We start from the raw sequence: 102,998 nt of genomic DNA, 5'->3' as shown, positions 1-102,998 counted from the left end.
GTAGGGGAGTAGGGGAGTAGGGGAGTAGTTACCCGTTCCGGGCCTAGCTTCCTTGCTCCTACTCCCTTAGTCCCTGCTTTCTACGCTGCCAGATCGCGCAGCACGTATTGCAGGATGCCGCCATTCTTGAAGTAGTCGAGCTCATCCAGCGTATCGATGCGGCAGATGATTGGCACGTTCTTCACCGTGCCGTCGCCATAGGTGATCTTGGCGACCATCGTCTGGCGCGGCTTGATGGCGCTCAACCCGTCGATCTCGACCATCTCGTCGCCCTTGAGGTTGAGGGAAGCCCATGAGGTGCCGTCCTCGAAGACGAAGGGGATGACGCCCATGCCGACCAGGTTCGAGCGATGGATACGTTCGAAGGACTGAGCGATGACGGCGCGGACACCCAAGAGGTTGGTGCCCTTGGCCGCCCAGTCACGCGACGAGCCGTTGCCGTATTCGACGCCGGCGAAGATGACCAGCGGCACGCCTTCCTTCTTGTATTCCATCGCCGCGTCGTAGATCGATTCCTCTTCCTTCGTGGGATAGTGGATGGTGTAGCCGCCCTCGCGGCCGTTCTCGCCCAGCATGTGGTTGCGGATGCGGATGTTGGCGAAGGTGCCGCGCATCATCACCTCATGGTTGCCGCGGCGCGTGCCGTACTGGTTGAAGTCGGCGACGCCGACGCCATGGTCGGTGAGGTATTTGCCGGCCGGCGAGGCAGCCTTGATCGAACCCGCCGGCGAGATGTGGTCGGTGGTGATCTTGTCGCCGAAGAGGCCGAGCACGCGGGCGCCCTTGATGTCGCCGATCTTGCCGAAACCTGATGTCATGCCGGCGAAGTAGGGCGGGTTCTGCACATAGGTCGAATCGTTGTCCCAGGCATAGGTCTGGCCTTCCGGCGCCTTGACGTTCTGCCAGTACTCGTCGCCCTTGAAGACGTCGGCATATTTGCGGGCGAACAGCTCGCGGGTGACGTTCTTCTCGATGAACTCCTGGATCTCGGCCGAGCTCGGCCAGATGTCCTTGAGATAGACCGGATTGCCGTTCCTGTCGTCGCCGAGCGGCTCCGTGGTCAGGTCCTTGGTGACGGTGCCGGCCAGCGCGTGCGCCACGACCAGCGGCGGCGACGCCAGGTAATTGGCCTGCACGTCGGGCGAGACGCGGCCCTCGAAGTTGCGGTTGCCGGAGAGTACCGCGGCAGCAATCAAACCTTTGTCGTTGATGGTCCTGGAGATCGGCGCCGGCAACGGGCCGGAATTGCCGATGCAGGTGGTGCAGCCGAAGCCGACCAAGTTGAAGCCGATCTGGTCGAGCTCCTTCTGCAGGCCCGACTTTTCCAGATATTCCGCCACCACCTGGCTGCCAGGCGCCAGCGAGGTTTTTACCCACGGCTTCTGCTTCAGGCCGAGGCGGTTGGCGTTGCGGGCAAGCAAGCCGGCGCCGATCAGCACGCTCGGGTTCGAGGTGTTGGTGCACGAGGTGATGGCGGCGATGACGACGTCGCCATGGCCAAGGTCATGGTCGGTGCCTTCGACGGCGTAGCGCTTGGAGATTTCGGCCGATTTCTTGTACTCGGTCTCCATCGCCTTGGCGAAGCCGGCCGGAATGCCTTCGAGCGCGACGCGGCCTTCGGGCCGCTTGGGGCCAGCCATCGACGGCACGACGCTGTCCAACTCCAGTTCGAGCAGATCAGTGAAGACCGGGTCGGCGGAGCCGGCCTCGCGCCACATGCCCTGCGCCTTGGAATAGGCCTCGACCAGGGCGATGCGATCCTCGCTGCGGCCGGACATTGTGAGATAGCGGATGGTTTCGGAATCGACCGGGAAGAAACCGCAGGTGGCGCCATATTCGGGCGCCATGTTGCCGATGGTGGCGCGGTCGGCCAGCGTCATGTTGGACAGACCTGGGCCGAAGAACTCGACGAACTTGCCGACGACACCCTTCTTGCGCAGCATCTGGGTGACGGTGAGCACGAGATCGGTGGCGGTTACGCCCTCCTTGAGCTTGCCGGTGAGGCGGAAGCCGATAACTTCGGGTAGCAGCATGGAAACCGGCTGGCCGAGCATGGCCGCCTCGGCCTCGATGCCGCCGACGCCCCAGCCTAGCACGCCAAGGCCGTTGATCATGGTTGTGTGCGAATCGGTGCCGACGCAGGTGTCGGGATAGGCTGTCGTTTCGCCGTCCTCGGTGTTGGTCCACACGACCTGGCCGAGATATTCGAGGTTGACCTGGTGGCAGATGCCGGTGCCGGGCGGCACGACGCGGAAGTTGCGGAACGCCTGCTGGCCCCATTTCAGGAACTTGTAGCGCTCTTCGTTGCGCTCATACTCGAGCTCGACGTTGCGGGCGAAAGCCATCGGCGTGCCGAACTCGTCGACGATGACGGAATGATCGATAACGAGGTCGACCGGCACCAGCGGGTTGATCTTCTGCGGATCACCGCCGAGCGAGGCCATGGCGTCGCGCATGGCGGCGAGGTCGACCACGGCCGGAACGCCGGTGAAATCCTGCATCAGCACGCGGGCCGGGCGATAGGCGATCTCGACACCGGCGGTGCCCTTGTCGGTCAGCCAGCCGGCGACCGCCTGGATGCTCTCCTTGGTAACGGAGCGGCCGTCCTCGTTGCGAAGCAAGTTTTCCAGCAGCACCTTCATCGAATAGGGCAGCTGGGCAATGCCGGTGAGGCCGTTCTTCTCGGCCTCGACGAGGTCGAAATAGGCATACTCGGCGTCGCCAGCTTTCAGCGTGCGGCGGCAATTGAAACTGTCGAGGGATTTTGACACGTGCGATCCGTCCTTGTCTGTTCAGCCTGAAAGGGAACGGACGCCGATGGCATGCAATCACGCGCAAAGGTGCGGGTACGGCCATTTCCGCTGTCCGTTCCCAAGCAACCCGAGCCGTTCAAGGCGGCGCGTGCGCTGGTTCGGCGCTAATTCTGTTCCCGCGCCGACCGCTGGCACGGATGACCCGCATATAGAGAATTTTCTGGAATAGTTCTAGACAGTTGCAAAGCAAATTTGTGCGATGCGGCAGCGACCGTGCCGCTTCGTTCGAGAGACAGGTACGGGATGCGGCTGATCGCCGAAAATCTGGGCGGTGAGCGCAGCGGCGCGGCGGTGTTTTCCGGCATCGGGTTTGCGCTGGAGGCCGGGCAGGCGCTGGTCGTCACCGGGCCGAACGGTTCGGGCAAATCGACCTTGCTCAGGGTGGTCGCCGGCCTGCTGCCGAAAGCCGAAGGGCGTGTGCTGCTCGAAGGCGGCGGCGAGGAATTCCCCTCTATCGCCTCCGCCTGCCACTATCTCGGCCATCAGAACGCGATGAAGACGGCGCTGAGCGTGACGGAGAATTTGCGTTTCTGGCGGGAGTTCCATGGCGAAGGCCGGCTCGATGTCGAGGAGGCGCTGGAAACGGTCGGGCTGGGCGGCATCGGCCATCTGCCGTTCGGCTATCTCTCGACCGGACAGCGACGACGCGCGGCGATCGCGAAGCTTCTGGTCAGCCACCGGCCGGTGTGGCTGCTGGATGAACCGACGGCTGGGCTGGACAAGGCTTCGGAGGCGCGGTTCGCGGGGCTGATGACGGCGCATCGCGCGGATGGCGGTATGATCGTGGCGGCAACGCATCTGCCGCTGGGATTGGAGGGGGCGAAGGCGTTGGCGATGGGGGAGGCCGGATAATGCAGGCCGCGTTCCACCATCGTTGGAGAAAGTGTCGCAAAGCCGCAGAGGCGTCGCGCCCGTGCTAGCCCTCCTCCTCCGCGACATCCGCCTCTCGATCCGCGCCGGCGGCGGCGCGCTGACCGGCGTCATCTTCTTCCTGGCCGTCATCGCCACCATCCCCTTCGGCGTCGGTCCTGACCTCAAGCTTTTGGCCCGCATCGGTCCGGCGATCCTGTGGATCGGCGCGCTGCTTGCCTGCCTGCTCGGGCTCGACCGGCTGTTCCAGGCCGACCGCGAGGACGGCTCGCTCGATCTGCTGGTGCTCGGTAACGACCGGCACATGCTGGCGCTGACGGTGCTGGTGAAATGTGTGGCGCACTGGGCGGGCAGCGTCTTGCCGCTGGTGGCCGCCGCGCCCCTGCTCGGCCTGTTCATGAACATGGAGCCGTTGGCCATCGGCGCCACGGCGCTGACGCTTCTGGTCGGCACGCCGGCCATCACCTTCATCGGCGCCGTGGGCGCCGCGGTGGCGGTGGCGCTGCCGCGTGGCGGGCTCCTAATCTCGGTGCTGGTGCTGCCGCTGACCATCCCGGTGCTGATCTTCGGCGTTTCGGCGAGCTATGGCGCGACGGCCAATCCGGATCCGTTCCTGCAGCCCTTCCTCATTCTTGCCGCGCTGACCTTGTTTCTTGCGGTGCTGGGCCCCGTGGCCGCGGCGCTTGCATTGCGTCATGGCACGGATTGAGGTGGCCACGAGCGGCACAGGCTGCGGCGTGGCGGCCGATTGCGCGGGCCGTGGCGCGAGGCTAAGGGAAGGCATGATCGAGCGCAGCGAACGGATCGGGTTGGCGGGCGGCATGCCAAGGACGCGGCCGGCATGAGCCCGCACGCCCTCTACGTCACCGCCGCCTATGCCATCACCGCAGTGGTGCTCGCCGGACTGATCGGCTGGATCCTCATCGACCAGCGGGCGCGCAAGCACGAGCTTGCCGAACTCGAGGCGGCTGGCGTGCGCCGCCGTTCCGACAAGACCGGGGCGGGAAAGCCGTGAGCAGCGAAATCGAAACGCCGCCGCCGGGCCGTCGCCGCCTGTTTGTATTCTTGCCGCTGCTGGTCTTCCTCGGCCTGGCCGGACTGTTCCTGGCGCAGCTGTTATCTGGGCGCGATGCCTCGGAAGTGCCGTCGGCCTTGATCGGCCTGCCAGCACCGCAAACCAACCTGCCGCCCCTGGAGGGCAGCAATCTGCCGGGGCTCGATTCGAAGGCCTTCGCCGGCAAGGTCACGCTGGTCAACGTCTTTGCATCGTGGTGCGCCCCATGCCGGGAAGAGCACCCGGTGCTTCTGGCGTTGGCGCAGGACAAGCGGTTCGTGATGGCGGCGCTGAATTACAAGGACCGGCCGGAAAACGCCCGCCGCTTCCTCGGCGACCTCGGCAATCCGTTCCAGGCGATCGGCGTCGACGAAGCCGGCCGCACGGCGATCGACTGGGGCGTCTATGGCGTGCCGGAAACCTTCGTTATCGGCAAGGATGGCAAAATAGCCTACAAGCATGTCGGCCCCCTGACGGCGGAGTCCGCCAAGGAACTTCTGCTGCCGCAGATCGACAAGGCGCTGGCGGCACAGATATTCAGGTGATGCCGGCCTGCAAACGGCGGCTTCCTGCGCTTCCGGTACTCACGTACTTGAGGTACGCTCCGCCCCGGTTCTCGGAATCCACCGTTTTCGACTCGGCCTGACCTGAATCTCAACGCGCCGGGCTGGCGCGTCGATCGATTTAAACTCAGCCGTAGATCTGCTTGTGGATCTGGTAGAGCATTTCCGAGCGGTCGGCCCGCATGTCGGCCAGATCGCGGCTGGAGAAGCTGTCGATTTCGGCGACGAGGCGGTTGTAGTGCTTGCGCTTGGCGATGCTGCTGCGAGCGCGGGTCATGAGATCGTTGAAGATCATAGCAAGGTTCCTTCTGTGCCGCATTCTGGCGGCTGGTTCTTCCTCCCTTGATCGATACGGAACATGACATAGTAATGGTGCATTGCAAAAAGAAGATGTCGCAATGCACCATTGCACACAGCGCATAGCCGGTTAATGGCGTCCTAAGGCACGTCCTGTCCGTTTTGTCTTACAAATTGCTGATAGCCCGTCTTGCCAGATCGGTCGCGGGCTGGCTTGATCCGGCGTCACGTGATGCCGGGAGGAAATGCATGGCGGCCGCAGACTATTACGAAATTCTCGATCCGCGTTTCGCGCGCCTGTTCAACGGCAGCGCGCAAGTGGAGAAACTGTTCACCGGCTGCCGCTGGGCGGAAGGGCCGGCCTGGTTCGCCGCCGGCCGCTATGTCGTGTGGTCCGACATTCCGAACAACCGCATGCTGCGCTTTGACGAAACCGATGGCAGCGTCAGCGTGTTCCGCCAGCCGTCGGGCAACTCCAACGGCAACACCGTCGACCGGCAGGGCCGGCTGGTCACATGCGAGCATTCGGGCCGCCGCGTCAGCCGCACCGAGCATGACGGCTCGGTCACCACAGTCGCCGCCAAATGGAAGGGCAAAAGGCTGAACTCGCCCAACGACGCGGTGGTGAAGTCCGACGGCTCGATCTGGTTCACCGACCCGACCTATGGCATCGACACCGACTATGAGGGTGACAAGGCCGAGAGCGAGATCGGCGCCTGCCATGTCTACCGCGTCGATCCCGACAGTGGTGAGGTCGAAGCCGTGATCACCGATATGGTCAGGCCGAACGGGCTTGCCTTCTCGCTCGATGAAAGCCTGCTCTATGTCGTCGACACCGGCCGCACGCATGGCGCGCAGAATCCGGCGCATATGCGGGTGTTCAATGTCGGCAAGCACGGCAAGAAGGTTTCGGGCGGCAAGGTGTTCGCCGACTGCACCGCCGGCCTGTTCGACGGCTTTCGGCTCGATGCCGACGGGCGTATCTGGACCAGCGCCTTCGACGGCATCCATTGCTACGATCCGGACGGCACTCTGATCGGCAAGGTCAAGGTGCCGGAGGTGACCGCCAATTGCGTGTTCGGCGGCGCCAAGCTGAACTGCCTCTATATCGCCGGCACCACTTCGCTTTATTCGGTGCGGCTGATGGTGAATGGGGCCAAGACGTACTGATCAGGAATGAAGGGGAGGACGTCATGCCATTCGTCAACATCCGCATCGTCAAGGAAGTGATCGCCGCCGATCCGGCAGGCAAGAAGGCTGACATCGCCAGGAAAGTCACGGCGGCGATCATGGACGCCACCGGACTTGGCAATGACGATATCTGGGTGGTCTTCGAGGAAGTCAACGCCCGCGACTGGTATGTCGGCAAGACCGATGTCGAGACGTTGCGGGCGAAGAAGTAGGGCGGCGGAAGAGAGGTCGTCGCTCAACGCGAGCGAATGAAATCCGCGAAGGCAGCCAGCGCGTCGCGCATGGCCAGCACGTTCGCCGGCCCCCCCAGAATGCTCGCCACCTCCGGCGGCTTCTTGCCGAGCAGGGCGATCTCCGGTCCGCCATCATAAAGCGCGAACGACATGGTGCGCATGATCTCGGCCAAAGCCGCGCGGGCATAGAGGGAACGCGGCGAGGCGTGCGCGAGCATGGCCGGCTTGGCAACGGCGGCGTCGCGCGAGACCAGCCAGTCGAGCGCGTTCTTCAGTCCGCCCGGCACGCCATGGGCATATTCGGGGCAGGAGACGATGATGCCGTCGGCGCCGGTGACGGCGTCGATCAGATCGGAAGCATCGCGTGGCGTCCGCTCACCCTCATCGTCGGGGTTGAAGATCGGCAGGCGGCCAAGTCCGTCATAGACGGTGACGCGACAGCCCTCGGGCGCGTTCAACGCCAACGCCGCGACCAGGGCCGAATTGGTGGAGGCCGCCCGCAGGCTGCCTGAGATGGCAAGAAGATTGAGCAAGATGGACAGGTCCGGGCGAATCGTGGCCGAAAACCCTACCACATCGTCTGCTTGTACTCGTCGTCCAGCCAACGGTCGGTCGCCTCGGCCGAATCGGCCAATGCCAGTTGGTCGCGCAGGATCTGGCCGAGCGTCGGCAGCGTCGCGCGGTCGTACCAGCTCTCCGGCTTCCACAAATCGGAGCGCATGAAGGCCTTGGCGCAATGCATGTAGGCGGCCTTGACGGCGACCACGATGACGCTTTGCGGCGCCCTGCCGTCGACCGCGAGGCGCTCGCGCAAAGTGGCATCCACGGTGATGCGGGCTTCGCCGTTGACGCGCAGCGTCTCATTCATGCCCGGGATGAGGAAGAGCAGCCCGACCGAGGGATTGCGCAGGATGTTCTCCAGCGTATCCAGCCGGTTGTTGCCGGGCCGGTCGGGGATGGCGATCGTCTTTTCGTCGAGAATGGCGGTGAAGCCGGGCTTGTCGCCTTTCGGGGTCACATCGGCATTGCCTTCGCCATCGGACGAGCCGATCAGCACGAACGGGCTCTTGCCGATGAAGGAGCGGCAATGGCCGTCGAGCGCCTTCAGTTCCTTGCGGATCGAGCCATCGGCCGGGCGCGGGGTCTTGTAGATCGTCCGCAGCTCTTCCCGGGTGGTGACGAATTTCATGGCTCTCCCCTTTAGTCCTGCCTTATTTGCCGGCTTTCTCTTCCCCGCCGGCCTTGTCGTCGAGCGAATGGCGCAGGATCAGCGGCATCTGGCTGAAGGTGAACAGAAGCGTGATCGGCATGATGCCCCAGACCTTGAAGGTAACCCAGGCGTCGGTGGAAAAATTGCGCCAGACGACTTCGTTGACGACGGCCAGAAACAGGAAGAACAGGCCCCAGCGGAAGGTGAGCTTGCGCCAGCCTTCGGCATCGAGTTTGAAGGCGGACTCGAAGACATAGCCGAGCAGCGAGCGGCCGAAGTACAGGCCGCCGAGCAGCACGCCGCCGAACAGCGTGTTGACGATGGTCGGCTTCATCTTGATGAAGATGTCGTCCTGCAGATAGAGCGTCAGCGCGCCGAAGATGAAGACGACCACGCCCGACACCATAGGCATGATCGGCAAGGTGCGGGTGAGCAGCCATGAGGCGATCAACGCGATCGCGGTCGCGGCCATGAACAGGCCGGTGGCGACGAAGATCGGGCCGCCGAATTCAGCCAAAACGGGTAATTTCTGCGTCAGCCACTCGCCGCGCGCATTGGCGAAGAAGAACACCATCAAGGGCCCGAGCTCCAGCACCAGCTTGAGCACGGGATTGACGCCTTCCTTCTTCTCTTTCTGCGGGTCGGACGGATCGCGTTCGAGAATGGGTGGGTTCATGGTATCCTTCTAACGCACGATCCGATCCGGAAGCCTCACTTCCGGCATCGTGCTTGTTCAAGCCACTCCAGCGATCGCCCTGGCGAATTCGCTTGCCGAGAAAGGTTCGAGGTCGTCGACCTGTTCGCCGACACCGATGAAATAGACCGGCAATCTGTGCTTTGCCGCGATCGCCACCAGAATACCGCCGCGCGCCGTGCCGTCCAGCTTGGTCATCACCAGGCCGTTGACGCCGGCGACGTTGCGGAAGATCTCAACCTGGTTGAGCGCGTTCTGGCCGGTGGTGGCGTCGACCGTCTGCAGCACCGTGTGCGGCGCTTCGGGATCGAGCTTGCCCAGCACACGGACGATCTTTTCCAGCTCCGCCATCAGTTCGGTCTTGTTCTGCAGCCGGCCGGCGGTGTCGATGATCAGCACGTCCGAGCCTGCCTCCTTAGCCCTCTCGAAGGCGTCGTAGGCGAGACCGGCGGCATCGGCACCGAGCTTGGAGGCAATGACGGGCGATTTCGTGCGTTCGCCCCAGATCTTCAGCTGTTCGATGGCGGCGGCGCGAAACGTGTCGCCGGCGGCCAGCATCACCGACAGGCCGCCATCGGTCAGCTTGGCGGCGAGCTTGCCGATCGTCGTGGTCTTTCCGGTGCCGTTGACGCCGACGACCAGGATGACATGCGGCTTGTGCGAGAGGTCGAGCTCGAGCGATTTCGCGACCGGGGCGAGCACCTTCTCCACCTCGGCCGCCATGACCGCGCGCACCTCTGTATCGGAGACGTCCTTGCCGTAGCGGCTGGAGGCCAGTGAATCAGTGACGCGCAGCGCCGTTTCCACGCCAAGATCGGCGCGGATCAGCACGTCCTCCAGGTCCTGCAGCGTCTCCTCGTCCAGTTTGCGCTTGGTGAAGACGCCGGCAATGTTGCCGGTCAGCTCGCGCGAAGACCGGGCAAGCCCGTCCCGCATGCGCTGGAACCAGGATCGCCTCGGCGCCGGCTCGGGCGCCTTCTGCGGCTCGGCCTTCTGCTCGACCTTCTTGGCAACCGTCACCTTGCCGGGCGCGGGTTTTGCCTCCGGGGCGAGTTGCGGAACCGATTGAGGCTCGGGCGCGATCTCGGCGATGACCGGTTGTGTTTCGACCGGCGCCGGCTGGCGGATGGGTGGCGCGATTTCCGCTGGTGGAATGCCTGGCTCGGTTTTGGCCGCTGGCGTTGGAAGGACCTCGACCGGTGCGGGCACCTCGGCCGGCACTTCCACGGGTGGCGTCGGCACTTCGACGGGCGCGGGTTCCGGTTGCCTCTCGGGACGCGAGGGAACGATCTCCGGCTCGGATGGCGCGGGCGGGGGCACCTCTTGCGGCCACGGTTCGGGCGTTGGCTCCGGAACGGCGGGCCGCGCCGGAATTTTCTCGGGCGCAGGCGGCTCGGCAGGGGTTTCCGGAGCAGGCTTTGGCACTTCCGCGGGCTTGGGTTCAGGCAAAGGCTCCGGGGTAGACGGAACGATCGGCTCCGGCGCGGGCGGAATGGTGGGGGCAGGCTCCGGTGTTGGCTCCTCGGCGGGCGCTGGCCTTACCTCCTCCTCCTCAACGAGAGGACGGGGCGCGGCCGCCGGCGCGGCTTCCGCCGCAGGCTCCTCGCGCTTCAAAAACTCCGGCAGGGCCTGCTCGGCCGCCGGCTTCAGCGCGTCGAGCTGGTCCCAATTGATCGGCGGCAGCGGGGCGGTCTCGTCGATCCGCTCCTCGACGACCTCCTTCTTGCCGAACGAAAATATCTTCTTGAAAAAACCAGCCATGCTTTTGCGTTCTCAGGCGGCGTGGGCGGCAAGCGGCGTCGCCATCAGCCGAGCGCCATCGTGGCCGGTTATATCAGCTTCGACGATCTCTCCCGGCGCGCCGGTGCCGAGTGCGGCAAGCGTGAACCCTTCGGTGCGGCCAAGACCGTCGCGCTCGATCAGGATCGACTGGCGGCTGCCGGCAAGCGAAGACAGGTGCCTGACATAGGCCGCTTCGCCGGCGGCGCGCAGCCGGGCGGCGCGCTGCTTGACCAGCTCGCGGCGAACCTGCGGCATGCGCGCGGCGGGTGTGCCTTCGCGCGGTGAAAACGGAAAGACGTGGAGATGGGTCAGGCCGCATTCCTCGACGATCTCCAGCGAATTCTCGAACATGGCGTCGGTCTCGGTCGGGAAGCCCGCGATGATGTCGGCGCCGAAAACAATACCCGGACGCAGCTTGCGCACGTCCTCGCAAAAGCGGATCGACTGATCGCGCAGATGCCGGCGCTTCATGCGCTTCAGGATCATGTCGTCACCCGACTGCAGCGACAGATGCAGATGCGGCATCAGCCGCGGCTCGGTGGCGATGGCGTCGAGCAAGTCCTCGTCGGCCTCGATCGAATCGATGGAGGACAGCCTGAGCCGCCTCACGTCGGGCACCTGCCTGAGGATGGTCTTCACGAGCTTGCCGAGCTTCGGCGCACCCGGCAGGTCGGCTCCGAAAGAAGTCATGTCGACGCCGGTCAGCACGATCTCGGCATAACCGTTGCCCGCCAGCCGCTTGACCTGCTCGACCACGGCGCCCATCGGCACCGAGCGCGAATTGCCGCGGCCATAGGGGATGATGCAGAAGGTGCAGCGATGGTCGCAGCCGTTCTGCACCTGCACGAAGGCACGTGCCCGGCCCTCGATGGCGTCGACCATGTGGCCGGCGGTCTCGCGCACCGAGAAGATGTCGTTGACGCGCGCTTTCTCGGTGTCGTTGACGCCGAAATCGGGCAGCGCGCGATAGGAGTTGGCCTTGAGCTTCTCCTCATTGCCAAGCACGAGATCGACCTCGTCCATGGCGGCGAATTTTTCGGGCTCGGTCTGCGCGGCGCAGCCGGTGACGATGATGCGCGCGGCCGGGTTGTCGCGGCGCGCCTTGCGGATCGCCTGCCTGGCCTGGCGCACCGCTTCGCCAGTGACGGCGCAGGTATTGAAGATCACGGCGCCACCTGCCAGCGCGGCGAGGCCTGCAGTTTCGGCCTCGCGCCGCATCACTTCGGACTCGTAGGTGTTGAGGCGGCAGCCGAAGGTCACCACGTCGATGCGGCCGGGCTGCTTCGCCACGTCGACGCCTTTGGCAAGAGCGGACATCAGGCCGCGCTTTCGGTATCGCGGGCCCATTGTCCGGTCGACGGATCGAAGCTGCCGGAAAATTCCCATTCGGCCGCGCCGGTCAGGATGACGTGGTCGTCATCGCGCCACTCGACATGCAGCGTGCCGCCGCCGGGGGTCAAAAGGTTGACGCTGCGGCCGGTGCGCCTGGTGCGGGCCGCTGCAACGACAGCCGCGCAGGAGGCGGTGCCGCAAGCCTTGGTCAGGCCGGCGCCGCGCTCCCAGGTGCGGATGATCATGCTGTCGGGTGAGGTCACCTGCGCGATGGTTATGTTGGCGCGCTCGGGAAAGATCGGATGGTTTTCGAGCAGCGGGCCGAAACGGTCGAGTTCATAAATCCAAACGTCGGCGTCGACCCAGAAGATGGCGTGCGGATTGCCCATCGAGACGGCGGAGGGCGAATGCAGCACCGGCGCATCGATCGGGCCGACCTGCAATTCGATCATGCGGGTGTCGCGGAACTCCTCGGCCAGCGGAATATCCCGCCAGCCGAAGCGCGGCGTGCCCATGTCGACTGAAATCGAGCCGTCGGCATGTTCGCGGGCATTGAGGACGCCGGCCACTGTCTCGAAGGTGAAGGTCTTCTCGCCGGTCTCGGCGGCCAGTGCCTGGACGACGCAGCGCATGCCGTTGCCGCAAGCCTGCGCGCCGGACCCGTCTGAATTCAGGATATCGACGAAATAGGCGGTGCCCGCCGTCCTGGCGTCATGGATCGCCATGATTTGGTCGAACCGCGTCGCCGCGTCGCCATTGAGCGCGATGGCAGCCGCGGCCGTCACCCGATCCGCACGGCCGCGCATGTCGGCAACGATGATCTCGTTGCCGATGCCGTTCATCTTGGCGAAAGGGGCCGTGCCTGCCATTACTCCGAAAATTCCATGTCCGTTCGGCGCTATATGGCGGAAACGGGCAGGAATTACCAGTGCGCAGCCGCGTTCACGGCGAAGGCGCCAGACCGACATCACGGCGAAGGCGCCGGACCGACATCACGGCGAAGGCGCCGGATCACGGGGAAGCCGGTCTTACGTCACCGCGAAGACCCCGAACAAGATCAACAGGAAGATGATGAGCACGATGCCGATGAGAATACGCGCGCCGGTGGCGGCGGCACCGGCCAGCGCCGGCATGCCGAGCAGGCTCGCCGCGGCGGCGATGATCAGGAGAATGATGATCCATCTAAGCATGGGAACGCCTCGCAAGCCGAACACATTGAAACCGGTTGAAGAACGCGGCTGTCGAGCTTGGGTTCCCGAGGCTATCAAATCCGGGGCACTTCCCAGACTTCGCCGGGCCGCAAGGCACGGAAATGCTCTCGCGGCAGGCCTTCGGCGTCCAGTGCTTCGACCAGTTTCCGGACCGGCTCTTCGAATGGCTCGTCGGTGAGCTGGAAGGTGCCCCAATGGCAGCCGGCGGCGAAGGCGGCGTTGCACAACAACATGCCCTGGACCGCTTCCTCGGGGTTCTGGTGCTGCGGCGCCATGAACCAGCGTGGCTCGTAGGCACCGATCGGCAGGATGGCGAAACGGAACCCGCCATGTTTTTCCGCCATCAGCCGGTAGTTGATGCCATCGTGGAAGCCGGTATCGCCGGCAAAATAGATCTTTCCGCCCGGCGTCTCGATGACGAAGCCGGCCCACAATGCCATGCGCCGGTCGCGCGCCCCGCGCGCCGACCAGTGATGCGCGGGCTCGACGTGGATGGCGGTGCCTTCGCCGGCATCGACCCTGTCGCCCCAGTCATGCGCGGAAAGCCGCATGCCGGGCACGGCGGCGGCGATGATGGCATCGTTACCGAGCGGCGTCACCACCAGCGGATCGTGCGTCTTCTTCAACTTCCCCAGCGTGGCAAGGTCGAGATGGTCGTAATGGTTGTGGCTGACCAGCACGAGGTCGATCGCCGGCAGATCGCCAAAAGCGATACCCGGCGGATTGACGCGTCTGGGTCCCACAAAGGAGAACGGCGAGGTGCGTCGCGACCAGACCGGATCGGTGAGGATGTTCAGCCCGGCGGTCTGGATCAGCAAGGTGGCATGGCCGACCATGGTCACGGTCAGATCGGCGCCTAGAACCGTCGCGACCGGCTTTGCCTGCGCAAAGGGGCTCGGGCTGGCAGCCGGCCATTTCGCGCGTTGGCCGCTGAACTGCCATTTCAACAGGTCCGTGAAGGGGCCGGGCATCCGGCCGCCGGGATTGAAGAACAGGATGCCGTCGAAATGATCGCTGGGCGGGCCGCTGTAGTAGCGGTTGGCGGCTTTCTGTCTCGCGGCCAAGGTCTGCGCTCCAGCGGGTTTCGGTGAACTCTTTTTTCACGCACTCCCTGGGGAAAGCGCTACGCATTTTTCCCGGGAAAACCGCTTTTCCTGGAACTGCTCACATCTAGACATAAGCCCCGCCGCGGCTGGCGCAAGCGTTTGCCGGCCGAAGGCCAAGGGCGGCGAAGCGGTCTCGGCTAGGATCAGATCAGGAGGAAGACGCCATGGCGATGAAGCGGACCAAGACGCCGTGGATGAAAGCCGAGGATTTCGGCCGTTCGCTGCCGCGCGGCATCGGCGTCAATCTGCTGGTATCGGACATGGCGGCGATGGAAGCCTTCTGCCGCGACGTGCTTGGCGCCCGCATCGTCTATGCTGACGAGGATTTCGCCGCGATCGAGCTTCTGGGGTCGGTGTTCATGCTGCATGCCGACCATTCTTATCTCGACAATCCGATGACGGGCTCCATTACGGGCGCCGAGACGCGCGGCGCCGGCATCGAACTGCGCCTTTATGGCGCCGATCCCGACGCGGTCGAGGCGGCGGCGCTGGACCATGGCCACATCGTGCTGGCCGGCGCGATCGACAAACCGCATGGTCTGCGCGAGTGCTATATCGTTGGACCGGACGGATATGTGTTCGTGCCGAGCGCGCCGCTCGCCGGATGAGTGCGATAAATTTGCAACAATTCGTTCCGCAAACCCTATTTTAACCATATCGGGTTGAAATTTCGCCACCTTCTCCATCTTGGTGGAGGTGAGATTGCGCGGACGGCGTCCCCCCAGCCGAATCCGACGGAGGTTGTAATGAATTTTTCGAAAGGCGGCCTGGTGGCCGTATCCCTGGCGGCACTCGTTGCGAGCGGCTGCTCAACCTCACGCTTCTCGTCGATGGACGACCAGCAACCAGCACCGTTGCAGCCGGCGCCTGCCGGCCAGGTGAGCTCGAATCAGCTGCCGCCGCCGGCCTCGCCCGGCACCACCGACCCGTCGCAATTCCCGACCGCGCCGGCGAACACGCAGGTTGCCTCGCTGCCGCCGGATGGTGCGGCGCCGGCAGGCGCCGCGGATCTCAACGCGGCAAGCGTCGCCGGTGTCTGGAACGTCAGCGTCTCAGGCCAGAGCTGCAAGGTGGCGACGCCGCAGACCAAGTTCGGCGCCGGCTTCCGCGCCGGACCGCTGCATTGCCCGGCGCCGATCGATGGCATCAAGTCGTGGAACGTCGCCGGCAAGCAGCTGACGCTCTATGACGAGAACGGCGGCTCGCTGGCGCGGCTCTATTCGTCGGGCGGCTCGAAATTCGACGGCCAGACTTCCAACGGGCAGCCGATCTCGCTTACAAGATAGGCTAGGGTATGCTGATATTCAGGTGATGCCGGCCTGCGAATGGCGGCTCGGCCTGACCCGAATCCCAACATGCGCCCTCTCGCTCTCTCTTGGGCGTCCTGCTTTGAACAACGACGTGACCGATGCATCTGCGTGACGGCCTCCAGACCCATGCGACCGTCAGGCAACGCTACGATCATCTGGTGGAAACCGGCGCGATCGGACGCGATGCCGCGCAGGAAGGGATCGCCGCTGCGCTCGACCGGCTGACCGTGGAGATCTCGGCCAAGCGGCTGGCGCACAAGTCCAGTGCGCTGGGCTGGCTGTTTGCCCGCAAGCGCGAGACGCATGAGGCGGTCAAGGGCCTCTACATCCATGGCGGCGTCGGCCGCGGCAAGACCATGCTGATGGACATGTTCTTCGAGCTCTTGCCGGTCAGGCGCAAGCGCCGCGTCCATTTCAACGACTTCATGGCCGACGTTCAGGACCGCATTCAGAAGCACAGGCAGGCGCGCAAGGAGGGCACGGCCAGGGAAGACGATCCGATCCCGCCGGTGGCCAAGGCGCTCGCCGAGCAGGCCTGGGTGCTGTGCTTCGACGAGTTCTCGGTCACCGACATCGCCGACGCCATGATCCTGTCCAGACTGTTCTCGGCGCTGTTCGCCAATGGGGTCGTGCTGGTCGCTACCTCGAACGTGGCGCCGCAAAACCTTTACCGTGACGGGTTGAACCGCCAGCTTTTCCTGCCGTTCATCGCCATATTGGAACGCCACACGCAGGTGCTGTCGCTGGACAGCGATAAGGACTACCGGCTGGAAAAGCTCGCCCGCACGCCAGTCTATGTCACGCCTGCGGATGCGGCGGCCGACCAGGCGCTCGACGAGGCCTGGCAGGCGATGACGCGCGGGGCGGCGACGGCCGAGATCTCGCTGACGCTGAAGGGCCGCAAGGTCGCGGTGCCGGCCGCCGCCGGCGATGCCGCGCGTTTCGCTTTCGCCGATCTCTGCGAAAAGCCACTCGGCGCGCGCGATTATTTGGCCATCGCCGGCCGGTTTTCGACCGTCTTCATCGACCATGTGCCGGTGCTGGGTGAAGGCAAGCGCAACGAGGCAAAGCGTTTCATCCTGTTGATCGACACGCTTTACGACCATCATACGCGCCTTGTGGTGAGCGCCGAGGCGCCGCCGCACGAGCTTTATGTGGCCAAGCGCGGCGTCGAGGTGTTCGAATTCGAGCGCACGGCCTCACGACTGATCGAAATGCAGAGCCGCGACTGGCTGGAGGATTGGGCGGAGCGGCGGAAGGCGAAGGCGGCCCCAGCGGAAGCGCGGGCGCGGGCCTGAAATATCCGGAAGCCGCGTTCCTTCGCGCCAGCTTAGAAAATCTACAGCCCATAAGCATACATCACAAAGCTCTTCGCCTCGTCATGCGGTTCCTTGCGCGCTTCATAAAGCGCCCGGGCTGGCAGATTGTCCGGCTCGGTGCCGACCCAGGCCTCCTCGCAGCCATGCTCGCGGCCGAGCGCGAACATGGCGTCCAGCATTTTGCGCGCAATGCCCCGGCGCTGAAAGGCCGGCGAGACCCCGACTTCGTCGATATAAAGTTCGGTCGGCTTGTCCGGGTGGCGGTGGATGACCGCCGCGCATTGGCCGACGACAACGTCCCCGGCCAGGGCGACGATCATGAAATGGCCTGATTGCGCGAGATAGCTGGCAAGGCGATCGAGCCGCACCGGCTCGTCGAACACTTCGTCGGCAACCCGCATCACAAGGGTGTCATCGCCGGGATTGAGCCTTCTGATCTCGACCGTCATCGTGTAAATTCTCCCAAGTTGGCTTACAAATTTTGACGTTTACGTAAGTCCCAAACACTCTAACCGATTGAAAATGCAGGGGTCTAAATAATCGTTTGAATTTATTCCACACCGGAGCTATTGGGTGCGGCGAAATTCGCGGTCCCCGCAGCATTCCGGCCTCTTCCTCGACGCCGTGTTGGCGCGTCACAGACAAAGGGAAATCATCCTCACATGGCACGCAACAAGATAGCGCTTATCGGCTCTGGCATGATCGGCGGCACGCTCGCCCACATGATCGGCCTCAAGGATCTCGGCGACGTGGTCCTGTTCGATATCGCCGAGGGTATCCCGCAAGGCAAGGGGCTCGATATAGCGCAGTCGTCGCCGGTCGATGGCTTCGATTCCCGGCTGACCGGCGTCAATGACTATGCCGGCATCGAGGGTGCGGACGTGTGCATCGTCACCGCCGGCGTGCCGCGCAAGCCGGGCATGAGCCGCGACGATCTGCTGGGCATCAATTTGAAGGTCATGGAGCAGGTCGGCGCCGGGCTGAAGAAGTACGCGCCGAAGGCCTTCGTCATCTGCATCACCAACCCGCTCGACGCCATGGTGTGGGCGCTGCAGAAGTTTTCGGGCCTGCCCAAGACTCATGTGGTGGGCATGGCCGGCGTGCTCGACAGCGCGCGTTTCCGCTATTTCCTGGCCGAGGAATTCAAGGTCTCCGTCGAGGACGTCACCGCTTTCGTGCTTGGCGGCCACGGCGATTCCATGGTGCCGATGATCCGTTATTCGACGGTGTCGGGCATTCCGCTTCCCGACCTGGTCAAGATGGGCTGGACTTCGAAGGAAAAGCTGGACCAGATCGTGCAGCGCACCCGCGACGGCGGCGCCGAGATCGTCGGCCTCTTGAAGACCGGCTCGGCCTACTACGCGCCGGCGGCGTCGGCGATCCAGATGGCCGAATCCTACATAAAGGACAAGAAGCGCGTGCTGCCTTGCGCGGCGCACCTCTCGGGCCAATATGGCGTCAAGGGCACCTATGTCGGCGTGCCCGTGGTCATCGGCGCCGGCGGTGTCGAGCGCGTCATCGAGATCGACCTCAACAAGGCCGAGCAGAAGATGTTCGAGGCTTCGGTGGCGACCGTGCAGGGCCTGACCGAGGCCTGTGTCAAGATCGCGCCGCAGCTCGCCTCGAAGTAACCCGCCAAAACATCACCCCCGGCAACCGACCTGGAGATAGTTCCCGATGAACATCCATGAATATCAAGGCAAGGCGCTGCTGAAGAGCTTTGGCGCGCCGGTGGCCGAAGGCGTGCCGGTGTTCAAGGCAAGCGAGGCGGAAGCCGCGGCACAAGCGCTGCCAGGCCCGCTCTACGTGGTGAAGAGCCAGATCCATGCCGGCGGCCGCGGCAAGGGCAAATTCAAGGAGCTCGGCCCCGACGCCAAGGGCGGCGTGCGGCTGGCGAAGTCGGTCGCCGAGGTGGTGGCCAACGCCAACGAGATGCTCGGCCACACGCTGGTCACCAAGCAGACCGGCCCGGCCGGCAAGCAGGTCAATCGCCTCTATATCGAGGACGGTGCCGACATCGAGCGCGAGCTCTATCTCTCGATCCTGGTCGACCGCTCGGTCGGCCGCATCGCCTTCGTCGTCTCGACCGAGGGCGGCATGGACATCGAGGCGGTCGCGCACGACACGCCGGAAAAGATCATCACCGTCGCCATCGACCCGGAGAAGGGCGTTACGGCGGACGACGTGAAGGCGCTCAATGGCGCGCTGAAGCTCGACGGCGACGCGGCCAGGGATGGCGGCACGCTGTTCCCGATCCTCTACAAGGCCTTTGTCGAGAAGGACATGAGCCTGCTCGAGGTCAACCCGCTGATCGTGATGAAGAGCGGCCGCCTGCGCGTGCTCGATGCGAAAGTGTCGTTCGACAACAACGCGCTGTTCCGCCACCCCGATCTGATGGAGCTGCGCGACACCACCGAAGAGGACGAGAAGGAGATCGAGGCGTCGAAATACGATCTCGCCTATGTCGCGCTCGACGGCAATATCGGCTGCATGGTCAACGGCGCCGGCCTTGCCATGGCGACGATGGACATCATCAAGCTCTATGGCGCCGAGCCCGCCAACTTCCTCGATGTCGGCGGCGGCGCTTCGAAGGAGAAGGTGACGGCGGCGTTCAAGATCATCACCAGGGACCCGGCCGTCAAAGGCATCCTGATCAACATCTTCGGCGGCATCATGAAGTGCGACATCATCGCCGAGGGCGTGATTGCAGCGGTCAAGGAAGTCGGGTTGAAAGTGCCGCTGGTCGTGCGCCTGGAAGGCACCAATGCCGAGCTCGGCAAGAAGATCATCAACGACAGCGGTTTGAACGTCGTGTCCGCCGATGATCTTGATGACGCGGCCAAGAAGATCGTTGCGGCGGTGCAGGGCTGAGACGGTGCCTCCGCGCAAGATAAATCTGGTCGAGGCGGCGGATCAAACGATCACTGAGGTGTTCGATCCGCATATCGCCGGCGACGTCAATGATAGCCAGGCCAAGGTCGCCAAGTTCGGCGAGGCCTTCGACTGGCACGCGCATGACAATGAGGACGAAGCCTTCCTCGTGCTGCGCGGCAGGATCGCCATCGATTTCCGCGATGGTCAGGTTGAGCTCGGCGAGGGCGATTTCATCGTCGTGCCGCGCGGTGTCGAGCACCGGCCGCGCTCGCTCACCGCAGAGCCCGTGGTGCTGATGTTCGAGCCGGCGACGACGCTCAACACCGGCAATGCCAAGAGCGATCTCACCGTCACCGATCTAAAGCGGCTCTGATCCATGAACGCGGCGTCCTTCTCTTCGCTCTCGGCCGACCACCAGCGCCTGCAGGCGCTGGTCGGCGCGTGGCGCGGCGAGGAAGAGGTGGCGGAGACGCAATGGGCCGATGGCGGCACGGCGACCAGCGAGGTTTTGGCGGAAGCGGAGTTCGGCGGCCAGTTCGTGGTGCAGCGTTATCGTCAGCGTCGCGACGGCACGATTTCGTTCGGTTCGCACACCGTATTCGGCGTCGACCACCAGAACGGCGTCGTGACCATGCACCAATTCGATTCGATGGGCTTCGTGCCGTTGTCGCCTGCCACGGGTATGTGGAACGGCAACGAACTGGTGCTGGAGCGGTCGTCGCCGCGCGGCTTTGCGCGCGTGACCTATATTTTCGACGATGCCGACACCTACCACATGCGATTGCATTTCAAACCTGCCGGCAACGATGACTGGCAAGACATGGTGAGTGGCGTCTACCGGCGCGTCTCACCTTCCTCGATCAACGGTTTTTAGAAAAGGGCTCCGATGTCCATTCTCGTCGACAAGAACACCAAGGTGCTGGTGCAGGGCCTGACCGGCAAGACCGGCACGTTCCACACAGAGCAGGCGCTGGCCTATCACGGGACAAAGATGGTCGGCGGCATCCACCCGAAGAAGGGCGGCGAGACCTGGACCGGCGCGAAGGGCGAGAGCCTGCCGATCTTTGCCACGGTCGCCGAAGGCAAGGAAAGGACAGGCGCCAACGCCTCCGTCATCTACGTGCCGCCGGCGGGCGCGGGCGAAGCCATCATCGAGGCGATCGAGGCGGAGATCCCGCTGATCGTCTGCATCACCGAAGGCATTCCGGTGATGGACATGGTCAAGGTCAAGGCGCGGCTCGACCGCTCGACTTCGCGGCTGATCGGACCGAACTGTCCGGGTGTGCTCACCCCCGACGAATGCAAGATCGGCATCATGCCCGGAAACATCTTCCGCAAGGGTTCGGTCGGCGTTGTTTCGCGCTCGGGAACACTTACCTATGAGGCCGTGTTCCAGACCACAAATGTCGGCCTCGGCCAGACCACCGCCGTCGGTATCGGCGGCGATCCTGTCAAGGGCACCGAGTTCATCGACATGCTCGAGATGTTCCTCGCCGACGATGAGACCAAGTCGATCATCATGATCGGCGAGATCGGCGGTTCGGCCGAAGAAGACGCCGCGCAGTTCCTCAAGGACGAGGCCAAGCGCGGCCGCAGGAAACCGATGGCGGGCTTCATCGCCGGGCGCACCGCGCCGGCCGGCCGCACCATGGGTCATGCGGGCGCGGTCATCTCCGGCGGCAAGGGCGGCGCCGAAGACAAGATCGCGGCGATGGAATCGGCCGGCATCAAGGTTTCGCCCTCGCCGGCGCGGCTTGGCACGACGCTGGTCGAGGCGATCAAGGGTTAAGTGAATAGTGAGTAGTGAGTAGTGAAAAAACTGAGTGGTGAACACATGAGAGACATCCATTTCTCTACTGACTACTGACTACTCACTCCCCAAAAAAAGGAGACGGAGCCAGGCTCCGCGGACAAAATGGCACGACAAGATCAGGCCAACGACCAATTCTCGCTTACCTCTTTCCTCTATGGCGGCAATGCCGATTACATCGACGCGCTCTACGCGGCGTATGAGGACGATCCCGCCTCGGTCAATCCCGAGTGGCAGGAGTTCTTCGCCGGACTGAAGGACGATGCCGGCGATGTGCGCAGGAACGCCAAGGGCGCCTCATGGGCCAAACCCTCCTGGCCGCTGCAGGCCAATGGCGAATTGGTGTCGGCGCTCGACGGCAATTGGGGCATCGTCGAAAAGCACCTGGAAAAGAAGGTCAAGGACAAGGCGGTCACCAACGGTGTCGTGCTGTCCGACGCCGATGTGCACCAGGCGACGCGCGATTCGGTGCGCGCCATCATGATGATCCGCGCCTTCCGCATGCGCGGCCATCTGCACGCCAATCTCGACCCGCTCGGCATTGCAAAGCTCGAAGACTATAACGAGCTGTCGCCAGAGAATTACGGCTTCACAGAAGCCGACTACGACCGGCCCATTTTCCTCGACAATGTGCTCGGGCTCGAATTCGGCAGCATCCGGCAGATGCTGGAAATCCTCAACCGCACCTATTGCTCGACGCTCGGCGTCGAGTTCATGCATATTTCCGATCCCGAGGAAAAGGCCTGGATCCAGGCGCGTATCGAGGGCGCCGACAAGGAGATTTCGTTCACCGCCACCGGCAAAAAGGCGATCCTGCAGAAGCTGGTCGAGGCGGAAGGCTTCGAGCAGTTCATCGACGTCAAGTACAAGGGCACCAAGCGCTTCGGTCTCGACGGCAGTGAATCGTTGATCCCGGCGCTGGAGCAGATTGTCAAGCGCGGCGGCCAGTTGGGCTTGAAGGAAATCGTGCTCGGCATGGCCCATCGCGGCCGCCTCAACGTGCTTTCCCAAGTGATGGCCAAGCCGCACCGCGCCATCTTCCACGAGTTCAAGGGCGGCTCCGCAGCCCCCGACGAGGTCGAAGGCTCGGGCGACGTGAAGTACCATCTCGGCGCCTCGTCGGACCGCGAGTTCGACGGCAACAAGGTGCACCTGTCGCTGACCGCCAACCCCTCGCATCTGGAGATCGTCGATCCCGTGGTGATGGGCAAGGCGCGCGCCAAGCAGGATTCCCTGTTCGGCCGTGGCCGCGAGGAAATCGTGCCACTGGAAGAGCGAGCCAAGGTGTTGCCGCTCTTGCTGCACGGCGACGCCGCCTTCGCCGGCCAGGGCGTGATCGCTGAAATCCTCGGCCTGTCAGGCCTGCGCGGCCACCGCGTCGCCGGCACGCTGCATTTCATCATCAACAACCAGATCGGCTTCACCACCAATCCGCGCTTCTCGCGCTCGTCGCCCTATCCGTCCGACGTCGCCAAGATGATCGAGGCGCCGATCTTCCACGTCAATGGCGACGACCCGGAAGCCGTGGTGCACGCCACCAAGGTGGCGATCGAGTTCCGCATGAAGTTCCACAAGCCGGTGGTCGTGGACATGTTCTGCTACCGCCGGTTCGGCCACAATGAGGGCGACGAGCCGGCCTTCACCCAGCCGCTCATGTACCGCAACATCCGCACCCATAAGACGACGGTGCAGATCTATGGCGAGCGCCTGATCGCGGAAGGCCACATCACCCAGGCCGAGCTCGACCAGCTCAAGGCCGACTGGCGCACGCATCTGGAAGCCGAATGGGAAGTCGGCCAGCATTACAAGCCCAACAAGGCCGACTGGCTCGACGGCGCCTGGTCGGGCCTGCGCACGGCCGACAATCAGGACGAGACAAGGCGCGGCAAGACCGCCGTGCCGGTCAAGACGCTGAAGGAAATCGGCAAGAAGCTGACCGAGGTGCCGAAGGATTTCGAAGCGCACAAGACGATCATCCGCTTCCTCGAGAATCGGCGCCAGGCGATCGAGTCCGGCGAAGGCATCGACTGGTCGACGGCGGAGGCGCTGGCCTTCGGCGCGATCCTGCTCGACGGCAATCCGATCCGGCTGTCGGGGCAGGATTCGGAACGCGGCACCTTCTCGCAGCGCCATTCCGTGCTTTACGATCAGCGCGACGAGACCCGCTACATCCCGCTCAACAATCTGTCGGCGGCGCAGGCCGGGTACGAAGTCATCAACTCGATGCTGTCGGAAGAAGCGGTGCTGGGCTTCGAATATGGCTACAGCCTGGCCGAGCCGAAGGCGCTGACCCTGTGGGAAGCGCAGTTCGGCGACTTCGCCAACGGCGCCCAGGTGGTGTTCGACCAGTTCATCTCGTCGGGCGAGCGCAAATGGCTCAGAATGTCGGGCCTCGTGTGCCTGTTGCCGCATGGCTATGAGGGCCAGGGCCCGGAACATTCTTCGGCCCGGCTGGAGCGCTTCCTGCAGCTTTGCGCCGAAGACAATATGCAGGTCGCCAACTGCACGACGCCGGCTAACTATTTCCACATCTTGCGCCGGCAGCTGAAGCGCGACTTCCGCAAGCCGCTGATCCTGATGACGCCGAAGTCGCTGCTGCGCCACAAGCGGGCGGTGTCGACGCTGCCGGAAATCTCGGGCGAAAGCTCGTTCCACCGGCTGTTGTGGGACGATGCCCAGCTGTTGCCCAACCAGGCGATCAAGCTGACCAAGGATTCCAAGATCCGCCGCGTCGTGCTGTGCTCGGGCAAGGTCTACTACGACCTCTATGAGGAGCGCGAGAAGCGCGGCATCAACGACATCTACCTGCTGCGCGTCGAACAGCTCTACCCGTTCCCGGCCAAGGCGCTGATCACGGAGCTGTCACGCTTCCGCAATGCGGAGATGGTGTGGTGCCAGGAGGAACCCAAGAACATGGGCGCCTGGTCATTCATCGACCCGTATCTGGAATGGGTGCTGGCACATATCGACGCCAAGCATCAGCGGGTGCGCTACACCGGCCGTCCGGCGGCCGCGTCGCCGGCGACCGGCCTGATGTCGAAGCACCTTGCCCAGCTCGCCGCGTTACTCGAAGACGCGCTCGGCGAATAAGCAGAATTGGGCGAATAGAACTGAAGCGAAAGAACGGACAGGCACAATGGCTACCGAAATCCGCGTTCCCACCCTTGGCGAATCCGTCACCGAAGCGACCGTCGGCAAATGGTTCAAGAAGGTCGGCGATGCCGTTGCCGCCGATGAGCCGCTGGTCGAGCTCGAGACCGACAAGGTGACTGTGGAGGTGCCCGCCGCCGCCGCCGGCACGCTCGGCGAAATCTCTGTAAAAGAGGGTGAGACGGTCGGCGTCGGCGCGCTGCTAGGGTCGATTTCGGGCGGTGGGGCGGCTGCTCCCGCGACCAGGCCGCAAGCTGTGGCGCAGGCTTCGAGCCCCGACGCGGCGCAGACCACCAAGCAGGCCGCGGCAGAGACCGCCAAGGTTGCAGGCGACGCCGGCCCGGTCGAGCCGCGCACCATGCCGCCGGCGCCGGCGGCGGCAAAGCTGATCGCCGAGAACAATCTGTCGGTCGACCAGCTTTCCGGCTCGGGCAAGCGCGGCCAGGTGCTGAAGGGCGATGTGCTCGACGCCATCTCCAAGGGCGCGCCGTCGCAGCCGGCCGAAACGCCAAAAGCGGCGCCGGCCCCGGTTGCGGTCCGGGCGCCGTCGTCGGGCGACGATGCTTCGCGTGAAGAGCGCGTGCGCATGACCAAGCTGCGCCAGACCATCGCGCGCCGGCTGAAGGAAGCGCAGTCGACCGCAGCCATGCTGACCACCTTCAACGAGGTCGACATGTCGGCCGTAATGGCGCTCAGGACCAAATACAAGGACGTGTTCGAGAAGAAGCACGGCGTGAAGCTCGGCTTCATGGGCTTCTTCACCAAGGCCGTCACGCACGCGCTGAAGGAAATCCCCTCGGTCAATGCCGAGATCGACGGCACCGACATCATCTTCAAGAACTATGCCCATATCGGTGTCGCGGTCGGCACCGAAAAGGGTCTCGTGGTCCCGGTCGTACGCGATGCCGACCAGATGTCCATCGCCGAGATCGAGAAGGATATCGGCCGGCTGGGCATTGCCGCACGTGATGGCAAGTTGTCGGTGGCGGATATGCAGGGCGGCACCTTCACCATCTCCAATGGCGGTGTCTACGGATCGCTGATGTCGACGCCGATCCTCAACGCGCCGCAGTCGGGCATTCTCGGCATGCACAAGATCCAGGAGCGGCCGGTCGTGGTCGGCGGCCAGATCGTGATCCGACCGATGATGTACCTGGCGCTCAGCTACGATCACCGCATCGTCGACGGCAAGGAAGCCGTAACCTTCCTGGTGCGCGTCAAGGAAAGCCTGGAGGATCCCGAGCGGCTGGTGCTCGATCTCTGAGGCGGTCGGATGGCGGGTTGCGGCAGGGCTGGCCAATGATGGCCCTTTTGCCTGGGCTCGCCAGACCGGTCGTGCTGGTGACCGGCATTCTCGCGGCTGTTGCAAATGCCTATGCCGCCTGTCCAACCGAGCTTGCCGTTTACGGCGACAGCCAGAGCGGCGCGGAGATCGACTTCACCCCAACAGGCACGTCGGCCACCGTCACCAACAGGTTTCGCTTGGTCCTCGACAACAATGTCGTGCTGAACGGCATCGTCATGTGGACCCAGGACGTATCGCGGCCTAACGGCGCGTTGATGTACAAATGTCCGGAAGGCGATGTCACCGGCGAGGAGCTTGCCGCCTGCACGCTGTGGAACGGCGTCGTCTACACGTCCGACGACAAGGGCAATATCGGGCTTTTGCCGGCCGAGGGCGTCGAGGCGCCGAAGACGCTGATCCTGCCCGATCTCGGGCCGGCGTTGCGCCAATCCCGGGCCTATGGCGGCAGCGGTTTTTCGAAAGTGCCGTCGGATGTGTTCGCGATGAAGGGATGCCAGGAATGAGCGCGACGCAAAAAGTGCTGCTGGTCACCGGCGGCAGCCGTGGCATCGGCGCTGCCATCTGCCGGCTGGGAGCCAAGGCTGGCTATCGCGTCGGGGTCAATTACGCCTCCAACAAGGCCGCCGCCGATGCGCTGGTTGCCGAGATCAAGGCCGGCGGCGGCGAAGCTGTTGCCGTCAGGGGCGATGTCGGCAAGGAAACCGATATCGTGGCCATGTTCGGCGCTGTCGACCGCGCCTTTGGCCGGCTCGACGCCTTCGTCAACAATGCCGGCATCGTCGACGTCAAGGCGCGCGTCGACGAGATGGATGTCGCGCGGCTGGAGCGCATGATGCGCATCAATGTCGTCGGCTCGTTCCTGTGCGCCCGCGAGGCCGTCAAGCGCATGTCGACGCGGCATGGCGGGTCGGGCGGCGCGATCGTCAACATCTCGTCGGCGGCGGCGACGCTGGGCTCGCCGGGCGAATATGTCGACTATGCCGCCTCCAAGGGCGCCATCGACACCTTCACCATCGGGCTTGCCCGCGAGGTGGCGCTGGAGGGCATTCGCGTCAATGCGGTGCGGCCGGGCATCATCGACACCGACATCCACGCCTCCGGAGGCCAGCCCGACCGGATAGAACGGTTCCGCGATCTGCTGCCGATGAAAAGGGCAGGAACGGCGGACGAAGTCGCCGGTGCGGTCCTCTATCTTTTATCCGATGCCGCGTCCTATACGACGGGCGCGATCCTGAATGTCAGCGGCGGCCGCTGAGCCCCAAGCAAAAGGGAAACAAACATGGCTTATGACGTGGTTATCATCGGCTCGGGACCGGGCGGCTATGTCTGCGCCATCAAGGCGGCACAGCTTGGGCTGAAGGTCGCGGTGGTCGAGAAGAACGCGACCTTCGGCGGTACCTGCCTCAACATCGGCTGCATCCCGTCCAAGGCGCTGCTTCATGCCTCCGAGATGTTCGCCGAGGCCGGCCATTCCTTCGACACGCTCGGTGTCGAGATTCCGGCACCCAAGCTGAACCTGAAGAAAATGATGGCGCACAAGGACGCGACGGTGTCGTCCAACGTCAACGGCGTCGCCTTCCTGTTCAAGAAGAACAAGATCGATGCGTTCCGGGGCACCGGCAAGGTGGTTGGCGCCGGCAAGGTCTCGGTGACCGGCGAGGACGGCAAGGTCGAGGAGATCGAGACCAAAAACATCGTCATCGCCACCGGGTCCGATGTCGCCGGCATTCCGGGCGTCAAGGTCGATTTCGACGAGAAAATCATCGTGTCGTCGACCGGTGCGCTGTCGCTGGAAAAGGTGCCTGGTCATCTGGTGGTGGTCGGCGGCGGCGTCATCGGGCTCGAGCTCGGCTCGGTCTGGGCACGGCTCGGAGCCAAGGTCACCGTGGTCGAGTTCCTCGACACCATTTTGGGCGGCATGGACGGCGAGGTGTCGAAACAATTCCAGCGGCTGCTCTCCAAGCAAGGTTTTGAGTTCAAGCTCGGCGCCAAGGTCACCGGCGTCACCAAGGCCAAGAAGGGCGCTACCGTCACTTTCGAGCCGGTCAAGGGCGGTGCCGCCGAAACGATCGATGCCGACGTGGTGCTGATCTCGACCGGACGCCGCGCCTTTTCGGATAGCCTCGGTCTGAAGGAAGCCGGCGTCAACGTCGACGAGCGCGGCCGGGTCAAGACCGACGGCCATCTCAGGACCAATGTTCCCGGCATCTATGCCATCGGCGATGTCATCGCCGGGCCGATGCTGGCGCACAAGGCCGAGGACGAGGGCGTGGCGGTGGCCGAGACCATCGCCGGCCAGGCCGGCCATGTGAACTATGAGGTCATTCCGAGCGTGGTCTACACCAGTCCGGAGATCGCCTCGGTCGGCAAGACCGAGGAAGAGCTGAAGAAGGCCGGCATCGACTACAAGGTCGGCAAATTTCCCTTCACCGCCAATGGCCGCGCGCGCGCCATGCTGCACACCGACGGTTTCGTGAAGATCCTGGCCGACAAGCAGAGCGACCGCGTGCTCGGCGTCCATATCGTCGGCTTCGGCGCCGGCGAGATGATCCACGAGGCGGCGGTGCTGATGGAGTTCGGCGGCTCGTCGGAAGACCTGGCGCGCACCTGCCACGCGCATCCGACGATGTCGGAAGCGGTGAAGGAAGCGGCGCTGGCGACGTTCTTCAAGCCGATCCATATCTGAGGGCGCCCAACGCTTCGTCGTCCTATGGCGGAGCAAGGAGCGAAGCGACGCGGCGTGGACCCCTGGAGCTGCTCCGCAGCCCAAGGGATCCATGCCGTGATTTTAGAGCGCTCCCGCGGTGCGGAATTCTGCTCCTCTGCATTCCTCGGCCGAGGTCGCGGCATGGATCCTCGGGTAAGCCCGAGGATGACGAACGCGCGCAGTGGCTTGGCGCCAAGGCCCCCAACGGTCATCACCAAACAAAAACGGCCCGCCTTTCAGCGGGCCGTTCGTCTTTGGTATCGGGCCGCTTACTGGGCCGGCGCAGGCGCTGGTGCAGGCGCGGGAGCCGGGGCTGGTGCCGGGGCGGGCGCTGGTGCAGGGGCGGGAGCCGGTTCGGCTGGCTTGGCCGGCTCAGCGGGCTTCATCGGTTCAGCCGGCGCGGGCGCCGGGGCCGGTGTGCTGGCCGCTGGCGGCTCGGCGGGTGCCGGGTGCTGGCCACTTCTTCCGAAAACGTAATACGCGACTATCGCCAGAATAACGACGACCAGCGCAATCAGCCAAGGGCTGCCGCCACCGCCGCTCGGCCGAGGGGCATTGGTGGACGAATTGTACGGATCGTTTGGATTTGGTGTGTTCGCCATAAACGTGTCCTCCGGGAAAATGAAAATGGTCAATCAACATTCATCAACGCGCAACCGTTGATTGGGTTTCACGCTAGCGGAGGAAAACGCCGGAAACGCGGCGTTTGCGGGCCTCCGCTGCCATCCGACTCAATTGACGGCGGTGACAGTATAGCCGGCTTTGCGGAAATCCTCGACCAGTCCCTCTGGACCGGGAAGATGCAGCGCGCCGACCGCCATGAAGGCGTTGCCCTTGGCCAGGATCGGCCCGGCATGGTCGACCATCACCTTGTTGCGGCTGGTGATCATGGTCTCCTCGAAGGCGGCATAACCCGCGGGATCGTCCTGCTCGTCGGGCATGGCGGCGCGGAACAGCGGCCAGAACATGCCGGTGTCGCCACGCTGGTAGAGCACGATCATGGTCTCGTTGATGTCGTTGACCTTGTCGCCCAGCTTCAGCGTGTCGACCAAGCCCTTCATGTGGAAGGCGAGCGGCAGCGAGGCCATGGCGCGGAGCTGGCTCTCGGCCGTTTCCAATCCTTCCACCGGCTTGCCGGCCGCCTTGGCGCTCTCCGCCAGCTTGACGTCGAGCACCGGCGCTCCGCCGGCCTGGCGGGCGAGTTCGCAGGCTGGAAGCGCCATCATGGCCGACAGCATCCATGGCTTCATCTTGGCGACCGTTGCCGGCGGGATGCCGCGCGCATCGAGCGCGGCGTTCATGGCCGCCGCTTCGTCCGGCGACAGCAATGACGACAGCGTCGTGGAGTCGGTGAACATCATCAGGTCCGGCTCCTTCAGCATCGCCGCCATCATCTTCTGCTTGTCGAGCACGTCGGTGGTCTCGATGATGAGGGTGCCGGCGGCGTCAAAGGCCTTCTGCGCATAGGCCGGCAGCGTGGTCACGCGCGGATCGGTCATGTGCATGGTGCCGAACAGGTAGGATGGCTGTTCGCCTGATTTTTCCAGCTTCCACAGCAGGCCCTTGCCATTGAGCGTGGCCGCTGCCTCCGCCTCGATCTTGTCGTAGGTGGCAGGGCTACCCTTCTGCAAGGCCGACAGCATGTCGGCGCCGGTACAGGTCGGGACTTCCGCGTGCGCCCTGCCGGCGGCGAACAGCAGCACGGCAAGGAAGGACAGGAAAAACAGCACGTTGAGCGCGACAAGCAGTTTCAGCGAGACGGAAGCTGCACGGTCGGCGATGGCGATGACGCGTTTCATGATCCCATTCCTAGGACCGAAAAGCGGCAAAACCGTTAATCGGGACGGCAAAATTGAAGGGTTCAGGCCCTGGGGTGGGCCGATTCGTAGATTTCCAGCAGTCTTGCGGTGTCGACACCGGTGTAGATCTGCGTCGTCGACAGGCTGGCGTGGCCCAAGAGTTCCTGGATGGTGCGCAGATCGCCGCCACGGCCGAGCAAATGGGTGGCGAAGGAATGGCGCAAGGCATGCGGCGTCGCGGTGTCAGGCAGGTTGAGCGCCGCGCGCAGTTTCGCCATGTCGCGCTGGATGATGGCCGGGTTGAGCGGGCCGCCGCGCGCGCCGCGAAACAGCAAGCCCTTGGGATCGAGATGGTAGGGACAGAGCCTGCGGTATTCGGCGATTGCCCTGAGCGCCACCGGCAGCACCGGCACCAGCCGCGTCTTGCCGCCCTTGCCGGTGACGCGCAGCACGGTGTCGGCCTCCGATGCCAGATCGGCCCCGGCCAGCCCAAGCGCTTCCGAAATGCGCAGGCCCGAGCCGTAGAGCAGCGTCAGCACGGCGGCGTTGCGGGCAGCGATCCAGGGCTCTTCGGCTAGCTGACCCTCGACGGAGACCACGTGCCTGGCATCGCTCGCCGTCAGCGGCTTGGGCAGCGATTTGGGCTGGCGCGGCGCGCGCAAGGCAGCCGCACCAGCCGCATTGGCCAGGCCTCGTCGTTCGAGGAACCGCAGCAGCGAACGGATGCCGGCCAATCCGCGGCCAAGCGTGCGTGCACCGGCACCGGCATTGCGGCGAGCGGCGAGGAAGCCGCGCAGATCGGCCGGGCGCAGGTCCGAGATATCGGAAATGCCGGGCGGTCCGCCGATATGGCCGGTAAGGAAGTGCAGGAACTGGCGTGAATCGCGCTCATAGGCCTCGACGGTTTGCGGCGACAGCCGGCGTTCGCGCGCCAGCATCTTCAGCCAGCTTTCACGCGCCGCCTGGAGATCGGGTTTTGCCGGTATGAGGAATTCCTGCATGGCGGCATTTTCGGGTATTCGGGTTAGGAAGCGGTGAAGAGGCCGTCATTGAAATGACGGCGAGGCGGCGCTAGAGCAGGGGCAAAGGATTTTTCGCCCATGAGCAAACCCCAAAACCCCGTCCAAATGGCCGTGATCGGAGCCGCGCACGGCATCAAGGGCGAGCTCAGGGTGAAAACCTTCACCGGTGATCCAATGGCGCTGGCCGACTACGGGCCGCTCTACGCCAGGGACGGCCGTGCCTTCCAGATCACCGACATAAGGCCTGCCAACACCGTTGTCGTGGTGCGGTTCAAGGGCGTCAACGACCGCAACGCGGCCGAAGCGCTTGCCGGTACGGAGCTGTTCGTCGACCGCTCGATGTTGCCCGATGATGGCGAGGAGGACGAATTCTACCATGCCGACCTGATCGGGCTGGAAATCCGGGATGATACCGGTGCCGCCATCGGCAAGGTCGTCGCGGTGCACAATTTCGGCGGCGGCGACATTCTCGATGTGACGCTCGCCGGGCGCAAGGGTGTGCTTATCCCGTTCACGCAGGTCGCCGTGCCTGCCGTGTCGATCGCCGAGGGTTTTGTCCGCGTCGACCCGGTGGCGGCCGGTCTGGTCGAGGACGAGGATGGTGAGGCGCCGCGCGAGGACGATTTCGACCCCAAGGGCAGGCCGCGCGGACCGCGCGACGCCGGGGGCAACCGGTGAGTTTTGCCGCGTCGGTGCTGACGCTCTATCCCGAGATGTTTCCCGGCGCGCTCGGCGTGTCGCTGGCCGGACGGGCGCTGGAGGCCGGCACATGGTCGCTTGATGCGATCCAGATCCGCGATTTCGCCATCGACAAGCATCGCACCGTCGACGACACGCCGGCCGGCGGCGGCGCCGGCATGGTGATGCGCGCCGATGTGCTGGCCAAGGCGGTCGACCATGCTTCGCCTCCCGGTGATTTGCGGCCGCGGCTCTTGATGAGCCCGCGCGGCAAACCGCTGACGCAGGCGCGCGTGCGCGAGCTCGCCGCCGGGCCGGGCGCCGTCATCCTGTGTGGCCGCTTCGAAGGTGTCGACCAGCGGGTGATCGACGCGCGCGGCCTGGAGGAAGTCTCGATCGGCGATTTCATCCTGTCGGGCGGCGAGCCGGCGGCACTCGTGCTGCTCGACGCCGTGGTGCGGCTGTTGCCCGGCGTGATGGGCAATGCCGTGTCCGGTGAGGAAGAGAGTTTCGAGAACGGCCTACTCGAACATCCGCATTACACGCGGCCGCAGGAATTCGAGGGCAGGGAGATTCCCGAAGTGCTGATCTCGGGTAATCACAAGAAGATCGCCGCCTGGCGGCGTGAGCAGTCAGAGCGGCTGACGAAGGAGAGGCGGCCCGATCTTCTGGGCGCTCAGCCTTTGGTGAAATAGTAGAAGGCGAGAAACAGGCCGACGGCGACCACGAAGCCGCGCACCATTTTCTGCGGCACGCGCTTGGCGATCCAGACGCCGGCATAGCCGCCCAGCGCGCCGGCCGGGATCATGATGATCGCCTGCGGCCAGGCGACGACGCCGCCCGAGACGAAGACGACGATGGCGACAGCGGCGATGACCACCGCGAGCATGTTCTTCAAGGCATTCAGCCGGTGATAATCGCCGGCTTGGGTCAGGCCGAGGGTGGCCAGCATCATCACGCCCATGCCGGCGCCGAAGAAGCCGCCATAGATGGCGGTGACGAATTGGGCCAGCGAACCGGCGAGAGAACCCACGGCCGCTTCATGTCCAGGTTTCGGCGCCGGCTTCAGCCAGGGTCCGGCGGCAAACAGCGCCGTCGCGCCCAAAAGCAGCCACGGCACCAAGGCGCGAAAGGATGGATTGTCGAGCGCCAGCAGGATCAGCGCGCCGGCCAGCGCGCCGCCGGCCGAGATCAGGCAGAGCAGCAGCGCGCCGCGCCAGAAATGCCTGATATCGTCCCAGTAGGCGAGCGTCGAGGTGATGTAGCCGGGAAATTGCGTCACCGAGGAGGTGGCGTTGGCGACGATCGGCGGCACGCCGACCAATGTCATGGCGCCGAAGGTGATGAAGGTGCCGCCGCCGGCGACCGCGTTGGCGGCGCCTGACAGAAAGCCCGCCAGGAAGAGCAGGATGGCGTGGAAGACAGACATGGAGGGCCGCCGTAAGGATGTGTGCTATTTCTGCCTTAGGGAGCTTGCCGGACCTGCGCAACCCGGCACGGCAGGATTAAGATGGTGCCATGCCGGGAGCCATGCCGGCAAAAAATGCATGGGCAAGGCGTGACAAAGCGCCGAAATAGCTGTATGTGCCCGCCCGTACCGGCAAGAACAATCTGCCGGACCCGTCAACAATGACGGTGTAGTCGCCCCTGCCCGATGTTTTGAAGACAAATGTCTTGGAGACAAAGGACATAGCCGAGCGGTCGAATGGAACTGCAAGGCGAGCGTAGGGCGCTCTGACTGTCGGAAGAACAAGAAGTGGATTTCTAGATGGATCTCATCCGTCAGCTCGAGGCCGAACAGGCCGCCAAGATCGAAGCCAAGCGCAAGCTTCCCGAATTCCAGCCCGGCGACACCGTGCGCGTCCAGGTCCGCGTGACCGAAGGCACCCGCACCCGCGTCCAGGCCTATGAGGGCGTCGTCATCGCCCGCGCCGGTTCCGGCTTCCAGGAAAATTTCACCGTCCGCAAGATCTCCTACGGCGAAGGCGTCGAGCGCGTGTTCCCAGTCTACTCGCCGATGGTCGAAGGCGTCGAGATCGTGCGCCGCGGCAAGGTGCGCCGCGCCAAGCTCTATTACCTGCGCGATCGTCGCGGCAAGTCGGCTCGTATCTCGGAAAACACCGGCGTGCGCGCCCGCAAGCTCAACGATGAGGAGCGTGATGCACTGAACGCCGAGAAGGCCCGCATCGAGGCCGAGAAGGTCGCCGCCGCCCAGGCGCTGGCCGCCGAGACGGCCGCCAAGCAAGCCGCAGAGAAGAAGGCGGCCGCCGAGGCCGAAGCAGCCAAGGCCGCTGAAGCGACCCCCGCCGAATAAGGTTCGACGAAGGATTTTGAAAAAGGCGGCTTTGGCCGCCTTTTTCGTTTCACCAGACTGTGAACGCTTTTCAGCTCCGGGAATGCGGAACGGTGGTTGACCTCCAATTACATAGTGTACTAAATAATCGTGCACAATATGATTGGAGGCTACGACATGGCACTCTACACCACACAGGCCCACGTGACCGGCGGTCGCGCCGGCCATGGCGAAACCAGCGACGGCCTGCTCAAGGTCGACCTGGCGATGCCCAAGGAGCTCGGCGGGCCGGGCGGCGCCACCAATCCCGAACAGCTTTTCGCCATCGGCTATGCCGCCTGCTTCGAAAGCGCCGTCCGCTTCGTCGCGCGCAAGCAGAAACTGCCGCTCGAAGATGCCGCGGTAACCGCCACTGTCAGCCTGCTTCCCAACGGCGAGGGCTTCAGGCTCGGCGTTGCGCTCGCGGCGGAGACAAAAGGCCTTGATCAGGCGGCGGCGGAAGCGCTTGTATCGGCGGCGCATCAGGTTTGCCCCTATTCGAACGCCATCAGGGGCAATGTCGAGGTGGCGCTTTCGGTAAAGGCGGCATGACGACAAAGGTCGAAACGAAAGACAGCGAGGCCCCGGCGGAGGCCGCCGGGGCGATCCCGGTGCCACGGCTCGATCAGCAGCTCTGCTTCGCGCTCTATTCGGCGAGCGGGCTGATGACCAAGCTTTACCGGCCGTTGCTCGATCCGCTCGGCCTGACCTATCCGCAATACCTGGCGATGCTGGCGCTGTGGGAACGTGCGCCGAGCACGGTGGGTGACCTTGGCGAAGCGCTGGGCCTGGATTCAGCGACGCTGACGCCGCTGCTCAAGCGGATGGAGGCGGGCGGCCTGGTCACCCGCCGGCGCGATGCCGCGGACGAGCGCCGGGTGCTGGTCGAGCCGACAGCCAAGGGCCAGGCCCTGCGCGCCCGCATGAAGGATGTCTCGACCGCACTTGCCTGCAGCGTCCCGCTCGGACCAGGCGAAGCGAAGGCCCTGCACGGCACACTCACCCATCTTGTCGCGGGCCTGCGTAGCGCTGTGGCCGACGACCGGTCGACGGACGCGTCGGTCCCCGACACGGGAAAATCCTAGCCGTCAACGCAGCCGTCCATTGCCGTGGCACGGATCGTTCCGGAAATCTCCGGATTGAAGGCATCCAAATCCGTTTTGGGCCATCCCAACGCAGCGTGCCGTCTTGCATGGCGCTTGCGGAAAGCTAAAGTCGGCGCCGGATTTCTTGCAAGCCCGGTCGATATCCGGGCGCTTTCAATTTCCGGGGAGTGTTGTCATGACCAAATCAAAATTGCTGCTGGCCGGCCTGCTGGCTCTCGTCCTGGCGCCCATTGCCGCCTTCGCGCAGGCGCTGCCCGATCTCGGCGGCAAAAAGGTGGTGGTGGTGACGGAGAATGCCTATCCGCCGCTGCAATTCATCGATGCCAAGACCGGCAAACAGATCGGCTGGGAATATGACGCGATGAACGAGATCGCCAAGCGGCTCAATTTCAAGGTCGAGTACCAGAACACCTCCTGGGACGCGATGATCCAGGCGGTTTCGGATAACCAGTACAACATCGGCATGACCGGGATCACCATCAAGGACGACCGCAAGCAGAAGGTGGATTTCTCCGACCCCTATATGCGCTCGGAACAGTTCATGCTGGTGCGCGGCGATGAAGGCCGCTTCACCGACGCCAAGACCTTCGGCGCCTTCAAGGACGGGCTGGTCGGCGCGCAGGCGGGCACCACGCCATTCTATACCGCCGTCTACAGCGTGCTGGACGGCAATGAGCAGAACCCGCGCATCAAACTATTCGAAACATTTGGCGCCACGGTGCAGGCGCTGAAATCCGGCGATGTCGACGTCGTGCTGACCGACGGCACCGCGGGCAAGGGCTATGTCGATGCCTCGGAGGGCAAGCTGAAGCTGATCGGCGGCCCGCTCGGCACCGAGGATTTCGGCTTCATCTTCCCCAAGGGCTCGGACCTGGTGAAGCCGGTCAATGCGGCGATCGCGGCGCTCAAGGCGGATGGCACGCTCGATGCGCTCAACAAGAAATGGTTCCTTGATTACAAGATGGGGCAGTGAGCCAATCTTGTTGAAGGAGTCGTCTGAGGGGCAGGGAGTTGCGCTGAGGCTGCGCCCGCGTCCCTCTCTCAGTTCTTACGCCACCTGATGGCAGCCCCCTCCATCTCCAAACCCGACTTTCCCTGGTGGCTCGCCGTTGCCGGCGTCCTTGCGTTGGCGGCCGCACTCGCCATCGCGGCCAGCGATCTCTACGCGCAGGTCTTCGCCACTGTCGCAAAGGGCATCGGCATCACCGTCTTCGTCACCGTGGTTGCTTTCGCCATGGCGTCGATCATCGGCCTCGGCATTGCGCTCATGGGCCTGTCGGGCTCGACCTGGCTGCGGCAGATCGCGCGCTTCTATGTCGAGATCATCCGTGGCGTGCCGATCCTGGTGCTGCTGTTCTGGATCGCGTTTGCCGGCGCGCCGGCCTTCGTCGCGGCCTGGAACGCGCTGACCGCGCCGTTGCAGAGCGCCGGCATTCTCGGCGAGCTGCTGGTGCGCGACGTGTCGTTGCTGTGGCGCGCCATCATGGCGCTGACAATCGGCTATTCGGCCTTCATCTCGGAGGTTTTCCGGGCCGGCATCCAGTCGGTCGAGAAAGGCCAGGTCGAGGCGGCGAAGGCCTTGGGGCTGAGCCACGCGCAGCGCTTCCGGCTGGTCGTGTTCCCGCAGGCGATCCGCACCATCCTGCCGCCGCTCGGCAATGATTTCGTCGCCCTGGTCAAGGATTCCTCGCTGGTCTCGGTGCTCGGCGTCGCCGACATCACGCAGATGGGCAAGGTCTATGCGGCCGGCTCGTTCCGCTTCTTCGAGACCTATTCGATAACAGCCTATATCTATCTCATCCTCACCGTCGGCCTGTCGCTGTCGCTCAGGGCGCTGGAGCGGCGTTTGCGCCGCCGGCACGAGGAATAGTTTTTCGGCCAGGACAGCGTTAGGCTCGGGTGCTTACCGGAGGAGGAGCGTGCCCATGAACATCGACAAGGCCAATGCGGCGCTGGATTCGGTCTACACGGCCGATACGCCCGAAACGCTGGCGCAAGCCTATACCGCATGGGCCGCGACCTATGACAGCGAAACCGCCTCGCTCGGTTATCTCCTGCCGTTCCTGATCACCGCCTGGGTGGCGCGCCAGGTGCCGGCGGGCGAGGGGCCGCTGCTCGACGCCGGCTGCGGCACCGGCCTGTCGGGACCTTCCTTGAAAGCGCTCGGTTACAGTGACATTGCCGGGCTGGATCTCTCGGACGACATGCTCAAGATCGCCGGCAGTCGCAATGCCTACGGCGAGCTGAAGCAGGCGATGCTTGGCGGCCCGCTGCCGTGGCCGGACGGCCATTTCCGCGCCTTCTTCTCCACCGGTGTGTTCACCATCAGCCACGCGCCGGCGTCTGGCCTGCACGAGCTGGTGCGCATCACGAAGAAGGGCGGCCACGCCATCTTCACCGTGCGCGACCAGGTTTTCGAGAGCGGCGGGTTCCAGGTGGTGTTCGATGAATTGGAGCAGGGAGGAAAGTGGCGGACGGTTGAGGCAAGCCCGTGGTTTCGCTGCTATGCGATCGCCGAGCCGGACGCGCTGGTGAGGACCTTTGTGTTCGAGGTGATCTGAGCGCTGGCGACACGCCGCAATTGCCGAAAACCCAAAACATTGCTATCTACCCGGCCATGGAAGAGCTTTTTGGCGATCCGGCCTACAAGGGATTCGTGCTGCAGGACAGAAAACGCCTGCCGTCGCGCTTCTCCGCGCGCATGTCCGGCGCCCTGACCAGCCGACTTCGCTGATCCCTGACGGCCAGCTGCAGGCTTGCGGCATCAGTTCTTTCCCATTCTCATATCGACGGATTTACGCACATGAGCGCACCGCGCACCCTCTACGACAAGATTTTCGACGACCATGTCGTCGACCGCCAGGACGACGGCACCTGCCTGCTCTATATCGACCGCCACCTCGTTCATGAAGTGACCAGCCCGCAGGCCTTTGAGGGCCTGCGCATGAGCGGCAGAAAAGTCCGTCACCCGGAAAAGACGCTGGCCGTTGTCGATCACAATGTCTCGACCTCGCCCGAGCGCAAGTTCGGCATCAAGAACGAGGAAAGCCGCATCCAGGTCGAGGCGCTGGCCAAGAACGCCAGGGATTTCGGCGTCGAGTATTATTCCGAGAACGATATCCGCCAGGGCATCGTCCACATCATCGGACCTGAGCAGGGCTTTACGCTGCCGGGCATGACCATCGTCTGCGGCGACAGCCACACCTCCACCCATGGTGCTTTCGGCGCGCTGGCGCATGGCATCGGCACGTCGGAAGTCGAGCATGTGCTGGCGACGCAGACGCTGATCCAGCGCAAGGCCAAGAACATGCTGGTCCGCGTCGATGGCGTGCTGCCGGAAGGCGTCACCGCCAAGGACATCATCCTCGCCATCATCGGCGAGATCGGCACCGCCGGCGGCACCGGCTATGTCATCGAATATGCCGGCGAGGCGATCCGTGCGCTGTCGATGGAAGGCCGCATGACGATCTGCAACATGTCGATCGAAGGCGGCGCGCGCGCCGGCCTGATCGCGGCGGACGAGACCACCTTCGCCTATGTCAAGGACAAGCCGCGCGCGCCCAAGGGCGCTGCCTGGGACGCGGCGCTCGAATACTGGAAGACGCTGCGGACCGACGAAGGCGCACATTTCGACAAGGTGATCGTGCTCGACGCGGCGAAACTGCCGCCGATCGTCTCCTGGGGCTCTTCGCCCGAGGACGTCGTCTCAGTGCAAGGCATCGTGCCTAACCCGGATGACATCACCGACGAGAACAAGCGCACCTCCAAGCTGCGCGCGCTCGACTATATGGGCCTGACGCCGGGGACGAAGATCACCGACATCACGCTCGACCGCGTCTTCATCGGCTCCTGCACCAATGGCCGCATCGAGGATCTGCGCGCCGTCGCCAAGGTGGTCGAAGGCAAGACGGTCAGCCCGCATGTCGATGCCATGATCGTGCCGGGCTCCGGCCTGGTGAAGGAGCAAGCGGAAGCCGAGGGGCTGGACAAGATCTTTCTCGCCGCCGGTTTCGACTGGCGCGAGCCGGGCTGCTCGATGTGCCTGGCCATGAACGACGACCGGCTGAAGCCGCATGAACGCTGCGCCTCGACCTCGAACCGCAATTTCGAGGGCCGGCAAGGCTTCAAGGGCCGCACCCATCTGGTGTCGCCGGCGATGGCGGCGGCGGCGGCGATCGCCGGCCACTTCGTCGACATCCGCGACTGGAAATAAGCCAGGCTCGGCATTGACCCAAGCCTGGCGCGGCCCGGGTCAGGCCTTGCCGTCACGCCGTATGAGCTCGTGGAATTCCTCGCGGCGACCAGGTTCGTCCGCCGCGACCACGAGCGCCAGCTGCTGCTCTTCGAAGAGCTTGAACCATTCGTCCCATTCGACAAGCTCATAGCCGCCGGCATTGACGGGCCGTTCCGGCTGGTCCTGGTCCTGATAGGCGTTCTGGCCGAAGACCAGCCTCAGCATGGGCTGCGTCCCAGCCTCGGGCGATATGTCGACGATTGCCGGAAAGCCGGCGCGCCCGGCAGCCCATGAACGGATTGCATCGTGGTCGGTCAATGTGATCGTGTCGGCCATAGCCTGCTCCTGGATTGTGAATTGAGGAACGCTGCCGACAGCACCGGGTTCCCCGCCGACATATCGCGCCAACACCCTGGCTTAACGGCTTGTTTGGGCTTGCCGCCTAAGGTCTTCCGTGACGTCAAGCGAGAGAAGTCACGGTCCTTTGGACACCGGCCTGTTCATAGCGTTGCTCAATCCGACGATCGCGCTGGCGCTCGGCGCGGCGTTTCTCGTGCTGTGGTTCTACCAGCGCCATCGTCCCTATCTGGCGGTGCTGGCGCTCAGCTACTGCGCCTCGGCGCCCGGCTTCCTGTTCCAGTATTTCACCTTGCCGATCGGCGTGGTGCTGACCAAGCTGGTGTCGAACATCTGCTTCACCATCGCCGCCTGCTGCCTGTCGGGCGCCATCATCGCCCGCTACGGCAGGAAGGTGCCCGGTGTGGGAATCGCCGTGCTGGCGGGCGGCGGCCTTGCGGCGTTCGCGTGGTTTCTCTTCGTCACCCCGGATCTCACCTGGCGCATCCTGGCGATGAATTTCGGTTTCGGCGGCCTCAGCCTGCTCGTCGCCGCCGAATTGCGCCCGGTGCGCAACAATGGCCCGACAGAAAAGATCCTGTTCGTGCTGTCGCTGCTGTCCAGCGTCAATTTCTTCGTGCGCACCCTGGTGGTGGTCATCGCGCACGGGCCCTTCGCCAGCTATGACGGCTTCTACGGCTCGTCCTACTGGACGACGGCGTTGTTGTCGCACGCACTGCTGTCGCTGCTGATCGCGCTTTGCCTCTTCACCGCGGCCGCGCTCGACGTGATGAAGGCGCTGAAGACGGAAACCCATACCGACCCGCTTTCGGGGCTGCTCAACCGCCGAGGTTTCGAGGAGCGCGCCGCCATGCTGCTGCAGCATTGCGCCATGGCCAAATTCCCGGTGGCGCTGGTGCTGGCCGACCTCGACCATTTCAAGGCCCTCAACGACGTGCACGGGCATGCCGCCGGTGACCGCGCGATTGCGGACTTTGCCGCCAAGCTGCGCTCGGCCACGGGAGCACGAGGTGCCGCGGGGCGCATCGGCGGCGAGGAATTCGCCGTGCTCCTGCCGCTGACCGATCTCGCCGCCGCCCGGCTGTTCGCCGAGGCGGTGCGCACACTCTATTCGGCCGGCGGCGTCGACGGGCTTCCCGCCGGCACGAAGGTCACCGCCAGCTTCGGCGTGGCGGCCCGCAGCGGCGACGAGACGCTGGAGCCCTTGTTGCGCCGGGCCGACGAGGCGCTTTACAAGGCCAAGAAAAATGGCCGCGACGGCGTGCGCGTCTCCTACGAGCGGCCGGAGACGGTGTTCGTGCCGGAGCCGCTCAGGGCCAGCTGACCGCCGCATCCGCGCTCGGCGTTAACGTCTTTTTCGCCCGGCGATGTTTAGCTGTCGGCAGGGGTTTGAGGATCCATGAGCGGCGCCAACTTCATCCTGTTGATCAACCTGGCGGTCGCCGGCCTGCTGGCGGCATCCTTCATGGCTGTCTCGTTCCACGATGCCGGCCGCGCGCCGGCGCGCTGGCTGGCGTCAGGTTATGTCCTGGGCATGGCCTATTCGGCGATCGAATTCAGCATTCCCGTCTTCAGCGACGCGCGGCTTCCGGTGGTTACCGCCTTTGCCGTTTTCCTTGGCGCCACCATTGCCTTCAATGGCGGACTTGCCCGCAAATATGGCGTGGCGCCGCCATGGACGCCGATGCTGTTCTTTCTGGCCGTCACCACCATCGCGGTCTATTTCGTGCAGGATCTGCCGCGCCAGTCGCTCACCCGCATGATGGTCTACCAGCTTCCCTACGCAGCCATGCAGTTCACCGGCCTCGGCATCGTCTGGCAGTCGAGGCAAGGCCGCGGTCGGCTCGATCTGATCTTAATGGCGTTGCTTGCCGCCAGCGGCCTGCAGTTTGCCTCAAAGCCGTTCATCGCGGATGCGCTCGGCGGCTGGGGCGCCAATCCGCAGGCTTATCTGCAAAGCAGTTACGCGCTGGTGTCGCAGTCGCTGGGCACTGTCTTTGCGCTGGCGCTGGCTCTGCTGATGCTGGCCATTCTCGTTCGCGAAGTGCTTGCCGAAGTGACGTCGAAGTCGGAGGTGGACACGCTGTCGGGCCTGCTCAACCGTGGCGGTTTCACGCGTCACGCGGAGCTGGCCGTGCACGACGCCACGCGCCTGGGCGCGCCGGTGGCAATGGTCATTGCCGATCTCGATCATTTCAAGAGCGTCAACGACAGTTTCGGGCATGCCTCCGGCGATCGGGTGATCGAGACCTTCGCCGGCCTGCTGCGAGAGGCGGCCGAGGGTCATCACGTGGTTGGCCGCATCGGTGGCGAGGAGTTCGCTATTATCCTGACAGGAGCCAACCTTGCAGCCGCCCGGCTGTTCGCGGAAGGCATCCGCCATGCATTCGGCGCTTCGCCCGTCAACGGGTTGCCGCCCGACACGCGCTGCACGTCGAGCTTCGGCATTGCCGAGCTTCACATGGGCGAGGGTTTCTCAGACCTGATGCGGCGTGCGGATGAAGCGCTCTACCTGGCAAAGAATGCCGGGCGCGACTGCGTGCGTGTCTCCACCGGGCCAGCCGATGGGCTGGCCGTGGTAAGAATCGGCCAGGCCCGTATCAGCGGCAGGGGCTGAGCTCCGGCATCTCGCCGTCGGAAAGGCCGTACATATAGGAGCGGCCCTTGACGAACACCGGCGGGCGATAGCAGTCGCCGTCGCCCGATATGTCGTCGGATTCATTCTGGTAGATTATCTTGGGCTGGCCGGCGCTGGTGTAGTCGGACAGTTGTTTGGCCAGCTTGCCTTCGCCGACGATGATGCGCTTGTAGCCGGCGGCGCTGTCGATGACGAGATTGCCGAACGAATCGGCGTAGACGCGGTCGTGATGGCGCAAGCCGGCCTCGGCCGGCGCGGCCACCGCAACGGCAAGTGCGGCCAGCGTGACCGCGAGGCTTGTCCGGACCAGTTTGGCCCGCACCGATTTGGCCCGCACTGAGTTGGAATGCATGTCGCTCTCCCTTTGTCGGCGCGAGAGAGATCGCGCCCCGATCTGATCCGAATCGGAAATTAACTCTTTCTTAACCTTTGTTAAGGGGAGGAGCGGCTCAATGGCCGTTTCTTAATGAACATGGTTAATTTTTGCAGTTCGCCGCCGATGTCACCAACCGGTCGACATGGCCGGTCGGGCGAACTTGATCTTGCCGCGCCGCGTGGCTAGCGTGCCTCGGGGCATGAGGGGGCAGCACATGATGTTTGGCCGAACGGTTCGGGTGTCGTTCATTATTCCGCTGCTTTTCGCGGCCGGTGCCTGTGTGCCGGAAGACGGCGCGCCCAAGGCCGCGAGCAGGGTTACACCCGTGGTGCCGCCTGCCGCTCCCGCCCAGCAACAGCCCGCGCCACCGGCAACCAAGATCACCACGGACCTCACCGCGCCACGCCTCACCACGGGCATGGCCACCTATAGGTGCGGCAATGGCGGCATGATCACCATCCAAAATCTCGGCACGTCGCTGCGCGTGGTCGGGCAGGAAGGCGCCACCGAGGAGTTCGCGGCATCGCCGGCAAACCAGAGCAGCCGCTACCAGGCGGTGACGCATGACGCAATCGTGATCGACGGGCGCGAGGCGCTGGTGATGAAGAGGGGGTCGACGCCGCAGACCTGCACCCGCTGATGCAAATCCCGGCACGGCAGCGCCTCGGGCCAGACATGCTGCACTGCAACGATATCGAGCCGGCTTCGGGTGCTCAGCCGCTAATCGATTGAAGCCGCATCCGGCCTTTTAGTCAGACTAAATTACGTTTTCGAAACGGTTTTCTGGCTTTGACGCGGTGCAAAAAGAGCATTAGAAACCGGCTGTCCGAAGTCGCAACCGGAAGCGGCAATGCCGCATTTCCACCTGAGGCGGGAGACGCCGAACTGGGGCAGCCATGAGCAAATCACCAGCCACCCAAGCCAGACGCGAAAGGCCGCTTTCGCCGCACCTGACGGTCTACCGGCCGCCGATCACCATGACGATGTCGATCATCCATCGCATCACCGGGGGGGCGCTCTATTTCGGCACGCTGCTGGTCGCCGTCTGGCTGATGGCGGCGGCAAGTTCGCAGGGTGCTTTCGACTGGGTGAACTGGGCGTTCGGCACGTGGCTCGGCCGGCTCATCCTGTTCGGCTACACCTGGGCTCTCATGCATCACATGCTGGGCGGTGTCCGCCATCTGATCTGGGATACCGGCGCCGGACTTGAAAAACACACGGCCTCGAAGATCGCCTGGGCGACGCTTGCCGGCTCGGTCCTGCTCACACTCTTGATCTGGATCGCCGGCTATATGGCGCGGGGAACTTTGTGATGAGTGCGAAAAACATCGACATGCGCACTCCGCTCGCCAAGGTGCGCGGCTTGGGCTCGGCCCGCGAAGGCACCGGGCATTTCTGGCGCCAGCGGCTGACGGCGATCGCCAACATCCCGCTGATCCTGTTTTTCACCGGGTTGCTGATCGCGCTCAACGGTGCCGGTTATGCGCAGGTGCGGGCAGCGCTCGCCAACCCGTTCGTGGCGTTGGTCATGGCCCTGGTGCTCATCTCGCCGCTCTACCATATGCGGATCGGCATGCAGGTGATCATCGAGGACTATGTGCATGGCGAAGGCATGAAGCTGGCGCTGATCGCCCTCAACACATTCTTCACCATAGCGGTCGGCGTCGCTTCGCTCTTCGCCCTGCTGAAACTGGCATTCGGAGGCTGAAGTCTTGGCCCAGGACACGAAATCAGCCAACGCGGCAGGCTATACCTTTGTCGACCACAAGTTCGACGTGGTGATCGTCGGCGCCGGGGGCGCTGGCCTGCGCGCCACGCTCGGCATGGCCGAACAGGGCCTGCGCACCGCCTGCATCACCAAAGTGTTCCCGACGCGCTCGCATACGGTCGCCGCGCAAGGCGGCATCGCCGCCTCGCTCTCCAATATGGGGCCGGATTCCTGGCAGTGGCACATGTACGACACCGTCAAGGGGTCGGACTGGCTGGGCGATGTCGATGCCATGGAATACATGGTGCGCGAGGCGCCGGCCGCGGTCTACGAACTCGAACATTACGGCGTGCCTTTCTCGCGCACCGAAGAAGGCACGATCTACCAGCGACCGTTCGGCGGCCACATGATGAACTATGGCGACGGCCCGCCCGTGCAGCGCACCTGCGCCGCGGCCGACCGCACCGGCCACGCCATCCTGCATACGCTCTACGGCCAGTCGCTGAAGAACAACGCGCAGTTCTTCATCGAGTATTTCGCGCTCGACCTGATCATGGAGCCGGACGGCACCTGCACCGGCGTCGTGGCGTGGAATCTCGATGACGGCACCATTCACCGCTTCTCGGCCAAGATGGTGGTGCTGGCGACCGGCGGTTATGGGCGCGCTTATTTCTCCGCCACCTCGGCGCACACCTGCACCGGGGACGGCGGCGGCATGGCCGCACGGGCCGGGCTTCCCCTGCAGGACATGGAGTTCGTGCAGTTCCATCCGACCGGCATTTACGGCGCCGGATGCCTGATCACCGAGGGCGCGCGCGGCGAGGGCGGCTACCTCGTCAACTCCGAGGGCGAGCGCTTCATGGAGCGCTACGCACCGTCGGCCAAGGACCTCGCCTCGCGCGACGTCGTCTCGCGATGCATGACGCTGGAAATCCGCGAGGGCCGCGGCGTCGGCAAGAACAAGGACCACATCTTCCTGCACCTCGATCATCTCGATCCGGCGGTTCTGCACGAACGGCTTCCGGGCATTTCGGAGTCGGCAAAAATCTTCGCCGGTGTCGACCTGACCAAGGAGCCGATCCCGGTGCTGCCGACGGTGCATTACAATATGGGCGGCGTGCCGACCAATTACTGGGGCGAGGTGCTCAACCCGACCGCCGAAAACCCCGACCGGGTCTCGCCCGGCCTGATGGCGGTGGGCGAGGCGGGCTGCGCTTCCGTGCACGGCGCCAACCGGCTGGGCTCGAACTCGCTGATCGATCTGGTGGTGTTCGGCCGCGCCGCGGCGATCCGCGCCGGCCAAGTCATCGACCGCAAGGCGGCGATTCCGTCGCCCAACCAGGCTTCGGTCGACAAGATCATGGACCGCTTCGACCGGCTGCGCCATGCCAACGGTTCGACGCCGACGGCGGTTCTGCGCGAAAAGATGCAGAAGGCGATGCAGGAGGACGCAGCCGTGTTCCGTACGCAGGAATCGCTCGAAAACGGCTGCAGGCGCATTTCGCAAATCTGGACCGAGCTCAAGGACATAAAGGTGTTCGACCGCTCGATGATCTGGAATTCGGACCTGGTCGAGACGCTGGAGCTGGAAAACCTGATGGCCAACGCCATCACCACCGTCCATGGCGCCGAGGCGCGCAAGGAGAGCCGTGGCGCGCACGCGCGGGAAGATTTTTCCGCCCGCGACGACGCCAACTGGCGCAAGCACACGCTCGCCCGTCTCGGCGAGGACGGTGCGGTGACGCTGACCTACCGGCCGGTGCACACCGAGCCACTGGTGGCGGAGAAAGACGGCGGCATCAGTCTCGCCAAGATCGCGCCGAAGGCCAGGGTGTACTGACAGTGGCGACGGCGGCGGGATATTCCGGCACGCCCCTTCCGGCCAAGCTCGGCCTGAAGGACGGCATGATTGCCGCCTTTATCGCGCTGCCAACCGAACTCGAGAGCCTCACTGAGGCCGTCGATTTTGCCGAGGTCGACCGGCTGGCCGAATGGTCCGGCATTTCGGGCGCAACCCTGAAATACGACGCCGTCCACGCCTTCACCCGGCAGCGCGCCGAGATCGAGGGTCGCCTCGGCTATGTCGAAGCGGCGATCAAACGCGACGGCATGATCTGGGTCTCCTGGCCGAAGAAGGCGTCGAAAGTGGACACCGATGTCACCGAAGGCGTTGTCCGCGCTGAAGCGCTGAAGCTCGACCTTGTCGACGTCAAGGTCGCCGCCGTGAATGAAATCTGGTCCGGGCTGAAGCTCGTCATCCGAAAGGACCTGAGGTAATGGTCGAACTCACCCTCCCGAAGAACTCGAAGATACAACAGGGCAAGACCTGGCCGAAGCCGGAGGGTGCCACCAATCTGCGCGAATATCGCATCTATCGCTGGTCGCCGGACGATGACGAGAACCCGCGCATGGACACCTATTTCGTCGATATGGACGATTGCGGGCCGATGGTGCTCGACGCGCTGCTGTGGATCAAGAACAAGATCGACCCGACGCTGACGCTGCGCCGCTCCTGCCGCGAGGGCATTTGCGGCTCTTGCGCCATGAACATCGACGGTTCGAACACGCTTGCCTGTACCAAGGGCTGCGACGACGTTTCAGGCGCGATCAAGGTCTATCCGCTGCCGCATATGCCCGTGATCAAGGACCTGGTGCCCGACCTTACCAATTTCTACGCCCAGCACGCCTCGATCGAGCCATGGCTGAAGACGGTGTCGCCAACGCCGGCCAAGGAATGGCTGCAGAGCCATGGGGACCGCGAAAAGCTCGACGGGCTTTACGAGTGCATCCTGTGCGCATGCTGCTCCACCTCGTGCCCGAGCTACTGGTGGAACGGCGACCGCTATCTCGGCCCGGCGACGCTGCTGCAGGCCTATCGCTGGCTGATCGACAGCCGTGACGAGGCCAAGGGCGAACGGCTCGACAATCTCGAAGACCCGTTCCGGCTCTATCGCTGCCACACCATCATGAACTGCGCGCAGACCTGTCCGAAGGGGCTGAATCCCGCGAAGGCGATCGCCGAGATCAAGAAGATGATGGTGGAGAGAAGGGTTTAGTCCGGCGGTAGGCCGCGATCCTTCGCGTTGTCCCTCCGGCTTTCGAAAGGATAGCGATCTCAATGAGCGACGACCTTCCTGTTCTCTCTCCCGTCGAAGTGCGCGTGCTCGGCTGCCTGATCGAGAAGAAGGAGCTGACGCCGGACGTCTATCCGCTGACGCTCAACGCGGCACTTGCCGCAGCCAACCAGAAGACGGCACGCGAGCCTGTCATGGCCCTGGAACAGACAGAGGTGCACCGGGCCCTGAAGCTGCTTGAGCAGAAAGGACTCGTGCGGCAGATGTTCGGCTCGCGCGTGGAGCGTTATGAGCATCAGATGGCGCAGCGCTTCTCGCTGACCACGCCGCAAACGGCGCTGCTCGGCCTGCTCCTGCTGCGCGGACCACAGACGGCGCATGAGCTGCTGGCGCGCGCTGAGCGCATGGCGCGGTTTTCGTCGATCGAAGACCTGCGCGGTGAACTCGACATGCTGATCGGCCGCAGGCCACCGCTGGTCCAGGAAATCCCGCGCGGGCCGGGCCAGCGCGAGGACCGCTACGTGCATCTCCTCGCTGGCCCCGTCGATGTTGCCGCTCTATCGGCGCACCGGAGTGCGCCGACTATCCCCGTCTCCGACCTGGAGGCGAGGGTGGAAGGGCTGGAGCAGGAAGTCGCAGCCCTTCGTGCGCGGCTTGACGCGCTGGGCGGTTGAGGCCGCCAATCCGAAACGTCGGCGGGACAGCGCCCCTCTTTGTCCTGCCGGACATCTCCCCCACGAGGGGGAGATTGGATGCCGCGACCGCTTTCGCCAATCTCCGATGCAGAAACGCCGGCCCTGGGGCCGGCGTTTCTCATTTCAGACCAGGCTCATCAGCCAAGCCTGGCGTCGAGCGAAACCTTGATCGCGCCGAGCGCCTGGGAGACCGGGCATTCGGCCTTGGCCTTCTCGGCCAATTCCTTGAATTTCGCGGCATCGATGCCGGGCACCTTGCCGACCAGCGTGATCGCGCTGCCGGTGATGCCTGTGCCTGGAACCAGCGTCACCACAGCCTTGGCGTCGAGTTCTTCCGCCGGCGTGCCGTTCTCGGCCAGGAAATGGGAGAGCTGCATGGCGTAGCAGCCGGAGTGCGCGGCGGCGATCAGTTCTTCCGGATTGGTGCCGGATTTGCCGCTTTCGTCCTCGAAGCGCGCCTTGAACGAATAGGGCGTGCCTTTCAGGGTTCCGCTCTGGGTGTCGAGCGTGCCCTTGCCCTCTTTCAGATTGCCTTTCCAGACGGCGTTTGCGGTGCGGTCCATGGAGTCCTCCTGGGTTGATTTGGGTAAGCCTGTCGATCAGCGTCCGGTCAACTATAGCGCGGGCAGACGCGAAGGCCACTGCGCTCTTTCGACGAGGTGCCGGCTGAGGCGTTCGCTTTTCATTTCTGAAAAAATGTGCGTGCAAAAATGTCGAATTCCATCTGCCTCGGCCGTCCTGCGAGCGGCCACGGATTTCGTGGCGGATGGAGGTTCACATGAACAATCTATTTTCTGCTCACTGGACAGGCACCGGCCGCAAGGCAGGCGGACAAGAAATCGACTGGTTGCGGCAGCCGGCGTCCGGCTTTGGCCGGCTGCTTGTGGCGGTCGCCATCATCGGGGTCGGGGTGTGCTTCCTCGATCATGCGGCGGACAAAGGCCCGGCTGACAACTTGATCGCCTCATCCTATGGTTCGTTACGATAAGGAGATGGACATGCAGTATGTTTGCCTGGTCTACGGCGAAGAGAAAGATCTCCATGCCATGACGACAGAGCGGTTGGCCAAGCTCGACGCCGATTCGATGGCCCATGACCGGTCATTGGACCAACGCGGTATGCTGATTATCGCGCAGGCGCTGCAATCGGTGAAAACCTCGAAAACCGTCCGCAGACGCAAGGGCAAGAGACTTGTCACCGACGGCCCGTTCGCGGAAACCAAAGAGCAGTTGCTCGGGTTCGTCATGATCGAAGCGAAGGATTTCGACGAGGCGCTGGACATCGCCGGCGAGATTCCGCTGGGCGAAATCGGTTCCATCGAGGTGCGCGCGATCTACAACGTGCCGGGGTCATAATCCCCGTCATGCGTTGCGGTCACTTGGAAACCGAGGACGTTCGGTCGAGCGAACGTCCCGTTTTGCCGGGCTCAACTCTTGCGTGTTGAAGCGAGCCACGAGTTCTCCTATCGTCGTTCAAGACCTTGGGGGATTTGGACATGCCTTTCCTGATTGCTGTCCTTGGCGTGCTCGGAGCGGCGGCGTTGTGGTGGTACCGGATGAAGGCCATGAACGACGCCGCGCGCGAGGTCGCCGACGTCGTCGGGCGCGTGCAAGGCAACATCAGGCGCAAGAAGCTGCGCAAGCAGGCCGCACTCTCGCCGCTGACGGCGATCGACGATCCGGTAGTGGCCGCCGCGACGCTGATTGCATCTATCGTCTCCGAGAATGGCCCTATCCTGCCGCAGCGCGAGGCTGTCATCCGGTCGGTGATTTCCGAGATCGCCAACAAGAAGAAGACGGATGAGGCGGTGATCTATGCCAAGTGGGCGGCGTCGCAGATCGACGATGCCACTGTCGTCATCGACAAGCTGGCGCCGTTCCTGCGCGAGCGTCTCGACATCGCGGAACGAAACGATCTGCTGCAGATGGTGAACCGCGTCGCCCAGGGCGGCGAGCAGCGCCTGCAGATATCCGACCAGAGGATATTGCGCTTGCGCCAGAAGCTCGGCTTCGAGGTCAACTAGAGTCTTTCATGTTTTGACGGAAGCGTATCCGGCGTTTTCGAAGTAGTTCTTGCATTCGGCTGCCTCGATGGTTTCGACGAGGTGGCCGATGTGGCGCCAAGTGTCCTCGACGGTGCGTTTCTGCGCCTGGCGCATCCAGTGCTTGATCTTGGCGAAGGCCTGCTCGATCGGATTGAGATCCGGTGAGTAGGGCGGCAGGTACCAGAGTCTGGCGCCAGCGGCCTTGATCATTTGCCTGATGGCGGCCGACTTATGGCTTCCCAGGTTGTCCATGACGACGATATCGCCGGGTTTCAGCACGGTGATGAGCTGCTGTTCGACATAGGCCCGAAAGCATTGGCCGTTGATCGGCCCGTCGAAGACGCAAGGGGCCGCGAGCCGATCACAGCGCAGCGCGCCGAGGAAAGTCAGCGTGCGCCAGTGGCCGTACGGAGCTAGGCCGCGCAGCCGCTTGCCCTTCGGCCCCCAGCCGCGCAGCGGAGCCATGTTGGTCTTGATCCAGGTCTCATCGATGAAGACCAGGCACTGCGGATCGAGGCCGGCCTGCCAGGATCGCCATCGCTGCCGCCTGCGGGCAATATCGGCGCGTGCCTGCTCAAGGGCGAACAACGTTTTTTTTAAAGCTCAGGCCTTCGCGGCGCAGGAACTGCCACACTGCGTTGTGCGAGACCTTGACCCCGCGAGCGGCCAACTCATCCTTCAGACCATGCAGCGTCAGATGCGGTGTTTCACGCAGACGGCCCTCGATAAAAGCACGGTGCGGCTCCAGCACCCTTTTGCGATGTCCGCCCATCTTGCCAGGCGCAACCGAGCCAGTCGCCCGATGGCGCTGCAACAACTTCACCGCCGTCGAATTCGCAATACCGAACCGTTGGGCGGCCGACCGGCGGCTCTCGCCACCCAAAACCGCCGCCACAACCCGCTCGCGAAGATCATCGGAAAGAGGTCGAACCATCAGATGCTGGCCTCCTATCCAGCCAGCATCTTGAATCACAAATCCGACCGACCGGGAATCCCTTCCGATTCAATCAAGCGATGAAACGCTCTAGCCCGCGACAGGCGATCAGATCGCCTCGCCTTTCAATAGCCGCGGCGTGCCGGCCGAAAGCCCCGACGCCTGGCGGATGAAGAACTCCTTCAGCCGTGGCATGCGTTCGACGAGGCCGAGGCCGATGTCGCGAACGGTGCGCAGCGGGGTGATGTCGTTGGAAAACAGCCGGTTCAGCACATCGGTCGTGATGCCCATCTGCACCGTGTCGAAGCGGCGCCATTGCTGGTAGCGTTCCAGCACGTCGAGCGCGCCGATGTCCTGGCCGAGCCGGTCGGCTTCGACGATCACCTCGGCAAATGCGGCCACATCCTTGAAGCCGAGATTGAGGCCCTGTCCGGCGATCGGATGGATGCCATGGGCGGCATCGCCGGCAAGCGCGATGCGCGGCGCGACGAAGGCGCGCGCGATGGTCAGGCCGAGCGGCCAGGCGCGCGGCTTGTCGGCGACGCGGATTTCCCCAAGCTTGAGGCCGAAGCGCTGTTCGAGTTCATGTTCGAAGACGAGATCATCGCCTTCCACGAGCGTTTTCGCATCTTCCGACCGTTCGACCCAGACGATCGACGAACGGTTGGTGCCGTCCTCGTCGGGTTTCAGCGGCAGCGTGGCGAAGGGGCCGGCGGGAAGGAAATGTTCTTCGGCGCGGCCATTGTGCGGGCGTTCATGCGCCACGGTGCAGACGATGCCGGACTGGCCGTATTCCCACTTGACCGTCTTGATGCCAGCCATGTCGCGCAGTTTCGAATTGACACCGTCGGCGGCAACCAGCAGCCGCGCCGTCAACGTAGCGCCGTCGGCCAGATGCACCGTGATGCCGGCGCCATTGGTTTCAAAACCTTGCACCGCCACGCCTTCGATGATGTCGACACCGAGCCTTTCGGCCTTGGCCCGCAAGGCGCCGTTCAACGCCCTGTTGGCGACCATGTGGGCGAAGGGTTCGCCCGGCGCCACCTCGCCGCCGAAGGTCAGGAAGACCGGGCGCACCGGATCGGCGCTGCGTGAATCAGTAATGATCATCTCGGTGATCGCCTGCGCCCGCGGCGCGATCTCGGCCCAGACGCCGAGCTGGTCGAGCATGCGGCAGGCGGCCGCGGCGATGGCCGAGGCGCGGCCATCCCTTTGCCAGGAACCGGCGGGCGCCGCATCGACCAGCGCCACGGCAAGGCCCGGTCGGGCCTGCTTCAGCGAGACGGCGGCGGCCAGGCCGACATAGCCGGCGCCGGCGACGAGGACATCGAGCCCGGATCTGGTCTTGGCGTCCGCCTTGCGTTCCATTGTCCTAGCTCCTTGCGCGCCGACCGGGGCCCTGCGCCCTTGACGGCTCGTTCTTCCTGTCGGAAACCGCCATAGCAATTTTGCGGCGAGGTCACAAAACATGACGGCGGCGATCGACGAGCTTCTGCGCATTCTCGACCTCGAGAGGCTGGAACACAATCTGTATCGTGGTCGCAGCCCCCAGGTGGAATGGCAGCGCGTGTTCGGCGGCCAGACGATCGCGCAGGCGCTGGTGGCGGCGCAGCGAACGGTCGAGCCGGACCGTTTCGTACATTCGCTGCATGGCTATTTCATGCGGCCGGGCGACATCAAGGTGCCGATCATCTACGAGGTCGACCGCATCCGCGACGGCGGTTCCTTCACCACGCGGCGCGTGCTGGCGATCCAGCACGGACAGGCGATCTTTTCGCTGGAGGCTTCGTTCCAGGTCGACGAGAAGGGGCTCGAGCACCAGTTCGCGCTGCCCGACGACGTGCCGCCCCCGGAAGGTCTGAAGACGCAGCGCGAGCTACTCGAAACCGCCGACCGGGTGCCGGAGGCGGTGCGCCGCTTCTGGGCGCGCGAGCGGCCGCTGGAACTGCGGCCCGTCAATCTCCAGCACTATGAAAGCCGCGACAAGCTGCCGCCCCGGCAGAATGTCTGGATCCGCCTTGCCGGCCCGGTTCCCGACGATCGCGCGCTGCAGTCGGTGCTGCTCGCCTATCTCTCCGACATGACGCTGCTCGACACCTCGACCTTCGCGCATGGGCGCGGCCTGTTCGATCCCGACATCCAGGCCGCCAGCCTCGACCATTCGATGTGGTTCCACCGGCCGCATTCGCTCGACGGCTGGCTGCTCTACGCGCAGGACAGTCCCTCGAGCTCGGGATCGCGCGGTTTCAGCCGCGGCACGCTCTATGCCCGTGACGGCACGCTGATCGCCTCGATGGCCCAGGAGGGGTTGATCCGGCTCAAGCGTTGAGCATCGCGAGTCTTGTTTGAGCAAGATTCTTTCCGAAAGCCGGTTCCATATTTTGTAGTCACGCCCAAAGCCGGCAAAATAGGCAATTTCGCAAAAATGCCTATTTTTTAATCGGATGGTGCGCCGCACACGCAGGCACCTGCCGGCCCCGGCCGCTCCAATCCCTTTGTTTACAATGAGTTAACACCCTGCTTCGGCAGTTGGCACGGAGCTTGAATCCTTGGGAGCACTCTCCGGCTCTTTGGGATCGGTGAAGGTGTGCAAACGCGGGGGTCCGCAACAGCAAAGGGTGAAACCTTATGAAAATCGTGATGGCAATCATCAAGCCGTTCAAGCTCGACGAGGTACGCGAAGCGCTTACCGCCGTCGGCATCCAGGGCCTGACCGTCACCGAAGTCAAAGGCTACGGGCGTCAGAAGGGACATACTGAAATCTATCGCGGGGCGGAATACGCGGTCTCCTTCCTGCCGAAGATCAAGATCGAAGTCGCGGTCGCGGCAGACATGGTCGACAAGGCCGTCGAAGCCATCACCGCCGCGGCCAAGACCGGCCAGATCGGCGACGGCAAGATCTTCGTCTTCGGCATCGACCAGGCGGTGCGCATCCGTACCGGCGAAACAGACAGCGACGCGCTCTGAGCGGCGAACACGTATTCCAATGGAGAGTTCAATGAATATTCCTTCCACCTTGAAGACGACGGGAAGGGCGGCCCTGCTGGGCTCGCTCGCTCTTGCAGCGTTGGGCAGCGTCGCCGCTTTCGCGCAGGAAGCCGCACCCGCTGCCGCGGCTGCCGCGCCGGCCGCCACTCCGGCCCCGGTGCTCGATACCGGCAACACCGCCTGGATGCTGACCTCGACGGCGCTGGTGCTGATGATGACCATCCCGGGCCTGGCGCTGTTTTACGGCGGCATGGTGCGCAAGAAGAACGTGCTCGCCACCATCATGCAGAGCTTCGCCATCACGTGCCTGGTGACGGTGCTTTGGTTCATGTTCGGCTATTCGCTGGCCTTTTCCGACGGCGGCGGCATGAATGCCTATCTCGGCGGCACTTCGAAATTCTTCCACCACGGCATCACCACGGCCAGCCTGTGGCTGCCGGGTGTGGCCAACATCCCTGAATTCGTCTTCTCGATGTTCCAGATGACGTTCGCCATCATCACGCCGGCGCTGATTGCCGGCGCCTTCGCCGAGCGCTTCAAGTTCTCGGCACTGCTGATCTTCATGGCGCTGTGGCTGCTGATCGTCTACGTGCCGATCGCGCATTGGGTCTGGGGTGGCGGCTTCCTCGGTACGGCTGGCGTTCTCGACTTCGCCGGCGGCACGGTCGTCCACATCAATGCCGGTGTCGCGGGCCTCGTCTGCGCGCTGGTGCTCGGCAAGCGCGAAGGCTATGGCACCACCAACATGGCGCCGCATAACCTGGTCTATTCGGTCATCGGCGCATCGCTGCTGTGGGTCGGCTGGTTCGGCTTCAACGCCGGTTCGGAACTGGCGGCTGACGGCCTTGCCGGTGCCGCCATGCTCAACACCCAGGTTGCCACCGCCGCTGCGGCATTGGCCTGGATGTTCGCCGAATGGATCATCGCCAAGAAGCCTTCCGTGCTCGGCATCATCTCGGGCGCCGTCGCCGGCCTCGTCGCGGTGACGCCGGCTTCCGGTTTCGTCAACCCGACCGGCGCCTTCATCGTCGGTATCGTGGCTGGCGTCGTCTGCTACCTCTCGGCGGTCAAGGTGAAGCACATGTTCGGCTATGACGACTCGCTCGATGCCTTCGGCGTGCATGGCGTCGGCGGCGTGGTCGGCGCCCTGCTGACCGGCGTGCTTGCCGACCCGGCGATAAACAGCCTCTCGTCGGGCGCTTCGCTCGGCAAGCAGATCTACGGTGTCGCCGTCACCATTATCTGGACGGCGGTCGCCACCTTCGTCATCCTCTACGTCGTCAAGGCGCTGGTCAGCCTGCGTCCGTCGACCCAGGAAGAGGTCGAAGGCCTCGACATCTCCCAGCATGGCGAAGTGGTGCCGTAAGGCATCCTTGCCAAGGGACCGGCGGAAACCTCCTCCCGCCGGTCCCACGTTTGCCGCGCAATTCCGGACGGAAAACCGCGAATCCCTTTTCCTGGAATTGCTTTGAAAAGCATCCCGTCGTGACGCTCCCACAAGGACCTCACGCCTTGAGGCCCGGATCGCTCCGGGCCTCTTTTTTTGGCAATTCCTTCTGGTGAAGATCAACTTCGCGCAATCACGTTCGCGTGAATCAGATTTTCGAGGAAACATCGACCAGCCAGTCTCCGAACTGTGGAGGCGACCGTCGTTCTGACGCTCGCGTTTTGAAACACAGGGAAGGAATTTTCTCATGAACCTCAAGAATATCTGCCTCGGGGCGCTCGCGCTTTCCATGGTCAGCGGCTTTGCATTTGCCGGCGCACTGGACGAGCCGGACAACATGGCGCCGTTCTTCACCGATTCCAGCATGAAAACCATGAAGCCGATGGCGGAATTCAAGACAGCTTTCATGGCCATGCCGAAGGAGAAGCAGGAGGCCATGATGAAGGAATGCCAGGATGCGGCGATGAGCAAGCCGCACGCCGAGTTCTGCGCCAATGTGAAGATGCTCGGCGGCGCCAACTAGTAACACGCGACCCGACCCGACGAATGGATGGCGGGCCAGGGCGCCCGCCATTTTCATGTGGTGCGGACACTGGAGGTATTGATGTTAAAAGGACGGTCGCCGCAGCCTTATAGTTAATGCGCCCTTAACCTTCCCACGCCTAGTCTGGCATCCGAATCTGCCGGAGTGCGTCATGCGCTCGGGCCAGGCAATCACTGACGGGGAAGAGCATGCGTTCAGGGGCTTCAGCACCGCTCGCGCTGACCGATACGGGGCACGGCATCCAGGCATTCGCGCGGCGCCAGGTCGGCCGTCTGGTCGGTGCCGGCCTGTTCGCGTTCACCGCCTTCGCCGTCGCAAGCCTCGCCACCTGGAACGTCGCCGACCCGAGCTTCTCGCACGCCACCGCCAACATCGTCACCAACGCCATGGGTTATGCCGGCGCCGTCTTCTCCGACCTCGCCATGCAGTTCTTCGGCCTTGCCGCGGTCGCCGCGCTGGTTCCTGCCGTCATCTGGGGCTATCTCCTGTTTTCCGCGCGCGGCGTCGACAGGCTGCCCAAGCGCGGGCTGTTCTGGTGCGGTTTCGCGCTGCTCGCCGCCGCGATCGCGGGCTGCATCGTTCCGCCCAAGACCTGGCCGCTGCCCACCGGCCTCGGCGGCGTCTTCGGTGACATGGTGCTCAAGATTCCCGGCGTCCTCATCGGCGGATATCCGACCGGGCTGATCGCCAGCGTGCTCGCCATATTGCTGGCGGCACCCGCGCTCTGGCTGTTCGCCTATGGCGCGGCGCTGATCGGGCGCAAGAACGGCTTCGCCGTGATGGAAGAACCGGCCGCCGCGGATCCGCGCGAGGACGAGCTTCTGTTCGACAATGACGAGGACGAGGGCGACGAGGGCATACTGGCGCTCGGCGCGATCACCCATTGGTGGCTTTCGTTCCGCGCTTGGATGCATCGTCGCGCTGTGCGCCGCAGGCAGGAGCGGGACGAGTTCGAACCGGAGATGGAGCCGCGCGCCAGCGCCTGGCGCCGTGCCGCCGAACGAGTCGAGTCGGCCGAATTCGCCGAATCCCGCATGAGCCAGGACGGCCGCGCCCGGGTCGAGCCGGAATTCTTCGCCGCCATGGTCAACGACCGCGGTGTTTCCGTCGATCCGGCCGACGACGATGTCTTCGGCCGCGGCGACGAGGACATGGATTTTGACGACGAGCCGGTCGCCCAGCGACGTGCCCCGACGGCCAAGGTCCAGCAGTTCCGTTCCGATGCCGCCACCCGGGTCGAGGCGCCCGCAGCGCGACCCGTGCCGGGCGCCCGCGTCCAGCGCGAGGCGCAGACCTCGCTGATCGGCTCGGATATGTTCGAAATGCCGTCGCTGCATTTCCTGTCCGAACCGAAGAATGTCGCGCGCGACCCAAGTCTTTCCAAGGACGCGCTGGAACAGAACGCGCGCCTGCTCGAAGGCGTGCTGGAGGATTTCGGCGTCAAGGGCGAAATCATTGCCGTTCGCCCGGGTCCGGTGGTCACCCTCTACGAGCTCGAACCGGCGCCGGGCATCAAGTCGTCGCGGGTGATCGGCCTCTCCGACGACATCGCACGCTCAATGAGCGCGATTGCCTGCCGCGTCGCCGTCGTACCGGGCCGCAATGCCATCGGCATCGAACTGCCAAACGCCAAGCGCGAGACCGTTTATCTCAGAGAGATCATGGCCAGCCGCGACTTCGAGACCACCAAGGCCAAGCTGGCGCTGGCGCTGGGCAAGACCATCAATGGCGAGGCCGTCATCGTCGACATCGCCAAGATGCCGCACGTGCTGGTCGCCGGCACCACCGGTTCGGGCAAGTCGGTCGCCATCAACACCATGATCCTCTCGCTGCTCTACCGGCTCACCCCGCAGGAATGCCGGCTGATCATGATCGACCCGAAGATGCTCGAACTCTCCGTCTATGACGGCATTCCGCATCTTTTGACACCGGTCGTGACCGACCCGAAGAAGGCGGTGGTGGCGCTGAAATGGACCGTGCGCGAGATGGAGGACCGCTACCGAAAGATGTCCAAGGTCGGCGTGCGCAACATCGATGGTTTCAACGCGCGCGTGCAGCAGGCCGAGAAGAAGGGCGAAAAGATCTCGCGCACCGTGCAGACCGGATTCGACCGCCAGACCGGCGAGGCGATCTACGAGACCGAGAATCTCGATCTCGAGCCGATGCCTTACATCGTCGTCATCATCGATGAAATGGCCGACCTGATGATGGTCGCCGGCAAGGACATCGAAGGCGCCGTCCAGCGCCTGGCGCAGATGGCGCGCGCCGCGGGCATCCATGTGATCATGGCGACGCAACGTCCCTCGGTCGACGTCATCACCGGCACCATCAAAGCCAATTTCCCGACCCGCATCTCCTTCCAGGTGACGTCGAAGATCGACAGCCGCACAATTTTGGGAGAGCAGGGCGCCGAGCAGCTGCTCGGCATGGGCGACATGCTCTACATGGCCGGCGGCGGCCGCATCCAGCGCGTGCACGGGCCGTTCGTCTCCGATGACGAGGTCGAGAAGATCGTCGGGCACCTGAAGCTGCAGGGCGTGCCGGAATATCTCGACGCCATCACCGAAGATGACGGCGAGGACGACGACGAGCCGTCCGGCAAGGGCGGTTCCGGCGGCGGAGGCGGTGGCAATTTCGAGGATTCCGATGATCCCTACGATCAGGCGGTGTCGGTGGTGCTGCGCGACGGCAAGGCCTCGACCAGCTACATCCAGCGGCGTCTGGGCATCGGCTACAATCGTGCCGCCTCGATCATCGAGAAGATGGAAAAGGAAGGCATTGTCGGTCCGGCCAACCATGCCGGAAAACGCGAAATCCTGGTGCCGACCGAGGACGACAAATTCTGACAGTGGAGAGTTCGCGGCAACTTCGAACCTTCTGGCGCGTTCAACCGGCTGAGCAGCGATCGCCTCGCCAAACTTCAGCCCAACTGGGGGTTCACGACAGCGATCAAATCAGGAATCAGACGAGAGTGACCGATATGAAAAACGATCTTTCAGCGCTGAGCGATTTTGCCCCGACACGCCGCCAACTGCTTGGCCTCGGCCTGGTGTTCGCGGGTGCCGCCGCGCTCAACGTGGTGCCCGGATTCGAGCTGCTCGCCTCGGCGCAGGCGGCCGTGCCTGCGGCGGCGCAAAAGATCGCCGACCATTTCTCGGCGGTCAAATCGATGAGCGGCGAATTCGTCCAGTTCGGCCCCAAGGGCGAGCAGACCGGCGGCAAATTCTTCCTGGAACGGCCGGGCAAGATCCGCTTCAACTATGACGGGGCTTCGAATTTCCGGGTGATTTCCGACGGCAGATCGGTTGCCATCCTCAACAAGAGACTGAACACGTCGGATCTTTATCCGCTCTCGAAGACGCCACTGAAGCTGCTGCTCGACGACCGCATCGACCTCTCCGGCAACCGCGTCAAGAGCGTCAAGGAAGAAGACGACCTCACCACCATCCAGCTCTCCGACAAGTCGGTTTTCGGCAATGCGCGAATCACCATGATGTTCGACCCGAAAACCTATGATCTGCGGCAGTGGACGATTACCGACGCGCAGGGCAAGGACACGACGGTGATGATCTTCAACACCAAGGAAGGCGTCAGCTTCGCGCCCGACACCTTCGCCATCGACTATACGGCCAATCGCGAGCTGAACACCAAGACACGGTAGTCTTCGTCGCCTCGCTTGTTTTTCCGGCGTGTGGCTGGCAGTAGTTCGGCGATCTATCGCCGGATCTTGCCGCATGCCCCTTTCGATCGCCACCTGGAACATCAACTCCGTGCGCCTGCGCATGCCGATCATCGAACGCCTGCTCGATGAGTACGCGCCCGATGTGCTCTGCCTGCAGGAAACCAAGGTCCCGGACGAGCTCTTTCCCGAAAAAGCCTTTCGTAAGATCGGCTATCCCTACATCGCCTTCCATGGCCAGAAGGGCTATCACGGCGTGGCGACGGTGGCGCGGCGGCCGATCGAGGTGGTCGAAAGGCGCCGCTTCTGCGACATCGAGGACAGCCGGCATCTGTCGGTGACCGTGCGGGCCGGCGGCAAGACGATCCTGGTGCACAATTTCTACGTTCCGGCGGGTGGCGACGAACCGGATCCCGAGATCAACAGGAAGTTCAGGCACAAGCTCGATTTCGTCGCCGAGATGAACGCCATCCGGGCCGAGCACGGCGAGGTGTCGGCCTCGGTGCTGGTCGGAGACCTCAACATCGCGCCGCTGGAGCATGATGTCTGGTCGCACAAGCAATTGCTCAACGTGGTCAGCCACACGCCGGTCGAGACCGAGAACTTCGAGGCGATGCGGCTGGCCGGCGGCTGGGTCGACCTGATGCGGCTCAACGTGCCATCGGAACAGAAGCTTTTTACCTGGTGGAGTTATCGCGCGCAGGATTGGGAGGCGTCCAATCGTGGCCGGCGGCTCGACCATGTCTGGTCGTCGCCAAACCTGGTGCCTGATTTTGCCGGCTACGAGATCCTGCGCCAGGCACGCGGCTGGGACCGGCCGTCGGACCATGTGCCGGTCATCGCCCGGTTCGACTTGGATTAACGGAGTCGTCGATAAAAAGGCGTTCGTCGCGATCCTTCCCGCCAAGCATCGAGTTCTCTCGCGACAACGGCCTCAACCCGAAAAGCGCGGGGCCAGTTCCTCGATGCGGCGGATCATTTCGTGGAATTCCTCGGAGATGCGCTGGTGGAGTTTCACCGCCAGTTCCGGATACTCCTCCAGGATGCGCCGGAACATCTTGCGGCTCAGCCTTATCACCTCCGAATCGATTTCGGCCGAGGCGCTGGTCAGCCGGTTGGTGTCGGCGATCAGCGCCAGTTCGCTGAGCATCGTGCCGGGACCGACTTTGCCGATCGGGATGCGCTCGCCATTCTGCTCGCGATAGAGCACGATACGCCCGCTGACCACGACATAGGCCGAGTCGGCCACGTCGTCCTCGCGATAAAGCTTGTGGTCCGCCTGCACGAGAGTGGTCTCGGCTCCGAAGGCGAGCAGGCGCAGCTGTTCCTGCGTGAAGCCTTCGAAAAGCCTCACGGCGGACAGGATGCGGATGTCGTCATCCAGCGCCATCTAGCTTTGTCCCCGAACGGTCAGTCCAATCCCTCCTCTGCGGTACGGTCCCTGAATCCCCCTCCAACAGGATCGTACCCGAAAGCGGCCCCGCCCAGACCGCTCATTGGATAGTGCAATGTTTAAGGAACCAGCTTGTAGCCGCCGCTTTCTGTCACAAGAATTTCAGCATTGGAAGGATCGCGCTCGATCTTCTGGCGCAGACGGTAGACATGGGTTTCCAGCGTGTGCGTGGTGACGCCGGAATTGTATCCCCACACTTCCTCCAGCAGCACGTCACGCGTCACCACCTTCTGGTCGGCGCGATAGAGATATTTGATGATCGAGGCCTCCTTTTCCGTCAGCCGCACCTTGCCGCCGCGCGGGTCGATGAGCAGTTTCTGGCTGGGCTTGAAGGTATAGGGGCCGACCGAGAAGGTCGCGTCCTCGCTCTGCTCATGCTGGCGCAGCTGCGCCCGGATACGGGCAAGCAGCACCGCGAACCGGAATGGCTTGGTGACATAGTCGTTGGCGCCGGCCTCGAGACCCAGAATCGTGTCCGAATCGGTGTCGTGGCCGGTCAGCATGATGATGGGCGCCTTGTAGCCGCCCTTGCGCAGGATCTTCACCGCCTCGCGGCCGTCCATGTCGGGCAAGCCGACATCCATGATGAGCAGATCGATGAGCCCGCCACGCGCAGCGGTGACGCCTTTTGCCGCAGTGGATTCCTGCAGCACGTCGAATTCCTCGTAGAGGGACAATTGCTCGACCAGTGTGCCGCGCAGGTCGTCATCGTCATCGACGATCAGGATGGTACGTGAGGTCATGGATCAATCCGTTGTTTTGAAAAGTGAATTCAGTTGACCGCTGCGTATTTATGCGGAAGCTTGCCGGCACAATAGCCGATCACAGTGATTTGTTCCGTGGCACGATCATACAAGAAAAAACGCGATCGCAATGCAGCCGGCGCAATTTTGGCAAAACGGCTGCGCGTGATGACCGTGCGGGCGAGGCCGGGCCACCCAAGCCAGGGCCTGCTGCAGGCCGGCAAAACTGTGTTTGCATGCGCGCTGGGGCGCGGCGGCATCCGCGCCGACAAGCGCGAAGGCGACGGCGCGACGCCGCTCGCTTCGATGCGCATTCTGGCGGGCTATTTCCGGGGGGATCAGTTTGCCGCCGGCCGCAGGACGCGGCTGGCTATGGCGCCGATCGGGCCGGATCTCGGCTGGTGCGAGGTCCCAGACGACCGCAATTATAACAGGCCGGTCAAGATGCCCTATGGCGCCAGCCACGAACGCATGCGGCGCGACGACCGGCTCTATGACGCCTGCCTGGTGCTCGACTGGAACATCGCGCCGCGCCGCCGCGGGCGCGGCAGCGCCATCTTCTTCCACCTGGCGCGTCCCGGCTTCACGCCGACGGAAGGTTGTGTGGCGGTCACCGCGCGCACGATGGCGCGGCTTTTGCCGCTGCTGTCGGACCGGACGGTGGTGAGGGTGGTGAGATAGGGGAATAGGGGAATGGGAAGTCTTCAGAAGCAGCAGACACGCCCAAGCCGCATCATCAATGCTACGCCCTTATTCCTTCCTGTTTCGCTGCCAGCCGATGTCTAGAAGGCCCAGCCGGCCGGTCTCGCGGTCCATGGCGCGGGTGATGTCCTCGCGGGCGGCGCCGATATCGCGCAACTGGCGATCGGACAGATCCTCGACGTTCTGGTGGCCAAGATTGACCGCGACCCTGGCCTGCCGCAGCCAATCACGGACAGCCGACAGCCAGCCCGGCCGGGCGATGTAGGCAGGGTGAAGAACGATGTGAGACATGATGGGATCCGTATTCTCCGGACATCAAATCCGGTTTGATGGTGTTTTGATGTTGCAATCATGCCGGATTGAAAAACAAACGGGAAACGAGTAGTTCTTTTCTCATCATCAAGTTTTATTTGAGGATTGAGGCTCCATGGGCCGCTTCGATCGGGCCGCGCGCTGATGGCAGCCCTCTTGCCTGGAACACGGGCGCTCAGGACGCTGGAGGCGGCGGCCCGGCACCTCAATTTCACCCGAGCCGCCGACGAGCTCGGCCTGACGCCCGCCGCCGTCAGCCACCAGATCAAGGAAATCGAGGATCAGCTCGGCATCGTGCTGTTCACCCGCACCAGCCGCACCATCCGTCTGACGGAAGCGGGCACGGTGCTGTACGAGGCGGCGACCGACACGCTCGACCTGCTTGGCCGGGCCGTGATGCGGGCGCGCAAATTGGCGCGCGGCACGGAATTCCTGAAGGTGACGCTGGACGCGCAGTTCGCGGCGAAATGGCTGATGCGGCGTGTCGAGAATTTCCGCAAGCAGCGGCCGGGCATCGAACTCAGGTTCGACATTGCCTATGGCTTGCGCGATTTCGATCTTGACGACGTCGATGTCGGCATCCGCTTCGGCGCCGGCAAATATCCAGGACTCTGCGCGCATCGCCTGTTCGACAACATCATTATTCCGGTATGCAGTCCGGGCCTCCTGGCATCTGGGCCGCCCCTGCGCGAGCCGCGCGACCTGTTCAACCACACGCTTGCCCATATCGAATGGGCCCGCCAGGGCGTGACCTGGCCGAACTGGCGCATGTGGATGGCGGCGGCCGGCATCAACGATTTCGACGACAGCCGCACCGTCGTCTTCGGCACGTCCACGGATGCTGTCCAGGCGGCGCTCGACGGCAATGCCGTCGCGCTTGCCGATTTCGCCATGGTGGCGAACGACCTGTCCGAGGGCCGGCTTGTGCGGCCCTTCGAACTCAGCATCAGGGTTGCGCCGGAATTCGCCTATTTCCTGGTCTATCCCCAGGCCATGGCGGACGATCCCCGTATCGTCGCGTTCCGCGAATGGATCCTCGAGGAAGTTGCCAGGACGCGGACGGCGGACAAGGTCTAATCTCTTGTCTTATGCGTTCCCCAGGGAAGCGCTACGCGCTTTTCCCGGGAAAACCACGACGCATTTTTCCTGGAATTGCTCCGCGCTCAGGACCGGGCGTTGTGGCCGAAGATCATCCTTGTGTATTTCTTCCATTTCCATTTCAGCTTCTTGTACAGAAGCGGATGCTTTTTGCCGGCGACGGAAGTCTGGAAAGCGCCGTTTTCGCTGCCTTGCTCGACAATTGGCCGCTCGAACCACAGCATCTCAATGCCCAGTTTTTCGTCCATCTGCTCGATCTGGTGGTCGATCACGGTGTATATTTTGTGCTGATCGATCCAGGCACAACGGGCTTCGGCGATCGGACGGGTGATGAGATAGGAATCCGCGCACCTGGCATGCAGTGCCGGGTAGAGCCTCTGACCCCTGCGCAATTTCCAGCTCGGCGTGTAGTAGTTGCTGCCGTTGCCGAAATAGATGACGGCCTTGCGCATCGGGCTGCCGAGTTCGGCCAGCCCTTGCCGGAATTTGGCGACGAAGTCGCGCGCGAGGAAGACGTCATCCTCGAACACCAGGCAATAGGGCAGGTCGGTTTCGAGGAAGTCGCGCCATATACCGACATGCTTCAGCGCCAGAGAGACCTGCGCCGGGTGGACAAAATCGGGAGCGACCAATTCAGCACGAATCTCCGAGGTGATATCTGGCTTGTCCCAGTCCGTGTAAAAGTAGACGGGCACGCCGCGCCGCTCAAACTCGCGGACAATGTGGCGGCGGCGTTCGTCATAGCCATGCTTGACGTGGCAGATCCGGGTGAACACCAGGTCGCGGGGAAATCCGGATTCATCCGTCGTCGTCAAAGCGTTATCTCAGCTCGCCGCGGCGCCGAACCAGCCGATCACCGCGCCGATGATCAGCAGCACGCCCAGCCAATGGCCGCCGTCGATGAGGGTCAGGTCCCAGCCGAAATTCTCATAGCGATGGTTGACCGACAGCGTCGTGGCGACGAAACCCAGCCAAAGCACGAAGCCGAAGATCAGGCCGGCGAGCCAGGTCGGCTCACCACCCGTCATCGCGCCGACGACCAGGGCCATGATGTAGGCCATCAGCAGCTCGGCGATGAAGGAGATGACGAAGGGCAGCGGCGATTTCTTCATCGTCGCCGGATCGAGCTTGACGGCCTTCAGCCAGGGCTTGCTCAACGCCATGTACCAGGCGGCGCCGAACAGCCATGCGACCATGGCGGCGGCAACCACCGCGATCCAGTTCACTGCTGAAAAATCCACGAGTTCCCCCTCCTGTGCGGCTTTATGGAAACGCCTGTTCGGCGATGGCGTCAAGCAGTCGCCACACGGTCGTGCGCTTGACTTCGGCATCCTCGAGCGCCCTTGTCACCGGCACCTGGTAGACGCCAAGCGGCTCCAGCCCCGATCGTGGCAGATAGGACCGGCCGGGATCGCCGACGAGGACCTCGGCGCCACGCCGTTTGAGCGCCGAAAACCACGGCATCAGCCGGTCGGCGAAGGGTTTGTCGTAGAAGACATCGCCAGCCAGGATCACATCCCAATCCGCATCGGTGCCGATACAGTCCGTGCCGAGGAATTTGTTCACGACGCCATTGGCGTCGCTGTTGAGCCGGATCGCGGTGGCGCAGAACGGGTCTATATCGGCAGCGGTTATCTCGGCAGCCCCCGCCCTGGCGGCGGCGATGGCGACGAGCCCGGAGCCCGAGGCGAAGTCGAGCACGCGCTTGCCTCGCACTATGTCGGGATTGTCGATGACGTAGCGGGCGAGGCCCTGGCCGCCGGCCCAGGCGAAAGCCCAGAAGGGTGGCGGCAGGCCGATCTCGACCAGTTCATCCTCGGTCCGCTGCCAAAGATCATGCGCTTCGTCGGCGAGGTGGAGAAGAATCTCCGGTACATGCGGCGGTGCCATCAGAGCCGTGTTGTCGAGGATGAACTGCCTGGCGCTGTCGGGGGTGAGTGCCGTCACGGCGCAGGCCTCAGGCCGCCCATGCGGCAGACTTCCTTCCATTCGGCCGGGGTCACCGGCTGCACGGAAAGCCGTCCGAGCCGCACCAGCGCCATCTCGGCCAGCTTTGGATTGGCCTTGACTTCTTCCAGCGTCGGCGGGTTCGGCATGTCCCTGACGGCACGGATGTCGACACACTCCCAGCGCGGATCATCGGATGTGGTGTCGGGATGGGCCAGCGCGCAGACCTCGGCGATGCCGACCACGTTCAGCCCCTCGTTGGAATGGTAGAAGAAGCCGAGATCGCCGATCTGCATGGCCTGCATGTTGTTGCGGGCGGCGTAGTTGCGCACGCCGTCCCATTGCGTGCCGGCGTTGCCCTTGGCCTTCAACGCCTCGAAGGAGAAAACCGAGGGTTCGGATTTGAACAGCCAGTAGTTCATTTTTCTCTCCTCCTTGCGATCCCGTCGCCGGCGACCGGAAATTAACTAGCCGCCGGCTTGTTGAACGTCCAGTTCCACTGGCGGATTTCGACGCATTCGAACAGGCCGGCCTTGGCATAGGGGTCAGCGGCCGACAGGGCCTGTGCGCCTGCCAGATCGGGCGCCTCGACGACAACGAGGCTGCCGTTTGGCTTGCCGTTGGCGTCGAGGAACGGACCGGCAAAGGCCAGCTTCTTGTCGCTGTTCAGCCCTTCGAGGAAGGCGACATGCTCGGGCCGCGTGTCGAGGCGCACCTGCAAGCTTCCGGGCTTGTCCTTGCAAATCAGAGCAAACAGCATGGTCTTTCTCCTGGGTGGTTGGATCAGGGGATCAATCGTTGGTTTCGGTCTTCAGCGGCCGGGTCATCAGGGCCGTCACGGCCTGGCCGATGGTGATCCCGCCGTCCAGTATGGCGGCCACGGCGGCGATGATCGGCGCATCGATATTGCGCTCGGCGGCGATGCGGGCGGCGATCGCCGCGGTCGGCACGCCCTCGGCCAGCGGCAGTCCGGAAAGCGCCTTGCCTTGCCCGAGCGCCAGCCCATAGGCGAAATTGCGCGATTGCGTCGACGAGCAAGTGAGCAGCAGGTCGCCAAGGCCGGAAAGCCCCATCAGGGTCTCGGGCCTGGCGCCGAAGGCGGCACCGATGCGGCGCAGCTCGACGAAGCCGCGCGTGACCATGGCGGCCTGCGCGCTGGCGCCGAGCCCGGCACCGGTGACAGCGCCGGCGGCGATGGCGAAGACGTTCTTCAAGGCGCCGCCGATTTCGACACCGATCAGGTCGTCGCTCGAATAGCAGCGCAGGTTTTCAGCCGAGAAACTGGCGGCAAGGTCGGCCGCTAGGGCCTCGTCGCCGGCAGCCACAACCACCGCCGTCGGCAGGCCGCGGGCGACATCGTTGGCGAAGCTTGGCCCCGACAGGGCGGCGACCGGGTTTCGCGGCAGGATTTCCGCAGCGATTGCCGACAGCAAGGCGCCAGTGTCGCGCTCGATGCCCTTGGCGCAAAGCACGAGTGGAATGCCAGCCGGCATATGATCCTTCGCGGCCGCCAGGGTCGCCCGCAACGCTTGCGCAGGCGTCACCGCCAGCACGCAATCGGCCCCGGCAAGCGCTGCCTCGATGTCGCTCGTCGCGTCTATACCGGGTGCGATGGCAATGCCCGGGAGATAGCGCGGGTTCTCGCCACGACCGATCGAGGCCACGGTTTCAGGGTCACGCGCGAACAGCCGTACCGAGTGGCCGGCGCGCAGCATGGCCAGCGCCAGCGCCGTGCCCCAAGCGCCGCCGCCGAGCACGGCGACACGCCAGCCGCTTTTGCCGGGGTCCGCGCTCTTCATGGCTTTGTCAGTCATGCCTTGGCTCCGCGCCGGCCGGAGCCGACCATTGGCGTCGAGACGCTATCCAGCGGCCAGCGCGAGCGTGGCACGAAATCGAAGCCGTTCTCCTGCGCCATGCCTTCGCGCAGCCGCTCAATGCCGGCCCAGGCGATCATCGCGGCATTGTCGGTGCACAATTTCAGCGGCGGCGCGACGAAGGTGAAACCATTCTCGGTACATAGCCGCTCCAGCGTCGCCTTGATGGCGCGGTTGGCGGCGACGCCGCCGGCGACGACCAGCGCCGGGTTTTTGGTGCCAGGGAATGTCTTGCGAAAGCGTGCCAGGGCGCGAGAAACGCGGTCGGCCAGCGCATCGGCGACCGCCGCCTGGAATGAGGCGCAGATGTCGGCGACATCCTGGTCGCTCAAGGGCTCGATCGCGGTTGCCGCCTGGCGCACAGCGGTCTTCAAACCGGAAAAGGAGAAATCGGGCTGGGCCGAGCCTTTCATCGGCCGCGGGAAGGCAAAGCGCGAGGCATTGCCCGACAGCGCCGCCTTTTCGACATTGGGGCCGCCGGGATAGGGCAGGCCGAGCATTTTGGCGGTCTTGTCGAAGGCTTCGCCGAGCGCGTCGTCGATGGTGGTGGCCCAGCGCTGGTAGTCGCCGACGCCGCGCACGGCGAGGATCTGCGTGTGACCGCCGGAGACCAGCAGCAAGAGATAGGGGAATTCCAGGCCGTCGGTCAGCCGCGCCGTCAAGGCGTGGCCTTCGAGGTGATTGACGGCGATCAGCGGCTTGCCGGCCGCCGCCGCGATAGCCTTGGCCGTCATCAGGCCGACAATCAGCCCGCCGACGAGGCCCGGCCCGGCGGTCGCGGCGATGGCATCGATATCGGCAAGCGCCACGCCCGAATCGGCGAGTGCCGCCTCGACGATGCCGTCCAGCGCCTCGACATGCGCGCGCGCGGCGATCTCCGGCACGACACCGCCGAAGGCGGCATGCTCCTCGATCTGGGAGAGCACGATATTGGACAGGATTTTCGGCGCGGCATCGCCCTCCAGCGCCACGACGCTGGCGGCGGTCTCGTCGCAACTCGTCTCAATGCCCAGAACGCGGATCAATTCGTCGCTATCCCAAGAGATTGTTTATGAGGCTATTCCCCATTAGGAAAAGGCCGGCAAGACCTCGATTTCGCTCGGGGGTTATCACGGACCGCGCGCCATGCAAACTTTGAAAATCGGAACACGGAAAATCGGAACACGCGGCAGCCCGCTGGCGCTCGCCCAGGCGCATGAGACGCGTGTGCGGCTAATGAAAGCGCATGGCCTTCCCGAGCAGGCGTTTGAAGTGGTGCCCATCTCGACCAGCGGCGACCGTATTCAGGACCGGCCACTGTCGGAGGCCGGCGGCAAGGGCCTGTTCACCAAGGAAATCGAGGAAGCGCTGCTCGATGGTCGTATAGACATCGCCGTGCATTCGTCGAAGGACATGCCGACGATGCTTCCTGACGGACTGGAGCTCTCCACTTTCCTGCCGCGCGAAGACGCGCGCGACGCTTTCATAGGCAAGGCGGTCAAGCGGATCGCCGATCTGCCGCATGGCGCCAAGATCGGATCGTCGTCGCTCCGTCGCCAGGCGCTGATCCGCCGGATGCGGCCGGATTTCGAGGTGGTGATGTTCCGCGGCAATGTGCAGACGAGGCTGCGCAAGCTGGATGAAGGCATCGCCGAGGGCACCATCCTCGCCTATGCCGGGCTGAAGCGGCTCGGGCTCGAAGGCGTGGTCACCGACCTGATGCCGCTGGAGGGTTTTCCGCCGGCGCCGGGACAAGGCGCGATCGGCATCGAAACACGCGTCGGCGACCGTGATATCGAGAATATGCTTGCGGCGATCCATCATGCGCCGACCGGCCAGGCCTTGGCCTGCGAGCGCGCGTTTCTCGCCGCGCTCGACGGCTCGTGCCGCACACCGATCGCCGGCCATGCGACGGTATCAGGCGGGAAACTGTCCTTTGCCGGGCTGATCATCTCGCCCGACGGCACGGAGTGGCATGACGTCCGGCTGGAAGGCGAGGCCGCGGACGCAGCGGAAATTGGGGCTGATGCCGCACGGACAGTTCGCGCCAGGGCCGGCGAAAAGTTCTTCGACGGTTGGCTCTGAAAATGCTCCGGGTCCTGGTCACCAGACCGGAGCCGGGTGCGTCGCGCACGGCGCGAAAGCTGGAGGAAATGGGTTTTGAGCCTCTTCTGCTGCCATTGACGGAGACGATGGCACTGCCGGTCGATGCCAAGGCGGTTCCGAACGACGTGGCCGCCGTTGCCATCACCAGCGCTAATGCGGTGCGCCATGCCCCTGGAGATCTGATGGCGGTGCTATCCAACCTGCCTTGCCATGCTGTCGGCAAGAGGACAGCGGAGGCGGCGCGCGACGCAGGCTTTCTCTCGGTCAGCGAGGGGCCTGGCGATGCCGAGGCGCTGGCCGCGGGCATGGGAATCGCGTTTTCCGGTAAAGCGCTCGTCTATCTCTGTGGGCGCGTGCGGTTTCCCGCCTTCGAACAGAAGCTGGAAGCTGCTCATGTCCAGGTCCATGCCGTCGAGACTTATGACACGATAGCGGTAAGCTATTCGGACGAAGCGATTCTTCCGCTGATATCAGGCCAATCCGTCGATGCGGTGCTGCTCTATTCCGCCAAGGCCGCTGCCGCGATGCAGGTCCTGGCCAGCCGGCCTGCCCTGCAAAAGGTCTTTGAAAAGACGCGGGTTTTTGTCCTTTCCGCGCGCATCGCCGCCGCCTTCGGCGACAGTGCCGGCAAAGCAATCCGCGTCGCCGCACGAGCCGACGAGGAGGCGCTGCTGGCACTTTTGCGGGCACGGCCCTGACCCGCGTCATCACACCGCCCCTTTTCACCGCTTGGTGATGTGCTAGACCCTTTCTGAACCATCACGCGCCGCCGGGCGTTGAGACGAAGCGAATTTTGCGGAGCCCATGCATGGTCAAGACGCCGAAGATGCGACACTCGAAAGGCCGCCGCGAGCCGGTGACCATCGACCTCGATCCGGGCGCCGTCTCACGCATCGTCGACGGGGATGCCGCCAAGGATATTGCCCAGACGGACGAGGCGAAGGCCGAGGAAGCAGCGAATGCCTCACGGCCAGAGCCCCCGGAAGAGCCGGTGCATGCCGATCAGGCGGATCTCGAACCCTGGGAGCATGGCGATGCCGCCGGGCAGTCTGGCACGGATTCGCCACCGCATGCCGAGGCCAAGACCGCCGAGCCGGAAATGCCTTATCCCGGTTCGGATACTCCCGCCAACCGCGCCAAGGCTTCCGACTACAATTTTGAGGATGCAACCGCCAAAACCGCCGAAACCAAGGCGGCTTCCGGAAAAGCCGACGCAAGGAGCGAACCGATGACAGTGCAGCCGAAGCGGGGCGGCCTCAACGGCGTCGCCGCCGGCATCATCGGTGGTGTCATCGCGCTGGTCGGTGCCGGCGGCCTGCAATTTGCCGGCCTACTCGGCGCGCCGGGATCCGCTCCCGGTGCCTCGCTCGCTGGTGTCAATGGCGAGATTGCCTCGCTGAAGAGCGAAATCGCGGACATGAGGGAAGCCGGCAACAACAATGGTGCGTCGGCCAGGGTCGATGGCCTGTCGTCGGGGCTCGACCAGGTCAAGAGCGATGTCGCGGCGCTGAAATCGGCGGTCGAACAGGGCGGCGCCGGCGACAATGCCGGGCTTGCAGCACTTGGCGACAAGGTCAAGCAGATCGAAACCACGGTGGCGGCCCTCGGCAAGGCCGGCAGCACGGCACCGGTCGACCTTGGTCCGCTCAACGAAAAAATGGCGGGTCTCGATGCGCTGGTGAAGTCGACGAGCGAGGCGGCGAAGGCGCAGGAAGGCCGGCTCGCCGCGCTCGAACAGTCGGTGTCGCAGCTTTCCGGCAAGGTCGATGCACAGGCATCGCAGCCGAAGGTCGCGCTCGCCATCGCGGCTTCGGCGCTGAAGGCCGCGCTCGATCGCGGCGCGCCGTTTTCGGCCGAACTCGATACGCTGGCCGCGATTTCGCCTGATGCGCCGCAGCTCGCGACATTGCGCCCCTATGCCGAAAAAGGCGTGCCGACCCGCACCGAGATCGCCTCGCAGATGGATGCGGCCGCCAATGCCATGGTCGCAGCGGCCACGCCGGCCGACCAGAATGCCGGCTTCCTGCAGAACCTGATGTCGAGCGCCGAATCGCTGGTCAAGGTCCGGCCGATCGGTGCCGTCGAAGGCGCCGGCGCACCGGAAACCGTGGCGCGCATGGAGGTTGCGGTCACTCAGGGCGACTATGCCAAGGCGCTCAGCGAATATGACACGTTGCCGCAAGCCGTGAAGGCCGCGGGCGCCGACTTTGCCGGCAAACTGAAAGCCCGCATCGAGGTCGAAACCCAGGTCGACGCACTGATCTCCGGCGCGATGAAGGCATGAGGGCAACACGATGATCCGCCTGCTCGCCTTCCTCATCGTCGTCTTCGCGCTCGGGCTGGGCTTTGCCTGGCTGGCCGACAGGCCCGGCGACATGGTCGTCACCTTCAACGGCTACCAATACCAGGTGAGCCTGATGGTGGCGGCGGTGGCCGTCGTTGCCGTCGTTGCGGCGGTGATGATCGTCTGGTGGCTCATCAAGTCGCTGTGGAACAGCCCCTACACCATCTCGCGCTATTTCCGCGTGCGCCGCCGTGACCGTGGCTATCAGGCGCTGTCGACCGGCATGATCGCCGCCGGTGCCGGCGACGGGGCGCTGGCCCGCAAGAAGACCAAGGAAGCGGCCAAGCTGATCCGCTCCGACCAGGAGCCGCTGATCCATCTGCTCGAGGCGCAGGCATCGCTGCTCGAAGGCGATCATGAAGGCGCGCGCCAAAAGTTCGAGAGCATGCTCGACGACCCCGAAATGCGGCTGCTTGGCCTGCGAGGGCTTTACCTGGAGGCTGAGCGGCTGGGCGACCGCAACGCAGCCCGGCACTATGCCGGCCGCGCCGCCGCCGTGGCGCCGCAACTGGCCTGGGCAGCCGAATCGACATTGGAGGAGCTGACCGCGCGCGGCGACTGGGACGGGGCGCTGAAACTGGTCGATGCGCAGAAGTCGACGCGGCAAATCGAACGCGACGCCGCCAACCGCCGCCGCGCCGTGCTGTTGACCGCCAAGGCGCAGTCGCTCGCCGATAGCGATCCCGCGGCTGCCAGGACAGCGGCGCTCGAGGCTAACAGGCTGCAGCCGGATTTCGCCCCCGCCGCCGTTGCCGCCGCCGCGGCGCTGTTCAAGCAGAACGACGTACGCAAGGGCTCGAAGATCCTCGAAGCAGCATGGAAGGCCGAGCCGCATCCCGAAATCGCGGAGCTCTATACCCATGCAAGGCCGGGTGACGCCGTGTTTGATCGGCTCAACCGGGCAAAGAGGCTGCAGGAGATGAAGAAGAACCACGCCGAATCGTCGATGACAGTGGCGCGTGCCGCGCTCGACGCGCAGGATTTGTCGACCGCCAGGCGCGAGGCCGAAGCCGCGATCCGCATGGACCGCCGCGAGGGTGCCTATCTGCTCCTTGCCGATATCGAGGAGGCCGAGACCGGCGACCAGGGCAAGGTGCGGCAGCTGCTCTCCAAGGCGGTTCGGGCGCCGCGCGATCCGGCCTGGGTGGCCGACGGCGTCGTCTCCGAGCGCTGGGCGCCGGTATCGCCGGTTACCGGCCGTCTCGACGCCTTCGAATGGCGCGCGCCGATGGAGCGGCTTGGCCAACTGATCGACAGCCGCGATGAGCCGGATGCCCCGGTAGTGGCCATCGAGGTCCCGGCGAGGCCGGAAAAGCCGGTCGACGTGATCGATCATGCCGCCTCGGGCGACGAGGCGACGGGCAAGGACGCCGAAAGCCGCGAGGATCATGTCACCCCGGTCACGGCAGCCGCCTTTGCCGCGGTGCCGGCCGATGCCGAAGCCGTCGAGCCGGCGGAAGAACTGGCGCGCCTGCCGGACGATCCAGGCGTCGATCCGGACGACGAGGCGGAAAAGTCGCCACGCCGGTTCCGGCTGTTTTGATTTGGGCCGGCCATGGGGCCGTTGGGAATGAATCGATGTTCGAGCGCGTTCTGTCGTTTCTCAGGGATTTGCCGGCTGGCTCCGCCAGCCATACCAGCGCGGACGACCCGCGCGTCGCGGCTTCGGCGCTGCTCTACCATGTGATGAATGCCGACGGCGTTCGCCAGGATGTCGAGTGGGAGCGGTTCAAGGCGGTGCTGGCGCAGAGCTATTCGATCAACGGTGCCGAACTCGAAGCGCTGGCCGCCGCAGGCGAGCGCGCCGACAACGAGGCGATCGATCTCTACGCCTTCACCAGCGTGCTCAAGCGCCATCTCGACGCGGAGGGGCGCAAGGCCTTCATCGGCCTGATGTGGGAGATCGTCTATGCCGATGGCGAGCTGCATGAGCTCGAGGACAATACGGTGTGGCGGGTCGCCGAGCTGATCGGCGTCGAGCGCCACGACCGGATCGAGGCGCGCCGCAAGGCCGCGGCCGAGGTACCGGGTGCCCGTGGGACGTCAAGCGACGAATAGACGGGATCTCGTCCAACGATGCCGCCCATAACGAGCCCGAAGCCAAGAATCCTGATCGTGCTGCATCAGGAGAATTCGAGCCCCGGGCGCGTCGGCCACATGTTGCTGGAAGAAGGCTTCGATCTCGACATCCGCCGCCCGCCGCTCGGCGACGCCTTGCCCGAAACACTGGATGGTCATGCCGGCGCGGTGGTGTTCGGCGGGCCGATGAGCGCCAATGACGAGGACGAATTCGTCCGCCGCGAGACCAACTGGCTGGAAATCCCGCTCAGGGAAAACCGGCCACTGCTCGGCATCTGTCTTGGCGCGCAGATGCTGGCCAATCATCTCGGCGGCAAGGTCGAGGGCCATGGTGAAGGGCTGGTCGAGATCGGTTGGTATCCGCTGAAGGCGACCGAGGTCGGCAAGAAACTGATGCACTGGCCCGAAATGGTCTACCAGTTCCACCGCGAGGGTTTTTCGCTGCCGACCGACGCGATGCTGCTGGCCACGAACGAGACCTATCCCAACCAAGCTTTCCGCTACGGCGACAATGCCTGGGGCATCCAGTTCCATGGCGAACTGACCCGGGTGATGATGCAACGCTGGGTGGTGCGCGGCGCCCACCGCTTCGAGCTGCCCGGCGCCCAGCCCGGCCGCGATCATCTCGGCGGCCGGCTGATCTGGGACATGCATTTGAGGCGCTGGCTGGACGAGTTCTTGCGCATGATTTTTGGCGGACCGGTGGCGCGGTAGAGTCGAACCGGTGCTCTGAACGGCCAAATCCGGCCGACTTCCGACCGGCGGCTTTCGGCGCGTGAAACTAGAGCAATTCCAGGAAAAGTGCGTAGCGGTTTTCCATCCGGAATTGCGTGAAAACAAAGAGTTAGAGCGGTTCGGCGATTCCAACAAACACTGAACCGCTCTAGTCCGAAAAGCTCACGCTCACGCCGCGCTGCCGAAAATAAGCCTGCATCAACTTGCGGCCCGAGCGGTTGCTTTGCGCCAATTTGGCAGGATCGAACACCGCCTGTTTTATCCCTTCTCGTGCCAGCGCTGCCTTGAGCGTCGCGATATGTGCGTCGATGTCGGCATTGTCCGCCCGAAGAGACGCATAGATACTTTCGGTCGCCTCGGCCACAGTCGGTTCGCTCACAGGTGTCGTCCTTTGGTTGGTTGGGCGGGCGGCTTAGCACGGATTCGCTGCCCCGCCGATAGCGATGAAGCCGTCAGTTTCGTCCTTTGAGGTGCCGCACCTTGCGCAGCGCCGGGAATAGATAGGCCCACAGGCCAGCAACCGCGACGGCGCCGACGCCGCCGATGACGACCGCCGGAACCGTGCCGATCAGCGCCGCCATGGTGCCGGCACGGAACTCACCCACTTCGTTGGACGCCCCGACGAAGACCTGGTTGACGGCGTTGACGCGGCCGCGCAGTTCGTCGGGCGTCCACAGCTGGATCAGCGTTTCCCTGATATAGACGCTGAACATGTCGGTGGCGCCGAGGAAGACTAAGGCGACGATAGACAGCCAGGTGAGGGTCGACAGACCGAACAGCACGGTGAAGGCGCCGAACGCCGCCACGAAGCTCAGCATGATCTTGCCGGCGTGGTCGCGGATCGGGTGCCCGGCGAGCCATACCGCGACGCAGATGGCGCCGATGCCCGGCGCCGAGCGCAGCAGGCCGAGGCCCCAGGGGCCGAGCTGCAGAATGTCGCGCGCATAGACCGGCAGCAGTGCCGAGGCGCCGGACAAAAGCACTGCGAACAGATCGAGCGAGATGGCGCCGAGCACGATCTTCTCGCTCCAGATGTAGCGGAAGCCGGCAAATAGTGTTTCCATTGTCGGCTTATCGGTGGCGCTTTGCTGGGCGGGTTTGGGAATGGTGAAGATCAGCAGACCGGCCACCAGCATCAGCACAGAGGCGACGGCGTATGCGGCTTCGGCCGAGACGCCATAGAGCAGGCCGCCGGCGACCGGACCGACAATCGTGGCCGTCTGCCAGGCGGAGGAGTTCCAGGCAATCGCATTGCCGAAATCTTCCGGCGGCACCAGATTGGCGAACAGCGACGACGAGGCCGGTCCGTAAAAGGCGCGCGCCATGCCGAATAGCGCCAGAACGACGAAGATCGGCAGCGGACTGACGAGGCCGCGCAGCGTGAAGTACAGGAGAACGAGCGCACAGGCTGCCTCGACCACCGTTGCCAGCGCCATGATCACCCGGCGGCCGAAGCGGTCGGCGACGGCGCCAGTGACCAGCACCAGCAACAGCGATGGCAGGAACTGGACGATGCCGACGATGCCGAGATCGAACGGATCGCGCGTCAGGTCATAGATCTCCCAGCCGACGGCGACGGAAACGATCATGGTCGCGAAGGTGGTGAGAAAGCGCGCCGTCCAATAGCTGAGGAAGGCTTTGTGCCGGAAAGCGGCGTAACGCTGCTCCGGTAAAGTTTGTTCAGGTATCATGAAGATAGGGCCCCGGTTGCTTTGGCATCGGCTGGCGGGGCACTTCCCGGATGGGCGCTGTTCCGGCCAATGGAACTTGGTAAAATTCGGCGCGGATATGCGTCAAAAACAGGTCTGGATCAAGGGACTTTCGATCCGCGTCGTCGATCGCACGCGGAAGTTACTGCCGTAGCGCGGCCGAAATCGCGTTCAATCCGCCTCTCAATTCGGCCTCCGTCGGCCAGCCGAAGCCGACGCGGAAGAAGCGCTTTTCCATCTCGAACCAGTGGCCGGGCCCGACATAGGTGCCGTGGTCTTCCAACAGCCTGATATAGAACCGGTCTAGGTCGAAGCCGGACTCGACATCGAGGCGCGGGAAACCGACGACACCGCCCTCAGGCCGTACCCAGTCGACCAGCGGCTCGCGGTCGATCCAGGCCTGGACGATGTCGCGGCGCTTGGCCATTTCGGGAAGCAGCTTTGCCAGAAACGCGTCCCGGCGATCCAGCATGCCACGCGCAATGCCTTCGTCGATGACGCTGCCGCAGATGCCGATCTGCTCCTTGGCGGCGAGGAATTTTTCCTGGAGGGCTGCATCCCTGGTGATCAGCCAGCCGATGCGGATGCCGGGAATGCCGAAGGCTTTTGACAGCGACGAGACGCTGATGGCCTTTTTGCTCAGGGAAGCCGCCGCTGGCAGGCGCTTTCCATAGGAAAGATCGCGGTAGGTTTCGTCGACCAGCAAATGGCAGCCACTGGCCTCGGCAAGCGCGACCAGCGCGTCGAGATCGGCGCGGCTCATCATGGTCCCGGTCGGGTTGTGCGGGCAAGTAACGCTGATCAGCCTGGTGTTCGGCCGCATCGCTGCCTTGATGCGTTCGACGTCGATGGCAAAGCCTTCCTCGAAAGCCAGGTCCACGAAGCTGATGGCGCAGCCGATCGCCCTCGGCGTTTCAATGTTGGTGGCGTAGTTGGGCCTGATGACGACGAGGTGATCGCCGGCCGACAGCAGCGAGGTCGAGATGATGAACAGCGCACCGGCGGCACCGGCGGTGACCAGCACATCGTCGGTCGAGATGCCGGCATCCTGCGCGGCGATCAGGTCGCGCAACGCCTTGTCGCCGCGGTGCTCGCCGTAAAAGAGCGTCAGGTCGGGCAGCGAGAGGCCGATGTCGGAGAGCTTCTGGTCGGCAATCGAGCTTTCGGAGAGATTGTAGCGGATACGCTCATAGCCGTACTCCTCCGGGGCTTCTCTCTCGATCACCATCCTGGTGTAGTTCATCGCTTCCCCTCCGGAGCGGTTCACCGTTTCACGGAAACGGCAAGAGCTCCATCCCCTTTGTCTAGACGCAATTCCGGACGGAAAACCGTTTCACACTTTTCCTGGAATTGCTCAAAGCTTGTCTGGTTCATCCAAGCCACAAAAGCATGAAGCCTGCCAAGGCGTAACCGCCGGCAGGCTTCAGACAAAACATTGGCTCAGATGAAACCGCTCAGGCCGAAACCTTGGCCTTCCTGCCCTTCGACTTGGCAGACGCCGGCGCGACGGCCTTGCGGCCGAGCCCGATCGACTTCGCCAGTTCCGAGCGCGAAGCGGCGTAGTTGGGTGCGACCATCGGATAGTCCGACGGCAAGCCCCATTTGGCGCGGTAGGCGTCCGGCGTCAGGCCGAAATGCACGCCGATATGACGCTTCAGCGATTTGAACTTCTTGCCGTCCTCGAGGCAGATGATGAAATCCGGGGTCACCGACTTCTTCGGGTTGACGGCGGGGACCAGCGGTGCCGCCACCGGAGCGACCGGCTGGCCGAGCCCGCTGATCGAGGCGCTGACGCTGGCGATCAGTTCGGGAAGGCCGGACGCAGGCAGGCGGTTCTTCTCGACATAGGCCGATACGATATGGGCCGTCAGTTCGAGAAGGTCGAGGGTTTTGCTGGCGTGGCTGTTTTCGTCGGTCAATCTATTTTCCTCCATCCATGGCGCATGACCTCGAAAATGGGGCCGTTTTCAAAAAGGATGATGCGCAAAATTAAAGTGCGTCGTCTTTGTGCGTCGCGCGCGACGCGATGTAGTGGGGCTGACTTCCTAGTCGGCAAATCTGCACAATGCAATCTATCGGCGCGACACCACACGCCATTTTGAACAACTATACTAAACTGTAATAATATCAGACGATCAGGGCCTTGTCGCGCCACAGACGAAATCCGCCTTCGAAAGCGCGTGTGTTGTCACCGCGCCTGGAGTTGGGGGGCAATTCGTCGAGCTTGTCGACATTGCCGCCGCCGATGACGACATAGTCTGGCTGCAGGGCGGCACGCAGCCGGTTGACGACGTCGAAGACATAGCCGCGCCACTTCTTCTTGCCGCGCTTTACCAGGCCGCGTTCGCCGACATAGTCCTCGAAACTCTGGCCTTTTCTGTAGGGGAGATGGGCGAGTTCCATCGGCTGGCCGACATTGTCGAGGACCATCGCCGCGCCGAGGCCGGTTCCGAGGCCCAGGAACAGCATGCGCCCGCCCTCATAGCTGCCGAGGGCCTGCATCAGCGCGTCATTGACCACGTTGACCGGCTTGCCGAACTCAGCGGCGAAGTCGAAGCCGGCCCAGCCCTTGCCGAGATTCATGGGGTCAAGCACCGGCTTGTTGTGACGCACAGGGCCCGGATAACCCATCGAGATGACGTCATAGGACAGGCCCTCGGCGAGCTTCTTCACCTTGCCGATCATCTGCCGTGGCGTCAGGTCAGGCCCGGAATCCGCCCGGCGCTCGGTGCCGCCGTCGCTGGTCAGGATCTTGACGTGCGACCCGCCAATGTCGATCGCCAGCACTATCTTCCCGGTGTCCGACGCCGCCTCCTTCACCGCCTTGGCCATCTTGTCCTCTCCGTTCATGCCACCGGATCAATCCAGCCATTGGGCGGCCCGAAGCCGGCCATGGCGTCCGCCGGTCCCCACGTCTTCGGCTCGTAAAGATGCGGCGGCGTGGTGTCGCCGAGCACCGGACCGACGATGCGCCAGGCCAGTTCGGCGGCGTCCTGGCGGGTGAAGAGCTGGCCATTGCCGTTCATGGCGTCGCCGATCAGCCGTTCATAGGGCGGCATGTCGCCCTTTGAATCGTCAAGCGCGGTCAGTTCCACCTGCTCGCCGGTCATGTCGTCGCCGGGCGCCTTGCGCTGGGCACCGATGGCGATCGTCACCTGCGGGTCGATGCGAAAACGGACGTAATTCTGGTCGGTGGGCTTGATCGGATCGAAGACGTCGAGCGGCGGCCGCTTCAGCCGCACCACCACCTCGGTGACATGCACCGGCATGTTCTTGCCGGCGCGGATGAAGAACGGCACGTCCTGCCAGCGCCAGGTGTCGACGAAGAAGCGCACCGCTGCGAAGGTCTCGACCGGCGAGTTCGGCGCCACGCCGGGCTCGGCGAGATAGCCGGTGAACTGGCCGCGCACGACATCGTCTTTCGTCAATGTCCGGATGGCGCGCAGCACCTGCACCTTCTCGTCGATCAGGTCGTCGGCGGAGCGGCCGACCGGCGGCTCCATGGCCAGGAGCAGCAGGATGTTGAGCAGATGGTTCTCGATGACGTCGCGGATAGCGCCGACATCGTCGTAGAAGCGGCCACGGCCTTCGACGCCGAAGTCCTCGGCCATGGTGATCTGGACGCTCTCGACGTAATTGCGGTTCCAGATCGGCTCGAGCAGGGCGTTGGCGAAGCGGAAATAGAGCAGGTTCTGGATCGCTTCCTTGCCGAGATAGTGGTCGATGCGGAAGATCGATTGTTCGTCGAACACGAGGTGCAGCACGCGGTTCAGCCAGCGCGCCGACTGCAGATCGTGGCCGAAGGGCTTTTCCACCATCAGCCGCGCGCCATGCGCGGTGCCCGACTGCTCCAGGCCTTGCACGACTGTCTCGAACATGGACGGCGGCACCGCCATGTAGTGCAGCGGCCGCTGGGCGCTGCCGAGTGCCGTCTTCAGCTTCTCGAACGTGGCCGGATCGCGATAGTCGCCGCTGACATAGCGCAGCAGCGACGCCAGCTTGGCGAACACCTTCTCATCGATGGCGCCGAGCGCGCTGACGATGCCGTCGCGAGCCCGGTCCTGCAATTGCCTCAAATCCCAGGCATCGAAGGCGACGCCGATCACCGGTTCGGTAAGCGTGCCCTTGGCGATCATCTGGTAAAGCGCTGGAAATATCTTCTTGTGGGCGAGGTCGCCGGTCGCTCCGAAGAGCACCAGCGTGTCGGACCGTTCCTGGCTCATGCCTGCGTCTCCCCTGCCGCCGTCACTTGCCGTCCTTCGGCTTTTCGATGTGACCGCCGAAGGCATAACGCATGGCGGACAACAGCTTGTCGGCGAATTCGGACTCGCCTTGCGAGGAGAAACGATCGAACAGGGCCGAGGACAGCACCGGCGCCGGGACGCCGGTGTCGATCGCCGCCTTCAGCGTCCAGCGTCCCTCGCCGGAATCCGAGACCCGGCCGCCGAATTGCGCCAGACCCGGATCGCTCTTCAGCGCGCCGGCGGTGAGATCGAGCAGCCAGGAGCCGATGACGCTGCCATGTCGCCACACCTCGGCCACCTGCGGCAGGTCGACGTCGAACTGGTAGTATTGCGGGTTTTCCAGCGGGCTGGTCTCGGCGTCCGCCATACGCTGCCGCTTGCCGGCATTGGCCGACTTCAGGATGTTCATGCCTTCGGCATAGGCGGCCATGACGCCATATTCGATGCCGTTGTGCACCATCTTGACGAAGTGGCCGGCGCCGCTCGGTCCGCAATGCAGGTAGCCATAGGGCGCGGTGCCGGCGGTCTTGTCCGGGGTGGGCGCGCCGGCATCGGCGCCAGGCGCCAGCGTGGCAAAGACCGAATCGAGGTGCTGCACCGCCACGTCGGGGCCGCCGATCATCAGGCAGTAGCCGCGTTCCAGGCCCCAGACACCGCCGCTGGTGCCGACATCGACAAGGTGGATGCCCTTGGCGGCCAGTTTCGCGGCCTGATCGACAGCGTCGTGATAGTAGGAATTTCCGCCGTCGATGACGATGTCGCCAGGCTCCATCAGCGCCGCGACCTGATCGATGATCTTGCCGGTGATCGCCGCCGGCAGCATCAGCCACACGCAGCGCGGCTTGGCGAGCTTGCCGACGAATTCCGCCATCGAGGCTGCTCCGGACGCGCCGTCGCTCACCAGCGCCGCGACGCTGGCCGGATTGATGTCGTAGACGACGCATTCGTGGCCGTCGCGCATCAAGCGCCGCACCATGTTGGCGCCCATCCGGCCCAGTCCCATCATTCCGATCTGCATGGTTTCGTCCTGTTTCCTAGAGATTTGCTGGGTTTGTCGAGGAAGGATCTACTGGCTGTCCTGAACGCCTGACATGACGGAGAAGTCGACATTCTCCCAATCGCCGGTTCCGGGCCAGAAAAAAGTGAAGATCAGCGTGCTTCCGCCGGGGAGGCTGGCCGTGGGCAGATCGACAAGGTGGATGCCGAAAGCGTTCTCCCCCGTCTGGCTGTCGTGGGCGGTTGCCCAACTGTCGGTGCTCCAGTGGACAGTGGCTGCTGCCAGCAATTCGATACGCAGCGTCTTGCCGGCCGGCAGCGCGCGGATCTTGTTGTTGAAGCGCCATGTCCTGAATGGCGAAACGGCGTTGTCCTCGATGTAGCGCCTCACGCCTTGCGGCGGCATGTCGAAGACGGCGCCGTCGCGCAGCGAGCGCAACAGTTTGATATGTTCGGAATGCGCCCAGACCAGCGGCATGGCGCTGCCTGATGGCTTGCCATACAACAGTTCGCGCTCAGGAATATCGGCGCCGTCCCAGACCTGTTCGGGCAGCAGGCCGCCGGGTCCGGCCGACCGTTCCAGCGCATCGAGCAGGCTGGCTGCCTTGTCCTTGTGCCCAGCCGCCAGCTCGTAATGGGCGCGTTCGCCGGCGAGCAGCGGCCACGGCCGGCCCTGGCCGGTGCCGTCGAAGGGCGAGCCATCCTCGTGTTCACCATAGCCGTCGCTGTTGTAGCGGTACCAGAGCGGTCCTTGCGGCAGCTCGCAGCGCAACTGCGCGTCGATGGCCTTGACGGTGCCGACGATGCGCGGATCGTCGGCGGCCCTCAGGCCAAAGCGCACCAGGGCCAGTGCGTCCGGGCTGACGATTTCTTCGACCGGCCGTTCCGTGTCGCCGGGCGGCCGGTTCTTGATCGGGACATAGCCATCCTTCGGCGAGCCGGCATCGGCGCTGTCGGGCGGCGCGATGCGGACGTAGTAGCCGCCGACGCCCACGGCCCTGCAGATGGCGGTGCCGGTGACATAAGTCCAGCGCTCGACCTGGTCGTTCCAGCAGTCGGCGGTCTCGCGCAGATAGCTTGCCGCGTCCGGCTTGCCGCAGGCATCGAGCAGGTCGGCGCCGGCAAGCAGTGCCGCAATCTCGACGGCCAGCGTGAACGGGCTGTAGCCGGCGTCTTCTTCCCAGCGGTCCTCGCCGGTGACGGGACCATTGCGCACGACATAGGACGCCGCGCGCTCAATCATCGGCAGGAAGGCCCTGAGCCTGGCAGTCGGCAGGTGGCCAGCGCGATGCAGGGCATCGGCCAGCAGCATGGGGAAGGCGCATTCGTCCATCTGGATGCCGGGCCAATAGGCGGAGCCGTCGAGCCAGGCGTTCTGCGGCCAATGGCCGTCCGGCTGTTGGATGGAGCGGAGGTATTCCAGGATCTGCAGTGCCGAAGCGGCATCGCCGGCGGCGAGATAGCCGCCCGCCGTTTCGACCAGGTCGCGCGGCCAGACCAGGTGATAGCCGCCGAGATCGTCGTCACCTTTGTCGAACCCCCACGGAATCGACAGGCTGGCCACCGCCGCGCCCGGCATGGCCGATGACCGGTGGGTGGCCAGCATCGCGGTGGAGACGCGGTAGCTGTTTACTCCCGGCGCCCCGGGCGTGCGGTCGCGGTCCAGTGGCAGCAGCCCCGCCTGCCATTTGCGCCATTTTTCGACATAGGATTTCGCCGTCGGTTCAAAACCCCGTTTCAGGCTGGCGAAGGCGTTTTCGGCCGCTTCGTCTGGAGTCGCGCCAAAACCCAACGCCAACACTGCTTTTGTGTTGACGGCGGTGAAACCGATCTCGCCGGTCAGCGCTACATTGCCGTCCTCGGCGCGCCGCCAAGCCGGATCGAGCTTGCCGGCATGGTTCAATTGCTGCCAACCGTCGGAGAAGCCGACATAGCCGGCCGAACAATCCCGCCAGGACAGCGACGAGGCCAGCGCCAGGCAGGTGCCGCGCCCCGAGGCAAACAGGACAGGCTTTCCCTGGTACTCGCCGACCCAGGCGGTGTTGCCCATGCCGGCATTGACCAGATGCGGCGCTAGAAGCGCGTAGACGCGGTAGTCGGCGACGGAGCCCTTCAGCGGGTTGAAGGTGATTTCCTGCAGCAAGGTCGGGCGCGCCGGATCGGCCAGAATGCGCTTCTCGATCCGGTAGGCGCCGTCATCGGCCGTGTTGGCCAGCCTGTAGGCGGGCACGCCGTCTTCGAACGGCTCGATGCCGTGCGCGGCATCCCGCTTCTCCTCGGAGAAATATCCATCCCTGCGGGTGACGATCAGGCCGAGGTCGCGCGTGCAAGCGCTGTCGACGCGCGGATAGTACACCTCGTTCAGGATGCCGTGGCTGATGGTGAACCAGACGCGACTGGACGGCGAAAGCGCCGATCCGACGCCGCTCTTGGCACTAGAGGTCCAGCGCGCGGGAATTCCCGGTGCGCCCGGCGGCACAGTCGGCGTCATGCTTGTTCGCTCTCCTGGCCCGTATGCCTAGCCATCAACCGGAGCCATTTCAATCAGCGCACCGCAAGTTGATCGCCGGCGTACATCGGATTGCAGTTGACAGCCCGCCGGCCTTCTGCACTTTTGTCTGACAATAGATAAAAAACAGGATCGCAACCGCGAAATCGTCGATAACCAAACTGATCAGCAACTCTCGGGAGGAGTATCACATGAAGAAGCTATTGGTTCTCAGCACGCTTGCAGCGGTGCTCGCAGCAGGTACGGCTTTGGCCGACACCAGCGGCAAGAAGATCGCGTTCTCCAACAATTACGCCGGCAATTCGTGGCGGCAGGCGATGCTCGACAGCTACGGCATCGTCACCAAGAAGGCGGTCGACGACAAGATTGTCGGCGCGGCCGATGTCTTCACCACCGCCGACAAGGAGGTGCCGACCCAGGCCGCTCAGGTGCAGAACCTGATCCTGCAGGGCTATGACGCCATCGTCATCAACGCCGCCTCGCCGGATGCGCTCAACGGCGCCATCAAGCAGGCCTGCGACGCTGGCATCACCGTCGTTTCCTTCGACGGCACCGTAACCGAGCCTTGCGCCTACCGCGTCGTCGTCGACTTCAAAGACATGGGCAAGCAGGAAGTCGAGCATATGGCCAAGTTCCAGCCCAAGGGCGGCAATCTGCTTGAAATCCGAGGCCTGGCCGGCACTTCGATCGACGACGCCATCCATGCCGGTATCCTCGAGGGCGTTGCCGCCCATCCCGAGTTCAAGATAGTCGGCTCGGTCACCGGTGACTGGGACCAGACCACGGCGCAGAAGGCGGTGGCGACCATCCTGCCGTCGCTGCCCGACATCGTCGGCATCGTCGACCAGGGCGGCGACGGCTATGGCGCCGCGCAAGCCTTCGCCGCCGCAAACAAGCCGCGCCCGACCATCATCATGGGCAACCGGCAGGACGAATTGAAGTGGTGGAAGGAACAGAAGGACAAGGACGGCTACCAGACCTGGTCGGCCTCGATCGCGCCTGGCGTGTCGACGCTCGCCTTCTGGGTGGCGCAGCAGGTGCTCGATGGCCGCAAGGACATCCCGCACGATCTGCTGGTGCCGTATCTCGCCTTCACCCAGGACGATTTCGAGGCGGCCCTGCCGAAGATCAAGGAGGGCGGTGTCGCCACCCACGAATACACGCAGGAAGATGCCATCGCGGCGATCAAAGCCAATATCAAGTGAAAGTCGCACACGCGTTGCCGCGCGCACCACTGAACGGATATCGTTGAGCATGGCTGCAGGCAATACGGACGTCATCAGACTGAGCGGCGCCGAAAAGCAATTCGGCGCCGCCAATATTGACATCGTAAGACTTGACGGTGCCGAAAAGCATTTCGGCGCCGTCAGGGCGCTGGGCGGGGTGGATTTCCATGTCGGATCCGGCGAATGCGTCGGCCTCGTCGGCCATAACGGCGCCGGCAAGTCGACGCTGATGCACATGGTGGCCGGCACCTCGACGCCCGACAGCGGGACGATCGGGGTGCATGGCGGTATCGAAGAGAACTACTCGGTGTCGCGAGCGCAGCAGCTCGGCATACGCTGCGTGTTCCAGGAGCTCTCGCTCTGTCCCAATCTCAGCGTCGCCGAAAACACGCGCATCAACCATGCTTCGCTCTCCGGCTTCGGCTGGCGGCGCAGGGCGGCCGAGCTGATCGCCGCCAAGCTCGATGAGATCTTCCCGGACCACGGCATCTCGGCCTGGGACATTGTCGGCGATCTCTCGATCGGCCGGCGCCAGATGGTCGAGGTGGCGCGCGCCTTCACGGTGACACAGGACCGGCTCGACCTGGTCATCCTCGACGAGCCGACCTCGTCGCTCGACGCGCACACGGCCGGCCAGCTGCTGGCTTTCGTGCGCCGCTTCGTCGCCGGCGGCAAAAGCTGCATCCTGATCTCGCACGTGCTGGGTGAAGTGTTGCGGAACGCCGACCGCATCGTCGTGATGCGCGACGGCAAGGTGGTGGCGTCGGACGCGGCTGGTGCCTTCGATCGCGATCGGCTGGTGACGGTGATGGGCGGAGCCGAGGCGCGCGAGAAGATCGCCGCACAGGCGGCTGCCGCCAAGCCAGGCGCCAGTCCGCTGCGCGTCCGGGCGCGGCCCGCCGGGCAGACTGACGGTAAGGACCTTGTCGCCCGCGCGGGTGAGATCATCGGCCTTGCCGGGCTGGCCGGGCACGGACAGACCGACTTGCTACTGCGGATCTTTAATGCCGCCGCGCGCGCCAAGGCCGGCATCGAGGTCACGGCGCCGGTGGCGCTGGTGGCGGGCGACCGCCAGTCGGACGGTATTTTCCCGCAATGGTCGATTGCGCGGAATATCGGCATCCGCTCGCTGGGGCGTCTGCGCAACGGGTTGCTGATCTCGCCGCGGCGCGAGGCGGAGCTCGCCGATGCCTGGAAGAAGAAGATCGGCATCCGCACGCCCGACATGAACAACAACATCTTCTCGCTGTCGGGCGGCAACCAGCAGAAGGCCCTGTTTGCCCGCGCACTGGGCTCCGATGCCGAAATCGTGCTGATGGACGATCCGATGCGCGGCGTCGACATCGGCACGAAGCTGGAGGTCTACGACCTCGTGCGCGAAGAAGCGGGTCGCGGCCGCACCTTCCTCTGGTACACGACCGAAACGGAAGAGCTCGACAATTGCGACCACATCTATGTCTTCAAGAACGGCCGCATCGTCGCCAATTTGACGCGCGACGAGCTGACCGAGGAGAAGATCATCCAGTCCTCCTTCGGCGATGCGGCCTGAAATGACGGCGACGCCAATGGACAATGGCTTCAAGGGGTCGGCGGCACGCAATGCGACGGCGCGGGCGCGGCTGTTGCGTGGCCTGCTGCCGGCGCTGTCGCTGGCGCTGGTGTTGGCGGCAATCGCCTGGCTCAACCCGCGCGCCATCAGCTATTTCGGCTTCAGCCTGATGCTGAACCTGGCGATTCCGATCGCGCTGGCGACGATCGCGCAGATGTTCGTCATCGCCGGCAACGAGCTCGACCTCTCGATCGGCACCTTTGTCGGCTTTGTCGGCTGCGTCACCGCGACCTGGCTGAAGGACGCACCGCTCATCGGCGTCCTCATTCTCGTCGGGTCGATCGGCATTTATGCGCTGCTCGGCGCGCTGATCCACATGCGCAACCTGCCCTCGATCGTGGTGACGCTCGGCATGAGTTTCGTCTGGCAGGGGCTAGCCATCCTCGTCCTGCCCAAACCCGGCGGCAAGGCGCCGGACTGGTTGCTGGCGATCATGTCCTTCAAGCCGCCCTTCATTCCGTTTCCGATCATCGCCGCGCTGCTGATCGCCGCGGTCGTGCATTTTGGTTTGATGCGCACCTCCTACGGCGTGATCCTGCGCGGGTCCGGCGGCAATCCGGCGGCGCTGCGACGCGCCGGCTGGTCGCTGCTCAAGACCAAGATCGTGCTGTTCGCGCTGGCCGGTCTTTTCGGCGTGCTGTCGGGCATGGCGCTGATCGGCATCACCACCTCGGCGGATGCCAATATCGGCAATGGCTACACGCTGCTGGCCATCGCCGGCGTCATCCTCGGCGGCGGCGAGTTCGTCGGCGGCCGGGTCTCGCCGATCGGTGCTGTCATCGGCGCGCTGACGCTGGCGCTGGCCGCCTCGCCGCTGCTCACCTTCATGCACATTCCGCCCGACTGGCAGGTGGCCGCCAACGGCGCCATCCTGATCATCGTGCTGGCGGCGCGCGTGCTGATCAGCCGCAGGGAAAGGTGAGCGATGGCTTCGCTTAAAACGCTGCTCACAAAACCCTGGATCTGGTCGTTTGTCGGCGCGCTGCTGGTGTGGCTGGCGACGATCGCCTTCACCGGCGGCTATGGCGGCGGCGGCATGGTCACGGCCGCATTGTCGCTTGCCGTGTTCACCGTCATCGTCGGCGTCGGCCAGATGTTCGTCATCACGCTCGGGCCCGGCAATGTCGACCTGTCGCTGCCGGCCAATATCGGCCTCGCCAGCGCGGTTGCCATGAAGGTGATGGGCGGCAGCGATGCCATGATCGTGGTCGGACTGCTGGCGGCGCTCGCCTGTGGTGCCGCGATCGGCGTCATCAACTATCTCTTGATCTGGGCGCTGCGCATCCCGCCGATCATCGCGACGCTGTCGGCGAGCTTCATCATCCAGTCGGTCGACATCAGCTATGGGCGCGGGCTGCAGATCAAGCCGCCGCCCGGCTTCGCCGATTTCACCAACTGGCAGGTGCTCGGCATTCCCGTGCTGGCGATCCTCACCGTGCTGTTCACCATCGGTGCGGCCATCGCCTTGCAGCGCATGATCTACGGCCGCTCGGTGCTGGCGATCGGCCAGAACATCCGTGCCGCCTGGCTCGCCGGCGTCAAGGTCGGGCGCATCCGTTTTCTCACCTATACCCTGTCGGGCGCGCTCGGCGGCATCGACGGCGCGCTGCTCGCCGGCTATTTTCGCGGCGCCAATGTCGACATCGGCAATGAATACCTGCTCGCTTCGATCGCCGTGGTCGTTATCGGCGGCACGTCGGTGGCCGGCGGCAAGGCCAATGTGCCCGGCGTCTGGGGGGCGGCGCTGTTCCTAGTGCTGCTGCTCACCATGCTCAACACATTCGGCGTCAGCGCCGGCGTGCGCCTCTTGCTGACCGGGCTGATCATCGTAGGGGTGATCACGGCTGCGGGCGGCGAGAAGGCGGTGCGCTGACCGCAACGTCCACGGCGCGACCGCAGCCTGTCCGCCAACCATTGGACCAGCCGGTTCCCATTCGCGGCGTGGCCTTGTAAACCGGTCCCCGATCTCAGTCGGTCTTGGGAGGCCTCCACTTGTCCAGTTCTGTCAGCGTCGCGAACGAGGGTGGCGTCGTCATCGTCACCATCGACAATCCGCCGGTAAACGCGTTGAGTTTCCACGTCCGCGAACCGCTGATGCAGGCTTTGGTCGCTTTGCGCGATGACGCATCGGTCGCGGCAATCGTCATTGCTTGCGCCGGCCGGACCTTTGTCGCCGGTGCCGACATCACCGAATTCGGCAAGCCGATGCAGCAGCCGGAATTGCGTGCCATCGTGGCGGTGCTGGAAGCCATTGCCAAGCCGACGGTCACCGCCATCCACGGTACCGCGCTCGGCGGGGGACTGGAACTGGCGCTCGGCTGCCATTTCCGCGTTGCCGATCAAGGCGCAAAGCTCGGCCTGCCCGAGGTGAAGCTCGGCATCCTGCCCGGTGGCGGCGGGACGGTGCGGCTGCCGCGTCTGGTGGGCGCCGCCAAGGCATTGAAGATGATCGTTTCCGGTACACCGATCGGTGCCGATGAGGCATACGGCGCCGGTCTGGTGGATGCCGTCTTCGCGGGCGATCTGACCACCCACGCCGTGAATTTCGCCCGCGAAATGGCTCGCAAGGGTGGTCCGTTCACGCCGGTGCGCGACCGCGACGACGCCCTCAAGGAAACCGACCTTGCCGCTTTCGATGCCGAGGCAGCGGACCTTTCCAGGAAGGCGCGTGGCCTGGAAGCGCCGATCGCCTGTGCACAGGCGGTGCGCAATGCCGTCACGCTGCCCTTCGACGAGGCGCTGGCGGCGGAGCGGGCGCTGTTCGTCAAGCTCGTCGCCAGCGACCAGTCGCGCGCGCAGCGGCATCTGTTCTTCGCAGAACGCGAGGCGGCCAAGCTTCCCGGCAATGTCGTCAAGCGCAGGATCGCCCGCGTCGGCGTTATCGGCGCCGGCACGATGGGCGGCGGCATCGCCATGGCTTTCGCCAATGGCGGCTTTCCCGTCACCTTGCTGGAAACCAGCCAGGAAGCGTTGCAGCGGGGGCTGGCGACGATCGAGAAGAACTATGCCGTCTCGGTCGCGCGCCGCTCCTTGAGCGAAGACGCCAAGCGGCAGCGGCTCGGCCAGTTCAAAGGCTCGATCGACCATGCCGATCTCGCGGATTGCGACCTGATTATCGAGGCGGCGTTCGAGGACATGGCAGTCAAGAAAGAAATCTTCGGCAAGCTCGACGCAGTGGCGAAACCTGGCGCTATCCTTGCCACCAACACCTCCTATCTCGACGTCGACGAGATCGCCGCCTCGACATCGCGGCCGCAGGATGTGCTCGGCCTGCATTTCTTCTCGCCGGCCAACGTCATGAAACTGCTGGAGATCGTGCGAGCGCAAAAGACCGCGCCGGATGCGCTGGCGACCGTGGTCGACCTAGCGAGGCGGATCGGCAAGGTGGCTGTCGTCGTCGGCGTCTGCCACGGCTTCGTCGGCAACCGCATGCTGGCGGCGCGTGGCTCGGAATTGGAAGCGCTGCTGCTGGAGGGCGCGGCTCCCACCCAGATCGACAAGGCATTCACCGATTTCGGCTGGCCGATGGGGCCGTTCCAGATGGGCGATCTGGCCGGCCTCGACATCGGCTGGCGCAACCGCAAGGCGCGCGGCCTAACGGCCGTCATCGCCGACACGCTGTGCGAACAGGGCCGTTTCGGTCAGAAGACCGGCCGTGGCTTCTATCTCTACGAGAACGGTTCGCGCACGCCGGTACCCGATCCCGAGGTCGAGGCGCTGATCCGTGACAAGGCAGCCGAGAAGGGCATCGCGCCGCGCACGATCAGCGCCGACGAGCTCATCGAGCGCACCCTCTATCCCCTGGTCAACGAGGGGGCGAAGATACTGGAGGAAGGGATTGCTGCCCGCGCCTCCGACATCGACGTCGTCTGGGTCAATGGCTACGGCTTTCCCGTCGGCAAGGGCGGTCCGATGTTCTGGGCCGGCCTGGAAGGCGGGGCCAGGATCGTCGAGCGGCTCGAATATTGGCACGAGCGGACCGGCAAGGATGTTTTCAAGCCAGCGCCTTTGCTGAAGCGGATGGCTGAGACCGGCTCCTGGGAAGCCGGGTCAACAGCCGGGATCCGAGGGTAGTCAGCGGCCTGCGGGAATCATCGGATCCGCGCGTCGATGATCTCGACGAAGCGGGCGAAAAGGCCGGCCTGCGACTTGATCTTGAGCTTGCGGTAGATGTTGCGGCGATGGACCTTCACCGTTCCCGGCACGATGCGCATGGCCCTGGCAATCGACTCGGTGGAGTGTCCCTGCAGCACAAGGTCGACGACGTGTTTTTCGCGCGCCGTCAGCGACAGGCTTTTCCAAATATGGGCGCGGTCGAACTCGTTGACCGCGACTATTTCCTCGTCCTGCTTCGTCTCGGCCGGCTCGTCGGCGGGAAGGGCAGGCCAGCGCAATCGGATGAAGCTGATCACGGTCGGCGCCATGTCGCGCAGCAGCCTGGCATCGGCGGTGCCGAACGGGCCGGAAGTGCTGAGCCGCATCAGCGACAGCACCAGCGCGTCCTTGCCCGGCAGCGGCACGAAGAAGCCGACTTCCTCGGCCAGCCTGGTCTGGCTGTAGTAGGAGCGGAAATATTCGCTGGCGTAGAAACGATCAGGCGCGAGTTCCCGCATGCGCCAGAACCCTTCCTTGCGCTCGACCGCCGCGTGATGGAACGGGTCGAGCAGGTAGGGTCCTTCCTGATAGAGCGCGACGAAGACGTGGCTTTCGGCCGGTGTGAACGTCTCGAACAGCAGCGACGGGCGCGCGGCGCCGCGATAGCCGAAGATCACGCAGTGGTCGAAGCCGACATGCTGCCGCAGCCAGTCGACCATCGCTTGGCCGAAAAGGTCGCCGCTCGTCTCCCGCGTCGCCGCGACAAGGGTGGCGAGCCGGCTGTATTCGTCGCTGCGGGATCCACTCAATCCATACCCCCTCAAATGAGAAAATAGATCAGATATACCACCTGCGAGGTATATACTAGCTGCCATTGGCTCTGGTAGCGTCTTGAAATCACGTCCTGTCGCTGGAGCCCACAGCCTTGACCGCAGTGCCCGACATCGAATTTCGCGGCGTCACCAAGCGCTATGGCGCGGTGACCGCGGTCAGCGGCATCGACCTTGCCGTGCCACCGTCCGCCTTCGTTGCCCTGCTTGGACCGTCCGGCTGCGGCAAGACGACTTGCCTGCGCATGATCGGTGGCTTCGAGCAGCCGAGCGAGGGCCAGGTGTTCATCCGCGGCCAGGACATGGCCGGCACGCCGCCCTACCGGCGGCCGGTCAATATGGTGTTCCAGCAATATGCGCTGTTCCCCCATCTCGACGTGGAAGCCAACGTTTCCTATGGCCTGCGCCAGGCAAGGCCACGGCTGTCGTCGCGCGAGATCGGCCGGCGGTCCGGCGAAGCGCTCGAAATGGTGCGGCTCGCCGGCTATGGCGGCCGCAAAATCCACGAACTGTCCGGCGGCCAGCAGCAGCGTGTCGCGCTGGCGCGCGCGCTGGTCAACAAGCCGGCAGTGTTGTTACTCGATGAGCCGCTGGCGGCGCTCGACAAGAAGCTGCGCACCGACATGCAGATCGAGCTGCAGAACCTGCAGCGCGAGATCGGCATCACCTTCGTGCTGGTCACCCACGACCAGGAGGAAGCGCTGTCGATGAGCGATTTCGTCTGCGTCATGAATGGCGGGCGCATCGTCCAGCTCGGCCAGCCGAGCGAGATCTATGACGAGCCGGCCGACCTGTTCGTGGCCGATTTCGTCGGCAAGACCAATCTTCTTGCCGGCAAGGTTGCCGGCCATGCGGGTGATCTTGTCAGCGTGGCGCTGGCGGACGGCACCGTCATTACGGCGCGCAAGCGCACTGCCCTGCAACAAGGCGAGACCGTCTCGGTCAGCCTGCGTCCTGAATCACTCAGCCTTGGCGCTCCGACAAGCGGTCCGCTCAAGGGCGTTGTTCGCAACCGGATTTTCCTGGGCTCGACGGCGGAATACGCGATCGAGGTCCAGGGCATCGGCACTTTGCTCGCCAAGGCTGATCACCTGATCGGCCAGGGCAATCTCTTCAAGCCGGGCGAACCCGTCGCCATCGGCTATGCCTCCGGAACGCCGCTGGCGTTTCCGGAAACCAAGAACAACGGGACCAACCAGAGGGTAAACAAACATGTCGAAATCATATCGTGACGGACTGCCGATAAGCCCCGAGAATTTCGTCGACCAACTGATGCGCCTGAAGCGTGGCTCAATCGGCCGCCGCGACTTCCTCGGCCTCACCGGCCTTGGCATCGCGACGGCGGTGATGGCGCGCGAGATCGGCATCATGCCGACGCCGGCTTTCGCCGCCGAAAGCCTTGGCGACCGTATGTCGATCGCCACCTGGCCGAACTACCATGACCCGCAGACCTTCGAGAACTTCAAGAAGGACACCGGCGTCGCCGTCGAGGTCAACGTGTTCGGCTCCAACGAGGAGATGCTGGCCAAGCTGCAGGCCGGGGCCTCGGGCTGGAGCCTGTTCGTGCCGACCAATTATACCATCTCGACCTACAAGAAGCTCGGCATCATCGAGGCGCTGGAGATGGCGAAGCTGCCGAATTTCGACGGCACCCAGGAAGATCCGCGCTTCACCTCCGAGGGTACCATCGATGGCACTATTTACGCCGTGCCGAAGAACTGGGGCACGACAGGCTTTGCGGTGAACACCAAGAAGCTCACCAAGCCGATGACGAGCTGGAAGGAATTCTGGGATACCGCCATGGCCGAGGGCGACAGCCGCACCATGGTGCATGACTACCAGCTCACGACCATCGGCAATGCGCTGAAATATTACGGCTATTCGTTCAATTCGCTGAAACAGGACGAGCTCGCCAAGGCGGAGGAGTTGCTGCTGAAGGTCAAGCCGCACCTGTTCGCCGTATCATCCGACTACCAGCCGGGCATGCGCGCGGGCGACGCGTGGATGACGATGTGCTGGACCAATGACGGTGCGCAGCTGCATCGCGACATTCCCGAGATCGCCTATGTGCTTGGCAAGGAAGGCGGCGAGATCTGGACCGATTTCTATGCCATCCCGAAAGACGCGCCGAACAAGCCTGCCGGCTATGCCCTGCTCAACTATCTGATGAACCCGCAGGTCGCGGTGAAGGAGCACCTGGCCAATGGCGCGCCTTCGACCGATGCGCGGGTCAACAAGCTGCTGCCCAAGGAGGTGCTCGACAATCCGATCCTCTATCCGGCGGCGGACCTGTTGACGCCGCTCGAATTCGGCGCGGCGGCGACGCTGACCGATCCGGGCCGCGCCGAACTGATGGCGCGCTTCAAATCGGCTTGAGACTGGCCTGAACAAAGACAATCGACCGGCGGGCCCATGTCCGCCGGTACCGGGGCGGTTTTTCAAATGCACGGCAACAGATTTCGGCATAATTTCCTGACTGCCTTGCTGCTCGCGCCGGCGACAGCATGGCTGATGGTGTTCCTGGTGCTGCCGTTCATCGCCATCGCCGTGTTCAGCGTCGGCGAGCGGGCGCCCGAGGGCGGCTATCAGGCAGCCTTCACGCTGGCGCAATACGCCAATCTTCCGGCGCGGGCGACCGCGTTCTGGAACACGATGGTGCTGGCGCCGGTGGGCGCGCTTGCCTGCCTGCTCGTTGCCTATCCGGTCGCCTATTACCTCGCCTTGCAGGCGCCGCAGCGCTGGCGGCTGATCCTGCTCGCGCTGGTCGTCATTCCATTCTGGACGAGCCTTTTGATGCGGACCTATGCCTGGATGTACATTCTGGGCGGACGCGGCATACCGGCGCTGCTCGCCTTTGCAGGCATTGAGGATGTCAGGCTGATCAACACGCCGGGCGCCGTCCTGCTCGGCATCGTCTACGGCTATCTGCCGCTGATGATCCTGCCGATCTATGTCAGCCTCGAGCGGCTCGACCGGAGGCTGCTGGAAGCCTCCGCCGATCTCGGCGCGACGCCATTGTCAACCTTTCTGGGCGTGACCCTGAAGCTGTCACTGCCGGGCGTGATGACCGGCTTCTCGCTGGTCATGATCCTGCTGCTTGGCGAATATTTGATCCCGACGTTGCTTGGCGGCGGCAAGGTCTTCTTCATCGGCAATGCGCTGGTCGATCTGTTCCTGCAGTCGCGCAACTGGCCATTCGGGTCGGCCATCGCGATCACGCTGGTGCTGGTTTCGGTGGTGGTGCTGATTGCCGCCAACCGCATCTCGACCCGGGTCTCGGGCGCCCGCAGGGTGGACCTGATCTGATGCGCGCCTTCGTCATTGCCGTCTTCGCCTTCCTCTATTTGCCGATCGTGCTGGTCGTGCTGTTCTCCTTCAATGCCGGCCACCATGCCAGCGAGCTCACCGGCTTCTCCGTGCAATGGTATGGCAAGGCGCTGTCCAACCCGTTCCTGGTCGAGGCGCTGAAGAACAGCCTGTTCATTGCCAGCACCAGCGCCCTTCTGGCGGCGGTGTTCGGCACCGCGGCAGCCCTCGGCCTGGCGCGTGTCGGCGTCAGAACCCGCGCCGTCTTCGACGGATTGCTCGGCGCGGCGATCGTTGTTCCCGGCGTCGTCATCGGCATCTCGACGCTGGTCGCGCTTGTCCAGCTGTTCGCGGTCGTCAATCCGTTCCTCGCCTCAGTCTGGCCCGGCGACCAACCGCCGCGCCTGTCGCTCGGCTACGGCTCGATCATCGCCGCGCATGGCCTGTTCTCGATGGCGCTGGTGGCGATGATCGTCGGCACGCGGCTGGGCAGCCTCGACCGCAATCTGGTCGAAGCGTCGAGCGACCTCTACGCCACGCCGCTGACGACGTTCCGCTCGATCGTCCTGCCGCAGATCATGCCGGCGGTGGTCGCCGGTTTTCTGCTCGCCTTCACCTTCTCCTTCGACGATTTCATCGTCGCCTTCTTCGTCGCCGGCGCGCAGACGACGCTGCCGATCTATGTCTTCGCCTCCATCCGGCGCGGCGTGACGCCGGAGATCAACGCCGTCGCGACCATCGTGCTCGTCGCTTCCGTCCTGCTCGTGGTGCTTGCCCAATGGCAGCTGCGCCAGCGCAGGCCATCAAACTGAAAGCCGCTCCATGATCCTCAAAGACCGCATTGCCGTGGTGACCGGCGCCGGCTCCGGCATCGGACGTGCTGGCGCCATGATCATGGGCAGGGAAGGCGCTATGGTCGTCATCGCCGACAGGGATGCGGCCAACGGCGAGCAAACGGCCTCAGGCATTCGGGCAATGGGCGGCCGGGCCGAGGCTATCGCCACCGATGTCGGCGAGGACGCGGCTGTTGAGCAACTCATAACCCGTACGCTGGAAAAGCATGGGCGCATCGACATCCTGCACAATCATGCCGGCATCCAGGTCGGCGGCAAGCTGACCGAGGTCGAGACCGACGGCATGGATGCCTCATGGCGGGTCAATGTGCGGGCGCAATTCCTCGCGGCCCGGATCGTCATGCCGTCGATGATCGCGCAAGGGGGCGGCGTCATCCTCAACACGGCTTCGAATTCGGGCGTCTTCTACGACCGCGAGATGATCGCCTATGCGACGTCGAAACATGCCGTGGTGGCGATGACCAGGCAGATGTCGCTCGACTATGCCCGGCACAATGTGCGCGTCAACGCGCTCTGCCCGGGCTGGGTCGACACGCCCTTCAACGAGCCATTCATCGCCCAGATGGGAGGACGCGCGGCGATCGAAACCTATGTCCGCACCAAAATCCCGATGGGGCGCTGGGCCGTGGCCGAAGAGATCGCCGAAGCGATCCTGTTTCTCGTGTCAGACCGATCGTCCTTCATGACCGGCCAGGCGCTGGTGATCGACGGCGGTGAAAGCATCGGCTGAGACCTCTGCTTTTATCTATCGCCCTACCTATTCAGCCCCCTTTTTCCTGCGGTTTCGCGTGGCGCCGGACGGCACAAGACCAAGGTCTGGCTGGCATGGGACTTCAGTGCCATCGCAAGTCAAGGCAGCGAATTCCTTTGCTTTTCAGGGGCTTACGTTTCCGGCTTGGCGCCCGCTCTCGGATTGCGACCGCATTTGTTTAAAGTTTACCGGGTACAATTAGCGATTTCTCATACGCAGATGGTTCAGCGGTGGGCGAGAACGCGATTCCCGAGGAGATTACCATGACAAACCGGAAAACTCTGTTCGCGGCGCTGGCTGCATTGGCGCTTCTGGCGTCTCCGGCGCTCGCCGGCAATGGGCATGGCAACGGCGGCGGCAATGCTGGAGGCAATGGCGGCGGCAACGGCAATTCCGGGGGCAACGGCAATAGCGGCACCCACGGGAATAGTGGCGGCAACAGCGGCGCTTCGCACGGCAAGTCGTCGTCGGCACCGGGACGGGCAGCCAAGACGGAAACGGACATCACGGCCAGCACCACGGTCGACACAGAAGTCTCGTCGAAGCAGAAGAACATCCACGCCAAACTCGGCCGGCTGAACTCGCTGCAGCGCAACATCAACGCCTATATGAACTCCAAGAGCAAGAAGTTCGGTGCCATTCAGGCATTCGTGACACAATCGGCGAAAGCCAAGAATGCGCAGACCGCGGCTGCGGCGGCTGCCACCACGGCTGCCGCTGCCCAGGCCCAGCTGGATGCGCTGAATTCGCAGCTGAGCGCACTGACGTCGCTGTCGCAGGCCGAGATCGACGCCATGACACCCGAACAGCAGGCGGCCCTACCTGGGCAGATATCGGCCTTGCAGGCCGATGTCACAGCTCAGCAGGCTGTGGTCGCCGCCGATAATGCGGCTGCCGACGAAGCCGCGGCCGCGGCAACCGCGGCAGCGGTCGGCACCGATGACGCATCGCTCGACGCGGCGCTGACGGACATGGCCAACAAGCCTGTCGACGCCGAGGTCACGGCCTGGGCCCAAGGCGTCCTTGCCGGCAAGATCGACCAGACGGCGGCCAAGCTTCAAGCGGGAACGACGCCGTAGCGGATCGTCACTGAAAAGGCGGTAGCCAGTCAAAGAAGATGCCGCTGGGCTTCGCCCGGCGGCATTGTTTTTCCTGGAGCCGTTCCCGTTTAACGACAAGGCGATGTGCAGCACGTTCAAGGCGCTTATGGCGGCGCTCGTCCTGCATCGTGTCGACGGCGGCATCGAGCAGCTCGACCGCGGCATCAAGGTTCCGCATGACGCCGCCGTCGCCAACTCTCCGACGACCAGAATTCGCCGGCAGCGAGATGACGGTGGCGCGGTTGTGCGAGGCCGCCGTGACCGTCAGCGACAATGGCGGCCAATCTGCTGCTGGCGTCCTTTGGCGGGCCGCCGCAACTGACGGCGTCTTCCGGCCGAGGCAATCGTTGCGCGAACACCTCAATACACTCGACCATCTCGAAAACCGGAAGTATGAAATGGGTGCCGATCTGTTTCGCGTCCACCTGCGCCTCGCAGCCGGCGACCGCAGGCGGCCAGGCACGGGGCCGCACTGTTCGGCGCGATCAGCCGGCCGGATTGAAGAGGATGAATTGACGCGTAAAGCCAGCCCGACCATGGCGCTGTTTTCCAAGACGGGCTCTGGCGCCGCGCTGAATTGCATCGGCATCGCACAGGCCTTGCGGGCCCGGGGCGCCCAGCCTTCATCCAGCATCGCGCGGTGCCCGACAATGTCTATCTCGACGCTTGGTTTCCGCAGCCCTCGGTGGTGGCGAAGTCGGACCTGTTCATCCACCACGGCGGCAACAACAGCTTTTGCGAAGCGCTGCGTTTCGGCGTGCCGTCGCTGATCATGCCCTATTGCTGGGACGGACACGACAATGCGCAACGCGCCGGAGAGACCGGCGTCGGCGACCATATCGGCCGTGACGGCTGGACCGAAGGAGGATTGGAGAGAGCCATTCTCGGCCTGCGGGCCGATGACGCCATGCGCGCCCGCCTCAGGAACAATGCAGCCGAGATGGCGCTGAAACCCGGAACGGACGTGGCCGCGCAAGCCATACTCTCCCTGATACGGACATGAACGAAATGCTTGATAAGAACACGAATACCGCAATCAACGACCCCAAGGCCTGGCTCACGCAGCACGGCATCAATGAGGTCGAGTGCCTGGTGCCCGACATGAATGGCGTGCTGCGCGGCAAGGCGCTGCCGACGGCCAAATTCCTCAAGGCGCTGGAAGACCGCGCGCTCTATTTGCCGAGCAGCGCCTTCCTGGTCAGCATCGATGGCCGCTATTCCGGCTCTATCGACGAGGGTTTTGCCTATTCGGACCCCGACATGCGCATGGTGCCCGATGTCTCGACGCTGTGCCTGGCCCCGGGCGCTGGCGCTGGCAAGGCCTATGTCTTTGCCGACGCTTTCCACATGGACGGCAGGCCGTGGATGGCCTCGCCGCGCCATGTGCTGCGCGCCGTGCTCGATCTCTACCGCCAGCGCGGCTGGCGCGCGGTGGTGGCGCCGGAGCTCGAATTCTACCTCACCGCGCGCAATCCCGATCCGGACAGACCGCTGACCGCCCCGCTCGGCGCCAATGGCCGGGCCGAGGGCGTGCAGCATCCCTATGACATGGCGGCGCTCGAGGAGTTCGAGCCGGTGATCCGGCGTATCTATGACTATTCAGCGGCGGCCGGCCTGCCGCTCGACACCCTGATCCATGAATCGGGCACGGCGCAGCTGGAAATCAACCTGCTGCATGGCGACGCACTGCCGCTGGCCGACCAGGTGCTTTTGTTCAAGCGGCTTACGCGGCAGGCCGCGCAGCAATGCGGCATGCATGCGACCTTCATGGCCAAGCCGATCGCGGCCCAGGCCGGCAGCTCGATGCACCTGCACATGTCCGTCGCCGACGAGGCCGGCAACGCGCTTTTCGCCAGCGCTGACGATGCCGACACCACGATGTTCGGCCATTTCATCGGCGGCCTGCAGAAATATATTCCCGAAATCATGCCACTGTTCGCGCCCAACGTGAACTCGTTCCGCCGCATCCGGCCCAACCACAGCGCGCCGGCCAACATCGAGTGGTCGCATGACAACCGCTCCTGCGGGCTGCGCGTGCCAGCGGGAGGGCGCGCCGCAAGGCGAGTCGAGAACCGGTTGCCGGGCGCCGATTGCAATCCCTATCTGGCGATCGCCGGTTCGCTGCTTGCCGGCTATCTCGGCGTCGAGCAGAAGCTGGCGCGCTCGGCCGAAGCCTCGGGCAACGCCTACAAGATCAGGAGCACGCTGCCGAAGACCATGGAGGAAGCGCTCGACCGCTTCACCGCCTGCGACCCGGTGCGGGAATTGCTCGGCGAGGACTTCTTCCAGACCTATCTGCGCGTCAAGAGTATCGAGCTCGACCTGTTCCAGAGCGTGGTGACGAGCTGGGAACGCGACCACCTGTTGCTGAAGGTGTGATCATGGCATCTTCAACGGGTTTCAATTCCGGTCTCGATATCGGCAAATCCTACTACGTCGCCACCGCCAATCCGGCGCGGGACCATCCGGCGCTCGCCGGCGATGTCGATGCCGACCTGGTCGTCGTCGGCGGCGGCTGCACCGGGCTGTCGGCCGCCCTTCACGCCGCCGAGCGCGGCCTGAAGGTCGTGCTGCTCGAAGGCGGCAGGATCGGTTGGGGTGCGTCGGGGCGCAATGGCGGCCAGATGATCCCCGGCCTGCGCAAGGGCGCCAAGGGTTTGGTCAAACTCTATGGGCCTGAGCGCGCCAAGGTGCTGTTCGACCTTGCCTTCGAGGCGCGCGGACTGGTGCTCGACATCATCGAGCGCAACGCCATCGATTGTGATCTCAGGCTGACCGGCCATCTGGTCGGTGCGGTCAACGGCTCCGACCTCAGGGATTTGGAGGAAGAGGCCAGGTGCCTCGAGAGCGTGATGAAATTCCGCGACGTCGAGATTCTCTCGGCGGCGGACGCGCGGGCCAAGGTCGATACGCCTTATCATGGCGCGATGTACGAGCCGCTCGGCGGCCACATGCATCCCTTGAACTACACGCTCGGCCTTGCCCGCGCGGCCGTCGCGGCCGGCGTCACCATCCGCGAGAATTCGGTGGCCGTGAAGCTGGAGCGGGAGCCGTCGATCCGGGTTTCGACGGCAAAGGGATCGGTCCGTACCAGACATGTCGTGCTGGCGGGCGATGCGCTGCTCAACGGGCTGGAGCCGCGCGTCAACAGCCGCATCATGCCGGTCGGCAACTACATCGTCGCCACTGAGCCGCTGGAGGGCGCTCGCAACGTCATCCCCGCCAATGTCACGGTGTCCGACACACGCTTCGTCGTCAACTATTACCGCATGTCGGCGGATGGACGCCTGCTGTTCGGCGGCGGCGAACGCTACACACCGTCACCGCCGGCCGACATTGCCGGCTTCGTGCGGCCGCACATGGAAAGCACCTTCCCGCAGTTGAAGGGATGCCGCATCGACCACGCCTGGGGCGGGCTGGTGTCGGTGACGACGTCGCGGCTGCCGCATGTCGGGCACTATGGCGAGGTCTATTTCGCGCATGGCTATTCCGGCAAGGGCGTCATCCTGTCGACGCTGTCGGGCAAGCTGCTCGCCGAAGCGATCACCGGCGATGCGTCGCGGCTCGACCTGTTCTCGACGCTGACGCCAATGCCGTTCCCAGGTGGGACGGCCTTGCGCGGGCCGCTCTATGTGCTGGGAATGCTGTGGTACGCGATGCGGGATAGGCTCAAGCATTGAGGGGCGCGTATTTAGAAGCTGGCGGGCCGGCGCCGCCTCTGCCCTGCCGGATATCTCCCCCACGAGCAGGGAGATCGGCAGCTTTGGCGCCCCGCCGTGTCCTGCAACGTTGGAATTTGGCGAAAGCCGGCGTGATATCCGGTCTCCCCCCAAGTGGGCCTGTTGCGCAATTCTGGCATTGTGATTCACTTCGATTATTGCTCGGAGGGATTTGCGATGGCGGTGAAGCG

General features: G+C 64.2%; 108 protein-coding genes. 69 read left to right on the top strand and 39 right to left on the bottom strand.

Annotation, left to right across the window (positions count from 1 at the left end; genetic code table 11):
- Positions 1–80 precede the first annotated feature (80 nt).
- Complete coding sequence (gene acnA / locus FJ492_RS22255) at positions 81–2,771, bottom strand: aconitate hydratase AcnA (protein ID WP_140510369.1); 2,691 nt, start codon at positions 2,769–2,771, stop codon at positions 81–83.
- 285 nt (positions 2,772–3,056) lie between these two features.
- Here acnA and ccmA point away from each other — a divergent pair, with 285 nt between their 5' ends.
- The 4 genes from ccmA (at position 3,057) to FJ492_RS22235 (ending at position 5,282) form a co-directional block, all read left to right on the top strand.
- Positions 3,057–3,665 (top strand): heme ABC exporter ATP-binding protein CcmA, encoded by a 609-nt coding sequence (gene ccmA / locus FJ492_RS22250; RefSeq protein ID WP_140718321.1) that lies wholly within the window; start codon positions 3,057–3,059, stop codon positions 3,663–3,665.
- 61 nt (positions 3,666–3,726) lie between these two features.
- Positions 3,727–4,392 (top strand): heme exporter protein CcmB, encoded by a 666-nt coding sequence (gene ccmB, locus FJ492_RS22245; protein WP_140510365.1) that lies wholly within the window; start codon positions 3,727–3,729, stop codon positions 4,390–4,392.
- A gap of 132 nt (positions 4,393–4,524) precedes the next feature.
- Positions 4,525–4,698: a heme exporter protein CcmD gene (gene ccmD, locus FJ492_RS22240; RefSeq protein ID WP_140772299.1), complete on the top strand. Its 174-nt coding sequence runs from the start codon at positions 4,525–4,527 to the stop codon at positions 4,696–4,698.
- Positions 4,695–5,282, top strand: coding sequence for a DsbE family thiol:disulfide interchange protein (locus FJ492_RS22235; protein ID WP_140772297.1), 588 nt, complete (start codon positions 4,695–4,697; stop codon positions 5,280–5,282). The genes ccmD and FJ492_RS22235 overlap by 4 nt, the downstream gene beginning before the upstream one ends.
- A 145-nt stretch (positions 5,283–5,427) precedes the next feature.
- Here the strand turns inward: FJ492_RS22235 and FJ492_RS22230 are convergent, their stop codons facing one another.
- Positions 5,428–5,595, bottom strand: coding sequence for a hypothetical protein (locus FJ492_RS22230; protein ID WP_023774506.1), 168 nt, complete (start codon positions 5,593–5,595; stop codon positions 5,428–5,430).
- Between the two features lie 251 nt (positions 5,596–5,846).
- Here FJ492_RS22230 and FJ492_RS22225 point away from each other — a divergent pair, with 251 nt between their 5' ends.
- Together FJ492_RS22225 and FJ492_RS22220 are read left to right on the top strand one after the other, a co-directional pair.
- Positions 5,847–6,767, top strand: coding sequence for an SMP-30/gluconolactonase/LRE family protein (locus FJ492_RS22225; protein WP_027145572.1), 921 nt, complete (start codon positions 5,847–5,849; stop codon positions 6,765–6,767).
- A gap of 23 nt (positions 6,768–6,790) precedes the next feature.
- Positions 6,791–7,000: a 4-oxalocrotonate tautomerase family protein gene (locus tag FJ492_RS22220; protein ID WP_140510357.1), complete on the top strand. Its 210-nt coding sequence runs from the start codon at positions 6,791–6,793 to the stop codon at positions 6,998–7,000.
- Positions 7,001–7,023: 23 nt separating this feature from the next.
- Here FJ492_RS22220 and FJ492_RS22215 read toward each other — a convergent pair whose 3' ends face one another.
- The 8 genes from FJ492_RS22215 to FJ492_RS22180 form a co-directional block, all read right to left on the bottom strand.
- Positions 7,024–7,554, bottom strand: a complete 531-nt coding sequence (locus FJ492_RS22215; RefSeq protein WP_140752527.1) for an NADPH-dependent FMN reductase — start codon at positions 7,552–7,554, stop codon at positions 7,024–7,026.
- Between the two features lie 35 nt (positions 7,555–7,589).
- A complete protein-coding gene (locus FJ492_RS22210) occupies positions 7,590–8,210 on the bottom strand; it encodes a pyridoxamine 5'-phosphate oxidase family protein (protein ID WP_140772295.1) in 621 nt (206 codons plus the stop codon).
- 22 nt (positions 8,211–8,232) lie between these two features.
- Positions 8,233–8,907, bottom strand: coding sequence for a septation protein A (locus tag FJ492_RS22205; RefSeq protein ID WP_140510351.1), 675 nt, complete (start codon positions 8,905–8,907; stop codon positions 8,233–8,235).
- Positions 8,908–8,964: 57 nt separating this feature from the next.
- Positions 8,965–10,686 (bottom strand): signal recognition particle-docking protein FtsY, encoded by a 1,722-nt coding sequence (gene ftsY, locus FJ492_RS22200; protein WP_140772293.1) that lies wholly within the window; start codon positions 10,684–10,686, stop codon positions 8,965–8,967.
- 12 nt (positions 10,687–10,698) lie between these two features.
- The gene (gene mtaB / locus FJ492_RS22195) at positions 10,699–12,024 is read right to left on the bottom strand and encodes a tRNA (N(6)-L-threonylcarbamoyladenosine(37)-C(2))-methylthiotransferase MtaB (protein ID WP_140510347.1); all 1,326 of its coding nucleotides are present in this window, start codon (positions 12,022–12,024) and stop codon (positions 10,699–10,701) included.
- On the bottom strand, positions 12,024–12,908 hold the full coding sequence (dapF, locus tag FJ492_RS22190; protein WP_140772290.1) for a diaminopimelate epimerase: 885 nt from the start codon (positions 12,906–12,908) through the stop codon (positions 12,024–12,026). Before dapF ends, mtaB begins: the two co-directional genes overlap by 1 nt.
- Before the next feature lie 159 nt (positions 12,909–13,067).
- The gene (locus tag FJ492_RS22185) at positions 13,068–13,229 is read right to left on the bottom strand and encodes a DUF1328 family protein (protein WP_013892243.1); all 162 of its coding nucleotides are present in this window, start codon (positions 13,227–13,229) and stop codon (positions 13,068–13,070) included.
- A 74-nt stretch (positions 13,230–13,303) separates the two neighbouring features.
- Positions 13,304–14,314, bottom strand: coding sequence for an MBL fold metallo-hydrolase (locus tag FJ492_RS22180; protein ID WP_140772288.1), 1,011 nt, complete (start codon positions 14,312–14,314; stop codon positions 13,304–13,306).
- Between the two features lie 206 nt (positions 14,315–14,520).
- On the opposite strand from FJ492_RS22180, the gene FJ492_RS22175 reads away from it, so the two are divergent.
- The 3 genes from FJ492_RS22175 (at position 14,521) to zapE (ending at position 16,964) form a co-directional block, all read left to right on the top strand.
- Positions 14,521–14,964: a hypothetical protein gene (locus tag FJ492_RS22175; RefSeq protein ID WP_140718307.1), complete on the top strand. Its 444-nt coding sequence runs from the start codon at positions 14,521–14,523 to the stop codon at positions 14,962–14,964.
- 138 nt (positions 14,965–15,102) lie between these two features.
- Positions 15,103–15,642: a protease inhibitor Inh/omp19 family protein gene (locus tag FJ492_RS22170; protein WP_140510339.1), complete on the top strand. Its 540-nt coding sequence runs from the start codon at positions 15,103–15,105 to the stop codon at positions 15,640–15,642.
- A 122-nt stretch (positions 15,643–15,764) separates the two neighbouring features.
- On the top strand, positions 15,765–16,964 hold the full coding sequence (gene zapE, locus FJ492_RS22165; protein WP_140772285.1) for a cell division protein ZapE: 1,200 nt from the start codon (positions 15,765–15,767) through the stop codon (positions 16,962–16,964).
- 41 nt (positions 16,965–17,005) lie between these two features.
- On the opposite strand, the gene FJ492_RS22160 is transcribed toward zapE, so the two are convergent.
- Positions 17,006–17,434: a GNAT family N-acetyltransferase gene (locus FJ492_RS22160; RefSeq protein ID WP_140772283.1), complete on the bottom strand. Its 429-nt coding sequence runs from the start codon at positions 17,432–17,434 to the stop codon at positions 17,006–17,008.
- Between the two features lie 213 nt (positions 17,435–17,647).
- Between FJ492_RS22160 and mdh the strand changes: the two genes are divergently transcribed.
- The 10 genes from mdh (at position 17,648) to lpdA (ending at position 28,811) form a co-directional block, all read left to right on the top strand.
- On the top strand, positions 17,648–18,616 hold the full coding sequence (gene mdh / locus FJ492_RS22155; RefSeq protein WP_140772281.1) for a malate dehydrogenase: 969 nt from the start codon (positions 17,648–17,650) through the stop codon (positions 18,614–18,616).
- A gap of 46 nt (positions 18,617–18,662) precedes the next feature.
- Positions 18,663–19,856 (top strand): ADP-forming succinate--CoA ligase subunit beta, encoded by a 1,194-nt coding sequence (gene sucC, locus FJ492_RS22150; protein ID WP_140510330.1) that lies wholly within the window; start codon positions 18,663–18,665, stop codon positions 19,854–19,856.
- Positions 19,857–19,860: 4 nt separating this feature from the next.
- Positions 19,861–20,232: a cupin domain-containing protein gene (locus FJ492_RS22145; RefSeq protein WP_140510328.1), complete on the top strand. Its 372-nt coding sequence runs from the start codon at positions 19,861–19,863 to the stop codon at positions 20,230–20,232.
- A 3-nt stretch (positions 20,233–20,235) separates the two neighbouring features.
- Positions 20,236–20,733 (top strand): DUF1579 family protein, encoded by a 498-nt coding sequence (locus tag FJ492_RS22140; RefSeq protein WP_140772279.1) that lies wholly within the window; start codon positions 20,236–20,238, stop codon positions 20,731–20,733.
- A 12-nt stretch (positions 20,734–20,745) separates the two neighbouring features.
- Positions 20,746–21,648: a succinate--CoA ligase subunit alpha gene (gene sucD / locus FJ492_RS22135; protein WP_027145554.1), complete on the top strand. Its 903-nt coding sequence runs from the start codon at positions 20,746–20,748 to the stop codon at positions 21,646–21,648.
- 126 nt (positions 21,649–21,774) lie between these two features.
- Positions 21,775–24,759, top strand: coding sequence for a 2-oxoglutarate dehydrogenase E1 component (locus tag FJ492_RS22130; protein ID WP_140510324.1), 2,985 nt, complete (start codon positions 21,775–21,777; stop codon positions 24,757–24,759).
- A gap of 46 nt (positions 24,760–24,805) precedes the next feature.
- Positions 24,806–26,083, top strand: coding sequence for a 2-oxoglutarate dehydrogenase complex dihydrolipoyllysine-residue succinyltransferase (odhB, locus tag FJ492_RS22125; protein WP_140772277.1), 1,278 nt, complete (start codon positions 24,806–24,808; stop codon positions 26,081–26,083).
- Positions 26,084–26,118: 35 nt separating this feature from the next.
- Entirely contained in the window at positions 26,119–26,628 is a 510-nt protein-coding gene (locus FJ492_RS22120) for a hypothetical protein (protein ID WP_140772275.1), read from the top strand.
- Positions 26,625–27,380 (top strand): SDR family oxidoreductase, encoded by a 756-nt coding sequence (locus FJ492_RS22115; protein ID WP_140772273.1) that lies wholly within the window; start codon positions 26,625–26,627, stop codon positions 27,378–27,380. The genes FJ492_RS22120 and FJ492_RS22115 overlap by 4 nt, the downstream gene beginning before the upstream one ends.
- 24 nt (positions 27,381–27,404) lie before the next feature.
- The gene (lpdA, locus tag FJ492_RS22110; RefSeq protein WP_140510316.1) at positions 27,405–28,811 is read left to right on the top strand and encodes a dihydrolipoyl dehydrogenase; all 1,407 of its coding nucleotides are present in this window, start codon (positions 27,405–27,407) and stop codon (positions 28,809–28,811) included.
- Positions 28,812–29,563: 752 nt separating this feature from the next.
- Here lpdA and FJ492_RS22100 read toward each other — a convergent pair.
- Positions 29,564–30,631: a TraB/GumN family protein gene (locus tag FJ492_RS22100; RefSeq protein ID WP_140752507.1), complete on the bottom strand. Its 1,068-nt coding sequence runs from the start codon at positions 30,629–30,631 to the stop codon at positions 29,564–29,566.
- Between the two features lie 62 nt (positions 30,632–30,693).
- Complete coding sequence (locus FJ492_RS22095; RefSeq protein ID WP_140718289.1) at positions 30,694–31,632, bottom strand: tyrosine recombinase XerC; 939 nt, start codon at positions 31,630–31,632, stop codon at positions 30,694–30,696.
- Positions 31,633–31,731: 99 nt separating this feature from the next.
- Between FJ492_RS22095 and rimM the strand changes: the two genes are divergently transcribed.
- Positions 31,732–32,331, top strand: coding sequence for a ribosome maturation factor RimM (gene rimM, locus FJ492_RS22090; protein WP_140510308.1), 600 nt, complete (start codon positions 31,732–31,734; stop codon positions 32,329–32,331).
- Positions 32,328–33,026 (top strand): tRNA (guanosine(37)-N1)-methyltransferase TrmD, encoded by a 699-nt coding sequence (gene trmD, locus FJ492_RS22085; RefSeq protein ID WP_140510306.1) that lies wholly within the window; start codon positions 32,328–32,330, stop codon positions 33,024–33,026. The genes rimM and trmD overlap by 4 nt, the downstream gene beginning before the upstream one ends.
- On the opposite strand, the gene FJ492_RS22080 is transcribed toward trmD, so the two are convergent.
- Entirely contained in the window at positions 33,008–33,760 is a 753-nt protein-coding gene (locus FJ492_RS22080; RefSeq protein ID WP_140772271.1) for a sulfite exporter TauE/SafE family protein, read from the bottom strand. The genes trmD and FJ492_RS22080 overlap by 19 nt on opposite strands.
- A 339-nt stretch (positions 33,761–34,099) precedes the next feature.
- On the opposite strand from FJ492_RS22080, the gene rplS reads away from it, so the two are divergent.
- From rplS to leuC, 7 genes are all read left to right on the top strand, one after another.
- A complete protein-coding gene (gene rplS / locus FJ492_RS22070) occupies positions 34,100–34,645 on the top strand; it encodes a 50S ribosomal protein L19 (protein ID WP_140772269.1) in 546 nt (181 codons plus the stop codon).
- A gap of 156 nt (positions 34,646–34,801) precedes the next feature.
- A complete protein-coding gene (locus tag FJ492_RS22065; protein ID WP_140718285.1) occupies positions 34,802–35,215 on the top strand; it encodes an organic hydroperoxide resistance protein in 414 nt (137 codons plus the stop codon).
- Positions 35,212–35,748: a MarR family winged helix-turn-helix transcriptional regulator gene (locus FJ492_RS22060; RefSeq protein ID WP_140718283.1), complete on the top strand. Its 537-nt coding sequence runs from the start codon at positions 35,212–35,214 to the stop codon at positions 35,746–35,748. The genes FJ492_RS22065 and FJ492_RS22060 overlap by 4 nt, the downstream gene beginning before the upstream one ends.
- A gap of 196 nt (positions 35,749–35,944) precedes the next feature.
- The gene (locus tag FJ492_RS22055; protein WP_140772266.1) at positions 35,945–36,742 is read left to right on the top strand and encodes a transporter substrate-binding domain-containing protein; all 798 of its coding nucleotides are present in this window, start codon (positions 35,945–35,947) and stop codon (positions 36,740–36,742) included.
- 87 nt (positions 36,743–36,829) lie between these two features.
- Positions 36,830–37,639, top strand: a complete 810-nt coding sequence (locus FJ492_RS22050; RefSeq protein ID WP_140772264.1) for an amino acid ABC transporter permease — start codon at positions 36,830–36,832, stop codon at positions 37,637–37,639.
- A gap of 55 nt (positions 37,640–37,694) precedes the next feature.
- Positions 37,695–38,330: a class I SAM-dependent methyltransferase gene (locus FJ492_RS22045; protein ID WP_140772262.1), complete on the top strand. Its 636-nt coding sequence runs from the start codon at positions 37,695–37,697 to the stop codon at positions 38,328–38,330.
- Positions 38,331–38,572: 242 nt separating this feature from the next.
- The gene (gene leuC, locus FJ492_RS22035) at positions 38,573–39,982 is read left to right on the top strand and encodes a 3-isopropylmalate dehydratase large subunit (RefSeq protein WP_140510293.1); all 1,410 of its coding nucleotides are present in this window, start codon (positions 38,573–38,575) and stop codon (positions 39,980–39,982) included.
- Between the two features lie 39 nt (positions 39,983–40,021).
- On the opposite strand, the gene FJ492_RS22030 is transcribed toward leuC, so the two are convergent.
- Positions 40,022–40,339: a hypothetical protein gene (locus FJ492_RS22030; RefSeq protein ID WP_027145537.1), complete on the bottom strand. Its 318-nt coding sequence runs from the start codon at positions 40,337–40,339 to the stop codon at positions 40,022–40,024.
- A 148-nt stretch (positions 40,340–40,487) separates the two neighbouring features.
- On the opposite strand from FJ492_RS22030, the gene FJ492_RS22025 reads away from it, so the two are divergent.
- Positions 40,488–41,684, top strand: a complete 1,197-nt coding sequence (locus FJ492_RS22025) for a GGDEF domain-containing protein (RefSeq protein ID WP_140772260.1) — start codon at positions 40,488–40,490, stop codon at positions 41,682–41,684.
- 75 nt (positions 41,685–41,759) lie between these two features.
- Positions 41,760–42,977 (top strand): GGDEF domain-containing protein, encoded by a 1,218-nt coding sequence (locus FJ492_RS22020; RefSeq protein WP_140772258.1) that lies wholly within the window; start codon positions 41,760–41,762, stop codon positions 42,975–42,977.
- Here the strand turns inward: FJ492_RS22020 and FJ492_RS22015 are convergent.
- On the bottom strand, positions 42,961–43,335 hold the full coding sequence (locus FJ492_RS22015) for a hypothetical protein (protein ID WP_140752533.1): 375 nt from the start codon (positions 43,333–43,335) through the stop codon (positions 42,961–42,963). The genes FJ492_RS22020 and FJ492_RS22015 overlap by 17 nt on opposite strands.
- 253 nt (positions 43,336–43,588) lie before the next feature.
- On the opposite strand from FJ492_RS22015, the gene FJ492_RS22010 reads away from it, so the two are divergent.
- The 7 genes from FJ492_RS22010 (at position 43,589) to FJ492_RS21980 (ending at position 48,830) form a co-directional block, all read left to right on the top strand.
- Positions 43,589–44,014: a hypothetical protein gene (locus FJ492_RS22010; RefSeq protein WP_140718271.1), complete on the top strand. Its 426-nt coding sequence runs from the start codon at positions 43,589–43,591 to the stop codon at positions 44,012–44,014.
- Between the two features lie 256 nt (positions 44,015–44,270).
- Positions 44,271–44,687, top strand: coding sequence for a succinate dehydrogenase, cytochrome b556 subunit (gene sdhC, locus FJ492_RS22005; RefSeq protein WP_140772255.1), 417 nt, complete (start codon positions 44,271–44,273; stop codon positions 44,685–44,687).
- On the top strand, positions 44,687–45,082 hold the full coding sequence (sdhD, locus tag FJ492_RS22000) for a succinate dehydrogenase, hydrophobic membrane anchor protein (RefSeq protein ID WP_140772253.1): 396 nt from the start codon (positions 44,687–44,689) through the stop codon (positions 45,080–45,082). Before sdhC ends, sdhD begins: the two co-directional genes overlap by 1 nt.
- Positions 45,083–45,086: 4 nt before the next feature.
- The gene (sdhA, locus tag FJ492_RS21995) at positions 45,087–46,922 is read left to right on the top strand and encodes a succinate dehydrogenase flavoprotein subunit (RefSeq protein ID WP_140772251.1); all 1,836 of its coding nucleotides are present in this window, start codon (positions 45,087–45,089) and stop codon (positions 46,920–46,922) included.
- Positions 46,923–46,924: 2 nt separating this feature from the next.
- A complete protein-coding gene (locus FJ492_RS21990; protein WP_140752489.1) occupies positions 46,925–47,359 on the top strand; it encodes a DUF3052 domain-containing protein in 435 nt (144 codons plus the stop codon).
- Positions 47,359–48,138: a succinate dehydrogenase iron-sulfur subunit gene (locus FJ492_RS21985; protein WP_140752487.1), complete on the top strand. Its 780-nt coding sequence runs from the start codon at positions 47,359–47,361 to the stop codon at positions 48,136–48,138. The genes FJ492_RS21990 and FJ492_RS21985 overlap by 1 nt, the downstream gene beginning before the upstream one ends.
- 62 nt (positions 48,139–48,200) lie before the next feature.
- Positions 48,201–48,830, top strand: a complete 630-nt coding sequence (locus FJ492_RS21980; protein WP_140510279.1) for a DUF480 domain-containing protein — start codon at positions 48,201–48,203, stop codon at positions 48,828–48,830.
- A gap of 158 nt (positions 48,831–48,988) precedes the next feature.
- On the opposite strand, the gene FJ492_RS21975 is transcribed toward FJ492_RS21980, so the two are convergent.
- Positions 48,989–49,414 (bottom strand): OsmC family protein, encoded by a 426-nt coding sequence (locus FJ492_RS21975; RefSeq protein WP_140751751.1) that lies wholly within the window; start codon positions 49,412–49,414, stop codon positions 48,989–48,991.
- A gap of 215 nt (positions 49,415–49,629) precedes the next feature.
- On the opposite strand from FJ492_RS21975, the gene FJ492_RS21970 reads away from it, so the two are divergent.
- From FJ492_RS21970 to FJ492_RS21960, 3 genes are all read left to right on the top strand, one after another.
- Positions 49,630–49,839: a hypothetical protein gene (locus FJ492_RS21970; protein WP_140772249.1), complete on the top strand. Its 210-nt coding sequence runs from the start codon at positions 49,630–49,632 to the stop codon at positions 49,837–49,839.
- Positions 49,840–49,849: 10 nt separating this feature from the next.
- A complete protein-coding gene (locus FJ492_RS21965; RefSeq protein ID WP_140772247.1) occupies positions 49,850–50,206 on the top strand; it encodes a YciI family protein in 357 nt (118 codons plus the stop codon).
- A gap of 140 nt (positions 50,207–50,346) precedes the next feature.
- The gene (locus FJ492_RS21960; protein ID WP_140510198.1) at positions 50,347–50,874 is read left to right on the top strand and encodes a hypothetical protein; all 528 of its coding nucleotides are present in this window, start codon (positions 50,347–50,349) and stop codon (positions 50,872–50,874) included.
- Between the two features lie 6 nt (positions 50,875–50,880).
- On the opposite strand, the gene FJ492_RS21955 is transcribed toward FJ492_RS21960, so the two are convergent.
- Together FJ492_RS21955 and FJ492_RS21950 are read right to left on the bottom strand one after the other, a co-directional pair.
- Positions 50,881–51,829, bottom strand: a protein-coding gene (locus tag FJ492_RS21955) for an IS630 family transposase (protein WP_140718571.1) whose coding sequence is annotated in 2 segments (ribosomal slippage) — positions 50,881–51,492 and positions 51,494–51,829 — 948 coding nt in all. Because the reading frame shifts where the segments join, the coding sequence is not laid out codon by codon here.
- 108 nt (positions 51,830–51,937) lie between these two features.
- Positions 51,938–53,197, bottom strand: coding sequence for a ubiquinone biosynthesis hydroxylase (locus FJ492_RS21950; RefSeq protein ID WP_140751757.1), 1,260 nt, complete (start codon positions 53,195–53,197; stop codon positions 51,938–51,940).
- Positions 53,198–53,297: 100 nt separating this feature from the next.
- Here FJ492_RS21950 and tesB point away from each other — a divergent pair, with 100 nt between their 5' ends.
- From tesB to FJ492_RS21915, 7 genes are all read left to right on the top strand, one after another.
- A complete protein-coding gene (tesB, locus tag FJ492_RS21945; protein ID WP_140510201.1) occupies positions 53,298–54,158 on the top strand; it encodes an acyl-CoA thioesterase II in 861 nt (286 codons plus the stop codon).
- Between the two features lie 299 nt (positions 54,159–54,457).
- Positions 54,458–54,796, top strand: a complete 339-nt coding sequence (locus FJ492_RS21940) for a P-II family nitrogen regulator (RefSeq protein WP_015315049.1) — start codon at positions 54,458–54,460, stop codon at positions 54,794–54,796.
- A 31-nt stretch (positions 54,797–54,827) separates the two neighbouring features.
- The gene (locus FJ492_RS21935; protein ID WP_140772245.1) at positions 54,828–56,183 is read left to right on the top strand and encodes an ammonium transporter; all 1,356 of its coding nucleotides are present in this window, start codon (positions 54,828–54,830) and stop codon (positions 56,181–56,183) included.
- A 328-nt stretch (positions 56,184–56,511) separates the two neighbouring features.
- Positions 56,512–56,787, top strand: coding sequence for a hypothetical protein (locus tag FJ492_RS21930; protein ID WP_140510205.1), 276 nt, complete (start codon positions 56,512–56,514; stop codon positions 56,785–56,787).
- Between the two features lie 209 nt (positions 56,788–56,996).
- Complete coding sequence (locus tag FJ492_RS21925) at positions 56,997–59,654, top strand: DNA translocase FtsK (RefSeq protein WP_140772243.1); 2,658 nt, start codon at positions 56,997–56,999, stop codon at positions 59,652–59,654.
- Positions 59,655–59,788: 134 nt separating this feature from the next.
- Entirely contained in the window at positions 59,789–60,469 is a 681-nt protein-coding gene (locus tag FJ492_RS21920) for an outer membrane lipoprotein carrier protein LolA (protein ID WP_140510271.1), read from the top strand.
- A gap of 73 nt (positions 60,470–60,542) precedes the next feature.
- On the top strand, positions 60,543–61,349 hold the full coding sequence (locus tag FJ492_RS21915; RefSeq protein WP_140772241.1) for an exodeoxyribonuclease III: 807 nt from the start codon (positions 60,543–60,545) through the stop codon (positions 61,347–61,349).
- Between the two features lie 72 nt (positions 61,350–61,421).
- Here the strand turns inward: FJ492_RS21915 and FJ492_RS21910 are convergent, their stop codons facing one another.
- Positions 61,422–61,877 carry a cyclic nucleotide-binding domain-containing protein gene (locus FJ492_RS21910; RefSeq protein ID WP_027145513.1) on the bottom strand — a complete coding sequence of 152 codons (456 nt, stop codon included), beginning with the start codon at positions 61,875–61,877 and terminating at the stop codon, positions 61,422–61,424.
- 122 nt (positions 61,878–61,999) lie between these two features.
- Positions 62,000–62,683, bottom strand: coding sequence for a response regulator transcription factor (locus tag FJ492_RS21905; RefSeq protein ID WP_027145512.1), 684 nt, complete (start codon positions 62,681–62,683; stop codon positions 62,000–62,002).
- A 168-nt stretch (positions 62,684–62,851) separates the two neighbouring features.
- Between FJ492_RS21905 and FJ492_RS21900 the strand changes: the two genes are divergently transcribed.
- Complete coding sequence (locus tag FJ492_RS21900) at positions 62,852–63,364, top strand: L,D-transpeptidase (RefSeq protein WP_181166721.1); 513 nt, start codon at positions 62,852–62,854, stop codon at positions 63,362–63,364.
- Positions 63,365–63,433: 69 nt separating this feature from the next.
- Here FJ492_RS21900 and FJ492_RS21895 read toward each other — a convergent pair whose 3' ends face one another.
- The gene (locus tag FJ492_RS21895) at positions 63,434–63,676 is read right to left on the bottom strand and encodes a hypothetical protein (RefSeq protein ID WP_140772237.1); all 243 of its coding nucleotides are present in this window, start codon (positions 63,674–63,676) and stop codon (positions 63,434–63,436) included.
- A gap of 165 nt (positions 63,677–63,841) precedes the next feature.
- Here FJ492_RS21895 and gcvA point away from each other — a divergent pair, with 165 nt between their 5' ends.
- Entirely contained in the window at positions 63,842–64,774 is a 933-nt protein-coding gene (gene gcvA, locus FJ492_RS21890; RefSeq protein ID WP_140510213.1) for a transcriptional regulator GcvA, read from the top strand.
- Positions 64,775–64,860: 86 nt separating this feature from the next.
- On the opposite strand, the gene FJ492_RS21885 is transcribed toward gcvA, so the two are convergent.
- Genes FJ492_RS21885 through tsaD form a run of 7 tightly spaced genes read right to left on the bottom strand, consistent with a single transcriptional unit; the run spans position 64,861 to position 69,638 of the window.
- Complete coding sequence (locus tag FJ492_RS21885; RefSeq protein WP_140772235.1) at positions 64,861–65,610, bottom strand: glycosyltransferase family 25 protein; 750 nt, start codon at positions 65,608–65,610, stop codon at positions 64,861–64,863.
- A 9-nt stretch (positions 65,611–65,619) separates the two neighbouring features.
- Complete coding sequence (locus tag FJ492_RS21880; protein WP_140772233.1) at positions 65,620–66,036, bottom strand: DUF1761 domain-containing protein; 417 nt, start codon at positions 66,034–66,036, stop codon at positions 65,620–65,622.
- 22 nt (positions 66,037–66,058) lie between these two features.
- Complete coding sequence (locus FJ492_RS21875; RefSeq protein ID WP_181166720.1) at positions 66,059–66,784, bottom strand: methyltransferase; 726 nt, start codon at positions 66,782–66,784, stop codon at positions 66,059–66,061.
- Positions 66,739–67,164: an EVE domain-containing protein gene (locus FJ492_RS21870; RefSeq protein ID WP_140772229.1), complete on the bottom strand. Its 426-nt coding sequence runs from the start codon at positions 67,162–67,164 to the stop codon at positions 66,739–66,741. Before FJ492_RS21870 ends, FJ492_RS21875 begins: the two co-directional genes overlap by 46 nt.
- A 41-nt stretch (positions 67,165–67,205) precedes the next feature.
- Entirely contained in the window at positions 67,206–67,502 is a 297-nt protein-coding gene (locus FJ492_RS21865) for a YciI-like protein (RefSeq protein WP_140772227.1), read from the bottom strand.
- Positions 67,503–67,533: 31 nt separating this feature from the next.
- A complete protein-coding gene (locus FJ492_RS21860; protein WP_140772225.1) occupies positions 67,534–68,556 on the bottom strand; it encodes an NAD(P)H-dependent glycerol-3-phosphate dehydrogenase in 1,023 nt (340 codons plus the stop codon).
- Positions 68,553–69,638 carry a tRNA (adenosine(37)-N6)-threonylcarbamoyltransferase complex transferase subunit TsaD gene (gene tsaD / locus FJ492_RS21855; RefSeq protein WP_181166722.1) on the bottom strand — a complete coding sequence of 362 codons (1,086 nt, stop codon included), beginning with the start codon at positions 69,636–69,638 and terminating at the stop codon, positions 68,553–68,555. The genes FJ492_RS21860 and tsaD overlap by 4 nt, the downstream gene beginning before the upstream one ends.
- A 103-nt stretch (positions 69,639–69,741) precedes the next feature.
- On the opposite strand from tsaD, the gene hemC reads away from it, so the two are divergent.
- The 6 genes from hemC (at position 69,742) to FJ492_RS21825 (ending at position 75,838) form a co-directional block, all read left to right on the top strand.
- Positions 69,742–70,680 carry a hydroxymethylbilane synthase gene (gene hemC, locus FJ492_RS21850; RefSeq protein WP_140772223.1) on the top strand — a complete coding sequence of 313 codons (939 nt, stop codon included), beginning with the start codon at positions 69,742–69,744 and terminating at the stop codon, positions 70,678–70,680.
- 2 nt (positions 70,681–70,682) lie between these two features.
- Entirely contained in the window at positions 70,683–71,399 is a 717-nt protein-coding gene (locus tag FJ492_RS21845) for a uroporphyrinogen-III synthase (protein WP_140772221.1), read from the top strand.
- Positions 71,400–71,509: 110 nt separating this feature from the next.
- A complete protein-coding gene (locus tag FJ492_RS21840) occupies positions 71,510–72,985 on the top strand; it encodes a COG4223 family protein (RefSeq protein WP_140510229.1) in 1,476 nt (491 codons plus the stop codon).
- Positions 72,986–72,995: 10 nt separating this feature from the next.
- On the top strand, positions 72,996–74,588 hold the full coding sequence (locus FJ492_RS21835; RefSeq protein WP_140772219.1) for a heme biosynthesis protein HemY: 1,593 nt from the start codon (positions 72,996–72,998) through the stop codon (positions 74,586–74,588).
- A 35-nt stretch (positions 74,589–74,623) separates the two neighbouring features.
- Positions 74,624–75,103 carry a TerB family tellurite resistance protein gene (locus FJ492_RS21830; RefSeq protein ID WP_140716783.1) on the top strand — a complete coding sequence of 160 codons (480 nt, stop codon included), beginning with the start codon at positions 74,624–74,626 and terminating at the stop codon, positions 75,101–75,103.
- 18 nt (positions 75,104–75,121) lie between these two features.
- The gene (locus FJ492_RS21825) at positions 75,122–75,838 is read left to right on the top strand and encodes a glutamine amidotransferase (protein ID WP_140772217.1); all 717 of its coding nucleotides are present in this window, start codon (positions 75,122–75,124) and stop codon (positions 75,836–75,838) included.
- A gap of 169 nt (positions 75,839–76,007) precedes the next feature.
- Here the strand turns inward: FJ492_RS21825 and FJ492_RS21820 are convergent, their stop codons facing one another.
- The 8 genes from FJ492_RS21820 to FJ492_RS21785 form a co-directional block, all read right to left on the bottom strand.
- The gene (locus tag FJ492_RS21820) at positions 76,008–76,238 is read right to left on the bottom strand and encodes a hypothetical protein (RefSeq protein WP_140510236.1); all 231 of its coding nucleotides are present in this window, start codon (positions 76,236–76,238) and stop codon (positions 76,008–76,010) included.
- Between the two features lie 73 nt (positions 76,239–76,311).
- A complete protein-coding gene (locus FJ492_RS21815) occupies positions 76,312–77,550 on the bottom strand; it encodes an MFS transporter (RefSeq protein ID WP_140772215.1) in 1,239 nt (412 codons plus the stop codon).
- Between the two features lie 160 nt (positions 77,551–77,710).
- Positions 77,711–78,811: an aminotransferase class I/II-fold pyridoxal phosphate-dependent enzyme gene (locus tag FJ492_RS21810; protein WP_140772213.1), complete on the bottom strand. Its 1,101-nt coding sequence runs from the start codon at positions 78,809–78,811 to the stop codon at positions 77,711–77,713.
- 211 nt (positions 78,812–79,022) lie between these two features.
- Positions 79,023–79,487 (bottom strand): MucR family transcriptional regulator, encoded by a 465-nt coding sequence (locus FJ492_RS21805; protein WP_140772211.1) that lies wholly within the window; start codon positions 79,485–79,487, stop codon positions 79,023–79,025.
- A 208-nt stretch (positions 79,488–79,695) separates the two neighbouring features.
- Complete coding sequence (locus FJ492_RS21800; protein WP_140772306.1) at positions 79,696–80,400, bottom strand: ROK family protein; 705 nt, start codon at positions 80,398–80,400, stop codon at positions 79,696–79,698.
- Positions 80,401–80,414: 14 nt separating this feature from the next.
- Complete coding sequence (gene zwf, locus FJ492_RS21795) at positions 80,415–81,791, bottom strand: glucose-6-phosphate dehydrogenase (RefSeq protein WP_140510242.1); 1,377 nt, start codon at positions 81,789–81,791, stop codon at positions 80,415–80,417.
- Positions 81,792–81,813: 22 nt separating this feature from the next.
- A complete protein-coding gene (gene gnd / locus FJ492_RS21790) occupies positions 81,814–82,830 on the bottom strand; it encodes a phosphogluconate dehydrogenase (NAD(+)-dependent, decarboxylating) (protein ID WP_140716771.1) in 1,017 nt (338 codons plus the stop codon).
- 48 nt (positions 82,831–82,878) lie between these two features.
- The gene (locus FJ492_RS21785) at positions 82,879–85,299 is read right to left on the bottom strand and encodes a glucan 1,4-alpha-glucosidase (RefSeq protein ID WP_140772209.1); all 2,421 of its coding nucleotides are present in this window, start codon (positions 85,297–85,299) and stop codon (positions 82,879–82,881) included.
- A 209-nt stretch (positions 85,300–85,508) separates the two neighbouring features.
- Between FJ492_RS21785 and FJ492_RS21780 the strand changes: the two genes are divergently transcribed.
- The 5 genes from FJ492_RS21780 (at position 85,509) to FJ492_RS21760 (ending at position 92,226) form a co-directional block, all read left to right on the top strand.
- Positions 85,509–86,522 carry an ABC transporter substrate-binding protein gene (locus FJ492_RS21780; RefSeq protein WP_027144586.1) on the top strand — a complete coding sequence of 338 codons (1,014 nt, stop codon included), beginning with the start codon at positions 85,509–85,511 and terminating at the stop codon, positions 86,520–86,522.
- Between the two features lie 49 nt (positions 86,523–86,571).
- The gene (locus FJ492_RS21775; protein WP_246676082.1) at positions 86,572–88,092 is read left to right on the top strand and encodes a sugar ABC transporter ATP-binding protein; all 1,521 of its coding nucleotides are present in this window, start codon (positions 86,572–86,574) and stop codon (positions 88,090–88,092) included.
- Positions 88,093–88,108: 16 nt separating this feature from the next.
- Positions 88,109–89,074: an ABC transporter permease gene (locus FJ492_RS21770; protein WP_246676083.1), complete on the top strand. Its 966-nt coding sequence runs from the start codon at positions 88,109–88,111 to the stop codon at positions 89,072–89,074.
- Positions 89,075–89,077: 3 nt separating this feature from the next.
- Positions 89,078–90,025 carry an ABC transporter permease gene (locus tag FJ492_RS21765; protein ID WP_140751797.1) on the top strand — a complete coding sequence of 316 codons (948 nt, stop codon included), beginning with the start codon at positions 89,078–89,080 and terminating at the stop codon, positions 90,023–90,025.
- Between the two features lie 119 nt (positions 90,026–90,144).
- Positions 90,145–92,226: a 3-hydroxyacyl-CoA dehydrogenase NAD-binding domain-containing protein gene (locus tag FJ492_RS21760; RefSeq protein ID WP_140772205.1), complete on the top strand. Its 2,082-nt coding sequence runs from the start codon at positions 90,145–90,147 to the stop codon at positions 92,224–92,226.
- A gap of 17 nt (positions 92,227–92,243) precedes the next feature.
- Here FJ492_RS21760 and FJ492_RS21755 read toward each other — a convergent pair whose 3' ends face one another.
- Entirely contained in the window at positions 92,244–93,056 is an 813-nt protein-coding gene (locus FJ492_RS21755) for a LuxR C-terminal-related transcriptional regulator (protein WP_140772203.1), read from the bottom strand.
- Positions 93,057–93,172: 116 nt separating this feature from the next.
- Between FJ492_RS21755 and FJ492_RS21750 the strand changes: the two genes are divergently transcribed.
- The 6 genes from FJ492_RS21750 (at position 93,173) to FJ492_RS21725 (ending at position 99,067) form a co-directional block, all read left to right on the top strand.
- Entirely contained in the window at positions 93,173–94,309 is a 1,137-nt protein-coding gene (locus FJ492_RS21750) for an ABC transporter ATP-binding protein (protein ID WP_140510256.1), read from the top strand.
- Positions 94,290–95,453 carry a spermidine/putrescine ABC transporter substrate-binding protein gene (locus FJ492_RS21745; RefSeq protein WP_027144579.1) on the top strand — a complete coding sequence of 388 codons (1,164 nt, stop codon included), beginning with the start codon at positions 94,290–94,292 and terminating at the stop codon, positions 95,451–95,453. The genes FJ492_RS21750 and FJ492_RS21745 overlap by 20 nt, the downstream gene beginning before the upstream one ends.
- 66 nt (positions 95,454–95,519) lie before the next feature.
- A complete protein-coding gene (locus FJ492_RS21740; RefSeq protein WP_140510260.1) occupies positions 95,520–96,383 on the top strand; it encodes an ABC transporter permease in 864 nt (287 codons plus the stop codon).
- On the top strand, positions 96,383–97,195 hold the full coding sequence (locus tag FJ492_RS21735; protein ID WP_140772201.1) for an ABC transporter permease: 813 nt from the start codon (positions 96,383–96,385) through the stop codon (positions 97,193–97,195). Before FJ492_RS21740 ends, FJ492_RS21735 begins: the two co-directional genes overlap by 1 nt.
- A 10-nt stretch (positions 97,196–97,205) precedes the next feature.
- Positions 97,206–97,967 carry a glucose 1-dehydrogenase gene (locus FJ492_RS21730; RefSeq protein WP_140772199.1) on the top strand — a complete coding sequence of 254 codons (762 nt, stop codon included), beginning with the start codon at positions 97,206–97,208 and terminating at the stop codon, positions 97,965–97,967.
- Positions 97,968–98,251: 284 nt separating this feature from the next.
- The gene (locus tag FJ492_RS21725) at positions 98,252–99,067 is read left to right on the top strand and encodes a hypothetical protein (RefSeq protein ID WP_140772197.1); all 816 of its coding nucleotides are present in this window, start codon (positions 98,252–98,254) and stop codon (positions 99,065–99,067) included.
- A 7-nt stretch (positions 99,068–99,074) separates the two neighbouring features.
- Here the strand turns inward: FJ492_RS21725 and FJ492_RS21720 are convergent, their stop codons facing one another.
- Complete coding sequence (locus FJ492_RS21720) at positions 99,075–99,362, bottom strand: hypothetical protein (protein WP_140510267.1); 288 nt, start codon at positions 99,360–99,362, stop codon at positions 99,075–99,077.
- Positions 99,363–99,728: 366 nt separating this feature from the next.
- Here FJ492_RS21720 and FJ492_RS21710 point away from each other — a divergent pair, with 366 nt between their 5' ends.
- Genes FJ492_RS21710 through FJ492_RS21700 form a run of 3 tightly spaced genes read left to right on the top strand, consistent with a single transcriptional unit; the run spans position 99,729 to position 102,768 of the window.
- The gene (locus FJ492_RS21710; RefSeq protein ID WP_246676081.1) at positions 99,729–100,091 is read left to right on the top strand and encodes a nucleotide disphospho-sugar-binding domain-containing protein; all 363 of its coding nucleotides are present in this window, start codon (positions 99,729–99,731) and stop codon (positions 100,089–100,091) included.
- 5 nt (positions 100,092–100,096) lie between these two features.
- Entirely contained in the window at positions 100,097–101,467 is a 1,371-nt protein-coding gene (locus FJ492_RS21705; protein WP_140772193.1) for a glutamine synthetase family protein, read from the top strand.
- 2 nt (positions 101,468–101,469) lie between these two features.
- Entirely contained in the window at positions 101,470–102,768 is a 1,299-nt protein-coding gene (locus tag FJ492_RS21700) for an FAD-binding oxidoreductase (protein ID WP_181166718.1), read from the top strand.
- Positions 102,769–102,998 lie beyond the last annotated feature (230 nt).

The organism is Mesorhizobium sp. B2-5-4 (assembly GCF_006441095.1).
GTDB classification, from domain to species: domain Bacteria; phylum Pseudomonadota; class Alphaproteobacteria; order Rhizobiales; family Rhizobiaceae; genus Mesorhizobium; species Mesorhizobium salmacidum.
This window is presented reverse-complemented; position numbering and strand designations above follow the sequence as displayed.

What these genes read in the sequence shown, in the direction of transcription:
- ccmA (WP_140718321.1), top strand. Translation starts at nt 3,057, where the DNA reads ATGCGGCTGATCGCCGAAAATCTGGGCGGTGAGCGCAGCGGCGCGGCG.
- ccmD (WP_140772299.1), top strand. Translation starts at nt 4,525, where the DNA reads ATGAGCCCGCACGCCCTCTACGTCACCGCCGCCTATGCCATCACCGCA.
- FJ492_RS22230 (WP_023774506.1), bottom strand. Translation starts at nt 5,595, where the DNA reads ATGATCTTCAACGATCTCATGACCCGCGCTCGCAGCAGCATCGCCAAG.
- FJ492_RS22225 (WP_027145572.1), top strand. Translation starts at nt 5,847, where the DNA reads ATGGCGGCCGCAGACTATTACGAAATTCTCGATCCGCGTTTCGCGCGC.
- FJ492_RS22220 (WP_140510357.1), top strand. Translation starts at nt 6,791, where the DNA reads ATGCCATTCGTCAACATCCGCATCGTCAAGGAAGTGATCGCCGCCGAT.
- FJ492_RS22210 (WP_140772295.1), bottom strand. Translation starts at nt 8,210, where the DNA reads ATGAAATTCGTCACCACCCGGGAAGAGCTGCGGACGATCTACAAGACC.
- FJ492_RS22205 (WP_140510351.1), bottom strand. Translation starts at nt 8,907, where the DNA reads ATGAACCCACCCATTCTCGAACGCGATCCGTCCGACCCGCAGAAAGAG.
- ftsY (WP_140772293.1), bottom strand. Translation starts at nt 10,686, where the DNA reads ATGGCTGGTTTTTTCAAGAAGATATTTTCGTTCGGCAAGAAGGAGGTC.
- mtaB (WP_140510347.1), bottom strand. Translation starts at nt 12,024, where the DNA reads ATGTCCGCTCTTGCCAAAGGCGTCGACGTGGCGAAGCAGCCCGGCCGC.
- dapF (WP_140772290.1), bottom strand. Translation starts at nt 12,908, where the DNA reads ATGGCAGGCACGGCCCCTTTCGCCAAGATGAACGGCATCGGCAACGAG.
- FJ492_RS22185 (WP_013892243.1), bottom strand. Translation starts at nt 13,229, where the DNA reads ATGCTTAGATGGATCATCATTCTCCTGATCATCGCCGCCGCGGCGAGC.
- FJ492_RS22175 (WP_140718307.1), top strand. Translation starts at nt 14,521, where the DNA reads ATGGCGATGAAGCGGACCAAGACGCCGTGGATGAAAGCCGAGGATTTC.
- FJ492_RS22170 (WP_140510339.1), top strand. Translation starts at nt 15,103, where the DNA reads ATGAATTTTTCGAAAGGCGGCCTGGTGGCCGTATCCCTGGCGGCACTC.
- zapE (WP_140772285.1), top strand. Translation starts at nt 15,765, where the DNA reads ATGCATCTGCGTGACGGCCTCCAGACCCATGCGACCGTCAGGCAACGC.
- FJ492_RS22160 (WP_140772283.1), bottom strand. Translation starts at nt 17,434, where the DNA reads ATGACGGTCGAGATCAGAAGGCTCAATCCCGGCGATGACACCCTTGTG.
- mdh (WP_140772281.1), top strand. Translation starts at nt 17,648, where the DNA reads ATGGCACGCAACAAGATAGCGCTTATCGGCTCTGGCATGATCGGCGGC.
- sucC (WP_140510330.1), top strand. Translation starts at nt 18,663, where the DNA reads ATGAACATCCATGAATATCAAGGCAAGGCGCTGCTGAAGAGCTTTGGC.
- FJ492_RS22140 (WP_140772279.1), top strand. Translation starts at nt 20,236, where the DNA reads ATGAACGCGGCGTCCTTCTCTTCGCTCTCGGCCGACCACCAGCGCCTG.
- sucD (WP_027145554.1), top strand. Translation starts at nt 20,746, where the DNA reads ATGTCCATTCTCGTCGACAAGAACACCAAGGTGCTGGTGCAGGGCCTG.
- FJ492_RS22130 (WP_140510324.1), top strand. Translation starts at nt 21,775, where the DNA reads ATGGCACGACAAGATCAGGCCAACGACCAATTCTCGCTTACCTCTTTC.
- odhB (WP_140772277.1), top strand. Translation starts at nt 24,806, where the DNA reads ATGGCTACCGAAATCCGCGTTCCCACCCTTGGCGAATCCGTCACCGAA.
- FJ492_RS22120 (WP_140772275.1), top strand. Translation starts at nt 26,119, where the DNA reads ATGATGGCCCTTTTGCCTGGGCTCGCCAGACCGGTCGTGCTGGTGACC.
- FJ492_RS22115 (WP_140772273.1), top strand. Translation starts at nt 26,625, where the DNA reads ATGAGCGCGACGCAAAAAGTGCTGCTGGTCACCGGCGGCAGCCGTGGC.
- lpdA (WP_140510316.1), top strand. Translation starts at nt 27,405, where the DNA reads ATGGCTTATGACGTGGTTATCATCGGCTCGGGACCGGGCGGCTATGTC.
- FJ492_RS22100 (WP_140752507.1), bottom strand. Translation starts at nt 30,631, where the DNA reads ATGAAACGCGTCATCGCCATCGCCGACCGTGCAGCTTCCGTCTCGCTG.
- FJ492_RS22095 (WP_140718289.1), bottom strand. Translation starts at nt 31,632, where the DNA reads ATGCAGGAATTCCTCATACCGGCAAAACCCGATCTCCAGGCGGCGCGT.
- rimM (WP_140510308.1), top strand. Translation starts at nt 31,732, where the DNA reads ATGAGCAAACCCCAAAACCCCGTCCAAATGGCCGTGATCGGAGCCGCG.
- FJ492_RS22080 (WP_140772271.1), bottom strand. Translation starts at nt 33,760, where the DNA reads ATGTCTGTCTTCCACGCCATCCTGCTCTTCCTGGCGGGCTTTCTGTCA.
- rplS (WP_140772269.1), top strand. Translation starts at nt 34,100, where the DNA reads ATGGATCTCATCCGTCAGCTCGAGGCCGAACAGGCCGCCAAGATCGAA.
- FJ492_RS22065 (WP_140718285.1), top strand. Translation starts at nt 34,802, where the DNA reads ATGGCACTCTACACCACACAGGCCCACGTGACCGGCGGTCGCGCCGGC.
- FJ492_RS22060 (WP_140718283.1), top strand. Translation starts at nt 35,212, where the DNA reads ATGACGACAAAGGTCGAAACGAAAGACAGCGAGGCCCCGGCGGAGGCC.
- FJ492_RS22055 (WP_140772266.1), top strand. Translation starts at nt 35,945, where the DNA reads ATGACCAAATCAAAATTGCTGCTGGCCGGCCTGCTGGCTCTCGTCCTG.
- FJ492_RS22050 (WP_140772264.1), top strand. Translation starts at nt 36,830, where the DNA reads ATGGCAGCCCCCTCCATCTCCAAACCCGACTTTCCCTGGTGGCTCGCC.
- FJ492_RS22045 (WP_140772262.1), top strand. Translation starts at nt 37,695, where the DNA reads ATGAACATCGACAAGGCCAATGCGGCGCTGGATTCGGTCTACACGGCC.
- leuC (WP_140510293.1), top strand. Translation starts at nt 38,573, where the DNA reads ATGAGCGCACCGCGCACCCTCTACGACAAGATTTTCGACGACCATGTC.
- FJ492_RS22030 (WP_027145537.1), bottom strand. Translation starts at nt 40,339, where the DNA reads ATGGCCGACACGATCACATTGACCGACCACGATGCAATCCGTTCATGG.
- FJ492_RS22020 (WP_140772258.1), top strand. Translation starts at nt 41,760, where the DNA reads ATGAGCGGCGCCAACTTCATCCTGTTGATCAACCTGGCGGTCGCCGGC.
- FJ492_RS22010 (WP_140718271.1), top strand. Translation starts at nt 43,589, where the DNA reads ATGATGTTTGGCCGAACGGTTCGGGTGTCGTTCATTATTCCGCTGCTT.
- sdhC (WP_140772255.1), top strand. Translation starts at nt 44,271, where the DNA reads ATGAGCAAATCACCAGCCACCCAAGCCAGACGCGAAAGGCCGCTTTCG.
- sdhD (WP_140772253.1), top strand. Translation starts at nt 44,687, where the DNA reads ATGAGTGCGAAAAACATCGACATGCGCACTCCGCTCGCCAAGGTGCGC.
- FJ492_RS21985 (WP_140752487.1), top strand. Translation starts at nt 47,359, where the DNA reads ATGGTCGAACTCACCCTCCCGAAGAACTCGAAGATACAACAGGGCAAG.
- FJ492_RS21980 (WP_140510279.1), top strand. Translation starts at nt 48,201, where the DNA reads ATGAGCGACGACCTTCCTGTTCTCTCTCCCGTCGAAGTGCGCGTGCTC.
- FJ492_RS21975 (WP_140751751.1), bottom strand. Translation starts at nt 49,414, where the DNA reads ATGGACCGCACCGCAAACGCCGTCTGGAAAGGCAATCTGAAAGAGGGC.
- FJ492_RS21970 (WP_140772249.1), top strand. Translation starts at nt 49,630, where the DNA reads ATGAACAATCTATTTTCTGCTCACTGGACAGGCACCGGCCGCAAGGCA.
- FJ492_RS21965 (WP_140772247.1), top strand. Translation starts at nt 49,850, where the DNA reads ATGCAGTATGTTTGCCTGGTCTACGGCGAAGAGAAAGATCTCCATGCC.
- FJ492_RS21960 (WP_140510198.1), top strand. Translation starts at nt 50,347, where the DNA reads ATGCCTTTCCTGATTGCTGTCCTTGGCGTGCTCGGAGCGGCGGCGTTG.
- FJ492_RS21950 (WP_140751757.1), bottom strand. Translation starts at nt 53,197, where the DNA reads ATGGAACGCAAGGCGGACGCCAAGACCAGATCCGGGCTCGATGTCCTC.
- tesB (WP_140510201.1), top strand. Translation starts at nt 53,298, where the DNA reads ATGACGGCGGCGATCGACGAGCTTCTGCGCATTCTCGACCTCGAGAGG.
- FJ492_RS21940 (WP_015315049.1), top strand. Translation starts at nt 54,458, where the DNA reads ATGAAAATCGTGATGGCAATCATCAAGCCGTTCAAGCTCGACGAGGTA.
- FJ492_RS21935 (WP_140772245.1), top strand. Translation starts at nt 54,828, where the DNA reads ATGAATATTCCTTCCACCTTGAAGACGACGGGAAGGGCGGCCCTGCTG.
- FJ492_RS21930 (WP_140510205.1), top strand. Translation starts at nt 56,512, where the DNA reads ATGAACCTCAAGAATATCTGCCTCGGGGCGCTCGCGCTTTCCATGGTC.
- FJ492_RS21925 (WP_140772243.1), top strand. Translation starts at nt 56,997, where the DNA reads ATGCGTTCAGGGGCTTCAGCACCGCTCGCGCTGACCGATACGGGGCAC.
- FJ492_RS21920 (WP_140510271.1), top strand. Translation starts at nt 59,789, where the DNA reads ATGAAAAACGATCTTTCAGCGCTGAGCGATTTTGCCCCGACACGCCGC.
- FJ492_RS21915 (WP_140772241.1), top strand. Translation starts at nt 60,543, where the DNA reads ATGCCCCTTTCGATCGCCACCTGGAACATCAACTCCGTGCGCCTGCGC.
- FJ492_RS21910 (WP_027145513.1), bottom strand. Translation starts at nt 61,877, where the DNA reads ATGGCGCTGGATGACGACATCCGCATCCTGTCCGCCGTGAGGCTTTTC.
- FJ492_RS21905 (WP_027145512.1), bottom strand. Translation starts at nt 62,683, where the DNA reads ATGACCTCACGTACCATCCTGATCGTCGATGACGATGACGACCTGCGC.
- FJ492_RS21900 (WP_181166721.1), top strand. Translation starts at nt 62,852, where the DNA reads ATGACCGTGCGGGCGAGGCCGGGCCACCCAAGCCAGGGCCTGCTGCAG.
- FJ492_RS21895 (WP_140772237.1), bottom strand. Translation starts at nt 63,676, where the DNA reads ATGTCTCACATCGTTCTTCACCCTGCCTACATCGCCCGGCCGGGCTGG.
- gcvA (WP_140510213.1), top strand. Translation starts at nt 63,842, where the DNA reads ATGGCAGCCCTCTTGCCTGGAACACGGGCGCTCAGGACGCTGGAGGCG.
- FJ492_RS21875 (WP_181166720.1), bottom strand. Translation starts at nt 66,784, where the DNA reads ATGGAAGGAAGTCTGCCGCATGGGCGGCCTGAGGCCTGCGCCGTGACG.
- FJ492_RS21870 (WP_140772229.1), bottom strand. Translation starts at nt 67,164, where the DNA reads ATGAACTACTGGCTGTTCAAATCCGAACCCTCGGTTTTCTCCTTCGAG.
- FJ492_RS21865 (WP_140772227.1), bottom strand. Translation starts at nt 67,502, where the DNA reads ATGCTGTTTGCTCTGATTTGCAAGGACAAGCCCGGAAGCTTGCAGGTG.
- FJ492_RS21860 (WP_140772225.1), bottom strand. Translation starts at nt 68,556, where the DNA reads ATGACTGACAAAGCCATGAAGAGCGCGGACCCCGGCAAAAGCGGCTGG.
- hemC (WP_140772223.1), top strand. Translation starts at nt 69,742, where the DNA reads ATGCAAACTTTGAAAATCGGAACACGGAAAATCGGAACACGCGGCAGC.
- FJ492_RS21845 (WP_140772221.1), top strand. Translation starts at nt 70,683, where the DNA reads ATGCTCCGGGTCCTGGTCACCAGACCGGAGCCGGGTGCGTCGCGCACG.
- FJ492_RS21840 (WP_140510229.1), top strand. Translation starts at nt 71,510, where the DNA reads ATGGTCAAGACGCCGAAGATGCGACACTCGAAAGGCCGCCGCGAGCCG.
- FJ492_RS21835 (WP_140772219.1), top strand. Translation starts at nt 72,996, where the DNA reads ATGATCCGCCTGCTCGCCTTCCTCATCGTCGTCTTCGCGCTCGGGCTG.
- FJ492_RS21830 (WP_140716783.1), top strand. Translation starts at nt 74,624, where the DNA reads ATGTTCGAGCGCGTTCTGTCGTTTCTCAGGGATTTGCCGGCTGGCTCC.
- FJ492_RS21825 (WP_140772217.1), top strand. Translation starts at nt 75,122, where the DNA reads ATGCCGCCCATAACGAGCCCGAAGCCAAGAATCCTGATCGTGCTGCAT.
- FJ492_RS21815 (WP_140772215.1), bottom strand. Translation starts at nt 77,550, where the DNA reads ATGATACCTGAACAAACTTTACCGGAGCAGCGTTACGCCGCTTTCCGG.
- FJ492_RS21810 (WP_140772213.1), bottom strand. Translation starts at nt 78,811, where the DNA reads ATGAACTACACCAGGATGGTGATCGAGAGAGAAGCCCCGGAGGAGTAC.
- FJ492_RS21800 (WP_140772306.1), bottom strand. Translation starts at nt 80,400, where the DNA reads ATGGCCAAGGCGGTGAAGGAGGCGGCGTCGGACACCGGGAAGATAGTG.
- zwf (WP_140510242.1), bottom strand. Translation starts at nt 81,791, where the DNA reads ATGAGCCAGGAACGGTCCGACACGCTGGTGCTCTTCGGAGCGACCGGC.
- gnd (WP_140716771.1), bottom strand. Translation starts at nt 82,830, where the DNA reads ATGCAGATCGGAATGATGGGACTGGGCCGGATGGGCGCCAACATGGTG.
- FJ492_RS21785 (WP_140772209.1), bottom strand. Translation starts at nt 85,299, where the DNA reads ATGACGCCGACTGTGCCGCCGGGCGCACCGGGAATTCCCGCGCGCTGG.
- FJ492_RS21780 (WP_027144586.1), top strand. Translation starts at nt 85,509, where the DNA reads ATGAAGAAGCTATTGGTTCTCAGCACGCTTGCAGCGGTGCTCGCAGCA.
- FJ492_RS21775 (WP_246676082.1), top strand. Translation starts at nt 86,572, where the DNA reads ATGGCTGCAGGCAATACGGACGTCATCAGACTGAGCGGCGCCGAAAAG.
- FJ492_RS21770 (WP_246676083.1), top strand. Translation starts at nt 88,109, where the DNA reads ATGGACAATGGCTTCAAGGGGTCGGCGGCACGCAATGCGACGGCGCGG.
- FJ492_RS21765 (WP_140751797.1), top strand. Translation starts at nt 89,078, where the DNA reads ATGGCTTCGCTTAAAACGCTGCTCACAAAACCCTGGATCTGGTCGTTT.
- FJ492_RS21745 (WP_027144579.1), top strand. Translation starts at nt 94,290, where the DNA reads ATGTCGAAATCATATCGTGACGGACTGCCGATAAGCCCCGAGAATTTC.
- FJ492_RS21740 (WP_140510260.1), top strand. Translation starts at nt 95,520, where the DNA reads ATGCACGGCAACAGATTTCGGCATAATTTCCTGACTGCCTTGCTGCTC.
- FJ492_RS21735 (WP_140772201.1), top strand. Translation starts at nt 96,383, where the DNA reads ATGCGCGCCTTCGTCATTGCCGTCTTCGCCTTCCTCTATTTGCCGATC.
- FJ492_RS21730 (WP_140772199.1), top strand. Translation starts at nt 97,206, where the DNA reads ATGATCCTCAAAGACCGCATTGCCGTGGTGACCGGCGCCGGCTCCGGC.
- FJ492_RS21725 (WP_140772197.1), top strand. Translation starts at nt 98,252, where the DNA reads ATGACAAACCGGAAAACTCTGTTCGCGGCGCTGGCTGCATTGGCGCTT.
- FJ492_RS21705 (WP_140772193.1), top strand. Translation starts at nt 100,097, where the DNA reads ATGCTTGATAAGAACACGAATACCGCAATCAACGACCCCAAGGCCTGG.
- FJ492_RS21700 (WP_181166718.1), top strand. Translation starts at nt 101,470, where the DNA reads ATGGCATCTTCAACGGGTTTCAATTCCGGTCTCGATATCGGCAAATCC.